Below are 112,622 nucleotides of genomic sequence, written 5' to 3'. Positions count from 1 at the left end.
GAGCAAGCAGTACACGCTCGCACTGAATGCCGAGCTGGGCTACGGCAAGGGCCTGGGCGGACGCCCATACCCGCTGTTCAAGAACTTCTACGGTGGTGGCCTGGGCTCGGTTCGCGGTTTCGACCAGGGTACCCTGGGCCCGACCTCGCCGATCCTTTCAGGCATTTCGGCCGGTCAACAGGTCAATATCGGCGGCAACCGAAGTGTGGCGCTGAACGCTGAGTTCATCACCCCGTTCCCCGGGGCCGGCAATGACCGGACCTTGCGCATGTTCGGCTTTGTCGATGTCGGTAACGTTCTTGGAGAGAACGACAGTCGCCCGAATGCCAAAGACATGCGTGCTTCCGTGGGTATCGGCGTGAGCTGGATCTCGCCGATCGGCCCGCTTCGCTTCGCCTTTGCCAACCCCATTCGCAAATTCCCAGGCGATAGAATCCAGAAATTCCAGTTTCAGATCGGAACCTCCTTTTGATGAAGACTTTCATGCTAGCCAGAAACACGCTGCTTTCGCTGGTGCTCGGCGCGGCGTTGATCACCTCGCCGGCGATTGCACAAGATACCAAGATCGGCGCAGTCAATGTCGAGAAGATCCTGCGCGAATCCAGTACGGCCAAGGCAGTGTCTGCCAAGCTCGAGCAGGAGTTCTCCAAGCGAGAGCGTGAGCTTCGAGGCTCGGCCGACACGTTCCGTGCGGCCCTCGAGAAATTCGAGAAAGACGGCCCGACGATGGCCGAAGGCCAGCGCACCGCCCGCCAGCGTCAGCTTTCCGAACAGGAGCGTGACCTGCAGCGTCGTCAGCGCGATTTCCAGGAAGAACTCAACCTGCGTCGCAATGAAGCCTTGCAACAGGTCATCGAGAAGCTCAACCGCATCGTTCGCCAGATTGCCGAAGCCGACAAATACGACTTGATCGTTTCCGAGGCCTACTACATCAATCCCCGGGTGGACATCACCGACAAGGTCATGTCCACGCTCGACAGCGCCAAGTAAAGGGCCAACGTGGCCGTGCTGCTTGGCGATATCGTGCAGGCACTCGGCGGCACGTTGCTCGGTCCGCCCAGCCAGGCCGTTCAGAGGCTGGCTCCCCTGGCCAGCGCGGGCGCTGGCGACCTCTCTTTCATATCGCACGCGCGCTACGCCGGACAGATGGATGCCACGCGAGCGGGTGCGCTGATTGCACCGCCTGCCCTTCAGGTGGCGGCGCAGGCACGTGGGGCCTGCATCGTCACCGACGATCCCTACCTCTACTTCGCGCGCCTGACGCAATGGTGGAAACAGCGCCATGCGCCGGTTCAGCCAGCGCATGTGGATCCGCTGGCCAGCGTGCATCCCACGGCCCGAATCGGTCTCGATGTCACCGTGGGGCCTTTCGCCGTGATCGGGCCGCAAGCCGAGGTTGGCGATGGCGCGCGCATCGGCGCGCATTCGGTTCTGGGCGCTGGTGCACGTGTGGGAGCGGGCAGCGTGCTGCACGCGCGGGTGAGCCTGGGCGATGCCTGTTCGGTGGGCGAGCGTTGCATCCTTCACCCCGGTGTCGTCATCGGCGCCGATGGATTCGGTTTCGCACCGCATGAGGGTGAATGGATCAAGATCGAGCAACTGGGCGCCGTGCGCATCGGTAACGACGTGGAGATCGGTGCCAACACCTGCATCGACCGTGGGGCGATGGACGATACCCTCATTGAGGATGGCGTGAAGCTCGACAACCTGATCCAGATCGGGCACAACGTGCGGGTCGGCGCGCACACCGCCATGGCCGGTTGTGTCGGCGTGGCAGGCAGTGCGGACATTGGAGCCCATTGCACCATCGGTGGCGGTGCCGTGGTGTTGGGCCATTTGCGGCTGGCCGACGGGGTGCACGTCTCCGCTGCTTCGGTGGTCACGCGTTCGCTGCTGAAGCCCGGGCATTACACCGGCATGTTCCCCATAGACGACAATGCGGCCTGGGAAAAGAATGCTGCATCCCTCAAGCAGCTCAACCGCCTTCGCGAACGCATCAAGGCGCTCGAACAGGCGATCGAAAACGCCAGAACACCTTCTTCCAAGCCATGATGGACATTCACCAGATACTCAAGCAGCTCCCCCACCGTTATCCTTTCCTGCTGGTGGATCGGGTGCTGGAGCTGGAAAAAGGCAAGCGCATCAAGGCGTTGAAGAACGTCACGATCAATGAACCCTTCTTCGTGGGTCACTTTCCGCACCGCCCGGTCATGCCTGGCGTTCTCATGCTCGAAGCCATGGCCCAGGCAGCCGCCTTGCTGGCTTTCGATACGGTTGGGGTCACGCCCGATGACAAGACGGTCTACTACTTCGCCGGCATCGACGGTGCGCGCTTCAAGCGCCCGGTGGAGCCTGGCGACCAGTTGGTGATGGACGTGACCCTGGACCGCATGAAGGCAGGCATCTTCAAGTTCAAAGGTATCACGCGTGTGGGTGCGGATGTGGCCTGTGAGGCGGAACTGATGTGCACCATGCGAACCATCGCCTGATGTGGGAGAAGGGCGCACCGTGTCTCTGATTCATGCCACCGCTCTGGTGGACCCTGCAGCCCAGCTGGACAGCTCGGTCAGCGTTGGCCCCTACACCGTGATTGGCCCTCATGTGAGGGTGGGTGCGGGCACCACCATCGGTGCACATTGCGTGATCGAAGGGCATACCACCATCGGGCGCGACAACCGCATCTTCCAGTTCAACTCGCTGGGCGCCATTCCGCAGGACAAGAAATACGCCGGCGAGCCCTGCGAACTGGTCATTGGCAACGGGAACACCATCCGCGAGTTCTGCACCTTCAACATCGGCTCACCAGGCGACCGTGCGGTGACCAGCGTGGGAGACGACAACTGGATCATGGCGTACGTGCACCTGGCGCACGACTGCCAGGTGGGCAACCACACGATCTTCGCCAACAACTCGCAGCTCGCAGGCCATGTGGTGGTGGACGACTGGGTGATCCTGGGTGGTTTCACCGTGGTGCACCAGTTCGTGCGCGTGGGCGCGCATGCCATGACCGCCATGTGCTCGCTGCTGTTCGCCGACCTGCCGCCGTTCGTGATGTGCCAGGGCCAGCCCGCACAGGCGCGCTCCATGAACTTCGAAGGCCTGCGCCGCCGTGGGTTTTCGCCCGAGCGCATCTCGGCTGTGAAGGCCATGCACAAGGCCCTGTACCGCGATGACCTCAAGCTGGAAGTGGCCGTGGAGCGCGTGCGCGATCTGGCCCAGAAGACGCCCGAGGCCGAGCCGGATGTGGCCATGATGCTGGACTTTCTGGGCAAGGTCTCGCCTCAGCGCGGCATCGTGCGGTGAATGCCCCTGCGCCGAAACGCTTTGCGCTGGTGGCGGGGGAAACCTCGGGTGATCTGCTCGCGGGCCTGCTGCTCGGTGGCGTGCGGGAGCGCTGGCCCGACCTGAAATCCTTCGGCATCGGCGGGCCACAGATGGCCGCTCAGGGTTTTGACACCTGGTGGCCCAGCGAGAAGCTGGCGGTACGAGGGTACGTTGAAGTGTTGCGCCACTACCGTGAAATCGTGGGGATCCGCGATCGACTCCGGCAGCGTCTGCTGACCACCGACAGGCCCGACATCTTCATCGGCGTGGACGCACCCGATTTCAACCTCGACCTAGAGGCTGCGCTGAAGATGCGGGGCGTTCGCACCGTGCATTTCGTGTGCCCGTCGGTCTGGGCGTGGCGGGCCGAGCGGGTGGAAAAGATTCGCCGCAGTGCCGACCACGTGTTGTGCATCTTTCCGTTCGAACCCGAATTGCTCGCGCAACATGGCATTGCAGCCACCTACGTGGGGCATCCGCTGGCCAATGTGATTCCCTTGCAACCGGATGGGGCAGCAGCGCGCTCCAGGCTTGGCCTGCGCCCGGACGACGAGGTCGTGGCCATTCTGCCCGGCAGCCGGGCTTCGGAAGTGCAGTACCTTGCCCGGACTTTCTTCGAGGCGGCCGCGCTCATGAAGCGCGCACGGCCGCAGCTCCGTTTTCTTGTGCCGGCCGTGCCGGCGCTACGCGATCGCATCGAAGCCGCGGCGCGATCGGCTGGCCTGGGCGACGAACTCCAGGTGCTGGCCGGACAGTCGCACACGGCGCTGGCCGCCTGCGATGTGACGTTGATCGCCAGTGGCACGGCCACGCTGGAAGCGGCGCTGTTCAAGCGCCCCATGGTGATCGCCTACAACATGAACTGGCTGTCGTGGCAGATCATGAGGCGCAAGCAGCTTCAGCCCTGGGTGGGCCTGCCCAACATCCTCAGCGGCGAGTTCGTGGTGCCCGAATACCTGCAGGACGCAGCCACACCGCAGGCGCTGTCGCGGGCGGTGCTGGACTGGCTGGACGCACCTGCGAGAATTCAGACCTTGCAGCAGCGCTTCGAGACGCTGCACCACACCCTTCTTCGTGACACCGCCCGACTGGCCACCGATGCGATCGAAAAAGTTCTTGAAGGCTGAGCAGGCCTCGTTGCCCTGGGACGTGCCCGGCCTGCTGGCCGGCGTGGACGAAGCCGGCCGAGGCCCCCTGGCCGGGCCGGTGGTGGCCGCCGCGGTGATCCTCGATGAGCGGTATCCGATCAAAGGTCTGGCCGATTCAAAGCAACTCACCGCGCTGCGCCGCGAACGCCTGTACGACGAGATCCGCGCCAAGGCGCTTTGCTGCAGCGTGGCGCATGCCTCGGTCGAAGAAATCGACCAACTCAACATCCTGCAGGCTACCCTGCTGGCCATGCAGCGGGCGGTACTGGGCCTGCGGCTCAAGCCTGCCAAGGTGCTGGTGGATGGCAACCGCCTGCCATCGCTGGAGGTGTTGTGCGAGGCCATCGTCTCGGGCGATGCGCTAGTGCCTTCGATTTCAGCCGCTTCCATCCTGGCCAAGGTGACGCGCGATCGCATGTTGTGCGAGCTGCATCTGCAGCATCCTCAATACGGTTTCGACCGCCACAAGGGCTACGGCACGGTGCAGCACCTGCGTGCCCTGCAAGCCCATGGTGCGCTGGCGGTGCACCGGCGTTCGTTTGCGCCGGTGGCTCGGGCTCTGGCGGTGCCGGTGTCCGATGAGAGCAGCGCACCTTGACCACACCGACTGCGATCACATCCCGAGACAACCCGCTGCTCAAGCGCTTGCGCTTGCTGGCCCAGGACAGCACGGCCTACCGCAAGCAGGGACAGGTCTGGCTCGAAGGCGATCATCTCTGCCGCGCCCTGCTGGCGCGCGGATACCGACCCGCCATCGCCGTGTTCACCGAAACCCACTGGGCAGAAGCACCGCACGACCTGCGCGACGCGGCCGATCACATCGTGACCGTCCCCGTCGCTCTCATGGCCGGTATCAGCGGGCTGGAGTCGCCGGCAGGCGTTGGTTTTGTCTGGGACTTGCCCGCCAGTGGTGGACTGGACCCAGGCATGGCGAGCGTGGTTCTGGACCGTTTGCAGGACGCCGGCAATGTCGGCTCCATCCTGCGCAGTGCAGCGGCCTTCGGTTTTGGCCAGGTGCTGGCGCTCAAGGGCACGGCCGCTTTGTGGTCGCCCAAGGTGGTTCGAGCGGGCATGGGGGCGCACTTCGGCCTGAAGCTGGTGGAAGGCCTGTCGACAGACGACCTGGCAGCGCTCGGCGTGCCTTTGATCGTGACGAGCTCGCATCAGGGCGAATGGCTGCATCGGGGTGCGTTGCCGTGGCCATGCGCCTGGGTGCTGGGCCATGAGGGGCAGGGCGTGAGCGCCGTGCTCGAGACGATGGCCGATCGCGCCGTGCGCATCGCGCAACCGGGCGGAGAAGAGTCGCTCAACGTGGCCGCTGCCGCAGCGATCTGCCTGCACGCCAGCGCGGTGGGGCGTGTTGCTGGTGGGGGTTTGCTCTCCAGCGCCGGGCTATAATCCCACGGTTTACCCGCAATCGGCGCAAACCCTGCGCGCCCCGGCTTTTCACCCCAGGTTGTTGATCCGTTTCTGCCCCGGCACACGCTGGCGCAAGGCGGGTGCGAAGCCTGCGCGGCACCTGCCGCCGGCGCGAGGACGTTGCAGCCAACCATCTGGAGAATTCCGTGCTTCCCGTCCACCCGAAAGCCCTTCTCGCGCTCGCCGACGGCACGGTCTTTACAGGCATTTCCATTGGCGCCACCGGCCAGACCACGGGTGAGGTGGTGTTCAACACCGCACTGACCGGTTACCAGGAAATCCTCACCGATCCGAGCTATTGCCAGCAGATCGTGACGCTCACGTATCCGCACATCGGCAACACCGGCATCAACGCCGAAGACGTCGAAGCCAGCCGCATCCACGCTGCCGGCCTGATCATCAAAGACCTGCCCCTGCTGGCCTCCAACTTCCGCAGCACCGAGACCCTCACGCAGTACCTGAGCCGCGAAGGCACCGTGGCCATCGCCGAACTCGATACGCGCGCGCTTACCCGCCGCCTGCGCACCCACGGCGCGCAGAACGGCTGCATCTTGGCGCTCCCGGCGGGCGAGTCCATCACCGATGCCCACCGTGAGCAGGCTCTTGCCGCCGCCAAGGCTGCACCGAACATGGCCGGCACCGATCTCGCCAAAGTGGTGTCTGCCAGTGCACCCTACCCATGGACCCAGACCGAATGGCAACTGGGCTTCGGCTATGGCGAGCAGATCGCCCCGCGCTTCCACGTGGTGGCCTACGACTTCGGCGTCAAGCACAACATCCTGCGGATGCTGGCACAGCGTGGCTGCAAGATCACCGTGGTGCCTGCGCAGACGCCGGCTTCGGATGTGTTCAAGCTCAAGCCCAATGGTGTGTTCCTCTCCAACGGCCCGGGTGATCCGGAGCCCTGCGATTACGCCATCGCCGCCACGCGCGAGATCATCGAGAGTGGTGTGCCCACCTTCGGCATCTGTCTGGGCCACCAGATCCTGGCGCTGGCCAGTGGCGCGAAGACCTTCAAGATGAAGTTCGGTCACCACGGCGCCAACCACCCGGTGAAGGACCTCGACAACGGCCGCGTTTCCATCACCAGCCAGAACCACGGCTTCGCGGTGGACGAGAAGACGCTGCCGGCCACGCTGCGCCCCACGCACGTGAGCCTGTTCGACGGCACCCTGCAGGGCCTGGCCCGCACCGACAAGCCCGCCTTCTGCTTCCAGGGCCACCCTGAAGCCTCGCCAGGTCCGCACGACATTGGCTACCTGTTCGACCGGTTCATCGACCTGATGCAGGCCCGCGTGCCGGTCGCTGCCTGAAGCCTGCTGCCATGAAGCTCTTCAGTTTCCCGGTCTACACCGTCGAGAAGGCGATTGCCAAGCGCATGCTCACGCTGGAGTCGCCGCACCGTGAGTGGTTCGGCCAGCGCTGGGCACAAAAGCCCTACCGAAAGTCCTTCCTGGACAAGAAGGCCATGCCGCTGGTGACCCTGCTCGCCAAATGCAAGACCTGGGACGACGAGACCTTCAACACCGAGCTGGCCGCCTGGGACGCGCGCTTCTACGACGCTGAAGTCGAGGTGCTGCGCCCGCTCATCGAAGGCGATGGCCTGATTCAACTGATGCAGAAGAACGTGCCGGCCGAGCGCATGCAGGCGCTGCTCAACACACTGGATACCCAGCGCCAGGCCTGAGCCGGCGCAACCCACCGCGAACCATGCCCAAAAGAACAGACATCCAGACCGTCCTCATCATCGGCGCCGGCCCCATCATCATCGGGCAGGCCTGCGAGTTCGATTACTCCGGCGTTCAGGCCTGCAAGGCGCTGCGTGAAGAGGGCTACCGCGTGGTGCTGATCAACAGCAACCCCGCCACCATCATGACCGACCCGGCCACGGCCGACGTCACCTACATCGAACCCATCACCTGGCAGACGGTGGAGAAGATCATCGCCAAGGAACGTCCGCTGGCAGAGGGCGGCTTCGCCATCCTGCCCACCATGGGCGGGCAGACCGCGCTGAACTGCGCGCTTGACCTCTGGCGCAACGGCGTGCTTGCCAAGTACGACGTGGAGCTGATCGGTGCGACGCCGGAAGCCATCGACAAGGCCGAGGACCGCCTGAAGTTCAAGGACGCCATGACCAAGATCGGTCTGGGCTCGGCGCGCTCGGGCATTGCACACAGCATGGAAGAAGCCTGGAGTGTGCAGAAGACGGTGGGCTTCCCTGTGGTGATCCGCCCCAGCTTCACGCTGGGTGGCACGGGTGGCGGCATCGCCTACAACCCGGAGGAGTTCGAAACCATCTGCAAGCGCGGCCTGGAAGCTTCGCCGACCAACGAGCTGCTGATCGAGGAATCGCTGCTCGGCTGGAAAGAGTACGAGATGGAAGTGGTTCGCGACAAGGCGGACAACTGCATCATCGTCTGCTCGATCGAGAACCTGGACCCGATGGGGGTGCACACCGGCGACTCCATCACCGTGGCGCCGGCCCAGACGCTGACCGACAAGGAATACCAGATCCTGCGCAATGCGTCGCTGGCGGTGCTGCGCGAGATCGGCGTGGACACCGGTGGTTCGAACGTGCAGTTCTCCATCAACCCGAAGGACGGGCGCATGGTGGTGATCGAGATGAACCCGCGCGTCTCGCGCTCGTCGGCACTCGCGTCCAAGGCCACCGGTTTCCCGATTGCCAAGGTGGCGGCCAAGCTGGCGGTGGGCTACACGCTCGACGAGTTGCGCAACGAGATCACGGGCGGTGCCACGCCGGCTTCGTTCGAACCGTCCATCGACTATGTGGTCACCAAGATTCCGCGTTTTGCGTTCGAGAAATTCCCCACTGCCGACAGCCGTCTGACCACGCAGATGAAGAGCGTGGGCGAGGTCATGGCCATGGGCCGGACCTTCCAGGAGAGCTTCCAGAAGGCCCTGCGTGGCCTGGAGGTGGGCGTGGACGGCATGAACGAGAAGACCCAGGATCGCGAGACGCTGGAGCGCGAACTGGGCGAACCCGGACCCGACCGCATCTGGTACGTGGGTGACGCCTTTGCGGCCGGCTGGACCATGGAAGAAGTCCACCAGTTCACGAAGATCGACCCCTGGTTCCTGGTGCAGATCGAAGAGATCGTGAAGATCGAGCTGGCGCTGGAGAAAACCAGTCTGGAGGCCATCGACGCCGAGACGCTGCGCGGCCTGAAGAAGAAGGGCTTCTCCGATCGCCGCCTGGCCAAGCTGCTCAAGACCAACGACCAGGCCGTGCGCGAGCGCCGCATCGCCGAGAACATCCGCCCGGTCTACAAGCGTGTGGACACCTGCGCGGCCGAGTTCGCCACCGACACCGCCTACCTGTATTCCACCTACGAAGGCCATGGCGACGGCGAATGCGAAGCCGAGCCGACCAACAAGAAGAAGATCATGGTGCTCGGTGGCGGTCCCAACCGCATCGGCCAGGGCATCGAGTTCGACTACTGCTGCGTGCACGCCGCACTCGCCATGCGCGAAGACGGCTACGAGACCATCATGGTCAACTGCAACCCGGAAACCGTGTCGACCGACTACGACACCAGCGACCGCCTCTATTTCGAGCCGCTCACGCTGGAAGACGTGCTGGAAATCGTGGACAAGGAAAAGCCCCTGGGTGTGATCGTGCAGTACGGCGGCCAGACGCCGCTCAAGCTCGCGCTTGGCCTGGAGGCTGCGGGTGTGCCCATCATCGGCACCAGTCCTGACATGATCGATGCCGCCGAAGACCGCGAGCGCTTCCAGCAACTGCTGCACACGCTGGGCCTGCGCCAGCCGCCCAACGCCACTGCGCGCGCCGAGCCTGAAGCGCTCGAGAAGGCGGCTGCACTGGGTTATCCGCTGGTCGTGCGCCCGAGCTACGTGCTCGGTGGCCGTGCCATGGAAATCGTGCACGAGCAGCGCGACCTGGAGCGCTACATGCGCGAAGCCGTCAAGGTGAGCAACGATTCACCGGTGTTGCTGGACCGCTTCCTTAACGACGCCATCGAATGCGACGTGGATGCGGTGCGCGACAGCACTGGCCGTGTCTTCATCGGCGGCGTGATGGAGCACATCGAGCAGGCCGGCGTGCACAGCGGCGACTCCGCCTGTTCGCTGCCACCGTACTACCTGAGCAAGGCCACGGTGGACGAGCTCAAGCGCCAGACCGCGGCCATGGCCGAAGGCCTGAACGTGATCGGACTGATGAACGTGCAGTTCGCGATCCAGGAAGTGGAAGAGAACGGCGTCAGGAAGGACGTGATCTTCGTGCTCGAAGTGAACCCGCGTGCCTCGCGCACCGTGCCCTTCGTCTCCAAGGCCACCGGCATCCAGCTCGCGAAGGTGGCAGCGCGCTGCATGGCGGGCCAGTCGCTGGATGCGCAGGGCATCGGCACCGAGGTGACGCCGCCTTACTTCAGCGTCAAGGAAGCCGTGTTCCCGTTCGTGAAGTTCCCCGGTGTGGACACCATCCTCGGTCCGGAGATGAAGTCCACCGGCGAGGTGATGGGCGTGGGCAAGACTTTCGGGGAAGCCTTCGTGAAGAGCCAGCTCGGCGCCGGCACCAAGCTGCCGACCTCGGGCAAGGTGTTCCTCACGGTGAAGAACGGGGACAAGCCGCGCGCGGTGGAAGTGGCACGGCAACTGGTCGACATGGGCTTCGAGCTGGTGGCCACGCGCGGCACGGCGGCGGCGATCAGCGCGGCGGGCGTGGCGGTGCAGACGGTGAACAAGGTCACCGAAGGCCGGCCGCACATCGTCGACGCCATCAAGAACGGCGACATCGTGCTGGTGATCAACACCGTGGAAGAACGCCGCAACGCGATCACCGACTCGCGCGCCATCCGCACCTCGGCCCTGCTGGCCCGGGTGACCACGTTCACCACCATCGCTGGCGCGGAAGCCGCGGTGGAGGGCATGAAGTACCTGGACAAGCTGGACGTGATCTCGGTCCAGGAGATGCACGCGCAACTCTGAGGCCGACCCGTCCTTCGGGTTTGCGCCGAGGCGCCTGCCATGGCCGGGCGCTACATTGCTGCCATGGACGTCGGCAGCGCTCAAGAACAGGGCCTTGCCCGGCAGTGGTCTACCGATCAGGTGGCCACGCCGGGCCGGCTCGACTATTGGGTGGGTGCCATTTGCGAAGCCTTCCTGGAGATGGACTGCAGTTCCCGGCAGGCCCAGGCCTTCGAAGGCCGGCTCACCAGCGTGGCGGTGGATTCGCTGTCTTTCAATCAGGTGGAAGCCTCCACTCAGGACGTCTACCGCACGCGCGCCGGCATCGCGCGCAGTGCCAGTCACCCGTTCTACCTGATCACTCAGCGCCAGACAGCCTGGCATGTTCACCAGGGTGGCCATCGCGTGGGGTTGCGCCCGGGTGATGCGGTGCTGGTCGATTCCGCGAGCTTGTACGAACTGCACTTCCCCGAGTCCGTGGAAGTCATGTCGATCCAGTTGCCGCGCGCCTGGGTGGGCCAATGGCTGGCCCGGGTGGATGATCCTTTGCCGCGCGTGGCCCGCCGCGATCAGGGCTGGGGCAGGGCGCTCTCCGGTCTGTCGCTGCAGTTCGCGCACGACCCGCTGCTGGCGGCGGGCTACCCTGCGCACCTGTTGTGCGATCAGTTGGGCGCCATGCTGGCTGCGGCCGTCGAGCCCGTGCAGCCAGTGCCTTCGCCGCCGTCGCGCGATCTGTTCGATCGCGCCCGGCGTCTCCAGCAAGACCAACTGGATCAGTCCGGCCTGACGTCGCAGCGCGTGGCCGACCAGCTCGGCATTTCCGTGCGAACCCTGCACCGCGCTTTCGCGGCCGAGTCGACTAGTTTTGCCCTCCATCTGCGGCGCCTTCGGCTGGAGCGAGCGGCGCTGCTGCTGGCGCAGGCACGGTTGGCGAACGTTTCCGTGTCGGAACTGGGGCGTCGCTGTGGCTTCGCCGACGCCTCGCATTTCGTGCGCGAGTTCCAGCGCCATTTCCTCACCACGCCGGCCCGCTGGCGACGCGAGCGGCTCCCGCGCTGAAGGCGCCTGGCGCGAACCGGCCACGACCGTGGCACGCCCGAGCCATCGGACGGCCGGATTCCTGCCTAAGCTGCAGGACTCGATCCACACCAAAGGAGACATCCCATGGCAGATACCTACGTTCTGGTGCACGGCGCCTGGCACACCGGCGCCGAAATGGAACCCGTGGCGCAGCACCTGCGCGAACGCGGCCACACCGTGTATTGCCCCACGCTGGCAGGCAACCGCTCGGGCGACGACCGGGCCACCAGCGGCCTGAAGGAGGCGGCGCAATCGGTCGTTGACTATCTCGAGAAAAACGACCTGCGAAACGTCCGCCTGGTCGGCCACAGCTACGGCGGCATGGTCATCAGCCAGGTGGCCGACTGGGTGCCCGATCGCATTGCCCGTCTGGTGTACTGGGTGGCCTTTGTGCCGATGAACGGCGAGTGCCTTAACGACATGGTGCCGCCGCACTACAAGGCGCTGTTCGACGAAATTGCCGCCGCCAACGGCAATGCGGTCATGTTGCCGTACCCGATCTGGCGCGAAGCTTTCATCAACGACGCCGATGCGGCCCTGGCCAAAAGCGCGTACGAGCAACTGAACCTCCAGCCCTATCGAACCTTCACCGAGCCTGTGGTGCTGCAGAGCGAACTGGCGGCCAAACCCATGGGCAAGAGTTACCTGCTCTGCACGGAAGACACCGCGATGCCCCACAGCCTGCCCTGGCACCCCCGCCTCTCGGAGCGTCTGGGTCTTTACAGGCTGGTGTCCTGCCCGGGCAGCCACGAACTGTGCTTCACCGACCCGGCCCTGCTGGCCCGCAAAATGGAAGAAGCCGGGCGCGACTGACGCGTGTTTGCCCCGATGGGGTGGCGGAATCTTTCGCGGCATAATCGGTTTTCATGAACACCGCCGAGCGGCAACGCCCGGCGGTTTGCTTTTGGAGATACGCACACATGGCCACCATTCCGATCACCAAGCGCGGCGCCGAGAAGCTCAAGGAAGAGCTGCACCGGCTCAAAACCGTGGACCGCCCCTGGATCATCAACGCGATTGCCGAGGCGCGGGCGCAGGGTGACCTGAGCGAGAACGCCGAGTACGACGCCGCCAAGGACCGCCAGGGCTTCATTGAAGGCCGCATTGCCGAGATCGAGGGCAAGCTTTCGGCCGCCCAGATCATCGACCCCACCCAGCTGGACGCTGGCGGAAAGGTGGTGTTTGGCGCCACGGTGGACCTGGAGGATGAAGACAGCGGCACCGCCGTCACCTACCAGATCGTGGGCGAGGACGAGGCCGACCTGAAACAGGGCCTGGTCAACATCAGCAGCCCCATTGCCCGCGCCCTGATTGGCAAGGAAGAGGGCGATGTGGCCGAGGTGCAGGCGCCCAGTGGCACCAAGCGCTTCGAAATCGTGGCCGTGCGCTACGCCTGATGCCGCTGCGACGGCTTTCCATCCTGCTCGCCGCGCTCTGGTGGGGTGGCATCACCGCGCTGAGCTTTCTTGCCGTTCCCCTGTTGTTCGCCAGTCTGGGCAGCCCAGCGGCGGCCGGGCCGGTGGCGGCGCGCATTTTCTCTCTGCAATGCTGGGCAGGCCTTGTGCTGGGGCTGGCGCTGCTGCTCCTGCTTCGCCGCTGGCGGGGCGAGAGTGCGGCCGTCGCCCCCGAAGCCTTGACCATCATGGGCTTTGTGCTGTTGGCGATGCTGCTGGCCCTGATGCAGGAATTCGCCGTGGCGCAGAACATCGTCACGGCCCGCGTGACCGGTGGCAACTTGCGCCTCTGGCACGGTGTGGGTACGGCCATGGTGCTCGGGCAGTGGCTGTGCGCCGGTGCGGTGCTCTGGCGCCTCGCCGGTGCGCGATCCGCCCAGGGGTGACCTGCGACAATCCCCCCTCGGCCTCGATGGTGAAACTGGTAAACACAGGGGACTTAAAATCCCCCGTCGCGAAAGCGACTTGGCGGTTCGAGTCCGCCTCGAGGCACCAGGCTAGGTTTTTTCCGGTTTCGCCGGTACAGTGAGTTTCCATGACCCGATACAACGCGCCCTTCGAGATCCATGTGCACGGCGACGTGCCGTTGCGTGAGGACGTGGTCTTCGGACAGATCCAGGATGCGCTCAAGCCGCTGTGGCAATACGCCGGTGCCAAGTCGCTTGCCGCTGCCGCCGAGAGCAGCTACGAGGACGAACCCGGTATCCGCTTCGACGCGGAGGCCCATGTGTTGCAGATCTGCTGGACTGTGCCCGGCGATGAGGATTTTCGTCAGGTGGTCGAAGAGGCCTGCATGGGTCTGAACGAGATCGCCTCGGCCGGCGCGCCGCTGGAAGTGTCGTTCTACGACGCCGAGTACGACGAAGAAGACGAGTCTTCGGAAGAAGAAGCGCGGGACGATTTCCTGATGTGCTTCGTCGGCCCCACGCCGGCGGCCATCATGCAGGTCCAGCGCGACCTGCTGGTGCAGGACGTGCTGCACGTGATGGAACGCCACTTCGACCAGTCCGAGCTGGGTGAGGTCGTGGCCTCGATCGACAAGCTTTTCTCGCAGCGCTTCGAAGCGCTCGTCAGTTCCATGCAGTTGGGCAAGCCGCCCCGTGGTTTTGGCGGATCGTCCGGCCACGGCGGCCCCAGGAAACCCCGTCATCTCCACTGACGTTTCGCGCAGCCTCACACTGCGGCGCTGCACGGTCCCACTGACCCGCACTCCGGAGCGCGCATGGCCTTTTTCTCCACCGATGCCCTGAATCCCGGCGTGCGCAAGCGCGAGGTGTTCGGCTGGGCGATGTACGACTTCGCCAACTCGGGCTACACCACGGTCGTCATCACGGCGGTGTTTGCGGCGTATTTCGTGGGCGCGGTGGCCGATGGTGCCGACTGGGCCACATTTGCATGGACAGCGGCATTGAGCCTGTCGCACCTGATCGTGATGTTCACCATTCCGGCCATGGGCGCCTGGGCCGACCGGCATGCGGCCAAGAAGCGCCTGCTGATGATGACCACCGTTGGCTGCGTGCTGGCCACGGCGGCGCTGGGGCTGGTGGGGCCGGGCGCGGTGGTGCTGGGCATCGTGCTCATCGTGGTGTCCAACGTGTTCTTCGCCTGGGGTGAGTCGCTGGTGGCCTCTTTTCTGCCCGAACTGGCTCACCCGCAGGCCATGGGCCGTGTGAGTGGCTGGGGCTGGAGCCTGGGCTATGTCGGCGGCATGCTGGCACTGGGTTTGTGCCTGGGCTACGTGCTGTGGGCGCAGGCCCAGGGCCAGAAGGCGGCGCAGTTCGTGCCGGTGACCATGCTGATCACCGCTGCGGTTTTCGGTGCGGCGGCGCTGTTCACCCTGGTGCTGCTGCGGGAGCGCGCTCAACCACAGGCGGGTGCTGCTGGCGCTGGCAGCTGGCGCGAGTCGCTGCGGCAGCTCCACCGCACGTTCCAGCAGGCGCGCCGGTACCGCGACTTCATGTGGCTGCTGGCCTGCGTGGCGGCCTACCAGGGGGGCGTGGCGGTGGCGATCACGCTGGCGGCGATCTATGCGGAGCAGGTGATCGGTTTCGTGCAGCAGGAAACCATGGTGCTGATCTTCGTGCTCAACATCGCTGCGGCACTGGGCGCACTGGCTTTCGGCTACTGGCAGGACCGCCTGGGCCACAAGCTGGCGCTGGGGATCACGCTGGTGGGCTGGGTGGCGACCTGCATCATCGCCGCGCTCACCACCACCAAGGGGGGCTTCTGGTACGCAGCGGCCATTGCCGGCGTGTGCATGGGGTCGAGCCAGTCGTCGGGCCGGGCCATGGCGGGCATGCTGGCGCCGCCGGCACAGTCGGCCGAGTTTTTCGGCCTTTGGACCTTCGCCACGCGCGTCGCCAGCATCATCGGCCCGCTCAGCTACGGTGCCATCACCTGGATGACCGGGGGCAACCAGCGGCTGGCGATCGGCTTCACGGCCGTGCTGTTCCTGATCGGCCTGGCGCTGCTGATGCCGGTGAACATGGAACGGGGGCGAGCCGCTGCGCTTGGCGAGGCACCACCCACGCGCTGACGCTCAGACGGGCAGGCCACTGGCCGGGATCTGAATGTTCAGCCAGCGTTGCGCGGCTTGCGCGAGCGCATCCGGCGAAGCGCTGGCCAGCAGCAGGGGAGGCGTTGCCGACCCGCCCGCCGTGGCGGTCGTGCCCAGGACCTGGCGCGTGCGGCGCGCCACGGGCGTGCCGGTGTCCACCAGCGTGACCTGAGGGCCGCACAAGCGGCTCAGAACCTCCGCCGCGAACGGGTAGTGCGTGCAACCCAATACCAGCGTGTCCATATCCGGTCCCGCTTGTTCGCTCAGCGTTTGCAGGTAGCGTTCGCACAGGGCCAGCGTGGCGGGTGCGTCGTGTCTTTCAATGGCATCGGCCAGGCCATCGCAGGGCTGGCAACTGAAATGCAGGGGGCGCGTGGCGGCGTGGATCTGCCGTTCGAGCAACTGCGCGAACCGCGCACTCCCCAAGGTGCCCCGTGTGGCCAGCACGCCAATGCGCCCGCTGCGGCTGCTTGTGGCGGCAGGCTTGAGCGCAGGCTCCACGCCTACGACCGGCAGGTCGGGATGGGTTTTGCGCAGTTCGTCGATGGCGTGCGCGGTGGCGGTGTTGCAAGCCAGCACCAGCGCATCGATGCCATGCGCCTCGCGCAGGTGAGCAGTGATGCGATCGGTACGCGCGGAGACCTCTGCGGCCGATCGTTCGCCGTAGGGTGCATGCGCGCTGTCGGCCACGTAGACGAAGCGCGTGCCCGGCAGTTCGGCAAGCAGGGCGCGCAGCACGCTCAGGCCGCCGACACCGCTGTCGAACACGCCGACAGTTTTCAAGCAGCAGCGACCTCGATGCCCTTGAACTCGCCCGTGGCAATGCGCTTCTGCCACTCGGCCGGGCCGGTGATGTGCGCGCTGGTGCCGCCCGCGTCCACCGCCACCGTCACCGGCATGTCGACCACGTCGAACTCGTAGATGGCTTCCATGCCGAGGTCGGCAAAGCCCAGCACCTTCGCGGTCTTGATGGCTTTGGAGACCAGGTAGGCGGCGCCGCCCACGGCCATGAGGTAGGCGCTCTTGTGCTTCTTGATGGCCTCGATCGCGACCGGGCCGCGCTCGGACTTGCCGATCATCGCGATCAGGCCGGTTTCGGCCAGCATCATCTCGGTGAAGCCGTCCATGCGCGTGGCGGTCGTGGGGCCTGCGGGGCCCACGGCTTCGTCGCGCACCGGGTCGACCGGGCCCACGTAGTAGATGACGCGGTTGGTGAAGTCCACAGGAAGCTTCTCGCCCTTGGCCAGCATGTCCTGGATGCGCTTGTGCGCGGCGTCGCGGCCGGTGAGCATCTTGCCGTTGAGCAGCAGGGTGTCACCGGGTTTCCAGCTGGCAACCTCTTCTTTCGTCAGCGTGTTCAGGTCGACACGCTTGCTTTTCTGGGTGTCGGGCACCCAGTTCACGTTGGGCCAGAGGTCCAGGCTGGGGGCATCCAGGTACACCGGGCCGCTGCCGTCCATCACGAAGTGCGCGTGGCGCGTGGCCGCGCAGTTGGGGATCATTGCCACGGGCTTGCTGGCCGCGTGCGTGGGGTACGTCTTGATCTTGACGTCGAGCACGGTGGTGAGGCCACCCAGGCCTTGTGCGCCGATGCCCAGCGCATTGACTTTCTCGTACAGCTCCAGGCGCAATTCATCGACCTGGCTGAGTTTTTCGCCCTTGGCGGACTTGGCCTGCAGTTCGTACATGTCGAGGTCGTCCATCAGGCTTTCCTTGGCCATCAGCACCGCCTTTTCGGCCGTGCCGCCAATGCCGATGCCGAGCATGCCCGGCGGGCACCAGCCAGCGCCCATGGTGGGCACGGTCTTGAGCACCCAGTCGACCACCGAGTCGCCCGGGTTGAGCATGACCATCTTGCTCTTGTTCTCGCTGCCGCCGCCCTTGGCGGCCACCGTCACTTCCACCGTGTCGCCGGGCACGAGCTCGGTAAAGATCACGGCGGGGGTGTTGTCCTTGGTGTTCTTGCGCGCGAACTGCGGATCGGCGACGACGGAGGCGCGCAGCGTGTTGTCCGGGTGGTTGTAGCCACGACGCACGCCCTCGTTGATGGCATCGTCCAGGCTGCCGGTGAAGCCTTCCCAGCGCACGTTCATGCCGACCTTCAGGAACACGTTGACGATGCCGGTGTCCTGGCATATCGGGCGCTGGCCGGTCGCGCTCATCTTGCTGTTGGTCAGGATCTGCGCGATGGCGTCCTTGGCGGCGGCACTCTGCTCGCGCTCGTAGGCACGGGCGAGGTGGGCGATGTAGTCGGCCGGGTGGTAGTAGCTGATGTATTGCAGGGCGGCGGCAATGCTTTCGACGAGGTCGTCGCGCTGGATCGTGGTCGTCATGGGGAGGACTTGGATGGGTTGATGGAAGGCAGCTCACCAGTGTAGCCAAGGCCCCCTGTTCAGCGGGGCGAACAGGCGGCGCACACCGGTTGCGAAAACTGAACACGGCAGGGCCGGCGCTCACGCAAGTTGTTGATTTTAAAGGGTTGAAGAGGCCCGGTTGACCGGCACGGTGCTTGCGATGTCTCAGGGGACAAGGAGACTTTTCCGCGTGATGCTTGCCACCCTGGTTCTTTCGACGTTCGCCGCTGGTTTTCTGGCACCGGTCCTGGTGCGCCGCGGCCTGGCCCACGGCCTCGCCGCGCTGCCCGCTGGACTGTTCATCGCCTTCGCGACGTGGTGGCCCGAGGTCACGGGTGGTCAGGTGGTGCTGCAGCAGCACACCTGGATTCCCAGCCTGGGCGTGAACCTGTCGTTGCGGCTCGACGGTCTATCGCTGCTGTTCGCGCTGCTCATCACCGGCATCGGTACCGGCATCTACCTGTACGCCGCGAGTTATCTGCGCGGCTCGCAGGATCTGCCGCGTTTCTTTGCCTTTCTCACGCTGTTCATGGGCGCCATGCTGGGCACGGTGCTCGCCGACGACCTGATCGCACTCCTGGTGTTCTGGGAGCTCACCAGCCTGACCTCGTTTCTGCTGATCGGCTACGAACCGGAGAGGCCGGCGTCGAGGCGTGCGGCACAGCAGGGGTTGTTGGTCACCGTGGCAGGCGGGCTGTGCCTGCTCGCCGGCATCGTGCTGCTGGGATCGGCAGCGGGCTCGCTGCGCATCTCGGAGATCCTGGCCCAGGGGCCGATGCTGCTCGAACATCCGCTGACGCCGGCCATCATCGTGCTCGTGGCGCTGGGCGCCTTCGCGAAGTCCGCCCAGGCGCCGCTGCACGCCTGGCTGGCCAACGCCATGGCCGCGCCCACGCCCGTGTCGGCCTTTCTGCACTCGGCCACCATGGTCAAGCTCGGCGTGTACCTGCTGGCGCGCATGAACCCCGCGCTGGGCGAGCATCCTCTGTGGAGTGCCTTGATGGTGCCTGTGGGCGTGCTCACCATGGCCACCGGCACGCTGCTGGCCCTGCGCGCGAGCGACCTCAAGCGCGTGCTGGCGTATTCCACCGTGGTGTCCCTCGGCACGCTGGTCACGCTCATCGGCCTGCCGCATCCCATGGCGGCCACTGCCGTGGTCACCTTCCTGCTGGCGCACGCGCTCTACAAGGCCTGCCTTTTCATGGTGGCCGGCATCGTGGACCACTCGACCGGCACGCGTGACGCCACTCGCCTGGGCGGGCTGGCTCGGGCCATGCCGCTCACCGCGTTCGTGGTGGTGCTGGCAGGGCTCTCCATGGCGGGGTTGCCACCTTTCGTGGGCTTCATCGGCAAGGAGCTGATCTACGAAGTGGCACTCGGTGGTGCGTGGTGGCCGCTGGCCGTGGCACTGCTGGCCAATGTCTGCATGGTGGTGGTGGCGGGCGTGGTGGCCTGGCGGTGCTTCTTCGGTTCTGCGCAATCCACACCCTCGACGCCGCACGATCCGGATGCGGCCATGTGGGTCGGTCCGCTGGTGCTGGCCACGCTGGGCCTGCTGTTCGGCCTGATGCCGCATTGGCCCGCGGCCTTGCTGGCGCCCGCCGCGAGCGCCGTGGCCGGGCGCACGGTGGAACTGCAGCTCTCGCTCTGGCATGGCTTCACGCCCATGCTGGCGCTCAGTGGACTCACACTGGTGCTGGGTGGTGCGGCGCTGGCGGGCTGGCCTTTGTTGCGACGCCGCCTTGCGGGCTGGTCGGCCATTGACCGCTGGGGCACCGACACCGGCTATGACCACGCCATCCTGGGCCTGCAGCGTGTGGCCGCCTGGCAGACGCGCCGCATCCAGACCGGCAGCCTGCGGCGCTACCTCGGCACGTTCTTCGCCTTCACTTCGGTGTGCCTGTTGCTCACGCTGTGGCTGCGCGGTGGCTACGCCGTCGCCTGGCCGCACTGGGATGAAGTTGGCCCCGAGGTGGCGCTGCCTCTGCTCCTGGTGCTGGCCAGTGCCGCCGTGCTCCGCGCAGCCAGCTTCATGGCTGGCATCGTCACCGCCGGCATGGTGGGCTTTCTCGTGGCGCTGACCTTCCTGTACCGCGGCGCGCCCGACCTGGCCTTCACGCAGTTCTCGGTCGAGGCACTCGCCATCGTCATCCTGCTGGCCATCGTCGGACGCATGCCGTTTCACGAAGTGGACATGCGCAGACGCGGTGAACGCCGACGCGACGCGCTGATCGCCGCAGGTTTCGGGCTGGTGGCCACGCTGGTGCTGCTGGCTGTGGTGGCCACGCCGTTCGACGCGCGACTCTCGGACTTCTTCCGGGCTGCCAGCGTGCCCGAGGCGCACGGCCGCAACCTGGTCAACGTGATCATCGTGGACTTCCGCGCGCTCGACACGCTGGGCGAGATCGCCGTGCTGGCGCTGGCCGCGCTGGCAGCGGCGGCCGTCATCGCCAGCGTTCGCGCTCGCCGGGCCGACGACCAGGAGGCCACATGAACCCGCTCATCCTTCGCGTGTGTGGCCGCCTGGTCCTGCCGGTGGCGCTGGCGTTCTCGCTGTTCCTGCTCTGGCGCGGCCACAACGAGCCCGGTGGTGGATTCGTGGGCGGGCTCATGGCGGCGGCGGGCTTTGCCATCCATGCGTTGCCGCGCGGTCGTGAGCGGCTGCTGGCCACGCTGCGCCTCTCGCCGGGCGGCATTGCGGCGGTGGGCCTCATGCTGGCGGTGGCTTCGGGCCTGCCTGGCCTGCTGCTGAGCCAGCCTTTTCTCACGCACCAGTGGGCCATCTGGGACAGCGGCTTCGTCGTCGGTACCGCGCTGCTGTTCGACATCGGCGTGTACCTCGCCGTGCTCGGTTCGGTGCTGGTGTTCCTCTCGCATTACCTGGACGACTGATCGATGGAATTCTTCTTCGTGCTCGCCTTTGGCTTCATGGCCGCCATCGCGGCTTACCTGCTGATGTCGCGCAACGTGCTGCGCATCGTGCTGGGCCTGCTGCTGCTGGGCAATACGGCCAATCTGTCCATCTTCATCTCTGGCCGGCTGGGCTCACGCGTGCCGCCATTGGTGCCCGAGGGTGAGACGGTGATTGCCGTCAGCGCCAACCCGCTGCCACAGGCGCTCATCCTCACCGCCATCGTCATCTCGTTCGCGCTGGTGGCCTACGCCGTGGTGCTGTTCGAACAGGCGCACCAGCGGCTGGGCACGCTCGACACCGAAGCCATGCGCGAGGCGGAGCCGAGATGATCAGCCACCACCTGCTGCTCATGCTCCCGGTGGCGATTCCGCTGGTGACGCTCGCGGTGTGCGCCCTGCTGCGCGACTACCCGCTCACGCAGCGCGGCATCAGCGTGGCGGGCAGCGTGGCTCTGCTGGCAGCCGCCGTCGCGCTGCTGGTGGCGGTGTACGACGGCACCATCCTCGCCACCCAGTTCGGTGCCTGGGCCGCGCCCTTCGGCATCAGCTTCGTGGCCGACCTGCTGTCTGCCGTCATGGTGCTGGTGACCGCTGTGATGGCCGTGGCCATTTCGGTCTATGCGCTGGTGGACGGCGCGCGCGAACGTGAGCGCGCCTTCTTCCACCCGCTGTACCACGGCCTGCTCATGGGCGTCTGCGGCGCCTTCCTGACCGGCGATCTCTTCAATCTGTATGTGTGGTTCGAGATCATGCTGATCGCCTCGTTCGGTCTGCTGGTGGTGGGTGGTACGCGCGCCCAGCTGGACGCCGGGGTCAAGTACGTGGCGCTCAACCTCGTGGCGACCACCCTGTTCCTGATGGCGGTGGGCTTTCTCTACGGCATCACCGGCACGCTGAACATGGCCGACATCGCACGCACCCTGCCCGGCGTGGAAAACCAGGGGCTGGTGACCACGCTGGCGGTGATGTTCCTGCTCGCCTTCGGCTCCAAGGCTGCGTTGTTTCCGCTCTTCTTCTGGTTGCCGGCGGCGTACCACACGGCCAGCGCGCCGGTCGTGGCGATCTTCGCGGCATTGCTGACCAAGGTGGGCGTTTACGCCATCCTGCGCAGCTTCACGCTGATCTTCACGGGCGATGCCGGTTACACCGGGCCCATCATCGGCGCCGTGGCGGTGCTCACCATGGTCACAGGTGTGCTGGGCGCGGCCGCGCATTTCGACATTCGCCGCATCCTGTCCTTCCACATCATCAGTCAGATCGGCTACATGCTGGTCGGCATCGCGGTGGCCACGCCGCTCGCGCTGGCCGGCTCGGTGCTCTATGTGGTGCACCACATCGTGGTCAAGGCCAACCTGTTCCTCATTGCCGGGGCCATGCGCCTGGCAGGCGGCGGCTTCGACCTCAAGGCGATGGGTGGTCTGCACCGCAGCACGCCGCTGCTCGCGCTGCTGTTCGCCATCCCTGCGCTGTCGCTGGCTGGCGTGCCACCGCTTTCGGGTTTCTGGGCCAAGTTCGTGGTGGTCAAGTCCAGCCTGGACGCAGGCCACTCCGTGCTGGCTGGCGTGGCACTGGCGGTGGGTGTGCTCACGTTGTATTCCATGGTGAAGATCTGGAACGAGGCGTTCTGGAAAGCACCCGCGGCGAATTCGGCCCAGGCCTCGGCGGCCTGGCGTGCAGCGCCGCGCACCCGCTGGGCGATGTTGCTCCCGGTGGTGGGACTCGCAGCCATCACGCTGACCATCGGCCTCGCGACCGAACCCTTCATCGAGTTTTCACTTCGTGCGGCCGACCAGTTGCTGGTGCCGCACGGTTACATCGAGGCCGTGCTCGGCCAGGAGGTATCCCCATGATGCGATCGATCTGGAACTGGCTGGTACTGGGCGGCCTGTTCATGCGCGAACTGCTTCTCTCGGTGCACCAGGTGGCGCTGACGGTGCTGCGACCCGGGCGTACCCTGCGCAGCGGCATCGTGGCGATTCCGTTGACGGTGCGCAGCGACGCCGGCATTGCCATGCTGGCCAACATGGTCACGCTCACACCCGGTACCACCAGCCTGCACGTGTCATCCGACCGACGCACGCTGTACGCCCATGTCATGAACCTCGAAGGCGATCCGGTGGCGCAGATCGTGGATGGATTCGAAGCCCGTGTCTGTGCCGCGCTGGGCGAGGAGAAGCGATCATGAGCCTTCCTCTGTGGGTGCTGGGCCTGACGGCCATGTTGTTGCTGGCGGCGATGCTGCTGGCCGGCGTGCGCATCGTGCGCGGCCCGCACGCGGCCGACCGTGTGGTGGCGCTGGACATGCTCAGCCTGCTCGGTGTGGCGGCAGCGGCACTGGCGGCGCTGGTGGCCGACAGTCCTGCGTTCGTGGACATTGCCCTGGGCGTGGCACTCATCGGCTTCCTGGCCACGGTGGCTTTTGCCGCCTTCATCGAACGCGGTTCGATCCGCGAGGAGGACACCCCATGACGATCTGGCTGGCTTCCCTGTTGCTGGTGAGCGGTGCCCTGGTGTGCCTGCTGGCTTCCACCGGTGTGCTGCGTCTGCAGGACTTCTTCATGCGCATGCACGCTGCCACCAAGGCCGGCGTGGTCGGCAGTGGCCTGGTTCTGCTGGGCGTGGCGGTGGCCGATGGCAGCCTCTCCACGTGGATCAAGGTGGGGCTGGCCATCGTCTTCCTGTTGCTCACCACGCCGGTGGCCGGCCATCTGCTGGGCCGCGCCGCGTATGTGGGCGGGGCGCCCCTGTGGAAAGGGACGACGCAGGACAGTCTGGCAAAGGTGCTGCCGCGCGGGCGCTTCGGGGCCGAGCGCAGCCCGGTTCAGCGTGTGGTGCTGGCGCTCACCGAAGGGCCGCAAGTCGACCGAGCGATGGACCAAGCCGTGGAACTCGCGCGCCAGCATGGAGCCGAACTGTGCGGAGTGGCCATCATCGATGCGCCGCGCCTGGCCCATGTGGGACCGGTGTCTGCCTGGGGCATCACCTACGCCCAGCGCATGCGCGATCGGCGACTCATGCAGGCGCGCCAGACCGCCGCCGATGTGATCCAGCGCTTCGAACAGAAGGCGCTCCAGTCGGGCCTGACCTGGTCGGTTCGGCTCGAGGAAGGGCGCCCGCGCCGACTGCTCCAGGGCATGGCCGCAGCGGGCACGGTGATTGCGGTGGCGTCCGAGGCCTGGTTCGACCAGGGCGTGCTGGAACTGCGCGTGGATGTGGTGCAGCGCCTGCGCTGGCGCGGGCCGGTGCCGCTGAAGCTGCTGGGGGATTGACGGCGCTGGTAAGGTCGGTGCATGCCGACCGTCCGTTCCATGCTGGCCTGGTACCGCCGACTCCCGCTGACCGTGCGCCTGCCTGCGGTGGTGGCGGTGATGATCTTCGCTGCGGCCATCGGTACCACCCAGGTGGCGATGCACACCGTCTCGCGCCAGTTCGAATCGCAGATGGCGAGCATCGGGCAGGTGTACCTCGACGGACTGTCGGCCGCGCTGCTGCCCGCGCTCGCCACAGGCGATGCTGCTGCAGTCACCCGTGTGCTGGAGTTTTCCCTGGCGGTGACCGAGGGCGTGGAGGATCGGCGCCTTGCCGTGCTCGACGCCCAGGGACAGGCACTGGCACGGGTCGAGCGCGCGGGCCTCGGTGACATTCCCTGGCCACAGGATGTGCTTGATGTGGCACTGGGCGCACGGCTGGCCGATGACGACCAGAGCATCTGGGTCTGGCGCACCCTGGACGACTCGCGCCGCGTGCTGGCCAACCTGGACGTGACCGCCTTCAGCGACGAACGCGAGCAACTGCGCCGCAGCCTGCTGCTGCTCGATCTGCTGGTGAGTGTGGTGTGTGCCTTGCTCGGTTTTCTGGTGGCGCGGCAGATGCAGCGTCCCGTGGCGCTCGTCACGCAGCACCTTCAACATGGGCTGGCGTTGCCAGAGTCGCTCATCCAGACCAGCGATCCGGAGTCCGCGCGCCTGATGCGCGCGGTCAACCGCATGGCCGACGACACCCGTGAGCGAGAGGCCATGCTCTCGCTGTTGTCCGAGCAGGAACGGGAAGCGGTACTCGGTCGGCTGGCGGCGACGCTGGCGCACGAGGTGCGCAATCCCCTGGGCGGCATGGTCACCGCAGTGCAGACCTTGCGCAAGTTCGGCGATCAGCCCGAAGCGCGACAGGACGCGCTGGATTTCATCGAGCGTGGCGTGCTCGCCTTGCGCGATGTGGTGGATGCGACGCTCAAGACCCACCGTCCCGGGGCCGGCGAGCGACGCCTGCGTCTGCAGGATCTGCAGGATGTGCAGCGCCTGGTGGCGGGTGATGCCGCCCAGCGCGGCGTGCAGGTGGCATTCGAAGCCGCACCCGGCCTGCCCGACGAATGGCCGCTGGCGGCCACGGAAGTGCGCCAGGTGCTGCTCAATCTGCTGATCAACGCGGTGCGCGCCACCGGGCAGGGCGGCCGCGTGCGACTGGCGGTGAGGCAGCAGGACCAGACCCTGGTGCTCGAGGTGATCGACCAGGGCGCTGGCATGGCGCCCGATGTGGCCCGCAGCCTGACGCGCGGCGAAGCGAACGCTGGCCAGGGCGGGCTGGGCGTGGCGGTCATCGTGCGGCTGGTGCGACAGTTGCGTGGCCGCGTGTCGGTGGATGCACACTCGCAGGGAGGCACCCACATCACCCTGCACCTGCCCATGGACGCCACGGAATGATCGATATCCTCCTGATTGAAGACGACCGCGTGCTGGGCGGCGCCCTGGCGCAACGCCTGCGCCTGGAGGGATTTGCGGTGCGTTGGGCCGAAACCTGTGCACAGGCCATGGACGCGTTGCGCCTGCGCCGACCGGGCTTCGTGGTCTCCGACATCCGCCTGCCCGATGGCTCCGGCGAAGATCTCTACCGCCGCGCCATGCCGTACCTGGGCGACACGCCCATCCTGTTCGTGACCGCGTTTGCCGACATCGGCCAGGCCGTGCGCCTGGTGCGAGCGGGCGCCGACGACTACCTCACCAAGCCCTACGATGTGGATGCGCTAGTCGCGCGCGTGCGCGCCCTGGCCCACGACCCACCGGTTCATGACGCGCCTGCGGGTGCCGAGGCGGTGTTTGGCGCATCGCAGGCCACCGCGGGTCTGGAGCGCGACCTGCAGCGCCTTGCCGCACGCGATCTGGCGGTGCTGCTGTGCGGCGAAACCGGGGTGGGCAAGGAAGTGGCAGCTCGCCACATCCATGCCCTGTCGCCGCGCGCGGCACAACCCTTCGTGGCGGTCAATTGCGGCGCCATCGCGCGCGAGCTCATGGAGAGCCAGTTCTTTGGCCATGAGCGCGGCGCCTTCACGGGAGCGACGACGGCCCATGCCGGCTATTTCGAGGAAGTGGGGGAGGGCACGCTGTTCCTGGATGAGATCGGCGAACTGGATGCACGCCTGCAGACCGCCCTGTTGCGGGTCCTGCAGGACGGAGGCTTTCGACGCCTGGGGGGCCGCGGCGATCTGCGCTTCAAAGGCCGCCTGGTCGCTGCGACCAACGCCGATCTGCAGACACGCATTGCCCAGCGCGAATTCCGCGAAGATCTCTACTTTCGGCTGGCGGTCGTCGAACTCACCATCCCACCCCTGCGCCAGCGTCGCGACGAAATCGCGCCATTGGCCACCCGTTTTCTGCGCGAAGCGGCCGAGCGCAACGGCATGCCGGGTCTGCGCCTGGACGAGGCGGCGCTGGCCGCCTTGCTGATTCACCCGTGGCCGGGCAATGTGCGGGAACTGCGCAACCGCATCGAGCGCGCCGCCGCGTTGGTGGAGGGCGAGCGCGTCACCCCCTCCGACCTGTTTCCGGAACAGCGCCTCGATGCGGTGGCACCCGTCACACTTGCCGATGCGCGCGATCTGGCCGAGTTCGACCAGATCGAGCACGCGCTGGCGCTGTCGGGTGGACGGGTTTCCGAAGCCGCTCGGCGGCTGGGCATATCCCGGACCACGCTCTGGAAGCGGCGGCGCAAGCAGATCGATGGCGAAAATGGCCCGCCGACAGGAGACTCCTCATGAACACCAGACCCATGCGCACCGAGCGCGACACCTTCGGCCCCATCGACGTGCCTGCCGACCGCCTTTGGGGTGCCCAGACGCAGCGCTCGCTGCAGAACTTCGACATCTCCGGCGAGCGCCAGCCGCGCGAGATCATCAAAGCCCTGGCGCAGGTCAAGCGAGCGTCCGCCGTGGTCAACCACGCGCTGGGGCTGCAGGATCAGAAGAAGACCCAGGCCATTGTGGAGGCGGCCGACGAGGTGATCGCCGGACGCCACGAGGTGGAATTCCCGCTGGTGGTCTGGCAGACCGGGTCAGGCACGCAGACCAACATGAATGTCAATGAGGTGCTCGCCAACCGGGCCAGCGAACTGCTGGGTGGCGAGCGCGGGGAAGGGCGACTGGTGCACCCGAACGACGACGTGAACCGCAGCCAGTCGAGCAACGACGTGTTCCCCACGGCGATGCACGTGGCGGCGGTCGAGGCCATCACGCACCGGCTGCTGCCCGCCATCGCCCGCCTGCGCGGCACGCTGGAGACCAAGGCGCGCGAGTTCGACGACGTCGTGAAGATCGGCCGCACCCACTTGCAGGACGCCACGCCGCTCACCCTGGGGCAGGAGATGTCGGGCTGGGTGGCGCAACTGGCGCACGGCGAGAAGCATCTGCGCGACGCGCTGCCGCACCTGTGCGAACTTGCCCTCGGCGGTACGGCGGTGGGTACGGGTCTGAACGCGCCCAAGGGTTACGCGCAAGGGGTGGCGCGCGAACTGGCCGAACTCACCGGCTTGCCGTTCGTGACCTCACCGAACAAGTTCGAGTCACTCGCTTCGGTCGATGCGCTGGTCCATGCCCATGGTGCGCTCAAGACGCTGGCGGCGAGCATGAACAAGATTGCCAATGACGTGCGCTGGCTGTCCAGCGGGCCACGCAGCGGCATCGGCGAGCTGCGCATTCCCGAGAACGAGCCGGGATCGTCCATCATGCCGGGCAAGGTGAACCCCACCCAGAGCGAGGCGGTGACGATGCTGTGCGCCCAGGTGTTTGGCAACGACGTGGCAATCAACATCGGCGGCGCCAGCGGCAATTTCGAGCTCAACGTGTTCCGGCCCATGGTGGCGCACAACTTCCTGCAGAGCGTGCGTCTGCTGGCCGACGGCATGGTGAGCTTCAACGACCATTGCGCCGTCGGCATCGAGCCCGAGCGCGAGCGCATCGCCGAGCTGGTGTCGCGCTCGCTCATGCTGGTGACGGCGCTCAACCCCCACATCGGCTACGACAAGGCGGCCTTCATTGCCAAGAAGGCGCACAAGGAAGGCAGCAGCCTGCGCGAGGCGGCTATCGCATCGGGCCACATCACGGCCGAGCAGTTCGACCAGTGGGTGCGTGCGGATCAGATGGTCGGGCGCTGAAAGGGGAGCCTCAGTGTTCGTCCCGGGGGGCGGGATGTGCCATGAGGCGGTCCGTCATGGCGATCGCCATGGCGCTCAGGAGAAAGACCACATGGATGATGGTCTGCCACATCAGCACTTTCTCATCGTAGTTGGCCGCGTTGATGAAGGTCTTGAGCAGGTGGATGGAGCTGATGCCGATGATGGCGGTGGCCAGCTTCACCTTCAGCACCGAGGCGTTCACGTGGCTCAGCCACTCGGGCTGGTCGGGGTGGTTCTCCAGGTGCATGCGGCTCACGAAGGTTTCGTAGCCGCCCACGATCACCATGATCAGCAGGTTGGAGATCATGACCACGTCGATCAGCGCCAGCACCACCAGCATGATGACGGTCTCATTCAGCCCGGTGAGCTGCACATCGCTCTTGTAGCCGATGCTGTGGATGAGCTTGTCCAGCGCGACCTGGCTGCCGAAGGCGGCCTCGATCAGGTGCACCAGTTCAACCCAGAAATGGAAGACGTAGATGGCCTGCGCCGCGATCAGCCCGATGTACAGCGGCAATTGCAGCCAGCGGCTGGCAAAGATCAGATTGGGCAGGGCGCGCACGGGGACGGGCGGTTTGACGGGGTCGGTCATGGACGTTGGGGTGTTTGGGAACGCCGGACGGGCGCGCGGGGTGACGTATTGTAGGTGGGCGTCTGGTCGTATATTCGGGTTTTCCCCGGGCATGCCGGCGCCATGTAAGTGGCTCGTAAGAGCCGATGCTCACAGTCGCCGGCTGTCACGCTTCCGACAACATCATTCAGGAGACAGTCCATGTCAGCGCCTTCGTCGTCGATCGAATCCACACTGGTCGAAAACCGCGTCTTCGAGCCCACGGAGGCGACCGTGAAAGCCGCACGGGTTTCGGGCATGGCGGCGTACCACGCCCTGTGCGCCGAGGCAGACAAGGACTTCGAAGGATTCTGGGCCCGTCTGGCGCGCGAGAACCTGAGCTGGCACAAACCTTTCAGCAAAACGCTGGACAGCGCCAGGGCCCCGTTCTACAAGTGGTTCGAGGACGGCGAGCTCAACGCCTCGTACAACTGCCTGGACCGCCACATGGGCACGCCCGTGGAGAACAAGACTGCGATCATCTTCGAGGCCGATGACGGCTCGGTGACCAGGGTCACCTACAAGGAACTGCTGGCCAAGGTCTCGCGCTTTGCCAATGCGCTCAAGGCGCGCGGCGTGAGGAAGGGCGACCGCGTGGTGATCTACATGCCCATGACGGTCGAGGGTGTGGTGGCCATGCAAGCCTGTGCGCGCATTGGCGCCACCCACAGCGTGGTGTTCGGCGGGTTCTCGGCCAAGGCATTGCAGGAACGCATCCAGGACGCCGGTGCGGTGGCAGTCATCACCGCCAACTACCAGTTGCGCGGCGGCAAGGAACTGCCGCTCAAGGCCATCGTGGACGACGGCATTGCCATGGGCGGCTGCGATTCGATCAAGAACGTGATCGTGTACCAGCGCACGCCCACGGCCTGCAACATGGTGGCCGGGCGCGACAGCTTCCTGCACGACGTGGTGGCCAACGAGTCCGACGTGTGTCCTGCCGAGATGGTGAGCGCAGAACACCCGCTCTTCGTGCTCTACACCTCCGGCTCCACTGGCAAGCCCAAGGGCGTGCAGCACAGCACCGGGGGTTACCTGCTGTGGGCCAAGCTCACCATGAACTGGACCTTCGACCTGCGTCCCGAGGACATCTTCTGGTGCACCGCCGACATCGGCTGGATCACCGGCCACACCTACGTGGCGTATGGCCCGCTGGCCGCCGGTGCCACGCAGATCGTGTTCGAAGGCGTGCCCACCTACCCGAACGCCGGTCGCTTCTGGCAGATGATCGAGAAGCACAAGGTCACGATCTTCTACACCGCACCCACGGCCATCCGCTCGCTGATCAAGGCTGCTGAAGGCGATGAAAAAGTGCATCCGGCGCGCTCCAACCTGTCCAGCCTGCGACTGCTCGGCTCGGTGGGCGAGCCCATCAATCCCGAGGCCTGGATGTGGTATTACAAGCACGTGGGCGGCGAGCGTTGCCCCATCGTGGACACCTTCTGGCAGACCGAAACCGGTGGCCACATGATCACGCCGTTGCCGGGTGCCACGCCGCTGGTGCCGGGTTCGTGCACGCTGCCGCTGCCGGGCATTGCCGCCGCCATCGTCGACGAGGCCGGCAACGACGTGCCCAACGGCGCGGGCGGCATCCTGGTGGTGAAGAAGCCCTGGCCTTCGATGATCCGCACCATCTGGGGAGACCCGGAGCGCTTCAAGAAGAGCTACTTCCCCGATGAACTCAAGGGCTACTACCTGGCGGGCGACGGCGCGGTGCGCAGCGCCGACCGGGGCTACTTCCGCATCACCGGCCGCATCGACGACGTGCTCAACGTCTCGGGCCACCGCATGGGCACGATGGAGATCGAATCCGCATTGGTGGGCAAGACCGATCTGGTGGCCGAAGCCGCGGTGGTGGGTCGCCCCGACGACCTGACCGGCGAGGCCATCGTCGCCTTCGTGGTGCTCAAGCGCGCTCGCCCCACGGGCGACGAGGCCAAGGCCATTGCCAAGCAATTGCGCGACTGGGTGGGCAAGGAAATCGGGCCGATCGCCAAGCCCAAGGACATCCGCTTTGGCGACAACCTGCCCAAGACACGCTCGGGCAAGATCATGCGTCGTTTGCTGCGCTCCATCGCCAAGGGCGAGGCCATCACGCAGGACACCTCCACGCTGGAGAACCCGGCCATCCTGGATCAGTTGGCGGAGAACAACTGATCGAGCTTTCCGGCAACAAAAAACCCGCTGGGCTCCAGCGGGTTTTTTTGTGGTGGCTTGCCGAGGCTTACTTCTGGTTCAGCACCCAGGCCGAGAGCTTCTTGGCGTCGGCTTCGCTGACCTGCGGGTTCGCGGGCATGGGGATGGCACCCCAGACACCGGAGCCACCCTTGATGATCTTCACGGCCAGTGCGTCCACGGCCTTGGCATCGCTGCCGTACTTCTTGGCCACGTCCTTGTAGGAGGGTCCCACCAGCTTCTTGTCCACGGCGTGGCAGGCCATGCAATTCTTGCTTTTGGCCAGGGCTTCATCGGCCATGGCGGGTGCCGCCAGGGTGGTGATGGCGGCCATAATCAGGAAAGCACGTTTCATGGGGATTGTCCTTGTGAGTGATGCCGGGATCGGCACGGCACGATTTTACCGAGTCAGGCCCCTCGGGAAACGACCAGTTACAGTTTCTTGTCGGCTTTGCCGGGCCTTTACTGGAGGTTGTGATGTATTTCCTGATCGCGGGCGTGATCCTGATGCTGATGAAGTACCTGGAGATCGGCTTCGCCGTTGATCTCTCCTGGTGGTGGGTTCTTTCTCCGTTTGCCCTGGCCGTGATCTGGTGGATCTGGGCCGACACCACCGGCTACACCCGGCGCAAGGCCATGGAAAAGATGGACCAGAAGAAGAAGGACCGGATCGACAAGCAGCGCGAGGCCCTGGGCATCAAACCCAAGGGGCGCTCGCGCTGAGTCCCGGTATCAATACGCGTCGAGCACGGCGCCCTTGCTGGCGCTGGACGCGTTGAACGCGAACTTGGCCTGCACGCCACGCGTGTAGCGAGGTGCCGGAGCGGTCCACGCGGCGCGGCGTCTGGCAATCTCGGCCTCGGGCACGTTGAGTTCCAGCAGCAGCTGGTGCGCATCGATGGTGATGCTGTCACCTTCCTGAATGAACGCAATGGTGCCGCCCGCAGCCGCTTCGGGCGCCACGTGGCCCACCACCATGCCCCAGGTGCCGCCGGAGAAGCGGCCATCGGTGATCAGGCCGACGCTCTCACCCAGGCCCGCGCCGATCAGCGCACCGGTGGGTGCCAGCATCTCGGGCATGCCGGGGCCACCTTTGGGACCCAGGTAGCGCAGCACCATCACGTCGCCGGCCTTGATCTTTCCATCGAGGATGGCTTGCAGGGCCGATTGCTCGTCGTCGAACACGCGGGCCGGGCCGGTCATCACCGGGTTTTTCAGTCCGGTGATCTTGGCCACCGCGCCTTCGGGGCTGAGGTTGCCCCTGAGGATGGCCAGGTGGCCCTGTTCGTACATCGGCTTGTCGATCGGGCGGATCACGTCCTGATCCGCGCGCGGCATATCGGGAACATCCTTGAGCACTTCGGCAATCGTCTGGCCGGTGATGGTGAGGCAGTCGCCGTGCAGCAGGCCGGCGTTCAGCAGCACCTTCATCACCTGCGGGATGCCGCCGGCGCGGTGCAGGTCCACCGCGAGGTACTTGCCGCTGGGCTTGAGGTCGCACAGCACAGGGGTGCGCTTGCGGATGCGTTCGAAGTCATCGATGGTCCATTCCACCTCGGCGGCGTGGGCGATGGCCAGGAAGTGCAGCACCGCGTTGGTGGAGCCGCCGGTGGCCATGATCACCGCCACGGCGTTTTCGATCGCTTCGCGGGTCACGATGTCGCGCGGCTTGATGTCCTTGCGGATGGCTTCGACCAGCACCTTGGCCGACTCCCTGGCCGAGTTCATCTTCTCGTCGTGCGGGTTGGCCATGGTGCTGGAGTAGGGCAGCGAGATGCCCAGCGCCTCGAAGGCCGACGACATGGTGTTGGCGGTGTACATGCCGCCGCACGAACCGGTGCCGGGGATGGCGTGCATCTCGATCTCGCGCAGGTCGGCATCGCTCAGGTTGCCGGCGGCGTTCTGCCCCACGGCCTCGAACACGCTGACGATGTTGAGGTCCTGGTCTTTCCAGCGGCCCGGCAGGATGGTGCCACCGTACACATAGATGGCCGGCACATTGGCGCGCAGCATGCCCATCAGGCCACCGGGCATGTTCTTGTCGCAGCCACCCACCACCAGCACGCCGTCCATCCACTGGCCGCCCACGCAGGTCTCGATGCAATCGGAAATCACCTCGCGGCTGACCAGCGAATACTTCATGCCTTCCGTGCCCATGGCCATGCCGTCGGAAATGGTGGGCGTGCCGAACACCTGGGCGTTGCCGCCGGCTTCCTCGATGCCGGCAATGGCGGCGTCCGCCAGTTTCTGCAGGCCGGAATTGCAGGGCGTGATGGTGCTGTGGCCGTTGGCCACGCCCACCATGGGCTTGCTGAAGTCGCCCTCCTGGTAGCCCATGGCGTAGTACATGGAGCGGTTGGGCGCGCGGGACTTGCCCTGCGTGATGTTGGCGCTGCGGTGGTTGATGGGCTGGATGGGGATGGATTTCCTGGTGGCCATGGTTGTCTCTTCGTGAGGCGTTGAAAGGGGCTGACTTTCGGGGGGTCCGAGCCAGCCGCGAGTATGCGTGACGAAGCGCCGAGGTTCCAATTGCTTTGGCGGCGTGAATTAATATGCAGTGCATATGAAAGAGGTCAGAAACCCCTTGCGAATCGAATTGCGGCAATGGCGCCAGTTCGTGGCCCTGGCGGAAGAGTTGCACTTCGGTCGCGCGGCCTTGCGGCTGCACATGACGCAGCCCCCGTTGACGCAGGCCATTGCCGGGCTGGAACAGGCGCTGGGGGTGCGCCTGTTCGACCGCACCAAGCGCAGCGTGGCGCTCACGCCTGCAGGAGCGGCGCTGCTGCCCGAGGCGCGCGAGCTGCTGGCGCGCGCGCAAACCCTGCCTGAACTGGCGCGCGCGGCAGCGGCCGGTGAGCTGGGCCGACTGCGCCTGGCCTTTGTGTCCACCGTGGGTTATGAACTGTTGCCACGCTGGGTTCGCGCATTCCGGCAGCGCTGGCCACAGGTGGCGCTGGAGCTCACGGAAGCCACGGGCGATGTGCAACTCGATCTGATTGCGCGCGGCGAGGCAGACGCAGGCCTCATGCTGCACTCACCCGGCTTCGCTCTGGCCGGGCTGTCGCACCGGCGCATCGCCAGCGAGCCGCTGGTGGTGGCGCTGCCCGAGTCGCACCCGCTGGCTGCGCAAGAGGCTCCAAAGCTGGCGGCGCTGCTGACCGAGCCCTTGGTGATCTTCCCGCGCCGCATCCTGCCTTCGGTGCACGACGCGGTCTTCAAGCTCTACCACGCGGCGGGGCATGTGCCGCAGGTGGCGCAGGAGGCGATCCAGATGCAGACCATCGTCAACCTCGTCTCGGCCGGCCTCGGCATTGCCTGGGTGCCGCAGAGCGTGCGGCAGTTCCAGCGGACGGGCGTGGTGTACCGCAGCCCGGCGCTGCCGCGCGGTCGCTCGCTGCCTGCTTGTGAAACCAGCCTGGTCTGGCGCGCCGATGCGGTGAGTCCCGCGCTTTCACATCTCATCGACTTCGCCAGAAGTGCCCTGCCACAATAAGCCCATGCTGCAACATCCCCAGATCGATCCCGTGGCCCTGCAGATCGGGCCGCTCGCCATCCACTGGTATGGCCTGACCTACCTGGCCGCGTTTGGCCTGTTCCTGCTGCTCGGCCGCCTGCGTCTGGCCCATCAGCCATTTGCCGGGGTTGCCCAGCCTTTGCCGTGGACAAAGCGCGACGTGGAAGACATCCTTTTCCTCGGCGTGCTCGGTGTGGTGGCGGGTGGGCGCATCGGCTACTGCCTGTTCTACAAGCCCGCCTACTACCTGGCCAACCCGCTGGAGGTCTTTGCGGTGTGGCAGGGCGGCATGAGTTTCCATGGCGGCATGCTGGGCGTGATGGTGGCCATGGTCTGGTACGCGCGCACCCGCCAGCGCCCCTTCATGCAGGTCATGGATTTCGTGGCGCCCTGCGTGCCCACCGGTCTGGCCGCAGGGCGGGTGGGCAACTTCATCAATGGCGAGTTGTGGGGCCGCGTGGCCGACCCCTCGCTGCCCTGGGGCATGGTGTTCCGGGGGGCGGGCGACCTGCCCCGCCATCCCTCGCAGGTCTATCAGTTTCTGCTGGAAGGGCTGCTGCTCTTCGTGCTGCTCTGGCTCTACGCCCGCAAGCCGCGCGCGCGCGGGCAGGTCTCGGCCGCGTTCCTCTTTGGCTACGGCGTGTTCCGCTTCATCGCCGAGTACTTCCGCGAACCCGATGCCCACCTGGGCCTGCTGGCGCTGGGCATGAGCATGGGCCAGTGGCTCTGCGTGCCCATGATCCTGGGCGGAGCGTTGCTGTGGTGGTGGTGCGGGCAGCGGCGGGTCAGTACACCAGGTGGGCGCGCGCCTGGCAGTTGAGCGTCCTGAGATTCACGTCGATCTCGCCCAGGCGCAAGCCCAGCAGGTCGCGAAGAATGGGCGTGAGCACCTGGCTGCCGATGTTGTTCAACACGGGTCGCAGCGTTTGCAGCAGGTAGCCTGTCAGTGCGGTGATCGAATTGGGCACGGTGTTGCCGCCGGCCGATGAGTTGCCGTCCAGGCTGCTGGCGATGCTGCTGACGCAGGCGGCGTCGCTGGAGCCAAGGACTGCCGTGCAGCCACCGACCAGTCCGCCGAGCACGGCACCCAGGACATCGCCCAGGCCGGTCAGCAGTCCGCCCACCAGGTTGCCGGCGTTCGTCAGGATGCCCTGCACGTTCAGGCCCAGGGTGTTGGCGAGCAGCGCCAGCACCTCGCCGTTCAACCCACCCAGGAAACTGCTCAGGCCCGAGGCGTTGTTCTCCATGGCGGCCTTGATGGTGGTCAGGCGGCTCACACGGCAGGCTCGGTTGCCGCAGGCCGTGCCCTGGGCATTCCACAGGTTCTGGGCCGTCGTCTGGCGCTGTGCCGCTGTGAACGAGGACCCACGGCCCATGGTTTCCACCAGCAGCGTGGCCAGCAGCGCGTCGGTGATGTTCCCCAGGGTGGTGCCCAGGTTCAGTTCGTTGCCCACTGTGTCTGTCTCGCCCTCGGCCAGCGTCACGCTGCTGTTCAACGGGAGGGTGTCCAGGCTCAGGTGTGTGCTCAGGCTGACCAGGGTGCCCACACGCAGCAGCTCTGCGTTGGCCAGGTTCTGATCGCAGCTGGCGGTGGTGGAGAAGATCTCGCTCTCGTTGGCCGGGTTGGCGCCCGGCCGTCCAACGCATACCTTGACGATGGAGGCATCCACCGCGATGGTGGCCTGCTCCGTGCCGTCGGGTTGGCGCAACTCCGGTGTGCACATCTCGGTGAGGGTGCCCCGGCCGTTGACCACGTCGACCATGAGGGGCAGTCGCACGCGTGCGATGTGGCCAATGACCGGCAGGTTACCGGTGTCGATTTCAGCCCAGATGCGCAGCTGGGCGGTGTAGGCCGTGGCGCCCACACCGCCAGTGGCGATCGAGGGTGGCTCGATGAGCACCGTTCTGGCGTTGACCAGGCCCGCCATGCTCAGGCCGTTGACGGCCACTGCGTGGCGCTGAGTGGCCACGCCGATGGAGGCGTACAACAGGTCCAGCGCGTTCACACTGGCGTTGAGTGCCGAAGTGGCACCGACACCAGCGAACAGGCCCGCTGGCCCGCCGTCCACGCTGCCGAGCGGCACTTGCAGATCCGGCACGCCGACGCGCGTGGTCACCGCGTTCAACAGCGAGGTGTTGGAGGCCAGCAGCGTGTCCTGCCCCGCCAGGGTGACGATGGCATCGAGCAGTGTTCCCAACGACACTGTCCGGCCTGAGAGAAGGGTGTTGAGCTCGCCCACGCCGATGTCGCTGGCCACGGGAACACCCAGCTCCTGCAGCAGGCCACCGGGTGTGATCCGAGCCTGAGCAAGTCCGTCGTAGCCCACGAGTGAGGTGCCGGTGAGGTCGAGCCCGATCCCCTTGAGCAGGTCGCCCAGCACGGAACTGCCCGTGCGTGCCAGGGTGCTTCCCACGGAGAAGGAGGCCAGGGGGTCGGTCGCTGCTGCAACGGCTTCAGCCTGCAGGCTGCGCTGCCCGGGGAAGAACGCGAGCAGGGGTGGCGGCGTGCCGGTGATGACGATATGCACCGCGTTGTAGGCGGTCTGGTCGGCGGTGAAATGGCGCTCGGTGCCCACGGCCGGGTTCCAGCGCCCGCAGGTGGCCACGGGCGTGAATCCGGTCAGGTTCTGCGCGACATTGGCGAGCGCGGCGGCACGTGCGGCGGTGCAGTCGGCGGGTTGCACCGCCGAGGCGCCCGCGATGGCCGCGAGGTCGGCGGTCTTCTGCAGCTCGCGCTTGATGAAGAACAGGTAGCCCAGCTCGGTGCCGATGAGCGCGATCACGATCAGGCTCAGGGCGATGGCCGTGTTGATGACGATCGATCCCGACTGGCGGCTGCGCGCGACGGTGGGTGTGGCAGGCATGGGACCGTTCCTAGAGCGCAGCGGTGGCGCGGCTGGTGAGCGTGGTGGGCATCCACTGGCTCGTGTCGAACACCGGCACCCAGGGGAGCAGGCGACCCGCGGCATACGGATAGGTCACGGTGACGGTGAGCGCGGTGCTGGGTGCTCCGACCTCCACGTCCATGGTCTGCGTGAGCCAGGCCCGGCGGCTGGCGGGCGTGGCGCTGTGCGCCAGTGGCACGATGACCGAACCACTCAGCGAGTCCCACACCACGCTTTCAATATGTGTTCTCGCACTGACCAGTTCGGCGCCGGTGGCGTTGCGCAGTTGTGGAAACATCTGCACCGCCCGCGCGCCGTCCGCAGCCGCCCTTGCCAGCGCCTGCTGGGTGTAGAGCACCAGGCCAAAGGTGGCGATGCCGTAGAGGGCGACCAGCAACACCATCAGCACAAAGGCGAACTCGATGGCCGCAACGCCGTGCTGCACGCGTTTCACAGCGCACTCCCGTCGAGCAGCACGCGAGCTTCACCGATCAGTTCGTCGGGCAGCGCAAAGGCGGGGAACGGTGGCAGCACCTGGCGCAGATCGCTCAGCCTCACGGTGACGCTGACATGACAGCGCTGCGCCCAGGTGGTGTCGCAAGGCAGCGTGCCAGCGGGCTGCAGGCAGTTGCCGGTGCCTGTCTGGCAGACCGAAGGCAGCGGAATGGTGAGCACGGCGGCGGCGGGTTTCCAGCCCAGCGATCGCTCCTGGGCCACTTCCTGTGCCTTGAGTTGACGTGCCGCCAGACTGGTCTGGTGCCGCAATGCCGCGCGTGCGCCGTCCTCGGCGGCGTTTTGCAGCCCGAAGCGAAAGGTGAACACGACGCTGTAGCAGATGATGGAATAGACGAGTCCGAAGAAGAGCAGGAAAGCCATGGCGTACTCGATGGCATACACGCCCTGCTGAGCGCGCCGACGGCAATGCAAATGGCGCGACGACACGGCCCGACCTCCTACTTCTTCTCCAGCCGCGAACCGAACCACGCCGGAACGGGTTGTTCGAAGCTTTTCAGATAGCGCTGGTGACTGAGGTCGGCCACGTGACCATCGATCGGCCTTGGCGTGGCAGAGGCCTCGTGGCCTTCGCGCTGACGCTGCAGCAGGTTGTGGGTGGCATCGCCCACGCGCACCGTGGGTGAAACCGCCGCCGCCTCGGCAGACGCCGGCGCAGGGGTGGCCTGGGCCCACAGCGGGGATGCCGTGGCGAGCGCGGCCGCCAGGGGCAGGCATTGGAGCGGGTGCTTGAAGAGCGTTTTCATGGGGCCTCCTTGTGTGTGACAGATCAGGGTGTGACAGATCAGGGTGAGCTCAGCGCGGGCCGGCTGGTGAGCGTGGCGCTCAAACGCAGGCCGGTGTGCACGGGGCCGCCAGACGCCTGCGGTTGCGGTTGCGGTTGCGGTTGCGGTGCGAGTTCATGCGCCAGTTGCTCGATGGCCTGGCGCGTGGTGGCGTTGAAACGGGCTTCATCCATCACCTGGCGGGCCTGATCGGCGTTCCCCTGGATCAAGAGATACAGCGCGAGGTTGCTGCGCACCCTGGAACTGGTGGGCTGCAATTGGGCGGCCTGCAAAACCGGCAGGCGCGCCGCATCGAAGCGGCCGGCGCGCAGCAGGGCGTAACCCAGGTCGCTGAGCAACAGGCCGTCGGCGGGCAGCACCTGGCGCGCCTTTTCGAACATCTCGGCGGCGCGAACATAGTCGTTGCTGGCGCCGGCGAGCAGCCCCAGGCCTCGGTAGGCCGCGGCGCGCTCGGGAGCATCCAGCAGTTTTTCGTAGAGCGCGGCGCTGGACGCCTGTTGTCCGGTCTGACGCAGCGCGTCGGCCCGCAGCAGGCGTGTCTCGTTGGTCACGCCCCAGCGCTGCTCAAGCGCGTCGATGTGGGCCAGCGAAGCAAACCACATGCCGTTGCCCTGCATCTGCCGCACCAGCGAGAGGTAGGTGGGCTGGTTGTCCAGGCTGGGTTCTCGGGCGGCGGCCTGCGCGGCCTCTGCCTGCGCTGCATCGGGCAGCGAGGCGCAGCCACCAAGCCCCATGGCACCTGCGGCAAGGAGGAGCGTGCCGCAGCAGCGGCGCAGCGAGGGGAGCAGGGTGGTGGTGTTCATGATCCGGTCATGCTCCCGACGGAGCGGATGATGGCGAGGAAGCCGGGACCCGCGGTGACGATCACCAGCGCGGGCAGGAGGGTGGTGACCATCACGACGGTCATCTTCACGGTGATTTTTCCGATGCGCGCCTTCATGCCCGACTTGCGGTGCATCCGCAACCGTTCGCTGAACTGGCGAATGGGCTCCTGCACGGCGCCGCCGTGCCGGTCCACCTGATTGATCAGGGTGACAAAGTCCATCAGATGCTGGTTGCCGTGCACGCCGGCCATGCGCTGGTAGGCGTGCTCGCGCGTACGGCCCTGGCTGTACTGGCGGTTGGCCCGGGCCACCTCAGCGCCGATCACCGGCATCACATGCTGGAAGTCGCTGGCGATCACCTGCAGGCTCTGGTCCAGACTCAGGCCCACGCTCTGCAGCAGGCCCAGCATGTCCACGAACAGCGGCAGCTCGTTGGCCACACGCTCGCGCTGCTGGCTTGCGCGGTGCTTGAGCCACCATTTGGGCGCCATGAAGCCCACCGCGAATCCGGCTGCAGACCACAGCAGTCCGTTGGCGGTGTGGCCCCCCAGCAGATGGGTCAGCACGGGCAGGCCGAGCGCCAGCACGGAGCGAGCGATCAGCAAGCCAAGCTGGGCACGCACGGTGGGCAGACCGCATTGCTGGATGAGCTGGCGATCTTCATCGGCCACGAGCAGGCGGCCCACGCGGCTCTCCAGCCAGTGGCTGGCCCGTTCGTTGTCCCTCACGATGGACAACTCTTCGGGCAGGACGTGGGCCGGGGCAGCGCCGTCACCCAGGGCGCGCTGGATGACCCGCGCCGCGGTGTGCCGTTGCGCATGGCGGTGCAGCAGCACGGCGGCCACCAGGGTCAGCGCCATGGCCAGCAGGAGCAGGGCCAGGATGGAGAGTTGCAGGGTGTTCATGGCCATGCGTTCCCTCGTCAGGACAGCCTTGCCAGCCGGTACAGCAGCAGTCCGCCGACCGCCTGCAAGGCGAGTGCGCCCACTACCATGACCTGACCGGTGGGGTCGGTCCACATGCGGGCGAAATAGTCACCGTTGGTGGTGATGATGGAGCCGCCGACCACGATCGGCAGCAGCCCGAGAATCCAGGCCGAAAGCCGCGTCTCCGCTGACATGGCCACCAGCTCCTGCTCGGCTTCCTCATGGTCTCGCATGAAGTTCGCCACGCGTTCGAGCAGCAGATCGGAGCGGCCACCGTAACGCACGCCGAGACCAAGAATGGACGCGAGCAGGAACAGTTCGTCGATGCGCACCTTGCGCGCGACCTGCAGCAGCGCCTGGTCGATGTCCAGGCCTGCGCTGACCAGGCCCATGGCGTTGTCCATATGAACGCGCAGCGGTTGCTTGGCACCGGCCACAGCGGTCTGGAAGGCCGCGTGGGTGGAGTTGCCCGTCACGATCAGGCGCACGATGACGTCGAGAAAACCGGGCAACTGGCGAATGATCTGCCGCCGCATGGACTGCACCTTCAGCCAGACCATGAACGCACCGCCGATCAGCAGCATCGCCAACAGGCCCAGCGCACTCACCGCGTTGGACAGCAGGGCGGCGGCGCTCACGGCCACGCCGATAGCGACACACCCGCCGAGCAGGGCGCCGGGCGCCACGGCACCGAGCAGCCAGCCGGGCAGGCGGACTGCGTCTTTGCGCGCGGCCTGGCCAGGTGCCACCTGGACCGTTGGCGCGCCAAAGCGCATCGTGCCCTGGGGCAAGGGGATGGCTTGTGGGTCGATCTTCTCTGCCAGCTGGCGCTGGGCCTGCAAACGACGCTGGCGACGCACCGAAGCGTCCCACAGCAGCACGCCGGCCGCGGCGAGCAGGAGTGCCACCCCGAGGGAGAGGAACGTTCCTTCAGACATCGACGTGTCCTCTGGACTGCTCCTGCAAGCTCTGGCGCAGGCGCGCGATCTTCGGCGAATGCGGCGCCACGCCGAGCGATATCCAGCGGTCACCCTCTTCGCCGCTGGCCTGCACCTGTGTCTCGTGGCGGAACAGCTCCTGCATCGCCACCACGTTGTCGTTCAGGCCGGTGACCTCGCTGATGGACAGGATGCGGCGCGCACCATTGGGCAGGCGGCCGATCTGCACGATGAAGTCGATCGCGTTGGCGATCTGGCGGCGCAGGCTGAGTTCACTGCCCTGGTAGCCAGCGAAACCGGCGAGCATTTCCAGACGGTACAGGCATTCGCGTGGTGAGCTGGCGTGAATGGTGCCCATCGAGCCATCGTGTCCGGTGTTCATGGCCTGCAGCATCTCGATGACCTCGCCACCCCGCACCTCGCCCACGATGATGCGGTCCGGGCGCATGCGCAGGCTGTTGCGCAGCAGATCCCGGATCGCCACGTTGCCTGCTCCGTCGTAGCCACCAGGCCGGCTCTCGAGCCGCACCACGTGCGTGTGGTTGAGTGCGAGTTCGGCGGTGTCTTCAATGGTGACCACGCGTTCGGTGTCCGGCACGAAATTGGCAAGCGCGTTGAGCAGCGAGGTCTTGCCCGAACTGGTGCCACCACTGACCAGGATGTTGCAGCGCGAGCGCACCGCCATTTCCAGCAGGTGGCCCATGGCCTGGTCGAACGTGCCGAGCTGGAACAGGTCTTCCGGGCTCAGCGGGTCCTTGCGGAACTTGCGGATGGAGACCGCCGGCCCGTTGATCACCAGCGGCTCGATGATCACGTTGATGCGACCGCCGTCGCTCAGTCGTGCATCGACCATGGGATTGGATTCGTCGAGCCGGCGGCCGATCGGGGCCAGGATGCGGCGGATGATGCGCATCAGGTGCTCGTTGTCGGTGAAGTGCAGGTGCTCCCTCTGGAGCATGCCGCGGCGCGACACGTACACCTGCTTGCTCCCGTTGATCAGGATGTCCTCGACGGTCGGATCGTTCAGCAGGTCTTCGAGCGGGCCGAAGCCGGCGAACTCTTTCGTCAACGCATCGGCCAGGATCTGGGTCTCGCGCGAGTTGATCGGCACGCGGTGCACACGCACCTGTGTCTCGCATTCGAGGTTGACGAACTGTTGCACCGAACTGCGTGACCAGCGGCCGAATTCGGCACCCAGTTCTTCGATGCGGTTGAGCAGGTGTTCGTGGACGAAGGTCTTGACGGTCTGGAACTCGGCGGAGTTCAGGAAGACTTGCTGAGTGTCCGAGAATTCGACATTGGTGGTCATGGACATTTACCCCCGGTGGATCCACTTGTTCAGCATCTGTGTGAGGCGAGGCGTTCGTGGCAGTTCGGCCTTGTCGGGCGATGCGCTGCCGTCGATCCATGGAACCAGTCCGCGCACCATCTGGCCCACGGCCTGCACGTAGGGATCGTTGCGAGCCGTGTGCGCCAGCAACTGGCCCTGGCACGAGGCCGCCAGCAATGCGCTGGCGCGCGCGGGCAGCACATGTGCCAGCTGGAGGCCGAGCTGGTTGGCAATGTCCAGCGCGGGCAGGTTCACGAAAGGTTCGAACTTGTTGACCACCAGCAGGAGGCGCCGCGTGTTGATGTCATGTTCGCGCAGCTCGCGCAGCAAGGCCGCGGTGGACACGATGCCGCCGATGCTCTGGTCGCACACCACCCAGGTCTGGTCCGCGCTGCTGACCACCTGGGCCATGAAGTCCACCGTGGTGAAGCCGCCCAGATCGGCGATCTGCACGTCGAAGAAGTCGGTCAGGCGCTGGATGAGCGATACCGATTCGGCGTGCGAGATCTCGCGGATCTGCGCCAGGCTGGAGGGCAGCGGCAGAACGGCCAATCCGCTGGTGTGCTGCGCCAGTGCGGTCTGCAGCAAGGTGGCGTCCAGGCGCTGCATGCTGTGCACGCCGTCGACGAAGCTGAATTCGCTCTTGAGGCCGAGGTGGAGGAGGTCGTCGCGTGCGGGCAGACCCAGGTCGAGCAAAGCCACGCCCTGGCGCTGTGGCATGCGGCCCGGCACCCGGTTCAGTGTCAGCGTTCGCTGCTCCTGCAGCAGGGCGCTGAGGTTGCACGCCAGCGTGCTCACGCCCAGCCCGCTGCGTGCGCCCAGCAGTGCGAGGGTGCGGCCCTTGGCCTGAGGTGAACGCAAGCCCTGGCGGCGTGCCATCAGGTCCTGCAGTACGGGCAGCACGTCGCTGGTCTGGCCGTCGAGATCGAGAAAATCGTCCACGCCCGCGCGCAGGGCGGCCAGCGTGGTGTTGGTTTCCGTGGCGTGGCCGGTCCCGATCAGCAACAGCTCGGGCCAGTCGCGACGCAGGGCCGTCGTCAGGTGGGTGCTGCGCAGGGCCTGTGAACCAGAAAAGTCGAGGAACACGGAGCGGGGCTGCGCGGTTGCAATGCGCTCAACCAGCTCTCGCGCGTCGAGCGCGACGGTCGTCACCTGGCCAAGATCGCCCAGCGCTGCATTCAGCCAACCCGCGTGCGTGCCGTTGTCGGACGCGTACAGGTAGGCGTTGTGGCCAGGGCCTGTGGCCTGAAGAGAGGGGGGCATCTTGGTCATGGCGCTGTGGGTGCTCAACGAGAGAAGCCGGGCAAGGCGTCATCGGCACCGCCGCCGACGAGAAAGCCCCGCCAGAACGCCGGGTCGCGCTGCTCGCTGGCGCCAGGAAGCGCCGCGTCCACCTGCGTGCCCTGGGCGAGGGGCTTGACGAGGTGAGGCGTCACCACGATCACGAGTTCCCGCTCGTTCTGCAGGAAATCCTGACGCTTGAACATCGCGCCCAGCACCGGCAGGTCGCCCAGCATGGGAACCTTGTCCACGCTGGACGTGGTGGTGCGACTCACCAGGCCACCGATCACGAAGCTTTCGCCGTCGCCAAGTTCCACCGTGGTGTCCGCGCGGCGGGTGGTGAGGGCTGGCACGGCAACGCCGCTGAGTGTGACGGCATTGGTGTAGTCGAGGTCGCTGGCTTCCGGCGCCACTTTGAGCACGATGCGCTGGTTGGACAGCACGGTCGGCGACACAGTGAGCCCGATGCCGAACGGTTTGTATTCGATGCTGGTGGTGCCCAGGCCCTGCGCGATCGGCACCGGGATCTCGCCGCCGGCCAGGAAGTTGGCGCTCTGGCCTGAGAGGGCGACCAGCGTCGGTTCAGCCAGCACGCGTGCCAGCCCATTGCCTTCGAGCAGCCCCAGATTGAGCCCGATGTTGGCTTTGCCGAAGTTCAAGAGCAGTCCGAAGGCCTGCGCCAGAGGCGACGTGGCCTCCCCCTTGATGACGCCGTTGGCTTCGAAGGTGGTCGAGTTGAGCGAACTCGGCGCGAACACGCCGAAGCTGAAACCATGCTTGTTGGGGGCGGTGCTGAAGATGTTGAGGCCGGCCTGCTTGAGCACTCGCTTGTTGAACTCCACGATCTTGACTTCCACCTGCACGCTCTGGCTCTTCACGTCCAGGGTGGATCGGTCCGCCAGCGAGGCCTTTTCAGGGCGCGCTGCCAGCGCGGTCTCGCGTGCCTGCTGGTGTTCGGTGACCGAGGGGAAACTGCCCTGCAGCACCGCGCTGCCGCGCTGCACGTCGATGGAATAGGTGGTGGCGTTTTCGCTGCCGCGCTCCCACACCAGCAGCGACGTGCTGCCTGGCGCCTTGGCCGTGATGATGAGCCTGGCCGCCGGCGCACCCGATGCGCTGCGTGTCTTTCGCATGACCATGACCGAGGCGACCTGCTCGTTGGCGATGGCGATGCGTTCCACCCCCTTGTCGATGACCAGCTCGTGTTGCGTGCCGGCGACCAGCGCGAGTGGCGTGGCAGAGCGATCCGAGGCCGCGGCAGCTCCTGTGGCGGGCTGCGCGAACAGGCCGTTCGAGGTGGCCGTCATCAGAAGACCTGCCAGCAGCGCCAGTCGGGGCCAGTGCGACAGGTGACCCGAAAGGGGTCCGACGGTGGGCGAATTGGGCTTGAACATGCGGGCACCTGGTGGTTGTGGCGGGTGGATTCAGTAGCGCACGGTGTCGCGGCGATCGCCGCGGATGATCTCGACCTCCTGGCCGGCCGGCGGGACCGCCGCCAGCACCGGGCGGGTCATCGCGCTGGTGGGCGAGAGCCGGCGCGTGGACGATGCGCCGACGCCAGACGCCAGATCCTGGGTGGTGAGGCCCGCGAGCGCGCGGTCGATGCCCGTGAGGCCGGACCCGCCGCGTCGGCCCGCTTGTGGCTGCAAGGCGGTCTGCAGCTCGGCGAACAGTCCAGGATCCGGTTCGGTGGTGTCGTTCGGATGGCGCAAGGCCAGCAACAGGCGACCGTGGGTCTCGCCCAGCGCCAGGCGATTCACATCTTCCACCCGCACGGCCAGCACCGCGGTGCGGGCCGGCAGATTGCTGTTCGCCTGCGGTTTCTGGTTGCCACGGCCCTCGGCGCTGGGGGGCATGCCATCCACCGACGCGCTGCCAAAGGCCAGCACGCGCATGCGCGACAGCAGCAGGCGCGACTGGCTGCGCTCCACATCCTTGCCGTCGGCCTTGAGGGCGAAGAACACATCCACGAAGTCGCCCGGGCGCACGTTGTTGCCCACGCCCATGACCTCATCGGCTTTCACGGCGACGGCCCGCTCGCCGGCCTCGAGCCGCATGGACAAGCCCGACACCAGCTGGTTTTCGAGCAGCGGCGCGCCGGTACCCAGTTCGAACACCGGCACACGGCCCACCACCTCGGCCACGCTCATGAAGGCTCCGCCCGGGTTGATGGTGAGTTGTGCCACGCGCAGCGCGCTGGCTTCGATGGCCTGGCCAGCGGGCAAGGTTTTGGTGGCCACCACCACCGGGAATGTGGCTTCGGGGGCAGCCGCCGGTCGCGCCAGCGGCTGCTGGATGACCACAGGTGCTGCAGGCTGGCGGCTGAGCATCCAGGCGTAGCCGATCAGCAGAAGGGCCAGCAACACCAGGACGGCGGCGATGATTTTGGAGAATCGGATCATGGTGCTGTGAGGGGTGGTGGGTGAATCGGGGTGGCGGGTTTCAACCGCCCGGGCCGCAGACCATGAAGACGATGGTCGCGATGGCGAGATAGGCGGCCAGGGGGACCGGGCGCGGACGGTTGCCCGTGCCTCCAGGCCGACCGGACAAGGCCAGGGCCAGCCGGGGCGCAAGTGGCCAGCGCTGCAGGGCCAGCCAGAGCAGGCTGTGCAGCGCGGCGAGCAAACTGGCCGCCAACCAGATGGGCAGCAGCGGCTGCACACCCATCCAGAGACCAAGGGCGCCTGCGAACTTCACGTCGCCCGCGCCCATCAGCCCGACGGCATGGAAGCAGAGCAGCCCGCCGAAAGCGACGGCACTTCCCAGCAAGGCGTCGGTCCAGCGCACGCCGAAGGGTTGAAGGTCAAGGGCCAGCGCCACCAGGGCCAGCGCCACGCCTGCCAGCACGAGCCCATTGCGCACCCGCCGCTCACGGCCATCCTGGACGATGGTCGTCAGCAACCAGAGGAGCAGGGCCAGCGTCATGGCGAGTGCCGGATGTGGTGGGCAAGACTCAGGGGGTGGTGACACCCGTGGCCACGTTCCGCACGTTGGTGAAGATGGCCTCCAGCGTGCCTCTGACCCCATCGTCGCCGTTGAAAACCGCCAGCAGGATGACGGCCATCAGGCCGGCGATGATTCCGTATTCGATGGCCGTGGCGCCTTCTTCGTCGCGCAGGAAGCGGGTGATGCGTGCATTCATGATGAACTCCTTTGGGAAAACTCGAGACAAAAACAGAGAACTTTGGACTTCATGTCACCGTGGTCATATAGGCCTCGATGTACTCATTGTTCTGGCGATATGGGTGCCAGTGCATTACTTGTATGAAATTCAAACAGGCCTTTCTAATTCATCGTCGATCGTTCAATCGATGAAGGCCAATGCGTCTTTTCAATAAGCCAACCTCCTGTGTTCCATATGCCTCAGCAGGATGTTTCCATCTGCTTGTCCAACATTCCCTACAAGCCAATCAAGCTTTCCTTACACCTAATAACTTACATGATAAAACAATGTTAAATAATTGTTTTATAAGCGTTTTATTTAAACTTTGATCCTGTGGATGCTATCGGTCAGGCAATTTGATAATGAAGTAAAGACAAGGGCTTGTGCCGCCCATTAATTGCTTTTGGATGCCTTGATGTGAGATTTTTCGCGCTGAATTTGACTTGTGCATGCCTGAACATGAAGCCTCGCCGAGTGAGGTGAATTTCAAATGCAGTAATGGGCCGTGAAACTGCTGGATCAATGCAACAATTTGCATTGATCGGATGGCGCGTTGCATGGGGGTAAGGGGCCCGTGGCGGACCAGGCATGCGGGTAAGCACGGAGTGCGTTCAGGGGATTCGCGTCTTTAGAATTACGCGTAATTACAGGTGATTACGGATGCGACTGGTACTGAACTCCCTCCACGACGAAGTAGCGGCCAAGCTGCGCGAAAGCATCTTCGCGGGCGAACTGCCGCCCGGCAGCTTCATCGACGAACCCGCGTTGTGCGCCTCGTTGTCCATCTCGCGCACCCCGCTGCGCGAGGCACTCAAGGTGCTTACCGCAGAAGGGCTGCTGCGCCACGAGCCGCGCCGTGGGTGCTTCGTGAGCCAGATCACCGAGCGGGATCTGGACGACATCTTTCCCGTGCTCGCGCTTCTGGAAGGCCGTTGTGCATTCGAAGCCGCCAACAACGCCACTGACGCGGAACTGCTCGCCCTGGAGCAACTGCACGACCGTCTCAACCGCAGCGCCCGGGCGCGGCGCATCACCGACTATTACGAGGCCAACTTCGCCATCCACGAAGCCATCATCACCCTGGCCAACAACCGCTGGCTGGCGCAGGTGATCGGCGACCTGCGCAAGATCGTCAAGCTCGCGCGCCTGCAGCAATTGCACGCGCCGGGCCGGCTGGACCAAAGCCTGTCCGAACACATGGCGGTGTTCGCCGCGCTCAAGGCGCGCGATGCCGAGGGCGCCGAAGCCGCCATGCGCACCCACCTCACACGCCAGCGCGTGGCCCTGCGCGAACTGGCGCGAAGCCAGACATCGAGGTTGTCCGCATGAACACACCCCAGTGGTTGACCGAGGGGGTCTCGCGCTTGCGTTCTTCGTCCAGCAAGAAGCTGGTGCCGCGTTCCACGGATGAACGCCTGCACGCCACGCTGCGCCATGACGACGAAGCCATGTCGCCCCGGATGCTTCGCCAGGCACTCAAGGACTTGAAAGGCATCGTCGATCCGATGGTGAGCGAGGTGGAGGGCGGGCGCCGCGCGCAGACCGTGATGGACTGGTACACCAGCGCCGAACCTTCGCATCGGCGCGACCTGTGGCTGCTCATGAGCGAGCACTTCATGGCCGATCCGCAGCAGGTGAAGAAGGCCCAGGCGCAATACGCCGCCGCCGTGGGCACGGCCGATGAGGCCGCCGCCGAGGTGCTGTTCCGGCGTGCCACGGTGTCGCCGCGCCGACGCGTGCTGCAGCGCTTCAGCGCAAATCCCGACGGGGTGCGCTTCCTCGTGGACATGCGGGCCGAAATGCAGCCGCACCTCAAGGGCGACAAGCGGTTGCTGGCGCTGGACGTGGAGATGGAATACATGTTCTCCACCTGGTTCGACGTCGGTTTCCTGGAGTTGCGCCGCATCACCTGGGATTCGCCTGCCTCGTTGGTGGAGAAGCTGATCCGATATGAAGCGGTGCACGACATCCGAAGCTGGACCGATGTGAAGAACCGGCTGGACAGTGATCGCCGCTGCTATGGCTTCTTCCATCCGCGCCTGCCCGAGGAGCCGCTGATCTTTGTCGAGGTGGCCCTCACGAACGGGATCGCCGACAGCATCACACCGTTGCTGGACGAAACCGCCGCTCCAGCCGATCTGGATCGCGCGACCACCGCGATTTTCTATTCGATCAGCAACACCCAGACCGGCCTGCGGGGCGTGAGTTTTGGTGATTCGCTGATCAAGCGTGTGGTCGAGACGCTGCACCAGGAATTTCCCCGCCTCAAGCAGTTCGCCACGCTCTCGCCCATTCCCGGCTTGCGCGCCTGGTTGAACAAGACGGCGCCCGCCGACTTGCTCAAGTCCTGGGAGCAGGCGCACGAATTGCCCGAGGGTTTGGACGATCGTCGCGCCTTGCTGGGCTGGGCCGCGCGGTACCTGGGCCAGGAGTTGATCGACGGCAAGCCGCTCGACGCGGTGGCGCGGTTCCACCTGGGCAATGGCGCCCGCGTGGAACGCCTGAACTGGGCCGCCGATCCGTCTCCCAAGGGCTTGAAGCAGTCCCATGGTCTCATGGTGAACTATCTCTACGATCTCAAGCGCCTGGACAAACACCGCGCCTCGCTGGCGCAGGGAAAAATCCCGATAGCAGCGGCCATCAAGGACCTTTACCTTTGAAGCCGCCATTTCAACCACAGGAGACAACAGCATGAATCATCAGAACCTGAACCGCAGGGACATATTGCGAGCCGCCGTCGCGGGGGCCGCCGTTTACGGCACGGCAGGACACGCCCAGTCGACCTGGCCGACCAAGCCGGTGACGATGATCGTGCCGTTTCCTGCCGGTGGCGGTACGGATGCCTTTGCCCGGCCCATGGGTGCGCAGTTCACTCGCCTGACGGGCAAGTCGTTGGTGATCGACAACCGCGGCGGTGCCGGTGGCACGCTGGGCGCAGGCATCGCGGCCAAGGCCGCGCCGGACGGCTACACCCTGTTCATGGGTGCCGTGCACCACGCCATCGCGCCCAGCATGTACCCCAAACTGGACTACAACATCGAGACCGATCTGGTGCCTCTGATCCTGGTGGCCAGCGTGCCGCAGGTGGTGGTGGTCAACCCCAAGCGCGTGACCGCCGCGAACTTCAAGGAGTTCCTGGCCCAGGCCAAAGCCAACCCTGGCAAGCTCAATTACGCCTCGGCCGGAGGCGGCACGTCCCACCACCTGGCGGGCGAGCTGTTCAAGCAGCAGACCAACACCTTCATCACGCATATTCCGTATCGCGGTGCGGGACCTGCGCTCAACGACCTGATCGCCGGGCAGGTGGACGTCATGTTCGATGGCCTGGGTTCTTCCGCTGGCCACATCAAGGGCGGACGCATCAAGGCCCTGATGGTCTCAGGCAAGGAGCGCAGCGCTGCGTTGCCCGACGTGCCCTGCGCGGCCGAAATGGGATTGCCGGATTACAACGTGACCACGTGGTATGGGGTATGGGCGCCCAAGGGCACACCCGCAGATGCCCAGGCGCGCGCCATCGAGGAGATCCGCAGGGCTGTGAGCACCGATGAAGCCAAGGCCGTCTGGGCCAGCCAGGGCGCCGAGTTCGCGAACGTGAGTGGCCCACAGTTCGATGCGTTCGTGAAGGGCGAGATCCAGAAGTGGGCGCAGGTGGTCAAGGCTTCGGGCGCCAAACTCGAATGAGCGGTCGGGTTCGCGTCGACACGGATGGCCCGCTGGCTCGGGTCACCTTGAGCCATTCCGGCAAGTTCAACGCCATGTCGCGCGCGATGTGGCGGGAGCTGCGCTCGGTCTTCGAGGCGCTCCAGCACCGGGCCGACCTGCGCTGCGTGATCGTGGCCGGGGAGGGCGGGCACTTCTGCGCAGGGGGCGACATTGCCGAGTACCCGGAATTCCGTTTCGACGAAGCAAGCCTGCGCGAGTTTCACGAGAGCGACGTGTGGGGTGGTCTGGGCGCCATGCTGGCGTGCGACCTGCCCATCGTCGCGCAGATCGAGGGCAACTGCATGGGCGCGGGCGTGGAGATCGCCTGCTGCTGCGACATCCGGCTGGCTGCCGACACGGCGCGCTTTGGTGCACCCATTGCGCGGCTGGGTTTCCCCATGGCTCCGCGAGAGGCTCAACTGGTGTTGCGCGAAGCAGGCGCAGCCACGGCACGCGAGATGCTGCTGGAGGCCGCCGTGCTCGATGCCCCCGAGATGAAGGCGCGGGGCTTCCTGAACGAGGTGCTGCCTTCGCATGAAGTGGCAGCGCGTGCGCACGAACGTGCGCAGCGCCTGGCCCAACTGGCTCCGCAGGCGGCACGCCTGAACAAGCAGGCCTTGCGTGCCCTCACGGGTGCAGTGCCTGCCCCCGCCTTGCTCGACGAGGCGTACCGCTATGCCGACAGCGCCGAGCACCAGGAGGGCATTGCCGCCTTTCTGGGCAAGCGCCGCGCGGCGTTCTGATCATTCCGAGTTTTCGCAACGCTCACCGCATTCCCATGGACAACCACAATCTCTTTGCCGCACTGCGTTCGGCATTCCCGGCCAATCTGGATGCCACCGCTGTCGAGACCGTGGGCGGCGCCCACGCCGGCCTGCGCTATTCGTGGCGCGACCTCGATCGCGCGAGCGCCATGATGGCCAACCTGCTCGACTCGCTGAAACTGCCCACCGGCTCGCGCATCGCGGTGCAGGTGGAGAAATCGGTGGAGGCGCTGGTGCTCTACCTGGCCACGCTGCGCGCCGGCCATGTGTTCCTGCCGCTCAACACCGCGTACCAGGCCGGAGAGATCGAGTACTTCATCGGCAACGCCGAACCCGCTGTGGTCGTGTGCAGCAAGGCCAATTTCGGCTGGGTCTCCAAGATCGCTTTCAAGGCGGGTACGCGCCATGTGTACACGCTGGATGAAGACCGCAGCGGCACGCTGCTGGATCGCGCCGCCCACCACAGCGATGCGCACACGCCAGCCATCCGGCGTGCCGACGATCTGGCCGTGATCATCTACACCAGCGGCACCACCGGGCGCAGCAAAGGCGCCATGCTCTCGCACGGCAACATGCTGAGCAACGCACAGGTGCTGCAGAAGTACTGGGGTTGGCAGCCCGACGATGTGCTCATTCACGCACTCCCGATCTTCCATGTGCATGGCCTGTTCGTCGCCATCCATGGCGCGCTGATCAATGGCAGCCCTTTGCTCTGGCTCAACCGCTTCGACCCGCGTGCGGTGGTGGAGCTGTTCCCGCGTGCCACGGTGTTCATGGGCGTGCCCACGCTGTACGTGCGCATGCTGGCTGAACCGGGCCTCACGAAGCAGCAGGTGGCCCAAATGCGCCTCTTCGTCTCCGGCTCGGCGCCGCTGCTGATCGAGACCTTCGACGAGTGGAAGGTGCGCACCGGCCACACCATCCTGGAACGCTATGGCATGAGCGAGACGGTGATGATCACCTCCAATCCCTACGCGGCCGATGCGCGCTTTGCCGGACAGTCCGAGCGCCGTGGCGGAACGGTGGGCTTCGTGCTGCCCGGCATCGAGCTGCGCGTGGTGGACGAGGCCAACCAGCCACTGCCTGCGGGCGAGATTGGCGGTATTCAGGTGCGTGGGCCCAATGTGTTCAAGGGCTACTGGCGCATGCCCGAGAAGACCGCCGAGGAGTTCACGGCCGAAGGCTTCTTCAAGACCGGCGACGTGGGGCGCGTCGATGATCGCGGCTACGTGAGCATCGTCGGGCGCAGCAAGGACCTCATCATTTCCGGTGGCTACAACGTGTACCCGGCGGAGATCGAGGGATACATCAACGAGATGGCCGGCGTGGCCGAGAGCGCGGTGGTGGGCGTGCCGCATCCGGACTTCGGCGAGGTGGGCGTGGCGGTGCTGACGACCAAGCCGGGTGCGGTGGTGAAGCCCGATGAGGTGGTGGCCGCGCTCAAGGCCCGGCTGGCCAACTTCAAGATTCCCAAGCGCTGTTTCGTGGTGGATGAGTTGCCGCGCAACACCATGGGGAAGGTGCAGAAGAATCTGCTGCGGGATCAGTACAAGGGTTTGTTTTCCTGAGTGCTTTCTCCGGTGGCTCCGGTCGGCGGTGATCGGGTGCCCGGCTCCGCGAATGTCCTCCGAGTCGGCTTTGCCGCCTCTCCCCCTTTATTTCGCTGCGCCGGACACCCGATCACCGCCGACCTCGTTGGCACTATCAAAAGAGCGCCTACTTCGTCCCTGAGCTTGCGGTCATGGTGTGTTCTGCGCAGCGGCATTAAGGAGGAGGCGGCCTCCCGCCGCCGGGGGACAGCCGCGGAGCAGAGCACACCGCGCCCGCGAGCTTGCAAGCCGCAGCGAGTGAAAGGACCTCCTTAGCGCAGCACCAGCACAGGAATATGCGAATGCGTCAACACCTGCTGCGTTTCGCTCCCCAGCAGAAGGCGCTTGATGCCCTTGCGCCCATGCGAAGCCATCACGATCAGGTCGCACTTGCTGCGCTTGGCCGTGGCAATGATGGCCTCGGCGATCAGGTCCGACTTGACCGTCACCGGCTTGACCTTCACCTCCAGCAACTGCCCGGCGGACTTCACCGCATTCACTGCGGCCATGCCCTCCTCATGCCATTGCTTCTCGATGCGCGCCACCTCGGCGGCTGCGAGCGCCACGCCCCCTTCGAAATACGTCTGCGGGTAGCGCGGTATCACTTTGAGCGCCACCACCTCGGCACCCGTGAGGTCGGCCAGGTTGATGGCGTGTTCCACCGCCTGTTGCGAAAGTTTGGAGCCGTCGGTGGCCACCAGGATGCGCTTGTACATGGGGTACTCCTCGAAGTTGCGAGTGGGAAGCCCAGCGTAGCAAACCGAGCCCGCCTCGGGTTGACCTATGTCAATGGCATGACGCCAAGTCCACCTTAACCTACCGCCATGAACCGAATCGTCGCCACGCTGCCGGTGGGGTCTTTCTCGCTCGCCGATGCGACGTCGGCGGGTGCGCATCGCGGCGCGCTCACCGTTACCGACGACTTTGCCGTGCTCGACGACCCTGTGGAGCAGCAGACCTTCACCGACATCTCCGAAGACATCGAAGGCCAGAAGCAGGCCGAATCCGTGCTGATGGTGCAGGGCATGTATTGCGCCGCCTGCGCCGACGCGGTGGAGTCCGCACTGCAGGATCTGCCCGGCGTGCGGCAGGCCCGGGTGCACGCGGCCACGCGTCGCCTTCGCGTGCACTGGGACCCGGCCATCACGCAGATGTCCGTGCTGGCGCGCGCCGTGGGGGCCACGGGCTACCGCCTGTTGCCCCTGCAACAGGCGCTTTCCATCAGTCAGCGCTTGCTGGAGACGCGTCAGGCGCTCTGGCGCCTGTTTGTGGCGGGCTTCTGCATGATGCAGGTGATGATGTACGCGTGGCCAGCGTACGTGACCGAGCCTGGCGACATTCCGGCCGACATCGAACAACTGCTGCGCTGGGCCAGCTGGGTGATCAGTCTGCCGGTGGTGTTCTTCGCCAGCGGTCCCTTCTTCCGCAGCGCCTGGCGGGACCTCCAACGGGGCCGAGTGGGCATGGACACGCCTGTGTCCATCGGCATCCTCATCACGTTTCTGGCCAGTTCGGCGGCCACATTCGATCCGACTGGGCCCTGGGGCTCCGAAGTGTGGTTCGACTCGCTCACCATGTTCGTGTTCTTCCTGCTCGGCGGTCGCTATCTGGAGCACAAGGCGCGCGATCGCACGGCGGGTGCACTCGACAGCCTGATGAACCGGCTGCCACAGGCGTGCGAGCGCCAGGGCGCCGGCGGCGCGTTCGAGACCGTTTCCATTCGCCGATTGCTGGCGGGCGATGTGGTGCGCGTCTCAGCAGGCCAGGCCTTTCCGGCCGATGGCGAACTGTTGAGCGAGCGCGCCACGGTGGACGAGGCCTTGCTCACAGGTGAGTCGCATCCCTTGACACGCAGGCAAGGCCAGGCGGTGGTGGCGGGCAGCTTCAACCTGGGTGGCCCTGTGCTGGTGCGGCTGCAGCGCGTGGGTGCGGACACCCGGTTCGCCCAGATCGTGCGACTGATGGAACAGGCTTCCACGGAAAAGCCACGCCTGGCCCAGCTCGCCGATCGCGTGGCTGCGCCTTTCCTGGTGATTGTGTTGCTGGCGGCGGCGTTGGCTGGCGTGTACTGGTGGCAGATCGACCACACGCAGGCGCTGGCCGTGGCCGTGGCGGTGCTGATCGTCACCTGCCCCTGCGCGTTGTCGCTCGCCACCCCGACAGCCATGCTGGCCTCGGCAGGTGCGCTGGCACGGCGCGGCGTGCTGGTGCGCCGCCTGCAGGCCTTCGAGACACTCGCTGGCGTGAATGCCGTGGTGTTCGACAAGACTGGCACGCTGACCCACGAAGGGTTGCAACTGCGTGAAATGAGCACACGGCCGGGCGCAGCACACGACCACGCATTGGCCCTGGCGGCTGCGCTGGCGGAAGGGTCGCTGCATCCGGCTTCGCGTGCCATCGTGGCAGAAGCGCGTGCGCGATTGCTGGTGTTGCCGCTGATGCTGGAGCGCACTGAGGTGGCCGGGCAGGGCATGAAGGGCCTGGGTGCCGATGGGCCGGTGCGCCTTGGCTCGGCGGATTTCTGTGGTGCAGTGCTTCCGGAAAGCGATTCACCCGTGGTGCACCTGGCCGACGGCACGGGCTGGCTGGCCAGCTTCGAGCTGCAGGAGTCCCTGCGTGTCGATGCTCGCGAAGCTGTTTCGGCCTTGCACGCCATGGGGGTGCGCACCTGGTTGCTTTCCGGTGACCGCGCGGAGTCGGCCATGCGCGTGGGCGAGGCGGTGGGCGTGGACCATGTCATCGCCGGTGCGACGCCCGAGCGGAAACTTGCCGAAGTGAGCGCCTTGCAGGCCAGTGGTCTGAAGGTGGCCATGGTGGGTGACGGGTTGAACGATGGCCCGGTGCTGGCCCGTGCCGACACCTCCTTCGCACTCGGCCATGCGGCCCCTCTGGCGCAGGCCCAGTCCGACTACATCATTCAGGGCGGACAGGTAGTGGACGTGGTGCGCACGCTGCGCCACGCGCGTTCGACCCTGCGCATCGTCCGGCAGAACCTGGCCTGGGCGGCGGCGTACAACGCGGTGAGCGTGCCACTGGCACTGGCCGGCTACATGCCGCCAGCGCTCGCCGGACTGGGCATGGCCCTGAGTTCGCTGCTGGTGATCGGCAATGCGCTGCGCCTGGCCCGCGCCCACGACTGAAAGCCCCGCATGGACATCCTGTACCTGTTGATTCCTCTGTCCGTGCTTCTTGTGTTCGGGATCATCGGCGTCTTCTGGTGGGCGCTGCAAGCGGGTCAGTTCGACAACATCGAACGCGAAGGCGAGCGAATTCTGAAGGGCGATTGAGCTCGGTTGACCTAGGTCAAGGTGACGACCTCGCGCTGTGATGACACTTCATCCAGCGACATTTGCGAGGAGTTCTGTATGTCCCTGACAAGCAAGGCCGGCCAGTCGGCGGTCTACAACGACAAAGTGGTGCGGCAGTTCGCCATCATGACGGTGGTGTGGGGCGTGGTGGGGATGCTGGTGGGCGTGATCATTGCCGCGCAGCTCACCTGGCCGGCGCTCAATCTGGGCGTCGAGTGGCTGTCCTACGGCCGCCTGCGACCGCTGCACACCAACGCGGTCATCTTCGCCTTCGGCGGCTGCGGCCTGTTCGCCGCCAGCTACTACGTGGTGCAGCGCACCTGCCAGACGCGCATCTTTTCCGACGGCCTGGCCGCCTTCACCTTCTGGGGCTGGCAACTGGTGATCGTGCTGGCCGCGATCACGCTGCCCATGGGCCTGACGCAAGGCAAGGAGTACGCCGAACTCGAATGGCCGATCGACCTGCTGATCGCGGTGGTGTGGGTCGCTTACGCGGTGGTGTTTTTCGGCACCATCGGCATCCGCAAGGTGCGCCACATCTACGTGGCCAACTGGTTCTTCGGTGCCTTCATCCTCGCCGTGGCCCTGCTGCACATCGTCAATGGCGCCGCGCTGCCGGTGGACCTGTTCAAGTCCTACTCGGCGTACGCCGGCGTTCAGGACGCGATGGTGCAGTGGTGGTATGGCCACAACGCGGTGGGCTTCTTCCTCACCGCCGGCTTCCTGGGAATGATGTATTACTTCATCCCCAAGCAGGCCGAGCGGCCGGTGTATTCGTATCGCCTGTCGATCGTGCACTTCTGGGCGCTGATCTTCACCTACATGTGGGCCGGTCCCCATCACCTGCACTACACCGCGCTGCCGGACTGGACGCAATCGGTCGGCATGGTGTTCTCGCTCATCCTGCTCGCCCCCAGCTGGGGCGGCATGATCAACGGCATCATGACCCTCTCGGGCGCGTGGCACAAGCTGCGTGACGACCCGATCCTGCGCTTCCTGATCGTCTCGCTTTCCTTCTACGGCATGTCGACCTTCGAGGGTCCGATGATGTCGATCAAGACGGTCAACGCCCTGAGCCACTACACCGACTGGACCGTGGGCCACGTGCACTCGGGCGCGCTGGGTTGGGTGGGCCTGGTCACGATGGGATCGATGTACTACCTCATCCCGCGTCTCTTCGGCCAGAAGAAGATGTATTCGGTGCCCGCCATCGAACTGCACTTCTGGATCGCCACCATCGGCATCGTGCTCTACATCGCGGCCATGTGGATCGCCGGTGTGATGCAGGGCCTGATGTGGCGCGCGGTCAATCCCGACGGCAGCCTGACCTACACCTTTGTCGAGTCCGTCAAAGCCACCTTTCCCTTCTACGTGATCCGCCTGCTCGGTGGCGTGCTCTATCTGGGCGGCATGCTGGTGATGCTCTGGAACACGGTCATGACGGCGCGCAACGGCCAGGTGCAGGACGTGCGCATTCCCGCCATCAACCCCGCCCACGCCTGAGGACCCACCATGGCCAACCAGAAATCCCAGGGTTTCACCCACGAGCGGATCGAGACCAACAATTTCCTGATGATCGTGCTCATCGTGCTGGTGATCGCGGTCGGCGGGCTGGTCGAGATCGTCCCGCTGTTCTTCCAGAAATCCCCCACGCAGCCGGTGGAGGGCCTCAAGCCCTACAGCGCGCTGCAGATCGCCGGGCGCGACGTCTACGTGCGCGAGGGTTGCTACAACTGCCATTCGCAGATGATCCGCCCGTTCCAGGCCGAGACGCTGCGCTATGGCCACTACTCGGTGGCGGGCGAGTTCGTGTACGACCGGCCGTTCCAGTGGGGCAGCAAGCGCACCGGGCCCGACCTCGCGCGCGTGGGCGGTCGCTACAGCGACGAATGGCACCGCCTGCACCTGATCAACCCGCGCGATCTGGTGCCGGAGTCCAACATGCCGGCTTACCCGTGGCTGGAGAAAAAGACCGTCAACGAGGCAGGCATCCCGCGCCGCATGGAAGTGCTGCGCACGCTGGGTGCGCCCTACACCGACGAAGAAATCGCCGCATCCCGCGCCGACGTGAAGGGCAAGACCGAGCTCGAAGCCCTGATCGCCTACCTGCAGGTGCTGGGCACGGCCATCAAGTAACTCTCACGGAGCACCCCATGGACATCAACGACCTGCGCAGCGCCGTCACCGTGATCAGTCTGCTGACCTTCCTGGGCATCGTGGCCTGGGCCTGGTCCAGGCGCAACAAGGACCGCTTCGAAGAAGCGGCCCGGCTGCCTTTCGAAGACGAAGCATGACCGCGGCCCGAACAAGAAGAGAAACATCATGAGCGACTTCACAAGCAACTTCTGGTCGATCTACGTTGGCGGCCTCACTTTCATCAGCATCGTCGCCTGCGTGGTTCTGCTCTGGATCAGCGGCACCACCAAGGTCAAGGCCAACGACGACAACACCACCGGCCACGTGTGGGACGGCGACCTGCGCGAGATGAACAACCCGCTGCCAAAGTGGTGGGTCTACCTCTTCATCATCACGGTGGTGTTCTCGCTGATCTACGGTCTGCTCTACCCCATGTTCGGCACCTACCAGGGCGTGCTGAACTGGTCGTCCGATGGCCAGCACAAGGCCGAGGTGGCACGGGTGGAAAAGGCGATTGCACCGATCTACGAGAAATTCCAGGGGATGGCGCCCGAGCAACTGGCTGGTGACGCCTCGGCCATGGCCATTGGCGAGCGCCTGTTCATGAACAACTGTGCCCAGTGCCACGGCTCGGATGCACGCGGCGCGCGCAGCTTTCCCAACCTGACCGATGGCGATTGGCTCTGGGGAGGTGATGCCGCCGCGATCAAGACCACGATCACGGAAGGCCGCACCGGCGTGATGCCGCCCATGGCCGCTGCGGTCGGCACGCCCGAAGACGTGCGCAACGTGGCGCACTACGTGCTCAGTCTTTCTGCCACGCCGCACGACCCGGTGCGCGCGGTACAGGGCCGCGCCAAGTTCGGTGCCTGCGCGGCCTGCCACGGCATGGACGGCAAAGGCAACCCGGCGATGGGCGCGCCCAACCTGACCGATGGCACCTGGCTGCACGGCTGGGGCGAAGAGGCCATCGTGCGCGCGGTGACCAACGGCTTCACCAACCAGATGCCCGCCCAGGCCGGCAAGCTCAATGCCGACCAGATCCACGTGCTCAGCGCCTATATCTGGGGTCTGTCCAACAAGCCTGTCGCCGCCAACTGATTTCTCCCGTGACCTCCGCCAGCCCAGACGCCAGCCAGCCCAGAGCGGTCATTCCCATCGTCGCCCAGCCTTCCGCCGGAGCCGGCGACGATGAGGTGATGGTTTCTCTGTACGCGTCTCGCAAGAGAATCCACCCGAGATCGGTGTCGGGCCTGTTCTCGAACTGGCGCTGGATCATGGTCTGGCTCACGCAACTGGTCTTCTACGGGCTGCCCTGGCTGGAGTGGAACGCACGGCAAGCGGTGCTGTTCGATCTGGAGGCGCGCCGCTTCTACATCTTCGGCCTGGTCCTGTATCCGCAGGACTTCATCTACCTCACCGGCCTGCTCGTCATCTCGGCGCTCGCGCTGTTCCTCTTCACGGCGGTGGCCGGGCGGCTGTGGTGCGGCTTTGCATGCCCGCAGACGGTCTACACGGAAATCTTTCTCTGGATCGAAAAGAAAGTGGAAGGCGACCGCTCGGCGCGCCTGCGGCTGGACCAGTCGGTTCTCACCGCTTCGAAGTTCGGCAAGAAGACACTCAAGCACACACTGTGGGTCGTGTTCTCGCTGTGGACCGGCTTCACCTTCGTGGGCTACTTCACCCCCATCCGCGAACTCGGCGCGCTGTCGCTGGCAGCCTCGCTCGGTCCCTGGCAGACCTTCTGGATCTTCTTCTATGGCCTGGCCACTTACGGCAATGCCGGCTTCCTGCGTGAGCAGGTCTGCCTTCACATGTGTCCGTACGCGCGCTTCCAGAGCGCGATGTTCGATCCGGACACCATGGTGGTGACCTACGACGCACAACGCGGCGAGCCACGGGGAGCGCGTTCAAAAAAGGCCGACCCCAGGGCGCTGGGCCTCGGGTCCTGTGTGGACTGCACGCTGTGCGTCCAGGTCTGCCCCACCGGCATCGACATCCGCAAGGGCCTGCAGTACGAGTGCATCGGCTGCGCGGCCTGCATCGATGTGTGCGACGACGTGATGGACAAGGTGGGCTACCCACGTGGACTCATCCGGTTCTCCACCCAGAACGGCGTGGCCCAGGGCTGGAACACACGCCAGATGCTTCAGCGTGCGTTGCGCCCGAGGGTGCTGGCCTATGGCGGCATCCTGCTCGCGATCACGCTGGCCCTGGGCGTGAGCCTGTTCCTGCGCACGCCGCTCAAGGTGGACGTGATCCGCGATCGCGGCGCGCTCGCGCGCATGGTGGAGCAGGGGCGCATCGAAAACGTGTTCCGCCTTCAGATCATGAACGCGACCGAATCGACGCAGCGCTACGCCATCGGTGTTTCCGGCCTGCCAGGCATCACCCTGGCCTCGGATGCCGAGGTCGAGGTGCTGCCCACCGGGGTGCGTTCGGTCGCGGTGCGGGTGCAGATTCCGCCAGACGCTGCCACCACCGGTTCGCACCCCATTGAATTCGAGATTCATTCCACTGGCGAGACCGTCTCGCGCGTGAACGAAAAGGCCGCCTTCGTCGTTCCACGATGAAGCGCAGGCGCCATCCACCCAGGAGCACCCCATGAACCCATCCGCCCCCGCTGTTCTCAAGACCTCAGCCCCCGCCTGGTGGCGTGTGCCGCAGATGTGGCTGGTGGTGGGTGGGCCGCTGGCGGTGGTCGTGGCCAGCCTGATCACCGCCTGGATCGCGGTTCACAACGCCGATCCTGTGCTGGACAAGGCCGCTTTCGAACGTGATCGCCAGGCCGCCATGGCCTTGCAGGGCCAGGCGAGGGCGGATGCGCTCATCAAGCTGCAACCCGCCCATCAGGCCCGCAACCACGCGGCCTCGCCCGTGGTGCCACAGGACCGGTGACATGGGTGCGCGGCCCTGGATGGTGATCGCCTGGCCCGCCTTCCTGGTGGCGGCGGTGCTGGAAATGGTGGTGTTCGCCATGGTCGATCCGAGCGACCTGCACTGGTTTGGACAACCTCTGCAATGGTCGCGCCAGGCGATCTACACCGTGGCGTTCTTCGTGTTCTGGGCGGTGGCGGCCGTGTCCAGCGCGCTCACGTTGCTGTTGACCAGGCCTTTCAAAGACGGCGAACGCTGAGAACGAAGCGCCGGCTACCTGCAGTGCTGCGGATTCACGATCTGCTTGAGCGCTTCCGTGTCCTTGATGTGCACGTATCGTTGTTTCACTTCGATGATGCCGTCTTCAACGAATTTGGAGAATGTGCGGCTCACGGTTTCCAGCTTCATGCCCAGGTAGCTGCCGATTTCCTCGCGAGTCATCCGCAACACGAACTCGGATTGTGAGAAACCCCGTGCGTGCAGGCGCTGTACCAGATTCAGCAGGAAAGCGGCCAGACGCTCATCGGCCCGCATGCTGCCCAGCAGCAGCATCACGCCGTGGTCTCGCACGATCTCGCGGCTCATGATCTTGTGCACGTGGTGCTGCAGCGTGGTGAACTCGCGCGAAAGCTCTTCGACCTGATCGAACGGCATCACGCACACTTCGGCGTCCTCCAGCGCGATCGCATCGCAGGAGTGGCGGTCGCTGACGATGCCGTCCATGCCGATGATCTCGCCCGTCATCTGGAAGCCCGTCACCTGGTCGCGGCCGTCGGCGGTGGTCACGCAGGTCTTGAAGAATCCCGAGCGCACAGCGTAGAGCGAAGTGAAGCGGTCGCCCACGTTGAACAACGGGGCGCCGCGCTTGATCCGCCGGCGCGTGGAGATGACCCGGTCGAGTTTGTCCATCTCGCCGGCATTGAGCCCCATGGGCAGGCACAACTCGCGCAAGTTGCAGCTCGAGCAGGCCACTTTGATGGTCTGGGCATCCATATGCAGTTCGTGTGATCCCTCAAAGTCTTAAGCATACCCCTATGGTGTGTCACTGCCGAGGGGCCGCTTGGGCGGCGTTTGACGCAGATCAAGGGTGCCAATGCCGTCCCGGTGCAAAGTGGACCCATATGGAGACCCTTCCCGTGAGCCAAGCCATTCCCGACGACCTGCTCAGGCACTTCGATGTTCCCGGCCCTCGGTACACCTCGTATCCCACCGCCGATCGTTTCATCGAGGCCTTCACCGAGACCGACTACATCCAGGCGCTGGAGCAGCGCCGTGCGGGTTCCATGGCACTGCCACTGTCGCTGTACGTGCACATCCCGTTCTGTGAGTCGGTCTGCTACTACTGCGCGTGCAACAAGGTGATCACCCGCCACCACGAGCGTGCGGCTCAATACCTGCGCCATCTGACGCGTGAGGTGGAACTGCAGATGGCTCATTTCGGTCAAGGCCACGCGGTGTCGCAAGTGCACCTGGGCGGCGGTACGCCGACCTTTCTCTCCGATGCGGAGCTCGACGAGCTCATGGCGATGCTGCGGCGCCATTTCACCCTGACACCCGGTGGCGAGTATTCGATCGAGGTGGACCCGCGCACGGTGACCGAGGAACGCCTGCGCTTGCTGTTTCGCATGGGCTTCAACCGGCTGAGCTTCGGTGTACAGGACTTCGACCCGGCCGTTCAGAAAGCGGTGCACCGCGTGCAACCCGCCGAACAGGTGTTCACACTGGTGGAGGCGGCGCGGCGCATCGGGTTTGAATCGATCAATGTCGACCTGATCTACGGCCTGCCGCAGCAAACGCCCACGTCTTTCGCGCGCACGCTGGCGCAGGTCAATGAACTGCGGCCCGACCGCATTGCGCTGTACGCCTACGCCCACCTGCCATCGCGCTTCAAGCCCCAGCGCCGCATTGCCGCTGCCGAGCTTCCAAGCCCCGGCAACAAGCTGTCGATGCTGTCGGCCTCGCTGGACTCGCTCATGGGTGCAGGCTATGTGTATGTGGGCATGGACCACTTCGCGCTGCCCACCGATGCGTTGGCCGTGGCCAAACGCCAGGGCCGGCTGCACCGGAATTTTCAGGGCTACAGCACACAACCCGATTGCGACCTGATCGGCCTGGGCGTCTCCGCCATTGGCCGCATCGGCGCCACCTACAGCCAGAATGCCAAGACGCTGGCCGAGTACGGCGACCTGCTCGATCAAGGGCGCCTGCCCATCGTGCGTGGCCTGGCGCTCACGCGCGATGACCTGCTGCGCCGCGCGGTCATCATGTCGCTCATGTGCCAGGGCGAGTTGCAGTTCGAATCGATCGAGCTGGGTCATCTGATCGACTTCAAACGCTACTTCGCACGCGAACTCGTGGTGCTCCACACCATGGCCGAGCAGGGGCTGGTGAGGCTTCTCGACGGCGGCGTTCAGGTGACCGAAGCCGGCTGGTTCCTCGTGCGCGCCATCGCCATGGTGTTCGACAAGAACCTGCAGGCCGACCGGGAGCGCGCAAGGTTCTCACGGATCATCTGAGCGAGCACGCAGCGATGCAGACTTCCATGGCGATCACGGCCCTGTTCATGGGCGTCGTGGGCGGCCCCCACTGCGTGGCCATGTGTGGCGCTGCGTGCGCGGGTATCTCACGCGCTGCGGGTGCGCGCAGCACGTCTGCGCTGCTGACGTTCCAGTTGAGCCGCATGCTCGGCTATGCCCTGTTCGGTGCACTGGCGGCAGGCTCGGTGCAGGGGCTGGCCTGGCTGGGTACGAACACCACCGTGCTGAGGCCGGTCTGGACCATGTTTCACGTGGCCGCTCTGTTGCTCGGGGCCGTGCTGCTCTGGCAGGCACGCCAGCCCGCGTGGATCGAAAACCTGGGCCAGAACGTTTGGCGCCGGGCACGCCCGGTGCTCGGCAGGCTCGGGTCGCGTGCCCCCGTGGTCCTGGGTGTGGGGTGGGCGCTCATGCCCTGTGGCTTGCTGTATTCGGCCTTGTTGGTGGCATCGCTTTCGGCCAGCGCGATCGAAGGTGCATCGATCATGGCGCTTTTTTCGCTCGGCACTTCGGTCTCTCTGACGGCTGGTCCCTGGCTTCTGCTGCACTTGCGCGGTGCTCGTTCGGGTGCATGGGGCATCCGTCTGGCCGGCTTGGTGCTGGCGCTGACATCGGGCTGGGCGATCTGGATGGGCATGACCCAGCCGACCGGGCTCTGGTGCGCTTGATTCAGCGCGGATTTCGGCCGGGCAAGGTCGCGAGCACCAGGCCCAGCAGGGCAATGCCGAAAGCCACCCCCTGAAGCAGCGTGAGTCGCTCACCCATGAACAACACGCCGATGGCGGCCGCGCTGATCGGCAGCATCACGGTGAACACCCCCGCCTGCGATGCCGGCACGACCTTGAGGCCGGTCATCCAGAGCCAGACCGTCCACATGCTGGCCGCCAGCGCGTAGAACACCAGCAGGACCCAGATTGGCGCGGCCACGGTGCCGAAGTCGAACTGCCACGCTGCCCAGATGCCAAACGGCGTCACCAGCGCAAACCCCCAGAGATTGATGACGGCCGAGATGCGCTTGGGGCTCAGGCCTTCGGTCAGGCGCTTGCCAATGACCACGTAAGACGCCTCGCACACCACGGCAGCGAACACCAACAGGTTGCCCAGCAGCGCACGGCTGATGCCGAAAGGCCCGCTGGCATCGGCCACGGCATTTGCACCCGCATCGGCCTTCTGCAACGAGAAAAGGCCAATGCCGATGGCCGCGCAGGCGATGCCTGCGGCGCTGCGCCAGCCGATTCGCTCACGCAAGAAGAGCCAGCTCAGCACCGCCACCACGGCAGGAATCGACGACATGACCACGCCTGCAGCCACCGCCGTCGTCATGCTCACGCCAAACAGCATGCAGATGGAGAACAGGAAATTGCCTAGGAACGACTCCAGGAAGAGCAACCAGCGCGTTCGCGCCGTCATGGGCGGTTCGGACGCGGGTTTGCGCAGCCAGGACCACATGGCCAGGCCACCGATGCCAAAGCGCAACCAGGCCAGCAGGAACACCGGAAACACGAGCACCAGGGGCTTGGAGAGCGCGACGTAGCTGCCCACCAGGGCCATGCTCAGGGCGAGGCAGGCATAGGCCCACCAACGGTTGAGGGGGAGGGTTGAATTCAAGGGAAGTGGGTGGCTGCACGAAAGTGGGCTGCATCATGCCCGATGGCCGTGAGGGGCATTTCTGCATGAGAAATCTCCATTTCGTATGGTGGAGTCATGAAATGCTGCGGCGCATGATTTTTTCTCAATGCGAGAGACTGATTGCCATATTGAGAAATACTCCGAATAGATTGTTGAAAAACAAAGAGAAAATTTTTCTCTTATATAAGACATAAGAGCTTTTAAAACTCTTCTATAAGACTTAAAGTCACTCCATCGGCATCCCGCTTGCATGCCGACCGATGCAAGCCCGAAGCCAGTCTGTTTCCCATCAACCTCACGGAGTCCGTCATGCCCCAATCCCTCACCGAGCAACTCAGCCGCGCCCAACAGATCGAAGCCCTGGAAAAAGACTGGGCCACCAATCCGCGCTGGAAAGGTGTCAAGCGCGGCTACTCCGCCGCCGACGTGGTTCGCCTGCGCGGCAGCATGCAGATCGAGCACACGCTGGCCAAGCGCGGTGCCGAGAAGCTGTGGGACAAGGTCAACGGCGGCGCCAAGAAGGGCTACGTGAATGCCTTCGGCGCCATCAGCGCCGGCCAGGCGATGCAGCAGGCCAAGGCAGGCCTTGAGGCCGTGTACCTCTCGGGCTGGCAGGTCGCTGCCGATGGCAACACCTCGGAAACCATGTACCCCGACCAGTCGCTCTACGCGTACGACTCGGTGCCCACCATGGTCCGTCGCATCAACAACACCTTCAAGCGCGCCGACGAAATCCAGTGGGGCCGCGGCATTGAACCGGGCAGCCCGGAATTCATCGACTACTTCCTGCCCATCGTGGCCGATGCCGAAGCCGGTTTTGGCGGCGTGTTGAACGCGTTCGAATTGATGAAGAACATGATCACCGCCGGTGCCGCCGGCGTGCACTTCGAAGACCAGCTGGCCGCTGTTAAGAAGTGCGGCCACATGGGTGGCAAGGTGCTGGTGCCCACGCAGGAAGCCTGCGAGAAGCTGATCGCCGCGCGCTTCGCCGCCGACGTGATGGGCGTGTCCACCATCGTGCTGGCCCGCACCGACGCCGAAGCCGCCAACCTCATCACCAGTGACCATGACGCCAACGACAAGCCGTTCCTCACCGGCGAGCGCACGCAGGAAGGCTTCTACCGTGTCAAGAACGGCCTGGAGCAAGCCATCAGCCGCGGCATCGCTTACGCGCCCTATGCCGACCTGGTGTGGTGCGAGACTGGTGTGCCCGACATCGGCTTTGCTCGCGAGTTCGCGCAGGCCGTGCAGGCCGCCTGCCCCGGCAAGCTGCTGTCGTACAACTGCTCGCCATCCTTCAACTGGAAGAAGAACCTCAACGACAAGCAGATCGCCTCGTTCCAGGAAGACCTGGCCGCGCTGGGCTACAAGTACCAGTTCATCACGCTGGCCGGCATCCACATCAACTGGTTCAACACCTTTGAATTCGCCCACGCCTACGCTCGTGGGGAAGGCATGAAGCACTACACCGAGATGGTGCAGGAGCCCGAATTCAAGGCACGTGAGAAGGGCTACACCTTCGTCTCGCACCAGCAGGAAGTGGGCGCGGGTTACTTCGACGACGTGACCACCGTGATCCAGGGCGGTTCATCCAGCGTCAAGGCGCTGACGGGCTCGACCGAGGAAGAGCAGTTCCACTGAATTCACCCGAAGCGGTGAGGAGACAGGGCGCCACCCTTCGGGGTGGCGTTTCAGTTTGTGGTGGAGGGTGTTGCGGGTTGCGTGACCACAGGAGGGTCGACCGGATCCAGCAGACCTCTGGGCGGATTTCTTTTCATTTCATCCGCCAGGGTCAACTGCTCGGGGCTCATGCATTCATCGGCCAGTCTTGCACCCAGTTTCTGGCTCATCAACATGGACTTGTTGCCCAGTTGGAGCCAGAGAGCACCCCGTTTCGGGTCTTCCAGGCGGATGGCGCCCGTGCGGCTTTCAACCGGGTGCATGTAGTAGCGCGCGTTGCGCACATTCTTGACCTGCACGATGAAAAACCCTTGACGCTTCGCTGGCGTGATCTGCACAGACGAACCCAGTTCGCAGGGGATCTGTCCGACGTACACCCTTTGAGCGACCGCGAGATCGGCTTCGGTGAGGATCACATTGGAGTCCTCTTCGATGGGCGTTATTTCTTCCACGGCCTTGGCCGCAGAGCGGGCCAGCGGGGGGCGCTTGGCCGGCGGCTTGGCGGCGGAGGCAGGTTGGGCGGCGGGCTGGCGCGCAGGGGTCTGCGCCACGGCAGCCAGGGGTGCGAACGCCACTGCGCTCAGCGAGAAAAACAAGGGGAGTAGTTTCATGCGGTCGTTGGATGGGACGTGAAAGCAGCGCGTAGTCTGCACGCATGTCGGCTCCCATGATGTTTGGAGATGTTTCGATCCGGGTCCGCATTGGCGCCCGCGCCCGGGATTTGTGGGAAAATCCTGTTTCTTCTGACTCACCAAGAGCGAGAAAGGCAATCTGGTTATGACACCGCGAACTATGGAGCTGACTCCCCTGGCCCCTTGAGGCCTGCAGTTCGCGCCTGCCCGATTCCCTTTTCCTCTCACACCAGCGCGGCCCCTGCCGCGCTTTTTTGTTTTCTGGACGACCATGTTGCACATCACGCTCCCCGACGGTTCCCAACGCGAGTTTCCTGGCCCGGTCACGGTCGCCGACGTAGCCGCCTCCATCGGCACCGGTCTGGCCAAGGCCGCGCTGGCCGGCAAGATCGGTGACAAGGTGGTCGACACCAGCCACCTCATCACGCAGGACAGCCCGCTGTCCATCGTCACGGCCAAGGACGCCGACGGGCTGGAGGTGATTCGCCATTCCACGGCCCACTTGCTGGCCTATGCGGTCAAGGAGTTGTTTCCCGATGCGCAGGTCACGATCGGTCCGGTGATCGAGCACGGGTTCTTCTATGACTTCTCCTACAAGCGACCCTTCACGCCCGACGATCTGGCGGCCATCGAAAAGCGCATGGCTGAGCTGGCGGCGAAGGACGAACCGGTGGTGCGCCGCGTGTTGCCACGCGACGAGGCGGTGGCCTATTTCAAGGGCATGGGCGAGCACTACAAGGCCGAGATCATTGCCAGCATCCCGAGCAACGAAGACGTGTCGCTTTACCGCGAAGGCGCCTTTGAGGATCTGTGCCGAGGTCCGCACGTGCCCAGCACGGGCAAGCTCAAGCACTTCAAATTGATGAAAGTGGCCGGCGCTTACTGGCGTGGCGACCATCGCAATGAAATGCTGCAGCGCATCTACGGCACGGCCTGGGCCACCAAGGACGAGTTGCAGGGCTATCTGACGATGCTGGAGGAAGCCGAAAAGCGCGACCACCGCAAGCTGGGCCGAGAGCTCGATCTGTTCCACATGGAAGAGACGGCACCCGGCCTCGTGTTCTGGCACCCCAAGGGCTGGACGGTCTGGCAGGCGGTGGAGCAATACATGCGTGCCGTCTACCGCGACAACGGTTACCAGGAGGTGAAGGGCCCCCAGATCCTGGACAAGAGCCTGTGGGAGAAGACCGGTCACTGGGACAACTACCGCGACAACATGTTCACCACGGAGTCGGAGAAGCGCGAATACGCGCTCAAGCCGATGAACTGCCCGGGACACGTGCTGATCTTCAAGCAGGGCATCAAGAGCTACCGCGACCTGCCACTGCGCTACGGCGAGTTCGGCCAGTGCCATCGCAACGAACCCAGTGGGGCGCTGCACGGCATCATGCGCGTGCGCGGTTTCACGCAGGACGACGGGCACATCTTCTGCACCGAAGACCAGATCCTGGAGGAATGCATCGCGTACACGGCCTTGCTGCAAAAGGTCTATGCCGACTTTGGCTTCAAGGACATCATCTACAAGGTGGCAACCCGCCCCGAAAAGCGCGTGGGCTCGGACGAGTTGTGGGACAAGGCCGAGTTCGCCGTGATGGAGGCCCTGCGCCGCTCAGGCTGCGAATTCATCGTCTCGCCCGGCGATGGCGCCTTTTACGGCCCCAAGATCGAATACACGCTCAAGGACGCCATCGGGCGCCAATGGCAATGCGGCACCATGCAGGTGGATTTCAACACCGCTGAACGTCTGGGCGGCGAGTACGTGACCGAAACGAGCGGAAGGGCGCACCCCGTCATGCTGCACCGCGCCATCGTCGGTAGCCTGGAGCGCTTCATCGGCATCCTGATCGAACAACATGCGGGCGCTTTGCCCGTCTGGCTGGCGCCGGAACAGGTCGCGGTGCTGAACATCACCGATGGGCAAGCCGATTACTGTCGTGAAATCGCGAAAACGTTGCAGAATCAAGGGCTTAGGGTGGTGACCGACCTTCGCAATGAGAAAATAACGTATAAAATACGGGAGCACGCGTTGCAAAAGCTGCCTTTTATCCTTGTCGTGGGCGATAAGGAGAAGGCGGCTGGTGCCGTGGCTGTGCGGGCTCGAGGTAACAAAGACCTCGGAGTCATGCCGCTGGAAGCCTTTTCCAAACTCATTGCGGCAGACGTTTCATCCAAGGTTTGACATCAAACACCAGGATCGAAGCCCCTGCGGTCATTGCGCCCCGCGCTTGCAAGCTGGCGGCCGTGAGGGTCGCTATTGTGTTTGATCAGCCCACACGAAGGAACTCACCATAGCTACCAACTTTCGCGACCGCCGCCAGCGTGAAGAGCGCGCACACCGACTGAACCGGGAAATCATGGCCCCCGAGGTTCGCCTCAACGGACCGGAAAACGAACCACTGGGCATCGTCAGTCTGCAAGAAGCGTTGCGCATGGCCGGTGAGCTGGATGTGGACCTGGTCGAGATTGCGGCCACCGCCGTCCCTCCCGTGTGTCGTTTGATGGACTACGGCAAGTTCAAGTACCAGGAGCAGAAAAAGGCTGCCGAGGCGAAGGCCAAGCAGACCGTCATCGAGATCAAGGAAATCAAGTTCCGCCCGGGCACGGACGACGGCGACTACAACATCAAGATGCGCAACATCCGCCGGTTTCTGGACGATGGCGATAAATGCAAGATCACCTTGCGTTTCCGCGGTCGAGAAATCACCCACCAGGATCTCGGGCTGGCGCTTCTGAACCGTATTCGTGACGAGTTGGCCGATTCGATCGTGGTGGAACAGTTTCCCAAGCTCGAAGGGCGCCAGATGATCATGATGATCGCGCCGGGGCGCAAGAAGACCGGCGGCGGAGCGCCCAAGGCAGCGGAAGCTGTCGCAGCGCCTGCAGAAGGACAGCCGACAGCCTGAGGGCTGCGGGGGAAAACAAAGGATTGAACCGGCAGGGTAGTCTCCTGGCGGTTCGAGGCGAAATCCGAGAGGATGGCTGCCGAACGGATGACCGAAAGGTCGTCCATAAAAGTGGCTCGGGGCCAACAAGCCCGCGGAAGGTTCGCGGCGCCTCACGAGCACAAATGAAAAGGAGCATGCAAATGCCCAAAATGAAGACCAAGAGCAGCGCGAAGAAGCGTTTTCGCGTTCGTCCCGGTGGCACCGTCAAGCGCGGTCAAGCCTTCAAGCGTCACATCCTGACCAAGAAGACCACCAAGAACAAGCGCCATCTGCGGGGTGCGGTGACCGTGCATGAGACCAACATGGGTCACATGGCACAGATGCTGCCCGGCATGGGCATTTGATCAACGACGAACAAGGAGTAACACATGCCTCGCGTCAAACGTGGTGTCACGGCTCGCGCCCGACACAAAAAAGTCCTGGCTCTGGCCAAAGGTTTCCGCGGCCGCCGCGGTAACGTCTTCCGCATCGCCAAGCAGGCGGTGATGAAGGCAGGGCAATACGCCTACCGTGATCGCCGCACCAAGAAGCGCGTGTTCCGGCAGTTGTGGATTGCCCGTATCAACGCTGGTGCCCGTGCATGCGGCCTGACGTACAGCCAGTTCGCCAATGGCCTGAAGAAGGCTCAGATCGAAATCGACCGCAAGGTCCTGGCCGATCTGGCGGTGAACGACCCGGCTGCCTTTGGCAGCATCGTGGAGCAAGTCAAAGCCAAGCTGGCCGCTTGATTCACGGCAGGGAGCGCCGCCTTGCCGCGGTGCTCTCCAGTCGCTCAAAGGGGTTGAGGCTTGAGGGGTTCCCTCGCTGGCTTCAACCCTTTTTTTGTTTCCCAACGATTCCATCAAACACATGAACGAGTTGGACGAACTGGTCGAAGGCGCACGAGCCGCGTTTTCAAACGCGACAGCCCCCGCCGACCTGGAAAATGCCAAGGCATTGTTTCTGGGAAAGTCCGGCCGCATCACCGAGCTGATGAAAGGCATGGCCGCACTCTCGGTCGATGAAAAGAAGACGCGTGGCGCCGCCATCAACCTGGCCAAACAGGCCATCGAGGCCGCGCTCAACGAGCGCCGCCAGGCACTGGCCGACGCAGAGCTGCAGACACAACTCCGGGCCGAGGCGCTGGACGTGACGCTGCCTGGACGACAGCGTGGCCAGGGCGGTCTTCATCCGGTGAGCCTCACGCTCGAGCGCATCGAGGCAATCTTCGGCTCCATGGGTTTCGAAGTGGCCGAGGGTCCCGAGATCGAGTCCGACTGGTTCAACTTCACCGCACTGAACACGCCCGAAGACCACCCGGCGCGTTCCATGCACGACACCTTCTATGTGGAGGGCGGCAGCGAGAAGGCGCCCAATCTTCTGCGCACCCACACCAGCCCGATGCAGATTCGCCACGCGGTGCAGCACGTCAAGCGCCACCGCGTTGCGCTCGATGCCGGGCTGAGCATGCCGGAGATCCGCGTGATCGCGCCAGGCCGCACCTATCGGGTGGACAGCGACGCCACCCATTCGCCGATGTTCCACCAGTGCGAGGGCCTGTGGATTGGCGAGAACGTGAGCTTCAAGGACCTGAAGTTCGTTTTCACGGATTTCTGCCGCACCTTCTTCGAGTCCGACGATCTGGTGCTCCGCTTTCGTCCGAGCTTCTTTCCTTTTACGGAGCCCAGTGCCGAGATCGACATCCAGTTCCAGCATGGCCCGCTGGCCGGCCGTTGGCTGGAGGTGGCGGGTTCCGGTCAGGTGCATCCGAACGTGGTGCGCAATATGGGCCTGGACTCGGAGCGCTACATCGGTTTTGCCTTCGGCATGGGGCCGGACCGCCTGACCATGCTGCGCTATGGCGTCAACGATCTTCGCCTGTTCTTCGACGGCGATGTCCGCTTTCTCGCCCAGTTCCGCTGAGACCACGACATGCAATTTCCTGAATCCTGGCTGCGTGCCTTCTGCAATCCGCCACTGACCAGCCAGCAATTGGCCGACACCCTGACCATGGCTGGTCTGGAAGTCGAAGAGCTGGAGCCGGTGGCGCCGCCGTTCACTCGCGTGGTGGTGGGCGAGATCAAGGAAGCCGTTCAGCATCCCAATGCAGACCGTCTCCGGGTGTGTCAGGTCGACGTGGGGCAGGGGAGTCTGCTCAACATTGTGTGTGGCGCACCCAATGCGCGTGTGGGCATCAAGGTCCCGTGTGCGCTGGTGGGCGCCGAATTGCCACCGGGCGAGGATGGCAAACCTTTCCAGATCAAGCTGGGCAAGCTGCGGGGTGTCGAAAGCCAGGGCATGCTGTGCTCGGCGCGCGAGCTCAAGTTGTCGGAGGACCATGGCGGCTTGCTGGAGTTGCCTGGCGACGCTCCGTTGGGTCGCGACATTCGCGAGCAACTCGCGCTCGACGACATGCTCTTCACGCTCAAGCTCACGCCCAATCTGGCGCATTGCCTGAGCGTCTTCGGCATTGCGCGCGAAGTGGCCGCACTCACGGGTGCGCCGCTGGTCGAGCCGGTGTTTCCCCCCGCTCCAGCCAGCCTTCAGGATTGCCTGCCGGTGAAGGTGCAGGCGCCCGACCTGTGCGGCCGTTTCTCCGGTCGCATCGTGCGTGGCGTCAACACCCAGGCTGCCACGCCCGCGTGGATGGTCGAGCGCCTGGCGCGTTGTGGTCAGCGCAGCGTGACCGCGCTGGTGGACATTTCCAACTACGTCATGTTCGAATTGGGGCGGCCTTCCCACATCTTCGATCTCGACAAGATCCATGGTGGCCTCACCGTGCGCTGGGGTCTTGCGGGAGAGACGCTCAAGCTGCTCAATGGCAATACGGTCTCGCTGGACGAGCGGGTGGGCGTGATCGCCGACGACCAGAGCGTCGAGTCGTTGGCGGGCATCATGGGTGGTGACTCCACGGCGGTGTCGGACGATACCCGCAACATCTACATCGAGGCTGCTTTCTGGTGGCCCAAGGCCATCGCCGGCCGCTCACGCCGCTACAACTTCTCTACCGATGCCGGCCACCGGTTCGAGCGCGGTGTGGACCCTTCCACCACCGTCGAGCACGTCGAACGCATCACCCAGCTCGTCCTGGAAATCTGCGGCGGGCAGGCCGCGGTGCTCGACGACCACGTGGTCAACATGCCTAAAGCGCAGCCGGTGAGCCTTCGTGTGGCGCGCGCGGCCAAGGTCACGGGCATGCCGCTCTCGCAGTCGCAGTGCGCTGGCGCGCTGCGCCGCCTGGGCCTGCTGGTCGAAGAGGGCGATGGGTTGGTCACGGTCACACCACCCGCCTATCGCTTCGACCTTCTGATCGAGGAAGACCTGATCGAGGAAGTGACCCGTGTCATCGGGTACGAGCAGTTGCCCGACACGCCACCGCTGGCACCCATCACGGCCCGGGTCCGTCCCGAGTCGCGCCGTGGCCCGTTTGCCGTGCGGCGGCAGCTCGCCCAATTGGGCTATCAGGAAACGATCAATTTCAGCTTCGTCGAGGAGCGCTGGGAGCACGAGCTGGCCGGCAACCCGACGCCGATCCGGCTGCTGAACCCGATTGCCAGCCAGATGAGCGTGATGCGGTCATCGCTGTTGGGCAGCCTGATCGCAGTGCTCAAGTTCAACCTGGATCGGCGTGCCGACCGGGTTCGGCTGTTCGAGTTGGGTCGGGTGTTTCTGAAGGATGCCACCGTACCCGACAGCGATACCAGCGTGGCCGGGTTTGCCCAGCCCATGCGGGTGGCGGGTTTGTGCTTTGGTGCGGTCGATGCCCTGCAATGGGGTTCGCCCGAGCGCGCCGTGGATTTCTTCGACGCGAAAGGCGATGTACAGGCGTTGCTGTCGCCGCATCTTCCTGAGTTCCGCACCGCCGAGCACCCGGCCATGCACCCGGGCCGCTGTGCCAGCGTCTGGCTGGAGGATCGCTGCATCGGCCACGTGGGCGAGTTGCACCCGCGCTGGCGGCAGGCGTACGAGCTTCCCCAGGCGCCTGTCATGTTCGAGCTGGAGCTGGACGCCGTACTGGCGCGCTCGGTGCCGGCCTACCAGGCTGTGGCCCGCCACCAGGCAGTCGAGCGCGACCTTGCCATCGTGGTCAAGGAGTCCGTCACGCACGCGGCGGTGGTCGATGCCATCCGCGCGCCGGCGAATCCCTGGTTGCGAGACGTGGTGCTCTTCGACGTGTACCGGCCGAAGAAGCAGGCCGTGGGGCAAGGCGGCGCAACCGGTGCTCTGGCCGAAGACGAAAAAAGCCTGGCGGTCCGGCTGGTGCTCAACCGCGACGACGCTACACTGACCGAAGAAGACATCGAAGCGACCGTCAAGGGCGCCTTGGCTTCCGTGGAACAACGCCTGGCAGGACGGCTGCGCGCCTGAACAAACGAGGATGGAGAACCCCCGCATGGAACTCGCTGTTGAAAGTCTGGAAACCCCGGCGCTGACCAAAGCACAACTCGCCGAGTTGCTGTTCGACCAGATCGGTCTGAACAAGCGTGAATCCAAGGACATGATCGATGCGTTCTTCGATCTGATCACCGACAGCCTCGTCAATGGCAACGACGTGAAGATTTCGGGTTTTGGCAATTTCCAGATTCGTACCAAGGCCCCTCGCCCTGGGCGCAATCCACGAACCGGCGAGCCTGTGGCCATCCAGGCACGCCGCGTGGTGACCTTCCACGCCAGCCCCAAGCTGAAGGAACAGGTACAAACGGCCGTCATCGGCGGCTAATCGCGCTCCGAAGGGGCTCTCTTGCCCCGTTTTTCTGCCAACTGTGCCCTTCGGGCACACGGTGGTGAGCGCATCTGCAACTGCCTGCCATGCCGTTTGCAACATTTCACACGGATTTCGACGCTCCCCCGTGCACGCGCACTCGAGTTAGAGTAGATTTCAAGGTTCGGTCTGTACTGCCTTGATTTTCATGGAAAAATCACTTCCTCCCATACCCGCCAAACGCTACTTCACCATTGGTGAGGTGGGCGAATTGTGCGGCGTCAAGCCGCATGTGCTTCGGTATTGGGAGCAGGAGTTCACGCAGTTGAGACCGATGAAACGTCGCGGCAATCGGCGCTATTACCAGCATCACGAAGTGCTGATGATTCGCCGAATCCGGGAGTTGCTTTACGACCAAGGCTTCACCATCAGTGGTGCGCGCAACAAGCTCCAGGAGATCGTGCAATCTGAACGGGACAAGCGACGCAGCGAAGATGAGGAAGCGATCGATGTCATCGAACTGGACGAGATGGTGAATGGCAGCGATATGGTTGTGCCCTTTGTCGAGGCGCACGATTCCGGCTCACCCGAATCGGGTTCTTTGCTGCACGATGTGAGGCGTGAGTTGCTCGAAATACGCGAGCTTCTTTGGCATACGGTCTGAACAGGCTCGTTTGCCAGCTATAATTTAAGGCTTGTCGGCGTGTAGCGCAGCCTGGTAGCGCACTTGCATGGGGTGCAAGGGGTCGCGAGTTCGAATCCCGCCACGCCGACCATTTTTACAGAAGCCCGGAGCCGCAAGGTCCGGGCTTTTCTCATGGCGAGACACAAAATCGGAAAGGCCATGATGCAAGATCTGGACAGAGTGGATGCCGTGGTGATTGGGGCAGGGGTGATCGGCCTTTCTGTGGCGCGGGCACTGGCCCTGGCCGGGAGAGAGGTGATGGTGCTTGAGCGCGAGGCCGCCATCGGCACCGGCACCAGTTCGCGCAACAGCGAGGTGATTCACGCCGGCATCTACTATCCTGCAGGTTCCCTCAAGGCCACGTTGTGTGTGCAGGGTCGTGATGCCCTGTACGCCTACTGCGTCGAGCGCGGTGTGGCCTACAGGCGCTGCGGCAAGCTGATCGTGGCCACCACGCCGTCTCAACTCGCGGCTTTGCCTGCCATCCTCAACAAGGCTCTAAGCAACGGCGTGACCGATCTCCAATTGCTCAGCCGTGAACAAGCCAGGCTCATGGAGCCCGAACTGGAATGTCTGGGTGCGGTGCATTCGCCTTCCACCGGTATTGTGGACAGCCACGGACTCATGCTGGCCTACCAGGGTGAGCTCGAGCATGCAGGAGGCTTGGTGGCCTGCCACAGCGGCGTGGACAGCCTCGTGGTCTCGTCGCAGGGCATCGAGGTTCAATGCGCCGATGGCACCCGATTGTTGGCGCGTACCGTGGTCAATGCCGCCGGTCTCTCAGCCTGTGACCTGGCCCGACGCACTCGAGGGCTCGACACGCAACTTGTGCCGCGCGCCTGGTATGCCAAGGGCAACTACTTCACGTTGACGGGCCGCACGCCGTTCTCACGCCTGATCTATCCCGCTCCTGAGCCTGATCGCCATCTGGCGGGTCTGGGTGTGCACTTCACGATCGACCTGGGCGGGCAGGCCAAATTCGGCCCCGACGTGCAATGGACCGACTCGCCCGAGGACCTGCGGGTTGACCTCTCGCGAATCGGAGATTTTTATGCCGAGGTCCGGCGTTATTGGCCTGGCCTGCCGGACAGTGCCTTGCAGCCGGGCTATGCTGGCATTCGGCCGAAGATCAGCGGCCCAGACGATCCTGCGGCGGATTTTGTGATTCAAGGCCCGGCAGTTCACGGCGTACCTGGTTTGGTGAACCTGTTCGGCATCGAGTCACCAGGGCTTACCAGCAGCCTGGCCATTGCCGATCGGGTGGTCTCCTTGCTTTGATCAGGCCTTGGCGCGCGCCTGGATCGCGCGTGCCGCTTCCCATACCAGCGATGGGCCCTTGTAGATCAGCCCTGTGTAGATCTGCACCAACTGGGCTCCGGCCTCGATCTTGCTGACCGCATCCTCCGCGCTGAGCACCCCGCCCACGCCGATGATGGGGAAACTTTTGCCCAGGCAGGCACGCAACTGGCGGATGACGCGGTTGCTCGCCTGCAGGACGGGAGAACCCGACAGTCCTCCCGCTTGTTCTGCGTGCGTCATCCCAGCCACTGCATCGCGGCTGAGGGTGGTGTTGGTGGCGATCACCCCCATCGCGTTGGTGGCCTGGCCCGCGCTGTCCACGCCATAGCGCATGAGGGTGGTCGCGATCACTTCGATCTGCGTGTCGTCCAGATCGGGGGCGATCTTCACGAACACGGGAATGCGGCGGCCGTGGCGTTGCGCCAGCAACTCGCGCCGCTCGGCCACCGCGCCCAGCAAGGCGTCGAGTGCGGCGTCGCTTTGCAGGCTTCGCAGGTTTTGCGTGTTGGGGCTGGAGATGTTGACGGTAACGTAGTCCGCGTGCGCGTAGACGCCATCCAGGCAGGTGAGGTAGTCGTCGGTGGCGCGCTCGATGGGCGTGCTGGCGTTCTTCCCGATGTTCAGGCCCAGCAGCATCGGATTCACGCCAGCCTGCTGGCGAAAGCGCGCCTTCTGCACGTTGGCCAGGAAGGCATCAAGCCCCTCGTTGTTGAAGCCGAGGCGGTTGATCAGCGCGTTGGCCTTGGGCAGGCGAAACATGCGAGGCTTCGGGTTGCCGCTCTGGGCTTTGGGGGTGACGGTGCCGACTTCCACGAACCCGAATCCCATCGCAGCCAGACCATCGATGCATCGCGCATTCTTGTCCAGGCCTGCAGCCAGGCCCACGCGGTTGGGAAACTGCAACCCGGCCACGGTACAGGGATCGTGCACACGCGGCTCGCTGTAAAGGCAGGTCAGCGGCGAGTGCTGGAGCCGCGCGATGGATTGCAAGGTGAGTTCGTGGGCGGCTTCGGGGTCCAGGCTGAACAGGAACGGGCGCGCGACAGCGTATGGCAGGAGCGACATTGGATAATCCGGCTTGTTGTTTTACCGATTGTCTCAAATGACCCAAGACGAACTCAAAGCCCTGGTGGGCCAGGCGGCCCTTCAATACGTGACACCAGGCGACATCGTGGGCGTGGGCACCGGCTCCACGGTCAACAAGTTCATCGAGGCATTGGCGAGCATCAGGGATCAGATTCCCGGCGCCGTGTCGAGCTCCGAAGCTTCCACCGCTCGCCTCAAGGCGCTGGGTATCGCGGTTTTTGAAGCCAATGCAGTGGGCGAACTTTCGGTGTACATCGATGGCGCCGATGAGATCGATGCACGCGGCCACATGGTCAAGGGCGGGGGCGCGGCGCTCACGCGCGAGAAGATCGTGGCGGCGCAGTCGCGTCGGTTCGTCTGCATCGCAGATGAATCGAAACTGGTCAGGACACTGGGTGCCTTTCCTTTGCCCGTCGAAGTGATTCCCATGGCCACTGCCCGACTGGTGCGCCAGTTCGCCGCCCTGGGAGGCCTGGCGCAGGTCCGCATCAGGGATGGGTCACCGCTCATCACTGACAACGGCCAGCACATCCTGGACGTGACCGGCTTGCAGATCAACGATCCGCTGTCGTTCGAAAGCGAAGTGAATCAGTGGCCTGGCGTGGTGACGGTGGGCGTGTTCGCTCACCAGAAAGCCAGCGTGTGCCTGCTCGGAACACCTGAAGGCGTCAAGACACTGACGTTCTGATCCGCGGAACACCTCCGCGCGCCCTCAGCTCAGAAGCGAATGCCGGCCGGGTTTTGTGCAGGCGGGGCGACGGGCACCTCGGCCGGTGCCGGCGCGGTGCGTCCCTGTGCGGTGGCAGGAGCGGTGGACGGCGTTGCGGCTTCTTCACTCCGGATCTCCACCAACGGGCTGGGTGCAGGTCGACGGTAGCTCGAGGGCAGGGCGGACTGCTTGGGGTAGCCGGCGGCGTCCAGGAACTTGGTCCATTCGGTGTCCGAGTAACCCTTGATCTGCTGGCCGCCGATGGTGAGGAAGGGCAGCGACAACTCGCCGCTCAGCCGCTTGAGAGCGTCGCTGTCCTGCGGGGTGTCGACGGTTTTCTCCGTGTAGGGAATGCCGCGTGCATTGAGCAGGTTGCGACCGCTGTTGCAGGGCGCGCAGTCCCGGCTGGAATACAAAGTGACCGGGAAACGGCTGTTGACCTGTCGCAGTTCGAACGGCAGTTGCGCGGTCGTGCTGGCGGCGCTCGAAGGGGCGCTGGCGCCGGCAGGCCTGCTGCTGGGGGTGGCCGCGGGCTGGGGCTGGTCGGAGAAAGAAACCTTGCCGTCTGGCCCGACGATGCGGTAAACCCCCTGTGCCAACGCCGGCGTGGCAAGCGCCAAGGCAATGAGACTTGCGCTCAGCAGCCGCAGCAGCGTTTCGTTCGTGGGGAATTCGGGACGGATCGCGTTCATGACGGCTCCTATCGACAGACTGCGGAAGAAATCAAGCCATGCCCTGGTGGCGAAGGAGTGCGTCGATGCTCGGCTCGCGACCACGGAAGGCCTTGAACGAGTCCATGGCAGGCCGGCTGCCCCCCGCTTCCAGGATGGCTTGACGGTAACGGCGTCCGGTGGCCACGTCCAGCGTGCTGTGGCCATTCTGCTGCGCCGCTTCTTCGAATGCGGCGTAAGCATCGGCCGACAGCACCTCGGCCCATTTGTAGCTGTAGTACCCGGCCGAGTAGCCGCCGGCAAAGATATGGCTGAACGTGTGCGGTGTGCGGCTGTAGGCCGGTGGCTTGAGCACGGCCACCTCGTCGCGCACTTCCTGCTGCAGCGCAAGGATGGCGTCGCCGCTGGTGGGTGGCTCGGCCTGGCTGTGCAACAGCATGTCGAACAGCGAGAACTCCACCTGCCGCAGCGTCTGCAGGCCGCTCTGGTAGTTCTTGGCGGCCAGCATCTTTTCGAATAGCGCGCGCGGCAGCGGTTCGCCGGTGTCCACATGGGCGGTCATGTGCTTGAGCACGTCCCATTCCCAGCAGAAGTTCTCCATGAACTGGCTGGGCAGTTCCACCGCGTCCCACTCCACGCCGCTGATGCCCGAGACATCGCGCTCGTTGACTTGCGTGAGCATGTGGTGCAGGCCGTGCCCGAACTCGTGGAAGAGGGTTATGACGTCGTCGTGCGTGAGCAGCGGGGGTTTGCCGTTCACGCCTTCGGCGAAATTGCACACGAGGTGCGCCACCGGGGTCTGCAGCGAGCCGGTGTCCGGCCGCAGCCAGCGGGCACGCACATCGTCCATCCAGGCGCCACCGCGCTTGCCGGTACGTGCGGCGGGGTCCAGGTAGAACTGACCCACCAATTCGGCACCCTGCGGACCACGTCGCTCGATGCGATAGAACTCGACACCCGGGTTCCAGACAGGTGCCTGGTCTCGACGGATCGCCACTTCGAACAGCGTCTCAACGATCTGGAACAAGCCCGCCAGCACCTTGGGCGCTGTGAAATAAGGTTTGACCTCCTGTTCGCTGAAGGCGTAGCGCGCTTCCTTGAGTTTCTCGCCGATGTACGGCCAGTCCCAGGCTTGAGGATCGGGCATGCCCAGTTGACCGGCTGCGAAGGCGCGCAAGTCAGCCAGGTCTTTCTCGGCATGTGGCCGGGCCTTGTGGCCCAGATCGCGCAGGAAGGCAATCACCTGCTCCGGCGACTCGGCCATCTTGGGCACGAGCGACACGTCGGCATAGTGGCGGTACCCGAGCAACCGGGCTTCCTCGTGGCGCAGCGCCAGCAACTCGCCCATGATGCCGGCGTTGTCGAACTTCACCGCTTCGCCCCCGGCCTGGTCGCTGGCGCGCGTGGCATAGGCTCGATAGAGCTTTTCGCGCAGCGGGCTGCTGTGCGCAAACTGCATCACGGGCAAATAGCAGGGCATTTTCAGTGTGAGCTTGTGCCCTTCTTTGCCCTCCGCGAGGGCGGCAGCGGCGGTGGCCTGCAGCACGTCATCGGGCACGCCATCCAGTTCTTCGGGAGTGGCGTACAGGGAAAAGGCATCGGTCGCGTCGAGCGCGTTCTCACTGAACTTCTGTGCCAGTTCGGCCTGGCGTTCCTGCAGCCAGGCAAAACGTTCCTTGGCTTTCCCCTGCAGGTCGGCACCACCCAGCACGAAGCCCAGCATAGCGTTGTGGTGGGCGCGAGCCTGCTCGGCAGTGAGCTGGGCCGGGTTCATGGATTTGTACTTCGCGTAGAGTCGCTCGTCGGCGCCCAGCCGCGTCCAGAATTCGGTTACCCGGGGCAGGGCTTCGTTGTAAGCGGCGCGCAATTCGGGCGTGTCGGCCACGCTGTTGAGGTGGCTGACCGCGCCCCAGGCCCGGGAGAGCCGCTCGGTGGGAACGTCTAGCGCCAACGAAATGCTGCGCCAGTCAGCCGGGAAGTCCTGCGCGGTGACCTTCTCCAGCGCGACATTGGCTTGCTGCAGCAACTCATCGACGGCTGGCGCCACCAAGGGGGGCGTGATGGCGTCGAACAGCGGCAGGTCGGAGAAATCCAGCAGGGGGTTCTGCGCGAAAGGGGCGGTGCGGTCGTTCATGCGTTCTCAGATGTGGCGCTGTGGATGGAATTCAAGCGAGGGCCAGCGGGAGATCCAGCGAGAGACAGGCGTGCGTGTGCGACCGCTGGCGCACTCACTGCGCGCTTTTCTTGATGCTCTTCTTCATGACTTTCGCGCGCTTGACCTGGCCACCCGGTGTGAGCCGCTGGTTGCCCAGCACCCGCACCACCTTGACCTCGGGGCGCTGGCCACCGCGCTTGCTAAATTTGAGCACCTTGACATCGCGCGGGCCGGGCATGCGCTCTTCGTCCACCGGCTTCTCCTTCGCCGGCATCGGCCGCCACAGCACGATGAGCTTGCCGATGTGCTGGATCGGTGCGGCGCCGAGCTCGTCGGCAAGCGTCTGCATCATGGCCTCGCGGGCGGTGCGGTCGTCGCTGAACACGCGGATCTTGATGAGCCCGTGTGCCTTGAGGGCCAGGTCGGCCTCTTTCTTGACGGCGGCGCTCAATCCGTCGCCCCCGATGTGCACGACGGGATCGAGGTGGTGCGCCTCGGCGCGGTGGACTTTGCGCTGGGCAGGGGTGAGGGTGATCTGGGGCATGGGACAATTATCGTTTACAAGCACCGCAGGCGACCCTCATGGGCATGAAAGTCAAGACCCAGAGCAAAAAGGTCAACAAGGCCTGGCTCAACCAGCACGTCAACGATCCGTATGTGCGCCTGGCGCAAAAGGACGGCTACCGTGCACGCGCCGCCTACAAGCTCAAGGAACTCGACGAAACGCTGGGGCTGATACAGCCTGGGCAGTGCGTGGTGGACCTCGGTTCGACCCCGGGCGCGTGGAGCCAGTACCTGCGGCGACGCCTCAGTCCGCAGGGTGCGGCGGTGGGCGAATTGCATGGCACCATCGTCGCGCTGGACCTGCTGCCCATGGACGCTGTGGAAGGCGTGCATTTCATCCAGGGCGATTTCCGTGAGCCGGAGGTGCTGGCGGAACTGGAGCAAGCACTGGTGGAGCGCGGGGTGCAACAGGTCGACGTGGTGGTTTCCGACATGGCCCCCAATCTGTCGGGCATCGGCATGACCGATGCGGCCCGCATCTCGGATCTGGTGGAACTGGCGGTCGATTTTGCCGTTCGTCACCTCAAGCCGGAAGGCGCGCTCGTGGTCAAGCTGTTCCATGGGGGCGCTTACGATCCCATGGTGGCCTTGTTCCGGACCACCTTTCGCACGGTCAAGGCGATCAAGCCCAAAGCGTCTCGTGACAAATCCTCGGAAACCTTCCTGGTGGGGCTGGGTCTCAAAAAACCGGGATGAGCGGGTTTTCGCGCTGTGGCACAAGCACTCGACTTGTGCAAATGTGGCCTTTGACACAGCCCCGTCACCATTCGGCGGCAGGGGTACTTGAAAGTCCTAGAATCAGAGGTATATGGGTATGTCTGACACTTTTGTCTCCAGGAGCTGCACTTGAACAACCAGTGGTTCTCGAAAATCGCCGTGTGGATGGTCATCGCCATGGTGCTTTTCACCGTTTTCAAGCAGTTCGACAGCCGCTCCGCCGCTGGCTCGGGCTACATGGGCTATTCTGAGTTCCTTGACGAGGTCAAGGCCCAGCGCATCAAGAGCGCCACCATCCAGGAGGGCCAGGGTGGCACTGAAATCGTTGCTGTCACACAAGACGACCGTCGTGTGCGCACCACGGCCACCTACCTGGACCGCGGTCTGGTGGGCGACCTGATCAACAACAACGTGAAGTTCGACGTGCGCCCCCGCGAAGAGAGCTCGCTGCTGATGACGCTTCTGGTGAGCTGGGGCCCGATGCTGCTGCTCATCGGCGTCTGGATCTATTTCATGCGACAGATGCAGGGCGGTGGCAAGGGCGGAGCATTCAGCTTCGGCAAGAGCAAGGCCCGCATGCTCGATGAGAACAACAACACCGTCACCTTTGCCGACGTGGCCGGATGCGACGAGGCCAAGGAAGAAGTGAAGGAAGTGGTCGATTTCCTGAAAGATCCGGCCAAGTTCCAGAAGCTGGGTGGGCGCATCCCTCGTGGTCTGTTGCTGGTCGGGCCTCCCGGCACCGGCAAGACCTTGCTCGCCAAGGGCATCGCTGGCGAAGCCAAGGTGCCGTTCTTCAGCATCTCGGGTTCCGATTTCGTGGAAATGTTTGTCGGCGTGGGTGCGGCCCGCGTGCGCGACATGTTCGAGAACGCCAAGAAAAACGCGCCCTGCATCATCTTCATTGATGAAATCGATGCAGTCGGCCGCCAGCGTGGTGCAGGCCTGGGCGGTGGCAACGACGAACGCGAGCAGACCCTCAACCAGATGCTGGTCGAGATGGACGGCTTCGAGACCAACCTGGGCGTGATCGTGGTGGCCGCCACCAACCGTCCCGACATTCTGGACGCCGCTCTGCTGCGCCCGGGACGCTTCGACCGCCAGGTCTATGTGACGCTGCCCGACATCCGGGGTCGTGAACAGATCCTCAATGTGCACATGCGCAAAGTGCCCCTGGGTACCGATGTGAACGCGAGCGTGATTGCTCGTGGTACGCCCGGCATGAGCGGTGCCGATCTGGCCAACCTGTGTAACGAGGCCGCCCTGATGGCTGCGCGTCGCAATGCGCGAGTGGTCGAGATGCAGGACTTCGAGAAGGCCAAGGACAAGATCTTCATGGGCCCCGAGCGCAAGAGCATGGTCATGCCCGAGGAGGAGCGCCGCAACACCGCCTACCACGAGTCGGGCCATGCGCTCATCGGCAAGTTGCTGCCCAAGTGCGACCCGGTGCACAAGGTCACCATCATTCCCCGTGGCCGCGCACTGGGCGTGACCATGAGCCTGCCAGCACAGGACCGCTACAGCTACGACAAGGACTACATGCTGAATCAGATCAGCATGCTGTTCGGTGGCCGTATCGCTGAAGAGGTCTTCATGAACCAGATGACCACCGGTGCCTCCAACGACTTCGAACGGGCGACCACCATTGCCCGCGACATGGTGATGCGCTACGGCATGACCGATGCGCTGGGTCCGATGGTGTACGCAGAAAACGAAGGCGAGGTGTTCCTGGGTCGTTCGGTGACCAAGACCACCAACATGAGCGAATCCACCATGCAGAAGGTGGATGCCGAGGTGCGGCGCATCATCGACCAGCAGTACAAGCTGGCCCGCGAGCTGATCGAACAGAACAGCGACAAGATGCACGCCATGGCCAAGGCCTTGCTGGAATGGGAAACCATCGACGCCGATCAGATCGACGACATCATGGCTGGCAAGCCGCCACGTCCGCCGAAAGACTGGACACCACGCAACCCCTCGGTGGGTGGTGGCGGCAGCGGCGGAACGCCTGCGGTAACCACCGATCCGACACCCTCGGCCGCCTGAGCGGACAACCTGGGTCAGACCACACACGGGGCCACGAGGCCCCGTTCCTGTTTCCGAGCTTCCTTTTCGAGCCCCATGCACTGGCAGACCTCCCGCTTCGACATCGATCTCTCTCTTCCACGGGTCATGGGGATCGTCAACGTCACGCCCGATTCGTTTTCCGACGGCGGCCAACACGACAGTACATCGGCAGCACTGCGCCATTGCGAGCGATTGCTGGCTGAGGGTGCGCACATCCTGGATATCGGCGGTGAGTCCACCCGCCCAGGCAGCCCGGCTGTGCCGCTGGACGAAGAACTGGCCCGTGTGCTGCCGGTGATTCGCGAAGCGGCCCGGCTTGGCGTTCCGTTGTCTGTCGATACCTACAAGCCCGAGGTCATGAGTGCCGCGCTCGATGTCGGTGCCGACATCATCAACGACATCTGGGCGCTGCGCCGTGAGGGCGCATCAGCGGTGGTGGCCGCGCACCCGCGCTGCGGTGTCTGCCTGATGCACATGCACCGCGATCCACAAACCATGCAGGTAGCCCCCATGGAGGGCGACGTGCTGCCACAGGTCATCGCCTTCCTGCGGGAGCGCACGGCCCTGCTGATGGCGCAGGGTGTGGCGCGCGAACGCATCGTGCTCGATCCGGGCATTGGTTTTGGCAAAACGGTGGCGCAGAATTTCAGCTTGCTGGCGCATCTGGAAGAGTTGGGCCTGGGGGAATTCGCCTCGCTGGCGGGCTGGTCGCGAAAATCGTCCCTGGGGCACGTGACAGGCCGCGAAAAGCCGGCGGAGCGGGTCGCTGCGAGCGTGGCCACCGCCGTGCTGGCAGTGGATCGCGGCGCGCGCGTGGTGAGGGTCCATGACGTGCGTGAAACAGTCGACGCTCTCTGTGTCTGGCAAGCGGTGCACACTGCTTGAACCACGACATGGCCCGCGATAATGTGCGTGCGGCACCACCCACAACAAGCAAGAAAGAAGACAGCATGCCCCGCAAGTACTTTGGCACCGATGGCATCCGTGGCACCGTCGGTCAACCTCCTATCACGCCCGACTTCGTGCTGCGTCTGGCACATGCGGTGGGGCGCGTGCTGCGGCGCACCGAAGCACACCCCAAGGTGCTGATTGGCAAGGACACCCGCATTTCGGGGTACATGCTCGAGTCTGCCCTCGAGTCCGGCTTCAACTCGGCTGGGGTGGATGTGGTCCTGCTGGGGCCCGTTCCCACGCCGGCCGTGGCCTACCTCACGCGAGCGCAGCGCGCCAGCCTGGGTGTGGTGATATCTGCCAGCCACAACCCCTTTGCCGACAACGGCATCAAGTTTTTCAACGCTCAGGGGGCCAAGCTGCCCGACGACTGGGAGCTTGCAGTCGAGGCTGCTCTCGACGAACCTCCCGTGTGGGTGGAGTCGGCCCAGTTGGGCAAGTCGCGTCGCCTCGATGACGCCGCCGGGCGCTATATCGAATTCTGCAAGAGCACCTGCGAGCACAACTTCACCCTCAAGGGTTTGAAGATCGTGGTGGACGGTGCGCATGGCGCGGCCTACCAGATTGCTCCAGCGGTCTTTCACGAACTGGGCGCTGAAGTGGTGCGCATCGGTTGCGCACCCGACGGCCTGAACATCAACCAGGGTGTGGGTGCCACGCATCCCCAGGCCTTGCTGGACGCGGTGAAGGCACATGGTGCCGACTACGGCGTGGCGCTTGACGGCGATGCCGATCGATTGCAGATGGTGGATGCGCGCGGCCGACTCTTCAATGGTGACGAGTTGCTGTACCTGATCGCGGCCGACCGGATGGCACGCGACGTGGATATCCCCGGTGTGGTGGGCACGCTCATGACCAACATGGCGGTGGAAGTGGCGTTCAAGGAACGCGGTGTCAAGTTCGTGCGCGCGAAGGTGGGCGACCGCTACGTGCTCGAAGAGCTGGAAAAGCATGGCTGGATCCTGGGTGGCGAGGGCTCTGGTCATCTGCTGGTGCTCGACCGCCACACCACCGGCGACGGCCTCGTCTCCGCGCTGCAGGTGTTGCACGCTTGCGTGGACAGCGGCAAGACCATGGCGCAATTGCTGGCCGATGTGACGCTGTTCCCGCAGGTCCTGATCAATGTGCGCCTGCAGCCTGGTCAGGACTGGAAATCCAATACCTTCCTGAGCGAGGAAACCCGCGCTGTGGAGGCCGAGCTGGGTGAGGCTGGTCGGGTGTTGATCCGGCCCAGCGGGACCGAGCCACTTCTGCGGGTGATGGTGGAGGCGCGTGACGCGAAACAGGCTCAGGCCTGCGCCGATCGGCTCGTTGCTGCGGTGCGCGCGCAAGTGCCGGCATGATGGCCGGCACCATTGCGGTCGTTCGCGCCGACTACGCTGAGCCGACGCACGCGGCTGCGCTGGTGATGCTGCTCGATGCCTACGCGAGCGACCCCGCCGGTGGTGGCGAGGGTCTGTCGGGCTTTGCAAAGGAACATCTTGTGGCCTCGCTGGCCGCAAGACCGCAGGCCTTCAGCGTGCTGGCCTTCGACGGTGATCAGCCCGTGGGGCTTGTCAATTGCATCGAAGGCTTTTCCACCTTCGCCTGCAAACCACTGGTGAACGTGCACGATGTCGCGGTGCTGGCCAGCCACCGTGGGCGTGGCATCGCCGAGCGCATGCTGGCCCAGGCGGAGATGATCGCTCGCGAGCGTGGCGCGGTGAAGTTGACGCTGGAGGTGCTCTCGGGCAACCACGGCGCCGTGCGGCTGTACGAGCGAATCGGCTTTGCCGGCTACCAGCTGGACCCCGCCATGGGCACGGCGGTGTTCCTTCAGAAATGGCTCTAAGCCCTCAGTACAGCAGGTAGGCTTGCCGCTCGGCGGCCCAGGCGGCTTCGTCCACCGCCGCTACCGCTTCCAGCGCATCGGGCTCGGCCGACACGTCGTCCACCCACTCGCGCATCAGCGGCCCACCATTGATGAGGTCAATTGCCAGGCGGTCGTGTTCGTACTCATAAGGGAAATCGCGCCAGAGCGGGTAGTCGGGCGATTGCAGCCTCAGTGCGCGAAACGCGAGCGCCTGCAGCCGCCAGGGCTTGAACGCGGTGTGGTCGTAGTGCGTCGGATCCTCCACGTGGATCTGCACGCCTTGGCACAGTTTGCCCACGTGCTTGTGGAAGGTGGGTTCGAAAAAGCACTCGCGCAGCACGCAGCCTTGTAGCCACTGGGGTGCCAGGTCACGCATGTCTGCCACCAGTCGGCGCGCGTCCAGGTCGGGTGCACCGAAGAGTTCCAGCGGCCGGGTGGTGCCGCGGCCTTCGCTGAGCGTGGTGCCTTCGAGCATCACCGTGCCCGCGTAGGCACGCGCCATGCTCAGATTGGCTGCGTTCGGGCTGGGGTTGACCCAGGTGCGCTCCGTGGGCCAGCCGTATCCAGGGGATGACTCGGGCTGCCAGCCTTCCATGGTGATCACGCGGTATTCCAGTTTCAGGCCCAGCGTGGCAATGAACCATTGGCCGAGTTCGCCCATCGTCATGCCGTGGCGCATGGGCATGGGGCCGGCGCCCACGAAGCTCTCCCAGCCCTTGCGCAAAGCAAGACCTTCGATTGGACGTCCCGCGGGATTGGGTCGATCCAGCACCCACACGGCCTTGTCATGTTCCGCGGCGGCCTCCAGCACATACCGCAACGTGGTGATGAACGTGTAGATGCGGCAACCCAGGTCCTGCAAATCGACCAGCAACACGTCGAAGCTGTCCATCATGACGTCGGTGGGGCGGCGCACCTGGCCATAGAGGCTGAACACCGGAATGCCCAGGCGTGGGTCGTTGAAGTCGGGCGACTCGACCATGTTGTCCTGCTTGTCGCCGCGCAGGCCGTGCTGCGGGCCGAAAGCCGCGCTGAGCTTCACGTCGGGCAGGGCGGCCAGCGCGTCCAGCGAATGGGTGAGATCGCGCGTCACCGAAGCAGGGTGGGCGAGCAGGGCCACACGGCGCCCGGCGAGCGGTGCGCGCAGGGCCGGGTCATTCAGGAAGCGTTCGATGCCGAGTTGCATAGAGGTTCGTTCAGTTTCGCGCGAGGCGGAGAGCCCGGCCGTCGCGGTGGTGGAAATCGGGTCGATCTTTTGGATGCGCCAGTGCCCAGTAGCTCAGGCGGCCATCGGCTTCTTCGACGACAGCGCAGAGACCCAGCGCAACGACGGGGCCGGCGGGCAGGCTGGCGACGGGCAGGCGGGCCGTGAGCTGAAGTTCGTCCGTCGTTGTCGAGACATGGAGAGCTGGCTGGGTCACATCCGCCGCGGTATCGCGCACGCGCTCCGTCTGGAACCGGTATGCCGCCCATTGCCCGGAAGGTGAGAAGTTGAACTCGCGATAGGCCGCCTCACCCTCTGCGCCCACGAAGGCCTCGAAGCAGGTGTGTTGCCACAAGCCATCGGCGGGGCCAGTGGACGCGTTGAGAGGGATGCGCAGCGCGGCCATGGGACCCAGCAGGCGGTATTGCAACACCCATTCGGTTTCGTCCACATGCACCTGCACCGCCAGCGAAAGCGCCACACCCGCGGGCGTGGCGGGATGGCACTGCAGTGCATGGGTGTGTGTGGGGGAGGGCGTGTTCACAGGCCCGTATTTTGTCAGGACCCCCGGGCACACCTTCGTTCGATGTCACGAAAGCTTCATGCCATTGCCACGCAAGGGACACGCAGCCCTCCAAGAATGCAGGTTCATGACGACGACGCAATACCTCAACACGGCGCCCATCGCGGGCGCAGCACAGGAGCCCGCCATGAAAGAACTGCCCACCCCCACGCTGAGCCTGTCGCCGATCGCCTTGCCACGGGGGTCACTTCATCGCCCGGCGCCCGCGCCGGCCGCTGCCCGGGTTGCTGGTGGCATCGAAGTTTCCTGGGCACGCCATCTGGACGAAGTTCGTGAGGCGCAACGGCTGAGGCATTCGGTGTTCGCTGGCGAGATGGGCGCCATTCTGTCCGATGCGGTGCCCGGTCACGACGTGGACTTGTTCGACGATTTTTGTGAGCACCTCCTGGTGCGCGATACCACCAGCCGCGAAGTGATCGGCACTTACAGAGTACTCACGCCGGCCCAGGCCCGGCGTGTGGGCAGCACCTACAGTGACACGGAGTTCGACCTCACCCGGTTGCGCACCGTGCGCGAGCGCATGGTGGAGCTCGGGCGCAGTTGCGTGCACCGCGAACACCGCCATGGCGGTGTCATCATGGCCCTCTGGGGGGCGCTGGCCGAGTTCATGGTACGCAACCAGCTCGACACCATGATCGGCTGCGCGAGCATTCCCATGCAGCACGAAGGCCCGCACGGGATGGTCGGAGGCGGCCATGCCGCGGCCAGCATCTGGCGCCAGGTGAAAGAGACGCATCTGGCACCGATCGATTTCCACGTGCGCCCCCGCCTGCCGCTGCCGATCGAGCAGCTCGACGACACGCTCGATGTGGAGCCGCCAGCGTTGATCAAGGGTTATTTGCGCCTGGGTGCCAAGGTGCTGGGCCCGCCGGCCTGGGATCCCGACTTCAACGCCGCGGACCTGCCCATGCTCATGCGCATTTCCGATCTCCCGGCCCGATACCGCAAACACTTCCTGGGGGCGTGACATGGCACCCCCCGCCGCGCTTCGCGCGACCCCCCATGGGGCGGCACTGGCGGCCTGGCAAAGCCAGTTCCGCGGTGTCCTGGACGATGGGGGCACCGCGCCGCTGCCGGACGAGGAGCCGGAACCCCACGGCGATGGCGGCGAACGGGCCCGCTACCGGGCCGTATTCATTTCTGACCTGCACCTGGGCACCGCCGGCTGCCAGGCCGGGCCCTTGCTGGATTTCCTCAAACACCATCCTAGCCAGACGCTGTACCTGGTGGGCGACATCATCGATGGCTGGCAACTGCGCCGCCGCTGGTTCTGGCCTCAGGCGCACAACGACGTGGTGCAGAAGCTGCTGCGCCGCTCTCGCAAGGGGTGTCGCGTGGTGTTCGTGCCCGGCAACCACGACGAATTTGCGCGCCAGTTCAGCGGCCACCAGTTCGGTGGCATCGAGGTGGTCAACGAAGCGGTGCACACCACCGCCGATGGCCGCCGACTCTGGGTGGTGCATGGCGATCATTTCGACGGTGTGATCCAGTGCGCCAAATGGCTGGCTTACCTGGGCGACAACGCCTACGAACTCTCGCTGCGGCTCAACCGTCACATCAATTCCCTGCGCGTGCGCATGGGTCTGCCGTACTGGTCCTTGTCCCAGTACCTCAAGCACAAGGTCAAGAGTGCGTTGAACTACGTGACGGATTTCGAGCGGGCTGTGGCAGCCGAAGCTCGGCAGCGTGGCTACCAGGGCGTGGTCTGCGGCCACATCCATCGGCCCGAGATGCGCATGATCGACGGCACGCTCTATTGCAACGATGGCGACTGGGTGGAGAGCCTCTCCGCTCTGGTGGAGCACTTCGACGGGCGGCTCGAGCTGGTTCACTGGCGGCCTTCCATCCAACCGGAAATGAAGGGGGACCTGCATGAAAATCCTGATCGTGACGGACGCCTGGCAGCCGCAGGTCAATGGCGTGGTGACCACGCTCGTGGAGTTGGTGCGCCAGCTTCAAGTCTTGGGCCATGACGTAGCGGTCATCCACCCAGGCCAGTTTCGCACCCGCGCCTGCCCGGGATACGCCGGCATCGATCTGGCCCTGTTTCCTGGGCGCCGCCTCGGCGCGCTGATGGACGCTGCCGGAGCCGACGCCATCCACATCGCGACCGAGGGGCCACTGGGTTGGGCGGCCAGGCGCCACTGCCTGCGCCGCAAGCTCGCGTTCACCACCGCATTCCACACCAAATTTCCTGAAATCCTGCATGCCGCATTGGGCGTACCTTTGTCCTGGGGTTACGCGCTGTTTCGCCGCTTTCACCGTCCCAGCGCTGGCGTCATGGTGCCCACCCAGGGTGTGCTGGAGATGCTTCACTCGCGGGGCTTTCAGCGCTTGAGGGCCTGGACCCATGGGGTGGACACCCGCCTGTTTGCCCTGGCCGATCCACCCGTCAGCTGCGCCGTGCTCGGCCCCCTGGCGCATCCAGTCAGCCTGTTCGTGGGACGCATCTCGTACGAAAAGAACATCGAGGCCTTCCTGCGGCTCGACGTGCCCGGCAGCAAGGTGGTGTGTGGCGTTGGCCCGCTCGAAGCGGGATTGCGCCAGCGCTACCCCAATGTGCACTGGCTCGGCGTGTTGCCACGTCACGAACTGGCCCAGGTTTACGCGGCGGCGGATGTGTTTGTATTTCCCAGCCGCAACGAGACCTTCGGACTGGTCATGCTCGAGGCGATGGCCTGTGGCGTCCCGGTGGCGGCATACCCGGTCGATGGCCCTTTGCAGGTGCTGGCCGACAGCGGCGCAGGCGCCATGAACGAAGACCTGCGCGAGGCGTGGTGCGCGGCGTTGAAGGTCAAGCGCTTCGAAGCGCGAGACCGCGCTCTGCAATTCGGCTGGGGCAGGGCGGCCGAGCTCTTTGTGTCGTACCTGAGCGTGCTGCCCAAGACCAGCAGACCCGTGACCAATCTGTCACACAAACGTCATGGGCTCGTTCAATAATCGTCACATATGAGCGGAAACTCCCCCCAGCAGAAGCTGCCTCTGCTTGACCGTGACCACAGCATTCTGGCTTTCAACGAACGTGTCATGGACTGGGCACGTCGGCCCGATGTGCCGCTGCTCGAGCGGCTGCGCTACCTGAGCATCGTCTCCAGCAACCTCGACGAGTTTTTTGAGGTGCGTGTGGCGCCCCACCTGACGGCGGCCAAGGCCAACGAGCAGCGCGGCCTCTACACCACCCAGACCTTCGAGCAACTTTCCACCGAAGTGCATGCGCTGGTGGCGCAGCAGTACGCCATCTACAACGACGAGCTGCTGCCCTTGCTGGAAAAAAAGGGCATCAAGCTGATTTCGCACGGCGAGCGCAATGCGCGCCAGCGCCGCTGGGTGAAGGAGTTCTTCATCAAGGAAGTTCAGCCGCTGCTGATGCCGGTGGGGCTGGATCCGGCACACCCGTTTCCGCAGGTGGCCAACAAGTCGCTGAACTTCATCGTGCGCCTTACCGGCAAGGATGCCTTTGGCCGGGAGAACGAAATCGCCATCGTGAAAGTGCCGCGCATCCTGCCGCGCTTTTTCCGCATGCCGCCTGTCAAGGGTTCCAAACAGACCCACTTCGTCTCCATTTCCAGCCTCATCCGCTCCCACCTGGGCGACCTGTTCCCAGGTCGCCAGGTCACCGAGTTTTCGCAATTCCGCGTCACACGCCATTCCGATCTGGCGGTGGACGAAGAAGAGGTGAAGAATCTGCGCACTGCCTTGCGCAAGGGGCTGCAGCAGCGCCACTATGGTCAGGCACTTCGGCTGGAAGTGTCTGCGGGTTGCTCGCCTTATCTCTCCAGCTTCCTCCTCGAGCAGTTCGGGCTGCCCGAGCTCGCGCTCTACCGCGTGCCAGGTCCGGTGAATCTGGTGCGCCTGAACCAGCTCATCGACAAGGTGGAAGCGCCCGCACTGCGGTTCGACACCTACAACGCGGGCTGGCCGCTGCAACTCACGCCAGGGCAGTCGTATTTCGAGCGGCTGCGCCAGAGCGACGTCCTGATCCACCAGCCTTACGAGAGTTTCGACGCCGTGCTGGGCTTTCTTCGTGAGGCGGTGGAAGACCCGGACGTGCTGGCCATCAAGCAGACGATCTACCGCACTGGGGCCAAGTCCGAGCTCATGAATCTGCTGCGCGAGGCCGTGCGCCGGGGCAAGGAAGTGACCGCGGTGGTGGAGCTCAAGGCGCGCTTCGATGAAGAGGCCAACATCAACTACGCCGAGCGCCTTGAATCGGTGGGTGCGCAGGTGGTGTATGGCGTGGTGGGCCTCAAGACGCACGCCAAGATGCTGCTGGTCACGCGGCGGGAGGCCGGCGGCCTGCGCCGCTACGCCCACCTCTCTACGGGCAACTACAACCCCGGCACCGCGCGCCTCTACACCGATCTCAGCTACCTGACTGCCGACGACGCGCTCACCGCCGACCTGGAGCAGATCTTCCTGCACCTGGCCAGCCAGAACCGCCTGCCCAAGCTCAACAAGGCCTTGATCGCACCGTTTCACCTGCACAAGGCCATGCTCGACAAGGTGGAGGCTGCCGGCCTGGCTGCCAAGGCCGGCAAGGACGCCCGCATCATCCTGAAGATGAACGCACTGACCGACGAGCCCATGGCACGTGCGCTTGCGCTGGCCTCGCAACAAGGGGTGAAGATCGACCTGATCGTGCGTGGCGCCTGCATTCTTCCCGCACAGGTGCCCGGTGTCACCGACAACGTGCGCATCCGCTCGGTGATCGGACGGTTGCTGGAGCACTCACGCGTGTTCTATTTCCGCACGGGCGAAGACGAGGAGCTCTGGCTCTCCAGCGCCGACTGGATGAACCGCAACATGTTGCGACGCATCGAACTCGCGTGGCCCGTGACCGATGCGTCGCTGCGCCACCGCATCATGGACGAATGCCTCTCGGCCTATCTGCACGACACCAAGGACGCCTGGCTGCTGCAGCCTGACGGGCGCTATGTGCCGGCGGGCCATCACAACGGTGGCCGTCACCGTGCGCCGGTGCTGCATTCGGCGCAGGCCAGCCTCATGGCGCGCTACGGCACCAAGGGTTGAGCATGGACATGATTCTGTGGCGGCATGCCGAGGCCCAGGATCATCCCGACCTCATTCTCGGTCGGCCCGGGGATGCCGCTGACCTCGCGCGGCGCCTGACGTCCAGAGGCGAGAAACAGGCTGCGCGAATGGCCGCGTGGCTTGACCGCCAGTTGCCCGACGGCGCGCGCATCTGGACCAGCCCGGCACAGCGCTGCGAGCAGACCGCCATGGCGCTCGGACGCAAGTTCAAACTGAGCGAAGCCATCGCGCCCGACGGCGACCCGCAGGCTTTGCTGGAACTGGTGCAATGGCCCACTGGCAGGTCGCCGGTGGTCGTGGTCGGCCACCAGCCCACGCTCGGCCGTGTGGTGGCCCGTTTGCTGGGCCTGCAGGAAGACGACTGTTCGGTGAAAAAGGGCGCCGTGTGGTGGTTGCGCCACCGCGAGCGCGGAACCCTGGGGCAGACGGTGGTGGTTACCGTGCAGACCCCCGAACTGATCTGAGTGTTCAGGCGGGTTTGCGGGCAGGCGCAGCGACCTTCCTGGCCACCCGTTTCTTCGCTGCCACCTTCTTGACGGGCGCTTTGGCCACAGGCTTGCGCGCTGTTGCGGCTTTTCCGGACGCTTTCACTGCAGGTTTGGGAGCGGCTTTGGCGGAGACTTTCACTGCTGCTTTGGCTGGGGTCGTGGCGGGCTTGTCGGCCGCGGTGGGGCGTCCCGTCTTGAGCGTGGGAACGGCCGTCAGCGCCGCCTTGTAGGCGGCATCACTCAGGCCTTTCAGCACCATCAGCCCGGCGCGCAGAAGCTCGCTCTTCTTCACGCTGGTGCCCAGCGCAATTGCGCGGGTCTTGAGCGCATCGATGGCGACGAATTCATTCTTCGGAATGGTGAAGCTGTCGCGCACCAGCTTGGGTTTCTTGGGGCTGCTCTTGCCGCTCTGACTGGCCATGAATGGACTCCGTTGGTGGTTGTGAAGCCCCAAATTGTAAACCGTATATACGGTTTATACGATTGTGACAATCTTGTGTCAGTGGTGTGACGCAACGACCATCAACGGATATCGGCAGTGAACTTCCACGCCGTTTTCTGCCAGGCGAGCACTTCTTCGCCCAGCAGCCACGCCGATTGCGGGTAGCGTCGCGCCCAGCCGGGGTTGGTGGCGAGCTTGAAGGCCTTGGGCTTGTAACTGAGCTTGACCGACTCGTACTCCGGCTTCTGCCGCGCATGGCACAGCAGCACCGCCAGGCGCAATGCCATCAGTTGTTTGGCAAACAATTCATCCTGCAGGGCTTCCTCAAGCTTGCGCAGCTTGCCGCGTTGGCCCAGCACGAGCTGGCTCATGCGGTGGAGCTCGGGCAAGGAGAAGCCGCGCGCGTCCACGTTGTCGAGGATGTAAGCGCCGTGGTGGTGGGATCGTTCGTGCGAGATGTGCGTGCCGATCTCGTGCAACCGGGCGGCCCAGGCCAGCTTTTGCGAATAGCGTTCGTTCTGTGCGTCCAGCGCGGCGATCTGCGAGAAGAGGGCGGTGCTCACGTCGCTCACGCGCTTGCCTTGCGCCTCGTCGGCTGAAAAACGGTTGGCCAGCCAGAGCACGGTGCGCTCGCGCACGTCGCCCCCATCGGTGTCGCGGTCGATCAGGTCGTACAAGGCCCCGTGGCGCAGCGCCCCCTGGGCAGGCACCATCTGCTGGATGTCGAACAGGTCGAAGATGGCGCGCAACACACTCACGCCTCCACCAATGACCGGCCGGCGGTCGTCCTTGAGACCCTCCAGGCGCATCTGATCCGAACTGCCGAACTTGATCATGCGGTCCACCAGCCAGTCCAGGCCGGAGCGCGTGATCAAGCCCGTGGCCCAGCCGTTGGCGCCCAGCATGTCCGCTACAGCACCCACGGTGCCAGAGGACCCATAGGCCACGTTCCAGTCGGAGGGGGGGAATTTGTCCAATGCGTCGTCAATCACGGCTTTGGCCGCCACCTCGGCGGTCTTGAACGCCGCGGCGCTGAACTGGCCACGCGGAAAATAGCGGTTCGACCAGGCCACGCTGCCGAGCCGGTACGACTCCATGGTCCGTGCCCGATAGCCTTCGCCCAGGATCATCTCAGTGGATCGCCCGCCAATGTCCACCACCAGGCGTTTTTCGTCCGAATGCGGCAACAGCCTGGACACGCCCTGGTAGATCAGCCGCGCTTCTTCGTAGCCGGAGACCACATCGATGGAAAAGCCCAGGACGGACTGGGCATGCCGCAGAAATTCGTCGCGGTTTCTGGCCTCGCGCAGCGTCTGGGTGGCCACGGCGCGCACTTGCTGCTTCTTGAAGCCGTGCAGCCGTTCGGCAAACCGCGCCAGACATTCCCAGCCACGCTCCATGGCCGCCTGACTGAGCACCTTCTCCTCGTCCAGGCCGCTGCCCTGGCGCACGGTTTCCTTGAGGTATTCGATGCGCTCGATATGCCCCGAGTGATAGCGACCGATTTCCAGGCGGAAGCTGTTGGAGCCGAGGTCGATGGCGGCGAGGAGGGTTCCGTTTTGCATGCGAGGCGGGGTGGTCGGACCCAGAAGGGTCCAGGGGGCGGGTGAAGCGAGCTGAGGCCCGGATTGTGACGCATGGCCGCCCGCTCCCTGCCGATGGCACGAGAAGCGGTGCTTCATGACAGTTCTGTCTTGTCATGGCCTTGTCACATTGGCTGCCTAGAGTCCCTTCTGTCACGTTTACCCAACCGCAAGGAGCCTCGAATGTTCACAAAACGCACTTTCCTCATGACCGTGGCCGCTGCCGCCATCACCACCGTCGGGATGGGTTCAGCCCTGGCAGCCGACATCACCGGCGCGGGCGCCACCTTCCCCTTTCCCATTTACGCCAAGTGGGCAGAAGCCTACAAGAAGGAAACCGGAACCGGCCTGAACTACCAGTCGATCGGATCCTCCGGCGGTATCCGCCAGATTCGCGCCAAGACCGTGGCTTTTGGCGCAACCGACGCACCGGTCTCCGGTGCCGACCTGGACAAGGACGGCATGGTGCAGTTCCCGGCCATCATTGGTGGCACGGTACCCGTGATCAACCTGGAGGGTTTCAAGCCCGGTGAGCTCCGCGTGACAGGTCCCGTGCTCGCCGAAATGTTTCTCGGCAAGATCGCCAAGTGGAACGACCCGAAGCTGGCCGCCCTGAACCCGGGCAAGACCCTGCCGGACGCCAACATCACCGTGGTGCACCGCGCCGACGGTTCGGGCACCACGTTCAACTGGACCGACTACCTGACCGCCGTGAGCAAGGATTGGGCCGACACCGTGGGCAAAGGCGCCGCGGTGAAGTGGCCTGCTGCTTCTTCCGTCGGTGGCAAGGGCAACGAAGGCGTTGCGGCCAACGTGAACCGCGTCAAGGGTGCGATCGGTTACGTGGAATATGCCTATGTGAAGAAGAACAACATGAACTTCCTGCAACTCCAGAACGCCGATGGCAAATACGTCAGCCCGGACGACAAGGCGTTCGCTGCCGCCGCTGCTGGTGCCGACTGGTTCAGCGCCCCTGGCATGGGCATTTCCATGGTCAACGCCAAGGGCGCCGACAGCTGGCCCGTGAGCACGGCTTCGTTCATCCTGATGTACAAGGATCCAGCCGACAAGGCGCAATCCGCCGAGGTGCTGAAGTTCTTCGACTGGGCGTTCAAGAACGGCAAGGGCCACGCTGCGGAGCTTGACTATGTGCCGCTGCCCGATTCCCTGACAACCCAGATCCGTTCGAAGGTCTGGACGCAGATCGCCAAGTAAGGCACGCTACCCCGGAAAGTCCAGCCGGAATGACCGGATGGGCGTTCCGGGGTTGGTAGAACCGATCCGGGAGTCCATATGAACGTGGGAACCACCATGAGCCAGCAGCCCGTGTCCATTCAACTGGACAACCCGAACATGGCGTCGATCGCCAGACGCCAGCGATTTGAGGATGTGGTGTTCCACCGCCTCACGCAGGCATTTTCCCTGCTGGTGCTGGTCGCCCTGCTGGGCATCATCGTGTCCCTCTTTGTCAACGCCTGGCCCTCGTTCCAGAAGTTTGGCCTCGGCTTTATCTGGCGCATTGAGTGGGACATCGTCAACGAAGAGTTCGGTGCGGCCATTGCGATCGTGGGCACACTGGCCAGTGCAGGCATCGCCCTTTTGATCGCCGTGCCTCTCGCGTTCGGCATTGCGTTGTTCCTCACCGAAACCTGTCCGGTCTGGCTGCGCCGTCCACTGGGTACTGCGGTCGAACTGTTGGCCGCGGTGCCTTCCATCATCTACGGCATGTTCGGCCTGTTTGTGTTTGCTCCCCTGTTCGCCGATTACTTCCAGATGCCGGTACAGCAGATGCTCGGCGGGATGCCGCTGGTGGGTTTTCTCTTTGGTGGCAGCACCAACGGCTTTGGCATCCTGGCTGCGGGCATCGTCCTGGCCTTCATGGTGCTGCCCTTCGTTGCGGCGGTGATGCGAGATGTGTTCGAGATCGTGCCGCCGATCCTGCGCGAGTCGGCCTACGGCCTGGGTTGCACCACTTGGGAAGTGGTTCGCCGCGTGGTGCTGCCCTATACGCAGAAAGGTGTGATCGGCGGGATCATGCTGGGTCTGGGTCGTGCCCTTGGTGAAACGATGGCCGTGACGTTTGTGATAGGCAATGCCAATCGCATGCCCACCTCACTTTTCTCACCTGGTACCTCCATCGCTTCCACGCTCGCGAATGAATTCGGCGAAGCCGCCGACTTCCACCTTTCCACGCTGTTTGCGCTGGGCTTCCTGTTGTTCGTCATCACCTTCCTGGTGCTGTCGGCGGCCAAGATCATGTTGATGCGGGCAGAGAAGGCAAAAGGCCTGTGAGGTCAATTTCCATGGAATTCAATCAATCCCTTTACAAGAAACGCCAGCGCTCCAACGCCATCGGGCTCACGCTGTCCATGGGCGCCATGGTGCTCGGCCTCGTGGTGCTGCTCTGGATCCTGAGCGTGCTGTTCACCAACGGCTTCAAGGCGCTTGACTGGAACATGTTCACCCAGTCCACCCCCGCGCCAGGCAGCGAAGGCGGTGGTCTGGCCAATGCCATCGTGGGCAGCCTGATGATGGTGGGCTTCTCGGTGCTGGTCTCCACACCCATCGGCGTGCTGGCCGGCGTTTACCTCGCCGAGTACGGTGACCGCAGCAAGACGGCTGAACTCACGCGTTTCGTCACAGACATCATGCTGTCGGCGCCCTCGATCGTCCTGGGCCTGTTCGTCTACGCCATCGCAGTCGCCACCGTCGGGAATTTCTCCGGGTGGGCGGGCAGTCTGGCGCTGTCGCTGATTGCAGTGCCGGTGGTGGTGCGCACCACCGAAAACATGCTTCGCCTGGTGCCAGGCAGTCTGCGCGAGGCGGCCTTCGCCCTTGGCGCACCCCGCTGGAAGGTGGCCACCATGGTCACGCTGCGAGCGGCCCGAAGCGGCGTGATGACCGGCCTGCTGCTGGCGGTGGCCCGCATCAGTGGCGAAACCGCGCCGCTGCTGTTCACCGCATTGAACAACCAGTTCTTCAGCACCGACATGGGCGCGCCCATGGCCAACCTGCCAGTGGTGATTTTCCAGTTCGCACTGAGTCCGTACGACAACTGGATCAGGTTGGCCTGGGGCGGTGCGTTGCTTATCACCCTTTCTGTGCTGGTGCTCAACATCGTGGCGCGTGTGTTCCTTCGGGAAAAGTCGCCGAGCTGATCCTCACTCCATCAACAAACCTGAAAACACCACTGCCATGGACATGACCATGCCCGACGTCGCCACCAAGCCCGCTGAGAAGCCCGCCACGCGCAACGCGCTTGAACTGCGCAACCTCAGTTTCTTTTATGGAAAATTTCAGGGTCTCAAGAATGTCAACATGAATATCGAGGAACGCAAGGTCACTGCATTCATCGGTCCTTCCGGTTGCGGAAAATCGACCTTGCTTCGCACACTCAACCGCATGTACAGCCTGTACCCAGGGCAGCGTGCGGAGGGGCAGATCCTGTTTTACGGGCAGGACATCCTGGATGCCAAGCAGGACATCAACCTGCTGCGCGCGCGCATCGGCATGGTGTTCCAGAAGCCCACCCCGTTTCCCATGTCCATCTACGACAACATCGCCTTCGGCGTGAAGCTCTACGAGAATCTCGACAAGAGCGACATGGAAGAACGTGTGGAGTGGGCGTTGTCCAAAGCGGCTCTTTGGAAAGAGGTCAAGGACAAGCTGCACCAGAGTGGCCTGTCGCTGTCCGGAGGCCAGCAACAGCGCCTGTGCATCGCACGCAGTGTGGCGGTGAAACCTTCGGTGCTGCTGCTCGACGAGCCCACTTCCGCTCTCGACCCGATCTCCACCGGCAAGGTGGAGGAGCTGGTTCATGAGCTCAAGCAGGACTACACCATCGCCATCGTCACCCACAACATGCAGCAGGCCGCGCGCTGCAGCGATTACACCGCCTACATGTACCTGGGTGAACTGATCGAATTCGGTGCCACCGAGCAGATATTCTTCAAGCCCAACAAGACCGAGACGGAAGATTACATCACCGGACGCTTCGGCTGATTCCGGTCAACACGAGAGGCATTTCATGAGCGAAAAACACATCTCCAGCCAGTTCGACGCCGAACTCAACTCGATTTCCACCCAAGTGCTCGAGATGGGTGGCCTGGTGGAATCGCAGCTTCACCAGGCGGTCTACGCCCTGGTGCACATGAGTCTGGAATCGGCCGAGCAGGTGATTGAGAACGAGAATCGCATCAACCAGATGGAATTGCAGATCGACCACGAGATCATCTCCACCATTGGCCGGCGCCAACCCACTGCGCGCGATCTGAGATTCCTCATGGCCATCTCTCGCACCACGCAGAATCTCGAGCGGGCCGGAGACGAGGTCGCCCGCATCGCGCGCATGGTGAAATCCATCATTGCCAACGGAACGCCGCGCAACCTGCCCATCTCCGAACTGCGCATGGCCGCCGACCTCGCCGCCGCACTGCTGCGCAAGACACTGGACTCGTTTGCCCGCCTGGACACCACGATGGCCGTGGCCATCATCAAGGGCGACAACGAGATCGATACGGAGTACAACGGTTTCCTGCGCAAGCTCATCACCTACATGATGGAAGATCCCCGCACCATTTCGCCCAGCCTGGACTTGCTGTTCCTGGCCAAGTCGATCGAGCGTGTGGGCGACCATGCCAAGAACATTGCCGAGCAGATCATCTTCATCGTCAAAGGCGAGGATGTGCGTCATACCTCGGTGGCGCAGGTGGAGTCGGTGGTCGGATGAGAAAGCTGCCTCGCGTCCTTGTCGTCGAGGACGAACCTTCCATCGCTGAACTGATCGCTGTCAATCTGCGACACAACGGTTTTGCGCCGACGGTGGTGTTCGATGGCGTCGCCGCACAGCGTGAGGTGGATGCTGTATTGCCCGACGTGATCCTGCTCGACTGGATGTTGCCTGGTGAGAGCGGTGCATCGCTGGCGCGCCAATGGCGAAAGAACGAGCGCACCAAGACCATCCCCATCCTCATGTTGACCGCGCGAAGCGACGAGTCCGACAAGGTGCAGGGACTCGACGCGGGTGCGGACGACTACATCACCAAGCCGTTTTCCACCCAGGAGTTGCTTGCACGCATCCGTGCCGTGCTGCGCCGCCGTGCGCCCGAGGTGGTAAACGACTCCGTGCAGGTGGGCGAACTCGCTCTCGATGCGGGTACCTACCGGGTCACCTTCCGGGGTACAGAACTCAAGGTCGGACCGACCGAATTCAAGCTGTTGCACTACCTCATGAAGCACGCGGAGCGGGTGCACACCCGTGGTACGCTGCTCGACAAGGTCTGGGGAGACCATGTTTTCATCGAGGAGCGTACCGTGGACGTGCATGTCAAGCGATTGAGGGAATCACTGGGTGAGGCATCCGGCATGGTCGAGACCGTGCGCGGTGCCGGTTACCGCCTGACCGCGATGAACAACACCGGGAAACCGGCTCAAGGCGCCACGATTCCCGCGGCATGACCCGTCGGGCCATCGAACTGCTGCTCCTGGTGGCGCTGGGAGCGGTTCTGGGGTGGACGCAAGATTCCGCCGGGTGGACGCTCGGCGGGGCACTGGGTGGCGCTCTCGCCTGGTCATTCCTGGACGGTCTGCGTGCGCGGCGTGTGCTGCGATGGCTCACCAAGGCGGATGGCTCGCGCGCCCCCCGCATCGGTGGTACCTGGGGCGAACTGGTCGACCGCTGCCGCAAACTCATCAAGAAGCTTGAGAAGAAGGCGCAAAACAGCGACGCGCGGCTGGAAGACTTCCTGGCGGCCATCCAGGCCTCGCCCAATGGGGTGGTTCTTCTGGATGCATCAGGTCGTATCGAATGGTCCAACCTGACTGCGGCGAATCACCTGGGGTTCGAGCCGCAACGCGACCTTGGCCAGTACGTGCGCAATCTGGTGCGCAACCCGGCGTTCACGGCCTACCTGGGAGGCGGGGACTTTGGTCATGAAATCCAGATCGACGGGCCTGGCCCGAGGCCTTCGCAACCGACCAAGATATCCCTGCAGATCCACCCCTACGGCAAGAAACGCAAGCTCATGATCACGCGCGACGTGACCGCGGTGCAACTGGCCGAGACCATGCGGCGCGACTTCGTGGCCAACGTCTCACATGAGATCCGAACGCCGCTGACGGTGCTCAGCGGCTTCGTCGAAACCATGCAGACCATTCCCCTCGAAGAAGCCGACCGCTCACGCTACCTCGACCTCATGAGCCAGCAGGCCCAGCGGATGCAGACACTGGTGAGCGATCTGCTCACACTGTCTCGTCTGGAGGGCAGCCCCTCCCCGGGCCAAGGTGAATGGATTGACAGCGAGGAACTGCTGGCCCATGTCATGCAGGAAGCACGAGGCCTCACGCAAGCCATCGCGCAGACGCCTCACGACGTGCAACCCGTGCCGGGCCCCGATCTCTGGATTTCGGGCGCGAAGACCGAACTGCTCAGTGCCATGTCCAATCTGCTGAGCAATGCCGTGCGTTACACCCCTGGCGGCGGTCAGATCCGTGCTGGCTGGCGCATGCGGGAAGACGGCTGGGTGGAGTTCTTCGTCACTGACACTGGGCCTGGCATTGCAGCGGAGCATCTGCCGAGGCTCACCGAACGCTTCTATCGGGTGGACCGCAGCCGTTCCCGTGAAACCGGCGGAACCGGCCTCGGTCTGGCTATCGTCAAGCATGTGGCCCAGCGGCACGGCGGGCGCATCGAAGTGCACAGCGCGCTGGGCGAGGGGTCCACTTTCGTGATTGCACTTCCCTCATCCAGAGTTCGTGAGCGTGTGACCGGGTGAGGCGATCTACCGGCTGACGCGTTGATAGACCAGAAGGCTTTCCTTGCTGTCCGTCAGGCGCCGCACGGTCGCCTTGAAGGCCCACTGCGTGAGATCCACGCGGTTGTCCAGCGTGGGTTGACTGTCTGGTGAGACGACCAGGCTGCGGCAGGTTACGCCCAAGTCTGATTCCGTGCGCACCAGCTTGAGCTCACCGTGGTACTGCAATGCAGCGGTCTGCGCCTGAGTCAGGCCATCGGCAAGCACACACTGCTTGCGATCCACCAATCCGGCCACGCCACGAGAGATCGGGCCGTAGCTGCGACCGAAGTCCAGCAAAGGAAGCCACAGCGTCATCAGCAGCAGCCAGCACAGCGTGCTGCCCGCCGCCGGCAGGATGAGGCTTTTCCAGATGGCCTGGCGGTGCTTGCCCACCCGCCATACCACCAGCCACACCCAGGCTCCCGTGGCCAGGGCACCCAAGGCGAACAGCAGGAAGGAGAACTCGGGCACAAAGCCGGGTGCCAGCTTGGCCACATTGGCCGCTGGCTTGGCGGGCACGCCCGTCTGCATGGCGAACCAGATCACCCAGATCACCAGTGCACAGCCCGAGAAGAAGAGCAGGGTGAACCAGTCGACCAGCGCCGAGACGCTGCGCCTCAAGGTGGGCAGTGCAAAGGCCGCCAGCGCAGCCATCGCCGGCAATGCGAGGAGCAGAGCACGGTCGCGCTCGTCGGCGAATGCACTGTGCGCCGCACTCACCAGCACCGCCCACAGTGGCAAGGCCACGTGAGGCCGCAGCAACTGATGGCGCCAGCGCCACAGCGTCCACAACGCCAGGGGCCATGCAGGCCAGGTGAACCAGATCAACAGCTTGCCCCAGTTGCGCCACTGCACCTGATCGAGCGGTATCGGCAGATCGGGAGTGGCAAGCTGCCCGGTGAGCAAGGCGGTGGTCAGCACCAATGCCAGCGCCACCGCGCACCACAAAAGTGGATCGCGAACGCTCTTGGGTGCTTCCAGCAGCCAGTCGGTCTCCGGCGCGGTCGAGGAACCGCCCCGACGCGCCGCCCACAGCACGAACAACAGCCCGCCGCCCAGGATGGCAGCGATCCAGGGGGCGCCACTGAACACGAGCGAAAGGGCCCCCAGGCTCCAGGTGAAGACCGTTCGCCAGGGCTGACGGGCGCCGGCATGGGCGAGGCGGGCAGCAGAGAACAGCAGCAGCGACACCTGGGCCAGCCGTGCCAGATCGGGGGTGGTCTCGTGTGAAAGCTGCGCCAGGCCCAGGCAAGCCACCAGCGCGAGCAGTCCTGCATCGGCCAGCGCGCGCGCGTAGTCGGTGGGATTGGCCTCGCCCCCAAAGGCGAAGGCCACCGGCTGAGCTGCCGGTTGGCGTGCGAGGTGGTAGACCGTGTACCAGGTGCAGGTCAGGGTCAACGCCAGCAGCAGCGCAAACGGGATACGAACCGCGAATTCGGGGGAAAAGAACGGGAGCAGGCGGATGAAGGCCGCACCCAGCCAGTAGGGCAGCGGACCGGCCTCGTCGACCGCCATTCCCAGGACCTGCGGGGACCACCAGCCGCTGTGACCTGCCGCCATCTCCAGCATGACGCCGAACGCCGATACATCGTGGTTCTTCCATGGCTCGCGACCCAGGAAACCGGGCAGCACATAGGCCACACAAAACAGCAGCAGCGCCAGCCGTGGCAGGCGCCGAACGGCCGACTGGCTGACGATGGCGGGAGTGGGTTGGTTCACTGCGGGGATATTACAAGGCAAAAAAAAGCAGCCGACATGGGGCTGCTTTCTCTGGGGACTTCACTGAAGAAGCCCGTGCACACCAATCACTTGGCGGCGGTGGTCTTGCCGTAGCGGTTGCGGAAGCGCTCCACGCGGCCACCCATGTTGTCCACGCTCTTCTGCGTGCCGGTGTAGAACGGGTGCGATTCGCTGGAAGTATCCAGCTTGTACAGCGGCAGCTCGCGGCCGTCTTCCATCTTGATCGTCTCTTTCGTGTTCGCGCAGGAGCGGGTCACGAATTTGAAGCCATTGGAGAGGTCCTGGAAGCAGATCTCGCGGTAGTTGGGGTGAATGCCTTCTTTCATGGCGGTTCCTTCAGGTCAGGTGCGGCAGCCGCAGGGAAACCATTTCCCCGTACTTCTCGCAATGTGCAAAGCCTGCGATTCTAGCAGGAAACGGGCCGTCAGCCCCCGCGCCGCATCATGTCGAAGAACTCGGAGTTGTTCTTGGTCGACTTCATGCTCTTGAGCACCATTTCCATGGCCTCGATTTCGTCCATGTTGTACATGAACTGGCGCAGGATGCGGGTCTTCTGCAGGATTTCGGGCTGCAGCAGCAGTTCCTCGCGGCGGGTGCCGCTGCGGTTGAGCTGGATGGAGGGAAACACGCGCTTTTCGTACAGGCGGCGGTCCAGGTGGATTTCGCAGTTGCCAGTGCCTTTGAATTCCTCAAAGATCACTTCGTCCATACGGCTGCCGGTGTCGACCAGCGCCGTGGCGATGATGGTGAGCGAGCCACCTTCCTCGATCTTGCGGGCCGCGCCAAAGAAACGCTTGGGCCGCTGCAGGGCGTTGGCATCCACGCCGCCGGTGAGCACTTTGCCGCTGGATGGCAGCACGTTGTTGTAGGCGCGTGCCAGGCGGGTGATGGAGTCGAGCATGATCACGACGTCCTTCTTGAGCTCGACCAGGCGCTTCGCGCGCTCGATCACCATCTCGGCCACATGCACGTGGCGGGCGGCAGGCTCGTCGAAGGTGGAAGCAATGACCTCACCGCGCACGGTGCGCTGCATCTCGGTCACTTCCTCGGGGCGCTCGTCAACCAGCAGCACCATGAGTTCCACATCGGGGTGGTTGGCGGTGATCGCGTGGCAGATGTGCTGCATCATCACCGTCTTGCCGCTCTTGGGCGGGGCGACGATCAGGGCACGCTGGCCCCGGCCGATGGGCGAAATGATGTCGATGACACGGCCGGTGATGTTCTCGTCGCTCTTGATGTCGCGTTCCAGGCGCATCTGCTCCTTGGGGAACAGCGGCGTCAGGTTCTCGAACATGATCTTGTGCTTGTTGTCCTCGGGGGGCAGGCCGTTGATCTTGTCGAGCTTGTTGAGCGCGAAGTAGCGTTCGCCGTCCTTCGGGATCCGAACCTCGCCTTCGATCATGTCGCCGGTGTGCAGGTTGAAGCGGCGGATCTGGCTGGGCGAGATGTAGATGTCGTCGGTGCTGGCCGTGTAGCTCGTATCGGGTGCACGCAGGAAGCCGAAACCGTCGGGCAGCACTTCAAGCACGCCGTCGGCATTCACCAGTTCTCCGCCCTTGGCGCGCTTCTTGATGATGGCAAACATCAGTTCCTGTTTGCGCATGCGGCCGGTATTCTCGATTTCGAGCGCTTCGGCCTGCTTGAGGACTTCAGACACGTGCAGTGCCTTGAGTTCGTTGAGGTGCATGGAATTCACTCCGGGAGGGAGTTGAGTCAGTAGCGGGGGAGGGGCGCTGGCGTCCGGGTGGCGGACGGTGCGCGAGATGGAGAGCGGGCGTCTGTCAGGCCTGCTGGCGCAAATTATGACAGGAAAAGCAGGGGGAGGAAGTGAAACGAGGCCCGGGCGTTGCACCCGGGCCGCAGTGGATGGGCCTTCAGGCCAGTTGCTGGTCGAGGAAAGCGGTGAGCTGTGCCTTGCTCAAGGCGCCCACCTTGGTGGCGGCCAGCTGGCCGTCCTTGAAGAGCATGAGCGTGGGAATGCCCCGAATGCCGAACTTGGCGGGCACGTCGCGGTTGTCGTCCACGTTGAGCTTGGCGATCTTGAGCTTGCCGTCGTAGGAGCCGGCCACTTCATCCAGGATGGGCGCGATCATCTTGCAGGGACCACACCACTCGGCCCAGAAGTCCACCAGCACCGGCGCCTTGGCTTCCAGCACATCGGCCTGGAAGCTTGCATCGGAAACGTGTTTGATCAGGTCGCTGGCCATGATTCATCCTAAAAAGCGTTGAACGGGGAGGTTACAGTTTGAGCACATGCCAGAGAGGGAAAACGGTGACGGAGCACCCCCTGAGCGCACGATCCGCACCATTGTGACAGAAACCCCTATTTCATGACGCCAGCAAGCCCATCCCGGGAGGACCCGCCGCCAGGGGCCGCGCATCCCGCTGCGCGAGGGTGGTCGCAGCTCGTGCAGCGCATCGACGCGGCGCTGCAGGAACGCGGCGTGGAGGCTCGCCGCACCGTGGTCATGGTGCCCTACGCGCAGCTCATGGAAGCGGGCCGCCGCGCCTGGGCCGCCGTCCACCCCAGTGGTTTTGCCCCACGGTTCGAGTCCAGCCGAAACTGGGCCACGGTCCTTCAGCCGTTTGCGCCGGGTCCTGGCGACCTGGGCATGGACATGGCGCGCGACAGCCTGGTGGCGGCGGCGTTCATTGATCGGGTGGCGCCCTTGCGGGGCGACGCGGCCTTGCGCGCCGCCATGGTCTCGCGCCTGGTGGAATCCGCCAGGCAACTGGTGCCGCTGGCAGCGGCCGTGACGCCTGCACGCCGCCTTTCCTGGGCCGAAAGCCTGCGCCAGGATCTGGCGCCGAACCTGCAGGCACTCCAGTGGGAAGGTCTGCTGGCCTCTCTGGCGCTCACCTGGGCCAGCACTTCTTCTTACCCCACCGACGTGTTGTGGGGCGAGCCTGCTGGGCCCGGCGCCGACGCGGACCTGCTGGTGTTGCTGCAGGGTTTCCAGCAGGACCCGCTGGCCGAGGCGCTGGCTTCGCATTGGGGGCCGCGGGCTCTGGTGCTGCCCTTCGAGACGTCCCCCCCGGTTTCACTGGCCGTGCGCGTGCATGCCTGCGGCGACGCCGAGGACGAAGCCCAGCGCGCAGCCGCCTGTGTGATCGCGCAGGTCAATGCCGGCCGCGCACCGGTGGGTCTGGTGGCCAACGACCGTCTGCTGACGCGCCGCGTCAGTGCCATGTTGAATGGCGCCGGTCTTTCGGTGCGCGACGAGACCGGCTGGAAACTCTCCACCACCCACGCCGCCGCTGTCCTCATGAGCCTGTTGCGCGCGGCCGATGCTCGTGCCTCGATGGACGACGTGCTGGACTTTCTCAAGCAGGCCGGGCACTGGCCCGACGCCGCCGTGCAGTCCCTGGAGCAGCTTGCTCGCGAACTGGGCATCTCGCGCTGGAAGGGCGCGCTGGGCAGCCGGCGAATGGCGCCGACCTTGCCTGAGGGTCTTGCGCCTTTGCTGGAGAGTCTGCAGGCGGGCCGTCCACTGGCTAGCTGGCTGGCCGATGTGGCCGAGGGTCTGCGCGCAGTGGGCCAATGGGGGCGGTTTGAGGTCGACGCGGCGGGCCAGCAGATATTGAGGGTATTGCGGCTAGGTGAGGGGGCAGCGAACGAGCTCACTGCGTTGACGGAGGCCTTCGACGCACCCGGTGCGCGCACCCGAGGCGGCGCGCGGCTGTCGCTGGCGGCGTTCACAGCGTGGGTGCGCGAGGTGCTCGAAGGCGCGAGCTTCACGCCGCGCAGCGAGGGCGAATCTTCCGTGGTGGTTCTGCCCATGGCCCAGTTGCTCGGGCGGGCCTTTGCGGCCACGGTGGTGCCGGGTTGCGATGAAATGCACCTCAACACCAGCCCGGAGCCGCCCGGCGACTGGACCGCCGTGCAGCGGACCTTGCTGGGTCTGCCTTCACGGGACGCGACGGCCCAGGCCGCGCTCGCCGCCTGGCAGGCCACGCTGGCATTGCCCGAGCTGGATGTGCTGTGGCGCACGCAGGAGCGGGGCGAGGCGGTGCTCCCCAGTGCGTGGGTGCAGGCGCTGGAGTTACCGCCTGCGGCCGATCCCCGCGAACGGCGGCCCTTGATGGAACAGGTACCACCCCGTCCGCGCCCTTCCGCGCGCGACGTGCTGCCCGAATCCCTTTCCGCCAGCGCCTACCAGGATCTGCGCGACTGCCCCTACCGATTCTTCGCTTTGCGCCAGTTGCGGCTGGTGGAGGCGGCGGAACTCGAGGCCGAGCCCGATCAGCGCGACATGGGCAACTGGCTGCACGCGGTGTTGCGTGCCTTTCATGAACAGCGCGGCGACGCGCGCCCCGGGCGCGATGTGGATCGCGTGGCGCTGGATCGCCTGGCCGATGAAACGGCTGCCCACATGGGTTTGAACGCGGGCGAGGGCGGCGCAGGTTTCCTGCCCTACCAGGCCGTGTGGCCGGCGATGCGCGAAGGTTATCTGGACTGGCTTGCCGATTTCGAGGCCAGTGGCGACAGGCCGGGGCCGCGATTCGTCGAGGCCGAGGCCGAACTCAGGGCCAGCGCCGGGCCCTGGGCCCTGTTCGGCAAGCTCGACCGCATCGATCACCAGGAAAGCCCCGAAGGGCCAATTCCCTTTGTGATCGACTACAAGACCGAAGCCCGCGACAAGACGCAGGCCCGTGTGAAGCAGCCCCTGGAAGACACCCAGCTCGCTTTCTACGCCGCGCTGCTTCCCGACGAGAACCTGCGCGCGGCCTACCTCAGCATCACCGACAAGCGCGGCGACAGTGCCAAGGATGCGCCGACACGGCTGATCGAACAGCCGGAGGTGCTGATGGCCCGCGAACGGCTGCGCGAGGGCCTGGTGCACGACCTGGCGCGCGTAGCCGCCGGCGTGCCCATGCCGGCGCTGGGGGAGGGCCGGGTCTGCGACCACTGTGCAGCGCGCGGCCTGTGCCGCAAGGACTTCTGGGAGACCGCATGAAGGCGGCCGCCTACCGCATCAACGGCACACACGCCAGCCGCGAAGCGTTCTATGCGCTGGCCTGCGACCCCATGCGCAGTGTGGCGGTGGAGGCATGCGCGGGCGCGGGCAAGACCTGGATGCTGGTCTCGCGCATCCTGCGCGCCTTGCTCGACGGCTGTGCGGCACAGGACATCCTGGCCATCACGTTTACGCGCAAGGCCGCCGGTGAAATGCGCGACCGGCTGGACGCCGAGCTTCGCCGCTGGACCCACCTGTCGGACGAGCAACTTACCGCCGAACTGCGCGCGCGCGGCTTGAGCGAAGGCGACGCGTTGCGACGAGCCAGCGAGGCACGCGGCCTGCACACCCGTGTTGCGGCGCAGGGCCGTCCCGTGCAGGTTCGCACTTTCCACGGCTGGTTTGCTGCCTTGTTGCGAGGCGCGCCGCTGAGCGTGTTGCAGGAACTGCAGTTGCCGGTGCAGTACGAGCTGCTGGAAGACGACGAGAAGGCCGTGGCCCAGGTCTGGCCGCGCTTCTACGCAGCGCTCGCCGCCAGCCCGCCGGACCGGCAGGATTTCATGGACAGCGTGGCGCAGCACGGACGCTCGCAAACCGCCAACGCCCTGAAGAAGGCCCTGCAGAAGCGCGTGGAATTCGCGCTGGCCGATGCGGCAGGTGTGGTCGACGCGTCGGTGGAATCCGTGACCGAGCAGTTCCCTGAGTTCGCGGGATTCGAAGATCCTGTGCAGTGGCTGGTGCGCGACGCACGGGCTGCCACCTTGCTGCGCGAGGCGGCGCAGGCGCTGGCCCGCGCCAGTGCGGTGACCTTCGCGGCCAAGGGCGTGGAACTGGCCAGGGCGCTTGACGAAGCGGATGCAGATCGGGCGCTGGACGCCTTGCTCACCCAGAAGGGCGAAGCACGAAAGTTCGGCGAGAAGATCGTCGGCATCGAGGCCGTGCGCACCGCACAGGAGCTGGCACTG

Annotated in this window: 111 protein-coding genes and 2 tRNA genes (2 of these 113 only partly in view); 79 read left to right on the top strand and 34 right to left on the bottom strand. The window is 64.8% G+C overall.

The features are described 5' to 3' along the window. The 18 genes from bamA to ACTIF6_RS08005 all read left to right on the top strand — a co-directional run. On the top strand, positions 1-472 hold the end of the coding sequence (bamA, locus tag ACTIF6_RS08090; RefSeq protein WP_439587451.1) for an outer membrane protein assembly factor BamA. Its footprint begins 1,853 nt before the window's first position; 472 of the gene's 2,325 nt are visible here — the last part of the coding sequence; its start codon lies beyond the left edge, outside the window; the stop codon is at positions 470-472. A gap of 11 nt (positions 473-483) precedes the next feature. Further along, positions 484-990, top strand: coding sequence for an OmpH family outer membrane protein (locus ACTIF6_RS08085; RefSeq protein WP_439587450.1), 507 nt, complete (start codon positions 484-486; stop codon positions 988-990). Positions 991-999: 9 nt separating this feature from the next. Continuing rightward, positions 1,000-2,052 carry a UDP-3-O-(3-hydroxymyristoyl)glucosamine N-acyltransferase gene (gene lpxD / locus ACTIF6_RS08080; RefSeq protein ID WP_439587449.1) on the top strand — a complete coding sequence of 351 codons (1,053 nt, stop codon included), beginning with the start codon at positions 1,000-1,002 and terminating at the stop codon, positions 2,050-2,052. Next, entirely contained in the window at positions 2,049-2,489 is a 441-nt protein-coding gene (gene fabZ, locus ACTIF6_RS08075; protein WP_439587448.1) for a 3-hydroxyacyl-ACP dehydratase FabZ, read from the top strand. Before lpxD ends, fabZ begins: the two co-directional genes overlap by 4 nt. A 19-nt stretch (positions 2,490-2,508) precedes the next feature. Continuing rightward, positions 2,509-3,303, top strand: a complete 795-nt coding sequence (gene lpxA, locus ACTIF6_RS08070) for an acyl-ACP--UDP-N-acetylglucosamine O-acyltransferase (protein WP_439587447.1) — start codon at positions 2,509-2,511, stop codon at positions 3,301-3,303. Then, positions 3,300-4,451 (top strand): lipid-A-disaccharide synthase, encoded by a 1,152-nt coding sequence (lpxB, locus tag ACTIF6_RS08065; RefSeq protein ID WP_439587446.1) that lies wholly within the window; start codon positions 3,300-3,302, stop codon positions 4,449-4,451. Before lpxA ends, lpxB begins: the two co-directional genes overlap by 4 nt. Continuing rightward, entirely contained in the window at positions 4,423-5,070 is a 648-nt protein-coding gene (gene rnhB, locus ACTIF6_RS08060) for a ribonuclease HII (RefSeq protein WP_439587445.1), read from the top strand. The genes lpxB and rnhB overlap by 29 nt, the downstream gene beginning before the upstream one ends. Next, on the top strand, positions 5,067-5,870 hold the full coding sequence (locus ACTIF6_RS08055; protein WP_439587444.1) for a TrmH family RNA methyltransferase: 804 nt from the start codon (positions 5,067-5,069) through the stop codon (positions 5,868-5,870). The genes rnhB and ACTIF6_RS08055 overlap by 4 nt, the downstream gene beginning before the upstream one ends. A gap of 167 nt (positions 5,871-6,037) precedes the next feature. Further along, positions 6,038-7,204, top strand: coding sequence for a glutamine-hydrolyzing carbamoyl-phosphate synthase small subunit (gene carA / locus ACTIF6_RS08050; RefSeq protein WP_439587443.1), 1,167 nt, complete (start codon positions 6,038-6,040; stop codon positions 7,202-7,204). Positions 7,205-7,215: 11 nt separating this feature from the next. Further along, positions 7,216-7,578: a hypothetical protein gene (locus ACTIF6_RS08045; RefSeq protein WP_439587442.1), complete on the top strand. Its 363-nt coding sequence runs from the start codon at positions 7,216-7,218 to the stop codon at positions 7,576-7,578. 23 nt (positions 7,579-7,601) lie between these two features. Continuing rightward, positions 7,602-10,859, top strand: coding sequence for a carbamoyl-phosphate synthase large subunit (gene carB, locus ACTIF6_RS08040; protein ID WP_439587441.1), 3,258 nt, complete (start codon positions 7,602-7,604; stop codon positions 10,857-10,859). Positions 10,860-10,898: 39 nt separating this feature from the next. Then, a complete protein-coding gene (locus ACTIF6_RS08035; RefSeq protein ID WP_439587440.1) occupies positions 10,899-11,897 on the top strand; it encodes a helix-turn-helix domain-containing protein in 999 nt (332 codons plus the stop codon). Between the two features lie 105 nt (positions 11,898-12,002). Continuing rightward, the gene (locus ACTIF6_RS08030; RefSeq protein WP_439587439.1) at positions 12,003-12,731 is read left to right on the top strand and encodes an alpha/beta fold hydrolase; all 729 of its coding nucleotides are present in this window, start codon (positions 12,003-12,005) and stop codon (positions 12,729-12,731) included. 107 nt (positions 12,732-12,838) lie between these two features. Beyond that, positions 12,839-13,315: a transcription elongation factor GreA gene (gene greA, locus ACTIF6_RS08025; protein WP_439587438.1), complete on the top strand. Its 477-nt coding sequence runs from the start codon at positions 12,839-12,841 to the stop codon at positions 13,313-13,315. Next, a complete protein-coding gene (locus ACTIF6_RS08020; RefSeq protein WP_439587437.1) occupies positions 13,315-13,758 on the top strand; it encodes a DUF4149 domain-containing protein in 444 nt (147 codons plus the stop codon). Before greA ends, ACTIF6_RS08020 begins: the two co-directional genes overlap by 1 nt. 20 nt (positions 13,759-13,778) lie before the next feature. Beyond that, positions 13,779-13,867 (top strand) — tRNA-Leu (locus tag ACTIF6_RS08015). 40 nt (positions 13,868-13,907) lie between these two features. Next, positions 13,908-14,531: a DUF6806 family protein gene (locus ACTIF6_RS08010; protein ID WP_439587436.1), complete on the top strand. Its 624-nt coding sequence runs from the start codon at positions 13,908-13,910 to the stop codon at positions 14,529-14,531. Positions 14,532-14,594: 63 nt separating this feature from the next. Then, entirely contained in the window at positions 14,595-15,908 is a 1,314-nt protein-coding gene (locus ACTIF6_RS08005) for an MFS transporter (protein WP_439587435.1), read from the top strand. 3 nt (positions 15,909-15,911) lie between these two features. On the opposite strand, the gene murI is transcribed toward ACTIF6_RS08005, so the two are convergent. Together murI and ACTIF6_RS07995 are read right to left on the bottom strand one after the other, a co-directional pair. Continuing rightward, positions 15,912-16,712, bottom strand: a complete 801-nt coding sequence (gene murI, locus ACTIF6_RS08000) for a glutamate racemase (RefSeq protein ID WP_439587434.1) — start codon at positions 16,710-16,712, stop codon at positions 15,912-15,914. Next, positions 16,709-18,262 carry a fumarate hydratase gene (locus ACTIF6_RS07995; RefSeq protein WP_439587433.1) on the bottom strand — a complete coding sequence of 518 codons (1,554 nt, stop codon included), beginning with the start codon at positions 18,260-18,262 and terminating at the stop codon, positions 16,709-16,711. Before ACTIF6_RS07995 ends, murI begins: the two co-directional genes overlap by 4 nt. 214 nt (positions 18,263-18,476) lie before the next feature. Between ACTIF6_RS07995 and mbhE the strand changes: the two genes are divergently transcribed. From mbhE to fumC, 10 genes are read left to right on the top strand one after another with little or no spacing between them, the layout of a single operon-like run. Next, positions 18,477-20,777: a hydrogen gas-evolving membrane-bound hydrogenase subunit E gene (gene mbhE, locus ACTIF6_RS07990; protein WP_439587432.1), complete on the top strand. Its 2,301-nt coding sequence runs from the start codon at positions 18,477-18,479 to the stop codon at positions 20,775-20,777. Then, on the top strand, positions 20,774-21,175 hold the full coding sequence (locus tag ACTIF6_RS07985) for an MnhB domain-containing protein (RefSeq protein WP_439587431.1): 402 nt from the start codon (positions 20,774-20,776) through the stop codon (positions 21,173-21,175). Before mbhE ends, ACTIF6_RS07985 begins: the two co-directional genes overlap by 4 nt. Before the next feature lie 3 nt (positions 21,176-21,178). After that, a complete protein-coding gene (locus ACTIF6_RS07980) occupies positions 21,179-21,526 on the top strand; it encodes an NADH-quinone oxidoreductase subunit K (protein ID WP_439587430.1) in 348 nt (115 codons plus the stop codon). Next, positions 21,523-23,046: a Na+/H+ antiporter subunit D gene (locus tag ACTIF6_RS07975; protein WP_439587429.1), complete on the top strand. Its 1,524-nt coding sequence runs from the start codon at positions 21,523-21,525 to the stop codon at positions 23,044-23,046. Before ACTIF6_RS07980 ends, ACTIF6_RS07975 begins: the two co-directional genes overlap by 4 nt. Further along, on the top strand, positions 23,043-23,381 hold the full coding sequence (locus ACTIF6_RS07970; RefSeq protein ID WP_439587428.1) for a Na+/H+ antiporter subunit E: 339 nt from the start codon (positions 23,043-23,045) through the stop codon (positions 23,379-23,381). Before ACTIF6_RS07975 ends, ACTIF6_RS07970 begins: the two co-directional genes overlap by 4 nt. Then, positions 23,378-23,665, top strand: a complete 288-nt coding sequence (locus tag ACTIF6_RS07965) for a monovalent cation/H+ antiporter complex subunit F (protein WP_439587427.1) — start codon at positions 23,378-23,380, stop codon at positions 23,663-23,665. The genes ACTIF6_RS07970 and ACTIF6_RS07965 overlap by 4 nt, the downstream gene beginning before the upstream one ends. Further along, complete coding sequence (gene mnhG, locus ACTIF6_RS07960) at positions 23,662-24,465, top strand: monovalent cation/H(+) antiporter subunit G (protein WP_439587426.1); 804 nt, start codon at positions 23,662-23,664, stop codon at positions 24,463-24,465. Before ACTIF6_RS07965 ends, mnhG begins: the two co-directional genes overlap by 4 nt. 21 nt (positions 24,466-24,486) lie before the next feature. Continuing rightward, positions 24,487-25,893, top strand: a complete 1,407-nt coding sequence (locus tag ACTIF6_RS07955; RefSeq protein WP_439587425.1) for a sensor histidine kinase — start codon at positions 24,487-24,489, stop codon at positions 25,891-25,893. Next, a complete protein-coding gene (locus ACTIF6_RS07950) occupies positions 25,890-27,224 on the top strand; it encodes a sigma-54-dependent transcriptional regulator (RefSeq protein WP_439587424.1) in 1,335 nt (444 codons plus the stop codon). The genes ACTIF6_RS07955 and ACTIF6_RS07950 overlap by 4 nt, the downstream gene beginning before the upstream one ends. Next, a complete protein-coding gene (gene fumC, locus ACTIF6_RS07945; RefSeq protein ID WP_439587423.1) occupies positions 27,221-28,615 on the top strand; it encodes a class II fumarate hydratase in 1,395 nt (464 codons plus the stop codon). Before ACTIF6_RS07950 ends, fumC begins: the two co-directional genes overlap by 4 nt. Positions 28,616-28,625: 10 nt before the next feature. Here the strand turns inward: fumC and ACTIF6_RS07940 are convergent, their stop codons facing one another. Beyond that, positions 28,626-29,228: a TIGR00645 family protein gene (locus tag ACTIF6_RS07940; protein ID WP_439587422.1), complete on the bottom strand. Its 603-nt coding sequence runs from the start codon at positions 29,226-29,228 to the stop codon at positions 28,626-28,628. Positions 29,229-29,408: 180 nt separating this feature from the next. On the opposite strand from ACTIF6_RS07940, the gene acs reads away from it, so the two are divergent. Continuing rightward, the gene (gene acs, locus ACTIF6_RS07935) at positions 29,409-31,403 is read left to right on the top strand and encodes an acetate--CoA ligase (protein ID WP_439587421.1); all 1,995 of its coding nucleotides are present in this window, start codon (positions 29,409-29,411) and stop codon (positions 31,401-31,403) included. 67 nt (positions 31,404-31,470) lie between these two features. On the opposite strand, the gene ACTIF6_RS07930 is transcribed toward acs, so the two are convergent. Next, complete coding sequence (locus ACTIF6_RS07930) at positions 31,471-31,776, bottom strand: c-type cytochrome (protein WP_439587420.1); 306 nt, start codon at positions 31,774-31,776, stop codon at positions 31,471-31,473. Positions 31,777-31,898: 122 nt separating this feature from the next. Between ACTIF6_RS07930 and ACTIF6_RS07925 the strand changes: the two genes are divergently transcribed. Next, complete coding sequence (locus tag ACTIF6_RS07925; protein WP_439587419.1) at positions 31,899-32,144, top strand: TIGR04438 family Trp-rich protein; 246 nt, start codon at positions 31,899-31,901, stop codon at positions 32,142-32,144. A gap of 9 nt (positions 32,145-32,153) precedes the next feature. On the opposite strand, the gene ilvD is transcribed toward ACTIF6_RS07925, so the two are convergent. Next, on the bottom strand, positions 32,154-33,860 hold the full coding sequence (ilvD, locus tag ACTIF6_RS07920) for a dihydroxy-acid dehydratase (protein ID WP_439587418.1): 1,707 nt from the start codon (positions 33,858-33,860) through the stop codon (positions 32,154-32,156). Positions 33,861-33,984: 124 nt separating this feature from the next. Here ilvD and ACTIF6_RS07915 point away from each other — a divergent pair, with 124 nt between their 5' ends. Both ACTIF6_RS07915 and lgt read left to right on the top strand, forming a co-directional pair. Beyond that, a complete protein-coding gene (locus ACTIF6_RS07915) occupies positions 33,985-34,914 on the top strand; it encodes a LysR family transcriptional regulator (RefSeq protein ID WP_439587417.1) in 930 nt (309 codons plus the stop codon). Between the two features lie 4 nt (positions 34,915-34,918). Next, on the top strand, positions 34,919-35,755 hold the full coding sequence (gene lgt, locus ACTIF6_RS07910) for a prolipoprotein diacylglyceryl transferase (protein WP_439587416.1): 837 nt from the start codon (positions 34,919-34,921) through the stop codon (positions 35,753-35,755). Here lgt and ACTIF6_RS07905 read toward each other — a convergent pair. Genes ACTIF6_RS07905 through ACTIF6_RS07845 form a run of 13 tightly spaced genes read right to left on the bottom strand, consistent with a single transcriptional unit; the run spans position 35,721 to position 47,559 of the window. After that, positions 35,721-37,799, bottom strand: a complete 2,079-nt coding sequence (locus ACTIF6_RS07905; RefSeq protein ID WP_439587415.1) for a TadG family pilus assembly protein — start codon at positions 37,797-37,799, stop codon at positions 35,721-35,723. The genes lgt and ACTIF6_RS07905 overlap by 35 nt on opposite strands. Before the next feature lie 10 nt (positions 37,800-37,809). Further along, a complete protein-coding gene (locus tag ACTIF6_RS07900; protein ID WP_439587414.1) occupies positions 37,810-38,274 on the bottom strand; it encodes a TadE family protein in 465 nt (154 codons plus the stop codon). Continuing rightward, the gene (locus ACTIF6_RS07895) at positions 38,271-38,762 is read right to left on the bottom strand and encodes a TadE/TadG family type IV pilus assembly protein (RefSeq protein ID WP_439587413.1); all 492 of its coding nucleotides are present in this window, start codon (positions 38,760-38,762) and stop codon (positions 38,271-38,273) included. The genes ACTIF6_RS07900 and ACTIF6_RS07895 overlap by 4 nt, the downstream gene beginning before the upstream one ends. An 11-nt stretch (positions 38,763-38,773) precedes the next feature. Then, complete coding sequence (locus tag ACTIF6_RS07890; RefSeq protein ID WP_439587412.1) at positions 38,774-39,079, bottom strand: DUF3613 domain-containing protein; 306 nt, start codon at positions 39,077-39,079, stop codon at positions 38,774-38,776. A gap of 38 nt (positions 39,080-39,117) precedes the next feature. Then, positions 39,118-39,921, bottom strand: coding sequence for a tetratricopeptide repeat protein (locus tag ACTIF6_RS07885; protein ID WP_439587411.1), 804 nt, complete (start codon positions 39,919-39,921; stop codon positions 39,118-39,120). Then, positions 39,918-40,853, bottom strand: a complete 936-nt coding sequence (locus ACTIF6_RS07880) for a type II secretion system F family protein (protein ID WP_439587410.1) — start codon at positions 40,851-40,853, stop codon at positions 39,918-39,920. Before ACTIF6_RS07880 ends, ACTIF6_RS07885 begins: the two co-directional genes overlap by 4 nt. 11 nt (positions 40,854-40,864) lie before the next feature. Next, a complete protein-coding gene (locus ACTIF6_RS07875; RefSeq protein ID WP_439587409.1) occupies positions 40,865-41,806 on the bottom strand; it encodes a type II secretion system F family protein in 942 nt (313 codons plus the stop codon). Then, positions 41,799-43,115: a CpaF family protein gene (locus tag ACTIF6_RS07870; protein WP_439587526.1), complete on the bottom strand. Its 1,317-nt coding sequence runs from the start codon at positions 43,113-43,115 to the stop codon at positions 41,799-41,801. The genes ACTIF6_RS07875 and ACTIF6_RS07870 overlap by 8 nt, the downstream gene beginning before the upstream one ends. A 6-nt stretch (positions 43,116-43,121) precedes the next feature. Further along, positions 43,122-44,408 (bottom strand): AAA family ATPase, encoded by a 1,287-nt coding sequence (locus tag ACTIF6_RS07865; RefSeq protein ID WP_439587408.1) that lies wholly within the window; start codon positions 44,406-44,408, stop codon positions 43,122-43,124. A 14-nt stretch (positions 44,409-44,422) separates the two neighbouring features. Then, complete coding sequence (locus ACTIF6_RS07860; protein WP_439587407.1) at positions 44,423-45,811, bottom strand: type II and III secretion system protein family protein; 1,389 nt, start codon at positions 45,809-45,811, stop codon at positions 44,423-44,425. Positions 45,812-45,841: 30 nt separating this feature from the next. Further along, entirely contained in the window at positions 45,842-46,819 is a 978-nt protein-coding gene (gene cpaB, locus ACTIF6_RS07855) for a Flp pilus assembly protein CpaB (RefSeq protein ID WP_439587406.1), read from the bottom strand. 40 nt (positions 46,820-46,859) lie between these two features. Beyond that, positions 46,860-47,342: a prepilin peptidase gene (locus tag ACTIF6_RS07850; RefSeq protein ID WP_439587405.1), complete on the bottom strand. Its 483-nt coding sequence runs from the start codon at positions 47,340-47,342 to the stop codon at positions 46,860-46,862. A gap of 28 nt (positions 47,343-47,370) precedes the next feature. Further along, the gene (locus tag ACTIF6_RS07845; protein WP_439587404.1) at positions 47,371-47,559 is read right to left on the bottom strand and encodes a Flp family type IVb pilin; all 189 of its coding nucleotides are present in this window, start codon (positions 47,557-47,559) and stop codon (positions 47,371-47,373) included. 681 nt (positions 47,560-48,240) lie between these two features. On the opposite strand from ACTIF6_RS07845, the gene ACTIF6_RS07840 reads away from it, so the two are divergent. From ACTIF6_RS07840 to ACTIF6_RS07820, 5 genes are read left to right on the top strand one after another with little or no spacing between them, the layout of a single operon-like run. Further along, complete coding sequence (locus ACTIF6_RS07840) at positions 48,241-48,909, top strand: GntR family transcriptional regulator (protein WP_439587403.1); 669 nt, start codon at positions 48,241-48,243, stop codon at positions 48,907-48,909. Next, positions 48,906-50,240, top strand: coding sequence for a malonyl-CoA decarboxylase domain-containing protein (locus ACTIF6_RS07835; RefSeq protein WP_439587402.1), 1,335 nt, complete (start codon positions 48,906-48,908; stop codon positions 50,238-50,240). The genes ACTIF6_RS07840 and ACTIF6_RS07835 overlap by 4 nt, the downstream gene beginning before the upstream one ends. A 31-nt stretch (positions 50,241-50,271) precedes the next feature. Further along, complete coding sequence (locus ACTIF6_RS07830; protein WP_439587401.1) at positions 50,272-51,261, top strand: Bug family tripartite tricarboxylate transporter substrate binding protein; 990 nt, start codon at positions 50,272-50,274, stop codon at positions 51,259-51,261. Continuing rightward, on the top strand, positions 51,258-52,025 hold the full coding sequence (locus tag ACTIF6_RS07825; RefSeq protein ID WP_439587400.1) for an enoyl-CoA hydratase/isomerase family protein: 768 nt from the start codon (positions 51,258-51,260) through the stop codon (positions 52,023-52,025). Before ACTIF6_RS07830 ends, ACTIF6_RS07825 begins: the two co-directional genes overlap by 4 nt. 35 nt (positions 52,026-52,060) lie before the next feature. Beyond that, positions 52,061-53,614: a malonate--CoA ligase gene (locus ACTIF6_RS07820; protein WP_439587399.1), complete on the top strand. Its 1,554-nt coding sequence runs from the start codon at positions 52,061-52,063 to the stop codon at positions 53,612-53,614. Between the two features lie 293 nt (positions 53,615-53,907). On the opposite strand, the gene ACTIF6_RS07815 is transcribed toward ACTIF6_RS07820, so the two are convergent. Then, on the bottom strand, positions 53,908-54,351 hold the full coding sequence (locus tag ACTIF6_RS07815; RefSeq protein WP_439587398.1) for a universal stress protein: 444 nt from the start codon (positions 54,349-54,351) through the stop codon (positions 53,908-53,910). Positions 54,352-54,459: 108 nt separating this feature from the next. On the opposite strand from ACTIF6_RS07815, the gene ACTIF6_RS07810 reads away from it, so the two are divergent. From ACTIF6_RS07810 to ACTIF6_RS07770, 9 genes are all read left to right on the top strand, one after another. Continuing rightward, a complete protein-coding gene (locus ACTIF6_RS07810; protein ID WP_439587397.1) occupies positions 54,460-56,775 on the top strand; it encodes a heavy metal translocating P-type ATPase in 2,316 nt (771 codons plus the stop codon). A 9-nt stretch (positions 56,776-56,784) separates the two neighbouring features. Beyond that, positions 56,785-56,922 carry a cbb3-type cytochrome oxidase assembly protein CcoS gene (gene ccoS, locus ACTIF6_RS07805; protein ID WP_204735344.1) on the top strand — a complete coding sequence of 46 codons (138 nt, stop codon included), beginning with the start codon at positions 56,785-56,787 and terminating at the stop codon, positions 56,920-56,922. Between the two features lie 78 nt (positions 56,923-57,000). Further along, positions 57,001-58,446 (top strand): cytochrome-c oxidase, cbb3-type subunit I, encoded by a 1,446-nt coding sequence (gene ccoN / locus ACTIF6_RS07800; protein WP_439587396.1) that lies wholly within the window; start codon positions 57,001-57,003, stop codon positions 58,444-58,446. Between the two features lie 9 nt (positions 58,447-58,455). Further along, positions 58,456-59,079, top strand: coding sequence for a cytochrome-c oxidase, cbb3-type subunit II (gene ccoO / locus ACTIF6_RS07795; RefSeq protein WP_439587395.1), 624 nt, complete (start codon positions 58,456-58,458; stop codon positions 59,077-59,079). 17 nt (positions 59,080-59,096) lie between these two features. Then, complete coding sequence (locus tag ACTIF6_RS07790; RefSeq protein ID WP_439587394.1) at positions 59,097-59,237, top strand: cbb3-type cytochrome oxidase subunit 3; 141 nt, start codon at positions 59,097-59,099, stop codon at positions 59,235-59,237. Positions 59,238-59,265: 28 nt separating this feature from the next. After that, complete coding sequence (gene ccoP, locus ACTIF6_RS07785; protein WP_439587393.1) at positions 59,266-60,180, top strand: cytochrome-c oxidase, cbb3-type subunit III; 915 nt, start codon at positions 59,266-59,268, stop codon at positions 60,178-60,180. 8 nt (positions 60,181-60,188) lie between these two features. Further along, positions 60,189-61,652 carry a cytochrome c oxidase accessory protein CcoG gene (gene ccoG, locus ACTIF6_RS07780; RefSeq protein ID WP_439587392.1) on the top strand — a complete coding sequence of 488 codons (1,464 nt, stop codon included), beginning with the start codon at positions 60,189-60,191 and terminating at the stop codon, positions 61,650-61,652. A 31-nt stretch (positions 61,653-61,683) separates the two neighbouring features. After that, a complete protein-coding gene (locus ACTIF6_RS07775; RefSeq protein ID WP_439587391.1) occupies positions 61,684-61,977 on the top strand; it encodes a FixH family protein in 294 nt (97 codons plus the stop codon). A 1-nt stretch (position 61,978) separates the two neighbouring features. Next, positions 61,979-62,215, top strand: coding sequence for a hypothetical protein (locus tag ACTIF6_RS07770; protein WP_439587390.1), 237 nt, complete (start codon positions 61,979-61,981; stop codon positions 62,213-62,215). Between the two features lie 14 nt (positions 62,216-62,229). Here the strand turns inward: ACTIF6_RS07770 and fnr are convergent, their stop codons facing one another. Continuing rightward, positions 62,230-62,949: a fumarate/nitrate reduction transcriptional regulator Fnr gene (fnr, locus tag ACTIF6_RS07765; RefSeq protein WP_439587389.1), complete on the bottom strand. Its 720-nt coding sequence runs from the start codon at positions 62,947-62,949 to the stop codon at positions 62,230-62,232. A 143-nt stretch (positions 62,950-63,092) separates the two neighbouring features. On the opposite strand from fnr, the gene hemN reads away from it, so the two are divergent. Beyond that, positions 63,093-64,472, top strand: a complete 1,380-nt coding sequence (hemN, locus tag ACTIF6_RS07760; RefSeq protein ID WP_439587388.1) for an oxygen-independent coproporphyrinogen III oxidase — start codon at positions 63,093-63,095, stop codon at positions 64,470-64,472. A 26-nt stretch (positions 64,473-64,498) separates the two neighbouring features. Then, a complete protein-coding gene (locus ACTIF6_RS07755; RefSeq protein WP_439587387.1) occupies positions 64,499-65,158 on the top strand; it encodes a sulfite exporter TauE/SafE family protein in 660 nt (219 codons plus the stop codon). A gap of 1 nt (position 65,159) precedes the next feature. On the opposite strand, the gene ACTIF6_RS07750 is transcribed toward ACTIF6_RS07755, so the two are convergent. Then, the gene (locus ACTIF6_RS07750; RefSeq protein ID WP_439587386.1) at positions 65,160-66,098 is read right to left on the bottom strand and encodes a DMT family transporter; all 939 of its coding nucleotides are present in this window, start codon (positions 66,096-66,098) and stop codon (positions 65,160-65,162) included. Positions 66,099-66,428: 330 nt separating this feature from the next. On the opposite strand from ACTIF6_RS07750, the gene aceA reads away from it, so the two are divergent. After that, positions 66,429-67,760 (top strand): isocitrate lyase, encoded by a 1,332-nt coding sequence (gene aceA, locus ACTIF6_RS07745; RefSeq protein WP_439587385.1) that lies wholly within the window; start codon positions 66,429-66,431, stop codon positions 67,758-67,760. A 50-nt stretch (positions 67,761-67,810) separates the two neighbouring features. On the opposite strand, the gene ACTIF6_RS07740 is transcribed toward aceA, so the two are convergent. Beyond that, the gene (locus ACTIF6_RS07740) at positions 67,811-68,410 is read right to left on the bottom strand and encodes a hypothetical protein (RefSeq protein ID WP_439587384.1); all 600 of its coding nucleotides are present in this window, start codon (positions 68,408-68,410) and stop codon (positions 67,811-67,813) included. A 292-nt stretch (positions 68,411-68,702) separates the two neighbouring features. Here ACTIF6_RS07740 and thrS point away from each other — a divergent pair, with 292 nt between their 5' ends. The 10 genes from thrS to ACTIF6_RS07690 all read left to right on the top strand — a co-directional run bounded on the left by thrS (position 68,703) and on the right by ACTIF6_RS07690 (position 78,020). Beyond that, the gene (gene thrS / locus ACTIF6_RS07735) at positions 68,703-70,610 is read left to right on the top strand and encodes a threonine--tRNA ligase (RefSeq protein ID WP_439587383.1); all 1,908 of its coding nucleotides are present in this window, start codon (positions 68,703-68,705) and stop codon (positions 70,608-70,610) included. A gap of 109 nt (positions 70,611-70,719) precedes the next feature. After that, positions 70,720-71,334 carry a translation initiation factor IF-3 gene (gene infC, locus ACTIF6_RS07730; RefSeq protein ID WP_439587525.1) on the top strand — a complete coding sequence of 205 codons (615 nt, stop codon included), beginning with the start codon at positions 70,720-70,722 and terminating at the stop codon, positions 71,332-71,334. Between the two features lie 182 nt (positions 71,335-71,516). After that, the gene (gene rpmI / locus ACTIF6_RS07725) at positions 71,517-71,720 is read left to right on the top strand and encodes a 50S ribosomal protein L35 (protein WP_066151481.1); all 204 of its coding nucleotides are present in this window, start codon (positions 71,517-71,519) and stop codon (positions 71,718-71,720) included. 24 nt (positions 71,721-71,744) lie between these two features. Next, positions 71,745-72,104, top strand: coding sequence for a 50S ribosomal protein L20 (gene rplT, locus ACTIF6_RS07720; protein ID WP_086120609.1), 360 nt, complete (start codon positions 71,745-71,747; stop codon positions 72,102-72,104). A 121-nt stretch (positions 72,105-72,225) separates the two neighbouring features. After that, positions 72,226-73,278, top strand: coding sequence for a phenylalanine--tRNA ligase subunit alpha (gene pheS, locus ACTIF6_RS07715; RefSeq protein ID WP_439587382.1), 1,053 nt, complete (start codon positions 72,226-72,228; stop codon positions 73,276-73,278). A gap of 9 nt (positions 73,279-73,287) precedes the next feature. Then, a complete protein-coding gene (pheT, locus tag ACTIF6_RS07710; RefSeq protein ID WP_439587381.1) occupies positions 73,288-75,723 on the top strand; it encodes a phenylalanine--tRNA ligase subunit beta in 2,436 nt (811 codons plus the stop codon). A 25-nt stretch (positions 75,724-75,748) separates the two neighbouring features. Further along, on the top strand, positions 75,749-76,075 hold the full coding sequence (locus ACTIF6_RS07705) for an integration host factor subunit alpha (RefSeq protein WP_439587380.1): 327 nt from the start codon (positions 75,749-75,751) through the stop codon (positions 76,073-76,075). Between the two features lie 190 nt (positions 76,076-76,265). Then, positions 76,266-76,721 carry a MerR family transcriptional regulator gene (locus ACTIF6_RS07700; protein WP_439587379.1) on the top strand — a complete coding sequence of 152 codons (456 nt, stop codon included), beginning with the start codon at positions 76,266-76,268 and terminating at the stop codon, positions 76,719-76,721. A 35-nt stretch (positions 76,722-76,756) separates the two neighbouring features. After that, a tRNA-Pro gene (locus ACTIF6_RS07695) sits at positions 76,757-76,833 on the top strand. Positions 76,834-76,901: 68 nt separating this feature from the next. Continuing rightward, positions 76,902-78,020 (top strand): NAD(P)/FAD-dependent oxidoreductase, encoded by a 1,119-nt coding sequence (locus ACTIF6_RS07690; RefSeq protein ID WP_439587378.1) that lies wholly within the window; start codon positions 76,902-76,904, stop codon positions 78,018-78,020. Here ACTIF6_RS07690 and ACTIF6_RS07685 read toward each other — a convergent pair whose 3' ends face one another. Beyond that, positions 78,021-79,106 (bottom strand): quinone-dependent dihydroorotate dehydrogenase, encoded by a 1,086-nt coding sequence (locus tag ACTIF6_RS07685; protein ID WP_439587377.1) that lies wholly within the window; start codon positions 79,104-79,106, stop codon positions 78,021-78,023. A gap of 37 nt (positions 79,107-79,143) precedes the next feature. Between ACTIF6_RS07685 and rpiA the strand changes: the two genes are divergently transcribed. Then, the gene (rpiA, locus tag ACTIF6_RS07680; protein WP_439587376.1) at positions 79,144-79,815 is read left to right on the top strand and encodes a ribose-5-phosphate isomerase RpiA; all 672 of its coding nucleotides are present in this window, start codon (positions 79,144-79,146) and stop codon (positions 79,813-79,815) included. A gap of 29 nt (positions 79,816-79,844) precedes the next feature. Here the strand turns inward: rpiA and ACTIF6_RS07675 are convergent, their stop codons facing one another. The 3 genes from ACTIF6_RS07675 to ACTIF6_RS07665 all read right to left on the bottom strand — a co-directional run bounded on the left by ACTIF6_RS07675 (position 79,845) and on the right by ACTIF6_RS07665 (position 83,206). Then, positions 79,845-80,528 carry a glutathione S-transferase N-terminal domain-containing protein gene (locus ACTIF6_RS07675; RefSeq protein ID WP_439587375.1) on the bottom strand — a complete coding sequence of 228 codons (684 nt, stop codon included), beginning with the start codon at positions 80,526-80,528 and terminating at the stop codon, positions 79,845-79,847. Between the two features lie 31 nt (positions 80,529-80,559). Beyond that, positions 80,560-82,641, bottom strand: coding sequence for a M3 family metallopeptidase (locus tag ACTIF6_RS07670; RefSeq protein ID WP_439587374.1), 2,082 nt, complete (start codon positions 82,639-82,641; stop codon positions 80,560-80,562). 94 nt (positions 82,642-82,735) lie between these two features. Beyond that, positions 82,736-83,206: a YhbY family RNA-binding protein gene (locus ACTIF6_RS07665; RefSeq protein ID WP_439587373.1), complete on the bottom strand. Its 471-nt coding sequence runs from the start codon at positions 83,204-83,206 to the stop codon at positions 82,736-82,738. Positions 83,207-83,250: 44 nt separating this feature from the next. Here ACTIF6_RS07665 and ACTIF6_RS07660 point away from each other — a divergent pair, with 44 nt between their 5' ends. The 5 genes from ACTIF6_RS07660 to ACTIF6_RS07640 all read left to right on the top strand — a co-directional run bounded on the left by ACTIF6_RS07660 (position 83,251) and on the right by ACTIF6_RS07640 (position 88,792). Beyond that, complete coding sequence (locus ACTIF6_RS07660; protein ID WP_439587372.1) at positions 83,251-83,922, top strand: RlmE family RNA methyltransferase; 672 nt, start codon at positions 83,251-83,253, stop codon at positions 83,920-83,922. Between the two features lie 150 nt (positions 83,923-84,072). Then, positions 84,073-85,989, top strand: a complete 1,917-nt coding sequence (ftsH, locus tag ACTIF6_RS07655; protein ID WP_439587371.1) for an ATP-dependent zinc metalloprotease FtsH — start codon at positions 84,073-84,075, stop codon at positions 85,987-85,989. Between the two features lie 75 nt (positions 85,990-86,064). After that, a complete protein-coding gene (gene folP, locus ACTIF6_RS07650; protein WP_439587370.1) occupies positions 86,065-86,895 on the top strand; it encodes a dihydropteroate synthase in 831 nt (276 codons plus the stop codon). A gap of 65 nt (positions 86,896-86,960) precedes the next feature. After that, complete coding sequence (gene glmM, locus ACTIF6_RS07645) at positions 86,961-88,304, top strand: phosphoglucosamine mutase (RefSeq protein ID WP_439587369.1); 1,344 nt, start codon at positions 86,961-86,963, stop codon at positions 88,302-88,304. Next, on the top strand, positions 88,301-88,792 hold the full coding sequence (locus ACTIF6_RS07640) for a GNAT family N-acetyltransferase (RefSeq protein ID WP_439587368.1): 492 nt from the start codon (positions 88,301-88,303) through the stop codon (positions 88,790-88,792). The genes glmM and ACTIF6_RS07640 overlap by 4 nt, the downstream gene beginning before the upstream one ends. A gap of 4 nt (positions 88,793-88,796) precedes the next feature. Here ACTIF6_RS07640 and ACTIF6_RS07635 read toward each other — a convergent pair whose 3' ends face one another. Together ACTIF6_RS07635 and ACTIF6_RS07630 are read right to left on the bottom strand one after the other, a co-directional pair. Further along, positions 88,797-89,999 carry an exo-beta-N-acetylmuramidase NamZ family protein gene (locus ACTIF6_RS07635; RefSeq protein ID WP_439587367.1) on the bottom strand — a complete coding sequence of 401 codons (1,203 nt, stop codon included), beginning with the start codon at positions 89,997-89,999 and terminating at the stop codon, positions 88,797-88,799. A 10-nt stretch (positions 90,000-90,009) separates the two neighbouring features. After that, positions 90,010-90,561, bottom strand: a complete 552-nt coding sequence (locus ACTIF6_RS07630) for a DOMON-like domain-containing protein (RefSeq protein ID WP_439587366.1) — start codon at positions 90,559-90,561, stop codon at positions 90,010-90,012. A gap of 166 nt (positions 90,562-90,727) precedes the next feature. Between ACTIF6_RS07630 and ACTIF6_RS07625 the strand changes: the two genes are divergently transcribed. From ACTIF6_RS07625 to ACTIF6_RS07605, 5 genes are read left to right on the top strand one after another with little or no spacing between them, the layout of a single operon-like run. Further along, entirely contained in the window at positions 90,728-91,567 is an 840-nt protein-coding gene (locus ACTIF6_RS07625) for a GNAT family N-acetyltransferase (RefSeq protein ID WP_439587524.1), read from the top strand. Position 91,568: 1 nt separating this feature from the next. Then, a complete protein-coding gene (locus ACTIF6_RS07620; protein ID WP_439587365.1) occupies positions 91,569-92,573 on the top strand; it encodes a UDP-2,3-diacylglucosamine diphosphatase in 1,005 nt (334 codons plus the stop codon). Further along, entirely contained in the window at positions 92,473-93,540 is a 1,068-nt protein-coding gene (locus ACTIF6_RS07615) for a glycosyltransferase family 4 protein (RefSeq protein WP_439587364.1), read from the top strand. Before ACTIF6_RS07620 ends, ACTIF6_RS07615 begins: the two co-directional genes overlap by 101 nt. 9 nt (positions 93,541-93,549) lie before the next feature. Beyond that, positions 93,550-95,631: a polyphosphate kinase 1 gene (gene ppk1 / locus ACTIF6_RS07610; RefSeq protein WP_439587363.1), complete on the top strand. Its 2,082-nt coding sequence runs from the start codon at positions 93,550-93,552 to the stop codon at positions 95,629-95,631. 2 nt (positions 95,632-95,633) lie between these two features. After that, the gene (locus tag ACTIF6_RS07605) at positions 95,634-96,116 is read left to right on the top strand and encodes a SixA phosphatase family protein (RefSeq protein WP_439587362.1); all 483 of its coding nucleotides are present in this window, start codon (positions 95,634-95,636) and stop codon (positions 96,114-96,116) included. A gap of 4 nt (positions 96,117-96,120) precedes the next feature. Here ACTIF6_RS07605 and ACTIF6_RS07600 read toward each other — a convergent pair whose 3' ends face one another. Then, on the bottom strand, positions 96,121-96,516 hold the full coding sequence (locus ACTIF6_RS07600; protein ID WP_439587361.1) for a hypothetical protein: 396 nt from the start codon (positions 96,514-96,516) through the stop codon (positions 96,121-96,123). Between the two features lie 146 nt (positions 96,517-96,662). Continuing rightward, positions 96,663-98,147, bottom strand: coding sequence for an exopolyphosphatase (gene ppx / locus ACTIF6_RS07595; protein ID WP_439587360.1), 1,485 nt, complete (start codon positions 98,145-98,147; stop codon positions 96,663-96,665). Positions 98,148-98,348: 201 nt separating this feature from the next. On the opposite strand from ppx, the gene pstS reads away from it, so the two are divergent. The 7 genes from pstS (at position 98,349) to phoR (ending at position 104,938) form a co-directional block, all read left to right on the top strand. Further along, the gene (gene pstS, locus ACTIF6_RS07590; protein WP_439587359.1) at positions 98,349-99,380 is read left to right on the top strand and encodes a phosphate ABC transporter substrate-binding protein PstS; all 1,032 of its coding nucleotides are present in this window, start codon (positions 98,349-98,351) and stop codon (positions 99,378-99,380) included. Positions 99,381-99,476: 96 nt separating this feature from the next. Beyond that, the gene (gene pstC, locus ACTIF6_RS07585) at positions 99,477-100,457 is read left to right on the top strand and encodes a phosphate ABC transporter permease subunit PstC (RefSeq protein WP_439587358.1); all 981 of its coding nucleotides are present in this window, start codon (positions 99,477-99,479) and stop codon (positions 100,455-100,457) included. An 11-nt stretch (positions 100,458-100,468) separates the two neighbouring features. After that, the gene (gene pstA / locus ACTIF6_RS07580; protein ID WP_439587357.1) at positions 100,469-101,323 is read left to right on the top strand and encodes a phosphate ABC transporter permease PstA; all 855 of its coding nucleotides are present in this window, start codon (positions 100,469-100,471) and stop codon (positions 101,321-101,323) included. 49 nt (positions 101,324-101,372) lie between these two features. Next, positions 101,373-102,167, top strand: a complete 795-nt coding sequence (gene pstB / locus ACTIF6_RS07575) for a phosphate ABC transporter ATP-binding protein PstB (protein WP_439587356.1) — start codon at positions 101,373-101,375, stop codon at positions 102,165-102,167. Between the two features lie 25 nt (positions 102,168-102,192). Then, positions 102,193-102,894, top strand: a complete 702-nt coding sequence (gene phoU, locus ACTIF6_RS07570) for a phosphate signaling complex protein PhoU (RefSeq protein WP_439587355.1) — start codon at positions 102,193-102,195, stop codon at positions 102,892-102,894. Next, entirely contained in the window at positions 102,891-103,622 is a 732-nt protein-coding gene (phoB, locus tag ACTIF6_RS07565; protein ID WP_439587354.1) for a phosphate regulon transcriptional regulator PhoB, read from the top strand. Before phoU ends, phoB begins: the two co-directional genes overlap by 4 nt. Then, complete coding sequence (gene phoR, locus ACTIF6_RS07560; protein ID WP_439587353.1) at positions 103,619-104,938, top strand: phosphate regulon sensor histidine kinase PhoR; 1,320 nt, start codon at positions 103,619-103,621, stop codon at positions 104,936-104,938. Before phoB ends, phoR begins: the two co-directional genes overlap by 4 nt. A gap of 6 nt (positions 104,939-104,944) precedes the next feature. Here phoR and ACTIF6_RS07555 read toward each other — a convergent pair whose 3' ends face one another. The 4 genes from ACTIF6_RS07555 to trxA form a co-directional block, all read right to left on the bottom strand. Next, positions 104,945-106,678 carry a hypothetical protein gene (locus tag ACTIF6_RS07555; RefSeq protein WP_439587352.1) on the bottom strand — a complete coding sequence of 578 codons (1,734 nt, stop codon included), beginning with the start codon at positions 106,676-106,678 and terminating at the stop codon, positions 104,945-104,947. Positions 106,679-106,764: 86 nt separating this feature from the next. Continuing rightward, positions 106,765-107,025, bottom strand: coding sequence for a type B 50S ribosomal protein L31 (locus tag ACTIF6_RS07550; RefSeq protein WP_439587351.1), 261 nt, complete (start codon positions 107,023-107,025; stop codon positions 106,765-106,767). A gap of 98 nt (positions 107,026-107,123) precedes the next feature. After that, entirely contained in the window at positions 107,124-108,386 is a 1,263-nt protein-coding gene (gene rho, locus ACTIF6_RS07545; RefSeq protein ID WP_439587350.1) for a transcription termination factor Rho, read from the bottom strand. A 187-nt stretch (positions 108,387-108,573) separates the two neighbouring features. Further along, complete coding sequence (gene trxA / locus ACTIF6_RS07540) at positions 108,574-108,906, bottom strand: thioredoxin TrxA (protein WP_086123884.1); 333 nt, start codon at positions 108,904-108,906, stop codon at positions 108,574-108,576. A 123-nt stretch (positions 108,907-109,029) separates the two neighbouring features. Here trxA and ACTIF6_RS07535 point away from each other — a divergent pair, with 123 nt between their 5' ends. Both ACTIF6_RS07535 and ACTIF6_RS07530 read left to right on the top strand, forming a co-directional pair. Further along, complete coding sequence (locus ACTIF6_RS07535; protein WP_439587349.1) at positions 109,030-111,657, top strand: PD-(D/E)XK nuclease family protein; 2,628 nt, start codon at positions 109,030-109,032, stop codon at positions 111,655-111,657. After that, positions 111,654-112,622, top strand: partial view of a UvrD-helicase domain-containing protein gene (locus tag ACTIF6_RS07530; RefSeq protein WP_439587348.1) — the beginning only. It continues 2,373 nt past the right edge of the window; 969 of the gene's 3,342 nt are visible here — the first part of the coding sequence; it begins with the start codon at positions 111,654-111,656; its stop codon lies off the right edge, out of view. Before ACTIF6_RS07535 ends, ACTIF6_RS07530 begins: the two co-directional genes overlap by 4 nt.

Origin of the sequence: Hydrogenophaga sp. (assembly GCF_051860785.1) — a bacterium.
Taxonomy (GTDB): Bacteria; Pseudomonadota; Gammaproteobacteria; order Burkholderiales; family Burkholderiaceae_C; genus Hydrogenophaga.
This window is presented reverse-complemented; position numbering and strand designations above follow the sequence as displayed.

Coding starts and splice junctions, on each gene's coding strand:
- phoR (WP_439587353.1), top strand. CDS start 103,619: ATGACCCGTCGGGCCATCGAACTGCTGCTCCTGGTGGCGCTGGGAGCG.
- rho (WP_439587350.1), bottom strand. CDS start 108,386: ATGCACCTCAACGAACTCAAGGCACTGCACGTGTCTGAAGTCCTCAAG.
- ACTIF6_RS07810 (WP_439587397.1), top strand. CDS start 54,460: ATGAACCGAATCGTCGCCACGCTGCCGGTGGGGTCTTTCTCGCTCGCC.
- ACTIF6_RS07840 (WP_439587403.1), top strand. CDS start 48,241: ATGCGACTGGTACTGAACTCCCTCCACGACGAAGTAGCGGCCAAGCTG.
- ACTIF6_RS07905 (WP_439587415.1), bottom strand. CDS start 37,799: ATGCCTGCCACACCCACCGTCGCGCGCAGCCGCCAGTCGGGATCGATC.
- ACTIF6_RS07550 (WP_439587351.1), bottom strand. CDS start 107,025: ATGAAAGAAGGCATTCACCCCAACTACCGCGAGATCTGCTTCCAGGAC.
- ACTIF6_RS07915 (WP_439587417.1), top strand. CDS start 33,985: ATGAAAGAGGTCAGAAACCCCTTGCGAATCGAATTGCGGCAATGGCGC.
- ACTIF6_RS07835 (WP_439587402.1), top strand. CDS start 48,906: ATGAACACACCCCAGTGGTTGACCGAGGGGGTCTCGCGCTTGCGTTCT.
- ACTIF6_RS07770 (WP_439587390.1), top strand. CDS start 61,979: ATGGGTGCGCGGCCCTGGATGGTGATCGCCTGGCCCGCCTTCCTGGTG.
- mnhG (WP_439587426.1), top strand. CDS start 23,662: ATGACGATCTGGCTGGCTTCCCTGTTGCTGGTGAGCGGTGCCCTGGTG.
- pstC (WP_439587358.1), top strand. CDS start 99,477: ATGAGCCAGCAGCCCGTGTCCATTCAACTGGACAACCCGAACATGGCG.
- ACTIF6_RS07940 (WP_439587422.1), bottom strand. CDS start 29,228: ATGACCGACCCCGTCAAACCGCCCGTCCCCGTGCGCGCCCTGCCCAAT.
- ACTIF6_RS07535 (WP_439587349.1), top strand. CDS start 109,030: ATGACGCCAGCAAGCCCATCCCGGGAGGACCCGCCGCCAGGGGCCGCG.
- ccoS (WP_204735344.1), top strand. CDS start 56,785: ATGGACATCCTGTACCTGTTGATTCCTCTGTCCGTGCTTCTTGTGTTC.
- fnr (WP_439587389.1), bottom strand. CDS start 62,949: ATGGATGCCCAGACCATCAAAGTGGCCTGCTCGAGCTGCAACTTGCGC.
- ACTIF6_RS07815 (WP_439587398.1), bottom strand. CDS start 54,351: ATGTACAAGCGCATCCTGGTGGCCACCGACGGCTCCAAACTTTCGCAA.
- ACTIF6_RS07670 (WP_439587374.1), bottom strand. CDS start 82,641: ATGAACGACCGCACCGCCCCTTTCGCGCAGAACCCCCTGCTGGATTTC.
- ACTIF6_RS07640 (WP_439587368.1), top strand. CDS start 88,301: ATGATGGCCGGCACCATTGCGGTCGTTCGCGCCGACTACGCTGAGCCG.
- ACTIF6_RS08010 (WP_439587436.1), top strand. CDS start 13,908: ATGACCCGATACAACGCGCCCTTCGAGATCCATGTGCACGGCGACGTG.
- ACTIF6_RS07790 (WP_439587394.1), top strand. CDS start 59,097: ATGGACATCAACGACCTGCGCAGCGCCGTCACCGTGATCAGTCTGCTG.
- ACTIF6_RS07660 (WP_439587372.1), top strand. CDS start 83,251: ATGAAAGTCAAGACCCAGAGCAAAAAGGTCAACAAGGCCTGGCTCAAC.
- ACTIF6_RS07625 (WP_439587524.1), top strand. CDS start 90,728: ATGAAAGAACTGCCCACCCCCACGCTGAGCCTGTCGCCGATCGCCTTG.
- ppx (WP_439587360.1), bottom strand. CDS start 98,147: ATGCAAAACGGAACCCTCCTCGCCGCCATCGACCTCGGCTCCAACAGC.
- rplT (WP_086120609.1), top strand. CDS start 71,745: ATGCCTCGCGTCAAACGTGGTGTCACGGCTCGCGCCCGACACAAAAAA.
- pstA (WP_439587357.1), top strand. CDS start 100,469: ATGGAATTCAATCAATCCCTTTACAAGAAACGCCAGCGCTCCAACGCC.
- ACTIF6_RS07980 (WP_439587430.1), top strand. CDS start 21,179: ATGGAATTCTTCTTCGTGCTCGCCTTTGGCTTCATGGCCGCCATCGCG.
- ACTIF6_RS07925 (WP_439587419.1), top strand. CDS start 31,899: ATGTATTTCCTGATCGCGGGCGTGATCCTGATGCTGATGAAGTACCTG.
- ccoO (WP_439587395.1), top strand. CDS start 58,456: ATGGCCAACCAGAAATCCCAGGGTTTCACCCACGAGCGGATCGAGACC.
- ACTIF6_RS08005 (WP_439587435.1), top strand. CDS start 14,595: ATGGCCTTTTTCTCCACCGATGCCCTGAATCCCGGCGTGCGCAAGCGC.
- ACTIF6_RS07970 (WP_439587428.1), top strand. CDS start 23,043: ATGATGCGATCGATCTGGAACTGGCTGGTACTGGGCGGCCTGTTCATG.
- trxA (WP_086123884.1), bottom strand. CDS start 108,906: ATGGCCAGCGACCTGATCAAACACGTTTCCGATGCAAGCTTCCAGGCC.
- ACTIF6_RS07880 (WP_439587410.1), bottom strand. CDS start 40,853: ATGGCCATGAACACCCTGCAACTCTCCATCCTGGCCCTGCTCCTGCTG.
- ACTIF6_RS07825 (WP_439587400.1), top strand. CDS start 51,258: ATGAGCGGTCGGGTTCGCGTCGACACGGATGGCCCGCTGGCTCGGGTC.
- ACTIF6_RS07850 (WP_439587405.1), bottom strand. CDS start 47,342: ATGACGCTGGCCCTGCTCCTCTGGTTGCTGACGACCATCGTCCAGGAT.
- ACTIF6_RS07865 (WP_439587408.1), bottom strand. CDS start 44,408: ATGACCAAGATGCCCCCCTCTCTTCAGGCCACAGGCCCTGGCCACAAC.
- ACTIF6_RS07615 (WP_439587364.1), top strand. CDS start 92,473: ATGAAAATCCTGATCGTGACGGACGCCTGGCAGCCGCAGGTCAATGGC.
- ACTIF6_RS07885 (WP_439587411.1), bottom strand. CDS start 39,921: ATGAACACCACCACCCTGCTCCCCTCGCTGCGCCGCTGCTGCGGCACG.
- ACTIF6_RS07740 (WP_439587384.1), bottom strand. CDS start 68,410: ATGAAACTACTCCCCTTGTTTTTCTCGCTGAGCGCAGTGGCGTTCGCA.
- ACTIF6_RS07965 (WP_439587427.1), top strand. CDS start 23,378: ATGAGCCTTCCTCTGTGGGTGCTGGGCCTGACGGCCATGTTGTTGCTG.
- ACTIF6_RS07830 (WP_439587401.1), top strand. CDS start 50,272: ATGAATCATCAGAACCTGAACCGCAGGGACATATTGCGAGCCGCCGTC.
- ACTIF6_RS07995 (WP_439587433.1), bottom strand. CDS start 18,262: ATGACGACCACGATCCAGCGCGACGACCTCGTCGAAAGCATTGCCGCC.
- ACTIF6_RS07870 (WP_439587526.1), bottom strand. CDS start 43,115: ATGACCACCAATGTCGAATTCTCGGACACTCAGCAAGTCTTCCTGAAC.
- rpiA (WP_439587376.1), top strand. CDS start 79,144: ATGACCCAAGACGAACTCAAAGCCCTGGTGGGCCAGGCGGCCCTTCAA.
- ppk1 (WP_439587363.1), top strand. CDS start 93,550: ATGAGCGGAAACTCCCCCCAGCAGAAGCTGCCTCTGCTTGACCGTGAC.
- ACTIF6_RS07705 (WP_439587380.1), top strand. CDS start 75,749: ATGGAACTCGCTGTTGAAAGTCTGGAAACCCCGGCGCTGACCAAAGCA.
- ilvD (WP_439587418.1), bottom strand. CDS start 33,860: ATGGCCACCAGGAAATCCATCCCCATCCAGCCCATCAACCACCGCAGC.
- ACTIF6_RS08030 (WP_439587439.1), top strand. CDS start 12,003: ATGGCAGATACCTACGTTCTGGTGCACGGCGCCTGGCACACCGGCGCC.
- ACTIF6_RS07685 (WP_439587377.1), bottom strand. CDS start 79,106: ATGTCGCTCCTGCCATACGCTGTCGCGCGCCCGTTCCTGTTCAGCCTG.
- mbhE (WP_439587432.1), top strand. CDS start 18,477: ATGCTTGCCACCCTGGTTCTTTCGACGTTCGCCGCTGGTTTTCTGGCA.
- ACTIF6_RS07875 (WP_439587409.1), bottom strand. CDS start 41,806: ATGTCTGAAGGAACGTTCCTCTCCCTCGGGGTGGCACTCCTGCTCGCC.
- greA (WP_439587438.1), top strand. CDS start 12,839: ATGGCCACCATTCCGATCACCAAGCGCGGCGCCGAGAAGCTCAAGGAA.
- pheT (WP_439587381.1), top strand. CDS start 73,288: ATGCAATTTCCTGAATCCTGGCTGCGTGCCTTCTGCAATCCGCCACTG.
- ACTIF6_RS07665 (WP_439587373.1), bottom strand. CDS start 83,206: ATGCCCCAGATCACCCTCACCCCTGCCCAGCGCAAAGTCCACCGCGCC.
- pstB (WP_439587356.1), top strand. CDS start 101,373: ATGCCCGACGTCGCCACCAAGCCCGCTGAGAAGCCCGCCACGCGCAAC.
- rpmI (WP_066151481.1), top strand. CDS start 71,517: ATGCCCAAAATGAAGACCAAGAGCAGCGCGAAGAAGCGTTTTCGCGTT.
- cpaB (WP_439587406.1), bottom strand. CDS start 46,819: ATGATCCGATTCTCCAAAATCATCGCCGCCGTCCTGGTGTTGCTGGCC.
- folP (WP_439587370.1), top strand. CDS start 86,065: ATGCACTGGCAGACCTCCCGCTTCGACATCGATCTCTCTCTTCCACGG.
- ACTIF6_RS07860 (WP_439587407.1), bottom strand. CDS start 45,811: ATGTTCAAGCCCAATTCGCCCACCGTCGGACCCCTTTCGGGTCACCTG.
- pstS (WP_439587359.1), top strand. CDS start 98,349: ATGTTCACAAAACGCACTTTCCTCATGACCGTGGCCGCTGCCGCCATC.
- ACTIF6_RS07950 (WP_439587424.1), top strand. CDS start 25,890: ATGATCGATATCCTCCTGATTGAAGACGACCGCGTGCTGGGCGGCGCC.
- ACTIF6_RS07890 (WP_439587412.1), bottom strand. CDS start 39,079: ATGAAAACGCTCTTCAAGCACCCGCTCCAATGCCTGCCCCTGGCGGCC.
- ACTIF6_RS07845 (WP_439587404.1), bottom strand. CDS start 47,559: ATGAATGCACGCATCACCCGCTTCCTGCGCGACGAAGAAGGCGCCACG.
- fabZ (WP_439587448.1), top strand. CDS start 2,049: ATGATGGACATTCACCAGATACTCAAGCAGCTCCCCCACCGTTATCCT.
- thrS (WP_439587383.1), top strand. CDS start 68,703: ATGTTGCACATCACGCTCCCCGACGGTTCCCAACGCGAGTTTCCTGGC.
- ACTIF6_RS07620 (WP_439587365.1), top strand. CDS start 91,569: ATGGCACCCCCCGCCGCGCTTCGCGCGACCCCCCATGGGGCGGCACTG.
- fumC (WP_439587423.1), top strand. CDS start 27,221: ATGAACACCAGACCCATGCGCACCGAGCGCGACACCTTCGGCCCCATC.
- ACTIF6_RS08045 (WP_439587442.1), top strand. CDS start 7,216: ATGAAGCTCTTCAGTTTCCCGGTCTACACCGTCGAGAAGGCGATTGCC.
- ACTIF6_RS08020 (WP_439587437.1), top strand. CDS start 13,315: ATGCCGCTGCGACGGCTTTCCATCCTGCTCGCCGCGCTCTGGTGGGGT.
- ACTIF6_RS07605 (WP_439587362.1), top strand. CDS start 95,634: ATGGACATGATTCTGTGGCGGCATGCCGAGGCCCAGGATCATCCCGAC.
- ACTIF6_RS07775 (WP_439587391.1), top strand. CDS start 61,684: ATGAACCCATCCGCCCCCGCTGTTCTCAAGACCTCAGCCCCCGCCTGG.
- ACTIF6_RS07700 (WP_439587379.1), top strand. CDS start 76,266: ATGGAAAAATCACTTCCTCCCATACCCGCCAAACGCTACTTCACCATT.
- ACTIF6_RS08035 (WP_439587440.1), top strand. CDS start 10,899: ATGGCCGGGCGCTACATTGCTGCCATGGACGTCGGCAGCGCTCAAGAA.
- pheS (WP_439587382.1), top strand. CDS start 72,226: ATGAACGAGTTGGACGAACTGGTCGAAGGCGCACGAGCCGCGTTTTCA.
- ACTIF6_RS07690 (WP_439587378.1), top strand. CDS start 76,902: ATGATGCAAGATCTGGACAGAGTGGATGCCGTGGTGATTGGGGCAGGG.
- ACTIF6_RS07675 (WP_439587375.1), bottom strand. CDS start 80,528: ATGAACGCGATCCGTCCCGAATTCCCCACGAACGAAACGCTGCTGCGG.
- ACTIF6_RS08085 (WP_439587450.1), top strand. CDS start 484: ATGCTAGCCAGAAACACGCTGCTTTCGCTGGTGCTCGGCGCGGCGTTG.
- lgt (WP_439587416.1), top strand. CDS start 34,919: ATGCTGCAACATCCCCAGATCGATCCCGTGGCCCTGCAGATCGGGCCG.
- acs (WP_439587421.1), top strand. CDS start 29,409: ATGTCAGCGCCTTCGTCGTCGATCGAATCCACACTGGTCGAAAACCGC.
- rnhB (WP_439587445.1), top strand. CDS start 4,423: ATGCGATCGAAAAAGTTCTTGAAGGCTGAGCAGGCCTCGTTGCCCTGG.
- ACTIF6_RS07820 (WP_439587399.1), top strand. CDS start 52,061: ATGGACAACCACAATCTCTTTGCCGCACTGCGTTCGGCATTCCCGGCC.
- ACTIF6_RS07975 (WP_439587429.1), top strand. CDS start 21,523: ATGATCAGCCACCACCTGCTGCTCATGCTCCCGGTGGCGATTCCGCTG.
- glmM (WP_439587369.1), top strand. CDS start 86,961: ATGCCCCGCAAGTACTTTGGCACCGATGGCATCCGTGGCACCGTCGGT.
- ACTIF6_RS07985 (WP_439587431.1), top strand. CDS start 20,774: ATGAACCCGCTCATCCTTCGCGTGTGTGGCCGCCTGGTCCTGCCGGTG.
- aceA (WP_439587385.1), top strand. CDS start 66,429: ATGCCCCAATCCCTCACCGAGCAACTCAGCCGCGCCCAACAGATCGAA.
- carB (WP_439587441.1), top strand. CDS start 7,602: ATGCCCAAAAGAACAGACATCCAGACCGTCCTCATCATCGGCGCCGGC.
- ACTIF6_RS07955 (WP_439587425.1), top strand. CDS start 24,487: ATGCCGACCGTCCGTTCCATGCTGGCCTGGTACCGCCGACTCCCGCTG.
- phoB (WP_439587354.1), top strand. CDS start 102,891: ATGAGAAAGCTGCCTCGCGTCCTTGTCGTCGAGGACGAACCTTCCATC.
- ACTIF6_RS07755 (WP_439587387.1), top strand. CDS start 64,499: ATGGCGATCACGGCCCTGTTCATGGGCGTCGTGGGCGGCCCCCACTGC.
- ccoP (WP_439587393.1), top strand. CDS start 59,266: ATGAGCGACTTCACAAGCAACTTCTGGTCGATCTACGTTGGCGGCCTC.
- ACTIF6_RS07930 (WP_439587420.1), bottom strand. CDS start 31,776: ATGAAACGTGCTTTCCTGATTATGGCCGCCATCACCACCCTGGCGGCA.
- ccoN (WP_439587396.1), top strand. CDS start 57,001: ATGTCCCTGACAAGCAAGGCCGGCCAGTCGGCGGTCTACAACGACAAA.
- phoU (WP_439587355.1), top strand. CDS start 102,193: ATGAGCGAAAAACACATCTCCAGCCAGTTCGACGCCGAACTCAACTCG.
- ACTIF6_RS07635 (WP_439587367.1), bottom strand. CDS start 89,999: ATGCAACTCGGCATCGAACGCTTCCTGAATGACCCGGCCCTGCGCGCA.